At 38.7% G+C, this 115,343-nt stretch carries 103 protein-coding genes, 2 tRNA genes, 1 other RNA gene and 1 riboswitch (2 of these 107 cut by a window edge); of the genes, 23 read left to right on the forward strand and 83 right to left on the reverse strand.

The features are described 5' to 3' along the window. Together JOC49_RS02125 and JOC49_RS02130 are read left to right on the forward strand one after the other, a co-directional pair. On the forward strand, positions 1–1,271 hold the 3' portion of the coding sequence (locus JOC49_RS02125; protein WP_204661721.1) for an O-antigen ligase family protein. Its footprint begins 511 nt before the window's first position; only the last 1,271 of its 1,782 coding nucleotides appear in the window; its start codon lies beyond the left edge, outside the window; it ends in the stop codon at positions 1,269–1,271. Positions 1,272–1,434: 163 nt separating this feature from the next. After that, the gene (locus JOC49_RS02130) at positions 1,435–2,487 is read left to right on the forward strand and encodes an ATP-binding protein (RefSeq protein ID WP_341534644.1); all 1,053 of its coding nucleotides are present in this window, start codon (positions 1,435–1,437) and stop codon (positions 2,485–2,487) included. A gap of 118 nt (positions 2,488–2,605) precedes the next feature. Here JOC49_RS02130 and JOC49_RS02135 read toward each other — a convergent pair whose 3' ends face one another. From JOC49_RS02135 to JOC49_RS02170, 8 genes are all read right to left on the reverse strand, one after another. Then, positions 2,606–2,920 (reverse strand): helix-turn-helix domain-containing protein, encoded by a 315-nt coding sequence (locus JOC49_RS02135; protein ID WP_204661725.1) that lies wholly within the window; start codon positions 2,918–2,920, stop codon positions 2,606–2,608. Between the two features lie 298 nt (positions 2,921–3,218). Beyond that, positions 3,219–3,578, reverse strand: coding sequence for a four helix bundle protein (locus JOC49_RS02140; protein WP_204661727.1), 360 nt, complete (start codon positions 3,576–3,578; stop codon positions 3,219–3,221). Positions 3,579–3,921: 343 nt separating this feature from the next. Then, entirely contained in the window at positions 3,922–5,325 is a 1,404-nt protein-coding gene (locus JOC49_RS02145) for an undecaprenyl-phosphate glucose phosphotransferase (protein ID WP_204661729.1), read from the reverse strand. An 18-nt stretch (positions 5,326–5,343) separates the two neighbouring features. Continuing rightward, a complete protein-coding gene (locus JOC49_RS02150; RefSeq protein ID WP_204661731.1) occupies positions 5,344–6,384 on the reverse strand; it encodes a Wzz/FepE/Etk N-terminal domain-containing protein in 1,041 nt (346 codons plus the stop codon). A gap of 146 nt (positions 6,385–6,530) precedes the next feature. Next, positions 6,531–9,338 (reverse strand): Ig-like domain-containing domain, encoded by a 2,808-nt coding sequence (locus tag JOC49_RS02155; RefSeq protein ID WP_204661733.1) that lies wholly within the window; start codon positions 9,336–9,338, stop codon positions 6,531–6,533. A gap of 307 nt (positions 9,339–9,645) precedes the next feature. Then, on the reverse strand, positions 9,646–11,082 hold the full coding sequence (locus JOC49_RS02160) for a S41 family peptidase (protein ID WP_204661735.1): 1,437 nt from the start codon (positions 11,080–11,082) through the stop codon (positions 9,646–9,648). Between the two features lie 28 nt (positions 11,083–11,110). Then, a complete protein-coding gene (locus JOC49_RS02165) occupies positions 11,111–11,482 on the reverse strand; it encodes a hypothetical protein (protein WP_204661737.1) in 372 nt (123 codons plus the stop codon). Then, entirely contained in the window at positions 11,457–12,731 is a 1,275-nt protein-coding gene (locus tag JOC49_RS02170; RefSeq protein ID WP_341534642.1) for a DUF1576 domain-containing protein, read from the reverse strand. Before JOC49_RS02170 ends, JOC49_RS02165 begins: the two co-directional genes overlap by 26 nt. Positions 12,732–13,046: 315 nt before the next feature. On the opposite strand from JOC49_RS02170, the gene JOC49_RS02175 reads away from it, so the two are divergent. The 5 genes from JOC49_RS02175 (at position 13,047) to JOC49_RS02195 (ending at position 17,416) form a co-directional block, all read left to right on the forward strand. Further along, positions 13,047–14,261 (forward strand): ATP-binding protein, encoded by a 1,215-nt coding sequence (locus JOC49_RS02175; RefSeq protein WP_204661739.1) that lies wholly within the window; start codon positions 13,047–13,049, stop codon positions 14,259–14,261. Positions 14,262–14,371: 110 nt separating this feature from the next. Further along, on the forward strand, positions 14,372–15,223 hold the full coding sequence (locus tag JOC49_RS02180; protein ID WP_204661740.1) for a GNAT family N-acetyltransferase: 852 nt from the start codon (positions 14,372–14,374) through the stop codon (positions 15,221–15,223). Between the two features lie 275 nt (positions 15,224–15,498). Next, positions 15,499–15,774, forward strand: a complete 276-nt coding sequence (locus JOC49_RS02185; RefSeq protein WP_204661742.1) for a type II toxin-antitoxin system prevent-host-death family antitoxin — start codon at positions 15,499–15,501, stop codon at positions 15,772–15,774. A 1-nt stretch (position 15,775) separates the two neighbouring features. Beyond that, positions 15,776–16,084, forward strand: coding sequence for a type II toxin-antitoxin system RelE/ParE family toxin (locus tag JOC49_RS02190; protein WP_204661744.1), 309 nt, complete (start codon positions 15,776–15,778; stop codon positions 16,082–16,084). A 120-nt stretch (positions 16,085–16,204) separates the two neighbouring features. After that, on the forward strand, positions 16,205–17,416 hold the full coding sequence (locus JOC49_RS02195) for an IS256 family transposase (RefSeq protein ID WP_204661746.1): 1,212 nt from the start codon (positions 16,205–16,207) through the stop codon (positions 17,414–17,416). Between the two features lie 454 nt (positions 17,417–17,870). Here the strand turns inward: JOC49_RS02195 and JOC49_RS02200 are convergent, their stop codons facing one another. Beyond that, the gene (locus JOC49_RS02200) at positions 17,871–18,137 is read right to left on the reverse strand and encodes a type II toxin-antitoxin system RelE family toxin (RefSeq protein WP_204661748.1); all 267 of its coding nucleotides are present in this window, start codon (positions 18,135–18,137) and stop codon (positions 17,871–17,873) included. Further along, complete coding sequence (gene relB, locus JOC49_RS02205) at positions 18,134–18,352, reverse strand: type II toxin-antitoxin system RelB family antitoxin (protein ID WP_204661750.1); 219 nt, start codon at positions 18,350–18,352, stop codon at positions 18,134–18,136. Before relB ends, JOC49_RS02200 begins: the two co-directional genes overlap by 4 nt. A gap of 309 nt (positions 18,353–18,661) precedes the next feature. Here relB and JOC49_RS13335 point away from each other — a divergent pair, with 309 nt between their 5' ends. Then, a complete protein-coding gene (locus JOC49_RS13335) occupies positions 18,662–18,793 on the forward strand; it encodes a hypothetical protein (protein WP_279381180.1) in 132 nt (43 codons plus the stop codon). A gap of 46 nt (positions 18,794–18,839) precedes the next feature. On the opposite strand, the gene JOC49_RS02210 is transcribed toward JOC49_RS13335, so the two are convergent. The 3 genes from JOC49_RS02210 to JOC49_RS02220 form a co-directional block, all read right to left on the reverse strand. Continuing rightward, positions 18,840–19,202 (reverse strand): four helix bundle protein, encoded by a 363-nt coding sequence (locus JOC49_RS02210; protein WP_204661752.1) that lies wholly within the window; start codon positions 19,200–19,202, stop codon positions 18,840–18,842. A 188-nt stretch (positions 19,203–19,390) separates the two neighbouring features. Continuing rightward, positions 19,391–21,277, reverse strand: coding sequence for a hypothetical protein (locus tag JOC49_RS02215; protein ID WP_204661754.1), 1,887 nt, complete (start codon positions 21,275–21,277; stop codon positions 19,391–19,393). Further along, positions 21,274–22,119: a hypothetical protein gene (locus JOC49_RS02220; RefSeq protein ID WP_204661756.1), complete on the reverse strand. Its 846-nt coding sequence runs from the start codon at positions 22,117–22,119 to the stop codon at positions 21,274–21,276. Before JOC49_RS02220 ends, JOC49_RS02215 begins: the two co-directional genes overlap by 4 nt. A gap of 118 nt (positions 22,120–22,237) precedes the next feature. Between JOC49_RS02220 and JOC49_RS02225 the strand changes: the two genes are divergently transcribed. After that, positions 22,238–23,896 carry a histidine kinase N-terminal 7TM domain-containing protein gene (locus JOC49_RS02225; protein ID WP_204661758.1) on the forward strand — a complete coding sequence of 553 codons (1,659 nt, stop codon included), beginning with the start codon at positions 22,238–22,240 and terminating at the stop codon, positions 23,894–23,896. Here JOC49_RS02225 and JOC49_RS02230 read toward each other — a convergent pair. From JOC49_RS02230 to JOC49_RS02260, 7 genes are all read right to left on the reverse strand, one after another. Beyond that, entirely contained in the window at positions 23,889–24,527 is a 639-nt protein-coding gene (locus JOC49_RS02230; protein WP_204661760.1) for a response regulator transcription factor, read from the reverse strand. The two genes, JOC49_RS02225 and JOC49_RS02230, sit on opposite strands and share 8 nt — an antisense overlap. After that, on the reverse strand, positions 24,524–25,465 hold the full coding sequence (locus JOC49_RS02235) for a hypothetical protein (RefSeq protein WP_204661762.1): 942 nt from the start codon (positions 25,463–25,465) through the stop codon (positions 24,524–24,526). Before JOC49_RS02235 ends, JOC49_RS02230 begins: the two co-directional genes overlap by 4 nt. Before the next feature lie 228 nt (positions 25,466–25,693). Next, the gene (locus tag JOC49_RS02240) at positions 25,694–26,917 is read right to left on the reverse strand and encodes a nucleotidyl transferase AbiEii/AbiGii toxin family protein (protein WP_204661764.1); all 1,224 of its coding nucleotides are present in this window, start codon (positions 26,915–26,917) and stop codon (positions 25,694–25,696) included. Next, a complete protein-coding gene (locus JOC49_RS02245; protein WP_204661766.1) occupies positions 26,908–27,708 on the reverse strand; it encodes a DUF6577 family protein in 801 nt (266 codons plus the stop codon). The genes JOC49_RS02240 and JOC49_RS02245 overlap by 10 nt, the downstream gene beginning before the upstream one ends. A gap of 726 nt (positions 27,709–28,434) precedes the next feature. Next, a complete protein-coding gene (locus JOC49_RS02250) occupies positions 28,435–29,955 on the reverse strand; it encodes an S-layer homology domain-containing protein (RefSeq protein WP_204661768.1) in 1,521 nt (506 codons plus the stop codon). Between the two features lie 12 nt (positions 29,956–29,967). Continuing rightward, positions 29,968–33,009 carry an S-layer homology domain-containing protein gene (locus JOC49_RS02255; RefSeq protein WP_204661770.1) on the reverse strand — a complete coding sequence of 1,014 codons (3,042 nt, stop codon included), beginning with the start codon at positions 33,007–33,009 and terminating at the stop codon, positions 29,968–29,970. Positions 33,010–33,027: 18 nt separating this feature from the next. Then, the gene (locus tag JOC49_RS02260; RefSeq protein ID WP_204661772.1) at positions 33,028–39,810 is read right to left on the reverse strand and encodes an IPT/TIG domain-containing protein; all 6,783 of its coding nucleotides are present in this window, start codon (positions 39,808–39,810) and stop codon (positions 33,028–33,030) included. Positions 39,811–39,964: 154 nt separating this feature from the next. On the opposite strand from JOC49_RS02260, the gene JOC49_RS02265 reads away from it, so the two are divergent. Both JOC49_RS02265 and JOC49_RS02270 read left to right on the forward strand, forming a co-directional pair. Continuing rightward, on the forward strand, positions 39,965–40,858 hold the full coding sequence (locus JOC49_RS02265; protein ID WP_204661774.1) for an HD-GYP domain-containing protein: 894 nt from the start codon (positions 39,965–39,967) through the stop codon (positions 40,856–40,858). 341 nt (positions 40,859–41,199) lie between these two features. Further along, positions 41,200–42,381: an AfsR/SARP family transcriptional regulator gene (locus JOC49_RS02270; protein WP_204661776.1), complete on the forward strand. Its 1,182-nt coding sequence runs from the start codon at positions 41,200–41,202 to the stop codon at positions 42,379–42,381. 79 nt (positions 42,382–42,460) lie between these two features. On the opposite strand, the gene JOC49_RS02275 is transcribed toward JOC49_RS02270, so the two are convergent. Beyond that, positions 42,461–45,043 carry a YfhO family protein gene (locus JOC49_RS02275; protein ID WP_204661777.1) on the reverse strand — a complete coding sequence of 861 codons (2,583 nt, stop codon included), beginning with the start codon at positions 45,041–45,043 and terminating at the stop codon, positions 42,461–42,463. Between the two features lie 224 nt (positions 45,044–45,267). Here JOC49_RS02275 and JOC49_RS02280 point away from each other — a divergent pair, with 224 nt between their 5' ends. After that, on the forward strand, positions 45,268–45,525 hold the full coding sequence (locus tag JOC49_RS02280; protein WP_204661779.1) for a hypothetical protein: 258 nt from the start codon (positions 45,268–45,270) through the stop codon (positions 45,523–45,525). A 33-nt stretch (positions 45,526–45,558) separates the two neighbouring features. Continuing rightward, positions 45,559–45,644, forward strand: a riboswitch (cyclic di-GMP riboswitch). A gap of 31 nt (positions 45,645–45,675) precedes the next feature. After that, positions 45,676–48,882 carry an InlB B-repeat-containing protein gene (locus JOC49_RS02285; protein WP_204661781.1) on the forward strand — a complete coding sequence of 1,069 codons (3,207 nt, stop codon included), beginning with the start codon at positions 45,676–45,678 and terminating at the stop codon, positions 48,880–48,882. A 145-nt stretch (positions 48,883–49,027) separates the two neighbouring features. On the opposite strand, the gene kamE is transcribed toward JOC49_RS02285, so the two are convergent. The 62 genes from kamE to rpmH form a co-directional block, all read right to left on the reverse strand. After that, positions 49,028–49,801 carry a lysine 5,6-aminomutase subunit beta gene (gene kamE / locus JOC49_RS02290; RefSeq protein ID WP_204661783.1) on the reverse strand — a complete coding sequence of 258 codons (774 nt, stop codon included), beginning with the start codon at positions 49,799–49,801 and terminating at the stop codon, positions 49,028–49,030. Further along, a complete protein-coding gene (gene kamD, locus JOC49_RS02295) occupies positions 49,801–51,357 on the reverse strand; it encodes a lysine 5,6-aminomutase subunit alpha (RefSeq protein ID WP_204661785.1) in 1,557 nt (518 codons plus the stop codon). The genes kamE and kamD overlap by 1 nt, the downstream gene beginning before the upstream one ends. Continuing rightward, positions 51,347–52,993, reverse strand: a complete 1,647-nt coding sequence (kamC, locus tag JOC49_RS02300) for a lysine 5,6-aminomutase reactivase ATPase KamC (protein ID WP_204661787.1) — start codon at positions 52,991–52,993, stop codon at positions 51,347–51,349. The genes kamD and kamC overlap by 11 nt, the downstream gene beginning before the upstream one ends. Continuing rightward, positions 52,990–54,030, reverse strand: a complete 1,041-nt coding sequence (kamB, locus tag JOC49_RS02305; protein ID WP_204661789.1) for a lysine 5,6-aminomutase reactivase subunit KamB — start codon at positions 54,028–54,030, stop codon at positions 52,990–52,992. The genes kamC and kamB overlap by 4 nt, the downstream gene beginning before the upstream one ends. A gap of 45 nt (positions 54,031–54,075) precedes the next feature. Further along, entirely contained in the window at positions 54,076–55,338 is a 1,263-nt protein-coding gene (gene kamA, locus JOC49_RS02310) for a lysine 2,3-aminomutase (RefSeq protein WP_204661791.1), read from the reverse strand. Positions 55,339–55,366: 28 nt separating this feature from the next. Next, positions 55,367–56,404: an L-erythro-3,5-diaminohexanoate dehydrogenase gene (gene kdd / locus JOC49_RS02315; RefSeq protein ID WP_204661793.1), complete on the reverse strand. Its 1,038-nt coding sequence runs from the start codon at positions 56,402–56,404 to the stop codon at positions 55,367–55,369. 769 nt (positions 56,405–57,173) lie between these two features. Further along, positions 57,174–58,598 carry a sigma-54 interaction domain-containing protein gene (locus JOC49_RS02320; RefSeq protein ID WP_204661795.1) on the reverse strand — a complete coding sequence of 475 codons (1,425 nt, stop codon included), beginning with the start codon at positions 58,596–58,598 and terminating at the stop codon, positions 57,174–57,176. A 66-nt stretch (positions 58,599–58,664) separates the two neighbouring features. Next, the gene (locus tag JOC49_RS02325) at positions 58,665–59,360 is read right to left on the reverse strand and encodes a diguanylate cyclase domain-containing protein (RefSeq protein WP_204661797.1); all 696 of its coding nucleotides are present in this window, start codon (positions 59,358–59,360) and stop codon (positions 58,665–58,667) included. 2 nt (positions 59,361–59,362) lie between these two features. After that, positions 59,363–59,779: a YwiB family protein gene (locus tag JOC49_RS02330; protein WP_204661799.1), complete on the reverse strand. Its 417-nt coding sequence runs from the start codon at positions 59,777–59,779 to the stop codon at positions 59,363–59,365. Beyond that, a complete protein-coding gene (locus tag JOC49_RS02335) occupies positions 59,764–60,435 on the reverse strand; it encodes a GntR family transcriptional regulator (protein WP_204661801.1) in 672 nt (223 codons plus the stop codon). The genes JOC49_RS02330 and JOC49_RS02335 overlap by 16 nt, the downstream gene beginning before the upstream one ends. Before the next feature lie 12 nt (positions 60,436–60,447). Then, positions 60,448–61,308, reverse strand: coding sequence for a 4-(cytidine 5'-diphospho)-2-C-methyl-D-erythritol kinase (gene ispE / locus JOC49_RS02340; RefSeq protein WP_204661803.1), 861 nt, complete (start codon positions 61,306–61,308; stop codon positions 60,448–60,450). Between the two features lie 140 nt (positions 61,309–61,448). Beyond that, a complete protein-coding gene (locus JOC49_RS02345; protein ID WP_341534645.1) occupies positions 61,449–62,009 on the reverse strand; it encodes a GNAT family N-acetyltransferase in 561 nt (186 codons plus the stop codon). 5 nt (positions 62,010–62,014) lie between these two features. Next, complete coding sequence (dnaB, locus tag JOC49_RS02350; protein WP_204661807.1) at positions 62,015–63,346, reverse strand: replicative DNA helicase; 1,332 nt, start codon at positions 63,344–63,346, stop codon at positions 62,015–62,017. Between the two features lie 25 nt (positions 63,347–63,371). Beyond that, positions 63,372–65,651, reverse strand: coding sequence for a transglutaminase-like domain-containing protein (locus JOC49_RS02355; protein WP_204661826.1), 2,280 nt, complete (start codon positions 65,649–65,651; stop codon positions 63,372–63,374). Further along, on the reverse strand, positions 65,641–66,786 hold the full coding sequence (locus JOC49_RS02360) for a DUF58 domain-containing protein (protein WP_204661828.1): 1,146 nt from the start codon (positions 66,784–66,786) through the stop codon (positions 65,641–65,643). Before JOC49_RS02360 ends, JOC49_RS02355 begins: the two co-directional genes overlap by 11 nt. A 14-nt stretch (positions 66,787–66,800) precedes the next feature. Next, complete coding sequence (locus tag JOC49_RS02365) at positions 66,801–67,718, reverse strand: AAA family ATPase (RefSeq protein WP_204661830.1); 918 nt, start codon at positions 67,716–67,718, stop codon at positions 66,801–66,803. A 94-nt stretch (positions 67,719–67,812) separates the two neighbouring features. After that, the gene (rplI, locus tag JOC49_RS02370) at positions 67,813–68,259 is read right to left on the reverse strand and encodes a 50S ribosomal protein L9 (RefSeq protein WP_204661832.1); all 447 of its coding nucleotides are present in this window, start codon (positions 68,257–68,259) and stop codon (positions 67,813–67,815) included. Beyond that, complete coding sequence (locus JOC49_RS02375; protein WP_204661834.1) at positions 68,256–70,247, reverse strand: DHH family phosphoesterase; 1,992 nt, start codon at positions 70,245–70,247, stop codon at positions 68,256–68,258. The genes rplI and JOC49_RS02375 overlap by 4 nt, the downstream gene beginning before the upstream one ends. Positions 70,248–70,250: 3 nt before the next feature. Further along, entirely contained in the window at positions 70,251–71,210 is a 960-nt protein-coding gene (locus JOC49_RS02380; RefSeq protein ID WP_204661836.1) for a DUF2232 domain-containing protein, read from the reverse strand. Positions 71,211–71,339: 129 nt separating this feature from the next. After that, on the reverse strand, positions 71,340–71,561 hold the full coding sequence (gene rpsR / locus JOC49_RS02385; RefSeq protein ID WP_204661838.1) for a 30S ribosomal protein S18: 222 nt from the start codon (positions 71,559–71,561) through the stop codon (positions 71,340–71,342). 18 nt (positions 71,562–71,579) lie between these two features. Further along, positions 71,580–72,020, reverse strand: coding sequence for a single-stranded DNA-binding protein (locus tag JOC49_RS02390; protein WP_204661840.1), 441 nt, complete (start codon positions 72,018–72,020; stop codon positions 71,580–71,582). 20 nt (positions 72,021–72,040) lie between these two features. Then, positions 72,041–72,328, reverse strand: coding sequence for a 30S ribosomal protein S6 (gene rpsF / locus JOC49_RS02395; RefSeq protein ID WP_204661842.1), 288 nt, complete (start codon positions 72,326–72,328; stop codon positions 72,041–72,043). 124 nt (positions 72,329–72,452) lie between these two features. Beyond that, positions 72,453–72,656: a DUF951 family protein gene (locus JOC49_RS02400; protein WP_204661844.1), complete on the reverse strand. Its 204-nt coding sequence runs from the start codon at positions 72,654–72,656 to the stop codon at positions 72,453–72,455. Between the two features lie 4 nt (positions 72,657–72,660). Beyond that, positions 72,661–72,930, reverse strand: coding sequence for a DUF3343 domain-containing protein (locus tag JOC49_RS02405; protein WP_204661846.1), 270 nt, complete (start codon positions 72,928–72,930; stop codon positions 72,661–72,663). A 12-nt stretch (positions 72,931–72,942) separates the two neighbouring features. Further along, positions 72,943–73,539: a sulfurtransferase-like selenium metabolism protein YedF gene (gene yedF / locus JOC49_RS02410; protein WP_204661848.1), complete on the reverse strand. Its 597-nt coding sequence runs from the start codon at positions 73,537–73,539 to the stop codon at positions 72,943–72,945. Between the two features lie 14 nt (positions 73,540–73,553). Beyond that, complete coding sequence (locus JOC49_RS02415; protein ID WP_204661850.1) at positions 73,554–74,285, reverse strand: CvpA family protein; 732 nt, start codon at positions 74,283–74,285, stop codon at positions 73,554–73,556. Between the two features lie 5 nt (positions 74,286–74,290). Next, the gene (locus JOC49_RS02420) at positions 74,291–75,400 is read right to left on the reverse strand and encodes a DUF5711 family protein (RefSeq protein WP_204661852.1); all 1,110 of its coding nucleotides are present in this window, start codon (positions 75,398–75,400) and stop codon (positions 74,291–74,293) included. Then, the gene (locus tag JOC49_RS02425) at positions 75,401–76,558 is read right to left on the reverse strand and encodes a THUMP domain-containing class I SAM-dependent RNA methyltransferase (protein WP_204661854.1); all 1,158 of its coding nucleotides are present in this window, start codon (positions 76,556–76,558) and stop codon (positions 75,401–75,403) included. Positions 76,559–76,639: 81 nt separating this feature from the next. Continuing rightward, the gene (locus JOC49_RS02430; protein WP_204661856.1) at positions 76,640–78,154 is read right to left on the reverse strand and encodes an ATP-binding response regulator; all 1,515 of its coding nucleotides are present in this window, start codon (positions 78,152–78,154) and stop codon (positions 76,640–76,642) included. Positions 78,155–78,188: 34 nt separating this feature from the next. Beyond that, positions 78,189–78,788 (reverse strand): SAF domain-containing protein, encoded by a 600-nt coding sequence (locus tag JOC49_RS02435; RefSeq protein ID WP_204661858.1) that lies wholly within the window; start codon positions 78,786–78,788, stop codon positions 78,189–78,191. A 9-nt stretch (positions 78,789–78,797) separates the two neighbouring features. Beyond that, positions 78,798–79,262: a hypothetical protein gene (locus JOC49_RS02440; RefSeq protein ID WP_204661860.1), complete on the reverse strand. Its 465-nt coding sequence runs from the start codon at positions 79,260–79,262 to the stop codon at positions 78,798–78,800. After that, on the reverse strand, positions 79,219–79,611 hold the full coding sequence (locus tag JOC49_RS02445) for a hypothetical protein (protein ID WP_204661862.1): 393 nt from the start codon (positions 79,609–79,611) through the stop codon (positions 79,219–79,221). Before JOC49_RS02445 ends, JOC49_RS02440 begins: the two co-directional genes overlap by 44 nt. Further along, the gene (locus tag JOC49_RS02450) at positions 79,612–79,821 is read right to left on the reverse strand and encodes a hypothetical protein (protein ID WP_204661865.1); all 210 of its coding nucleotides are present in this window, start codon (positions 79,819–79,821) and stop codon (positions 79,612–79,614) included. It lies immediately after the preceding gene. A 10-nt stretch (positions 79,822–79,831) separates the two neighbouring features. Then, positions 79,832–80,425, reverse strand: a complete 594-nt coding sequence (locus JOC49_RS02455; protein WP_204661868.1) for a hypothetical protein — start codon at positions 80,423–80,425, stop codon at positions 79,832–79,834. A gap of 11 nt (positions 80,426–80,436) precedes the next feature. Then, positions 80,437–81,288: a type II secretion system F family protein gene (locus JOC49_RS02460; protein ID WP_204661871.1), complete on the reverse strand. Its 852-nt coding sequence runs from the start codon at positions 81,286–81,288 to the stop codon at positions 80,437–80,439. Next, complete coding sequence (locus JOC49_RS02465; RefSeq protein ID WP_204661874.1) at positions 81,278–82,468, reverse strand: ATPase, T2SS/T4P/T4SS family; 1,191 nt, start codon at positions 82,466–82,468, stop codon at positions 81,278–81,280. The genes JOC49_RS02460 and JOC49_RS02465 overlap by 11 nt, the downstream gene beginning before the upstream one ends. Next, complete coding sequence (locus tag JOC49_RS02470) at positions 82,459–83,631, reverse strand: P-loop NTPase family protein (RefSeq protein WP_204661878.1); 1,173 nt, start codon at positions 83,629–83,631, stop codon at positions 82,459–82,461. Before JOC49_RS02470 ends, JOC49_RS02465 begins: the two co-directional genes overlap by 10 nt. 113 nt (positions 83,632–83,744) lie before the next feature. Further along, positions 83,745–84,344 carry a recombination mediator RecR gene (gene recR, locus JOC49_RS02475; protein WP_341534643.1) on the reverse strand — a complete coding sequence of 200 codons (600 nt, stop codon included), beginning with the start codon at positions 84,342–84,344 and terminating at the stop codon, positions 83,745–83,747. Between the two features lie 6 nt (positions 84,345–84,350). After that, a complete protein-coding gene (locus JOC49_RS02480; RefSeq protein ID WP_204661884.1) occupies positions 84,351–84,689 on the reverse strand; it encodes a YbaB/EbfC family nucleoid-associated protein in 339 nt (112 codons plus the stop codon). 13 nt (positions 84,690–84,702) lie between these two features. After that, positions 84,703–86,304, reverse strand: a complete 1,602-nt coding sequence (dnaX, locus tag JOC49_RS02485) for a DNA polymerase III subunit gamma/tau (protein WP_204661887.1) — start codon at positions 86,302–86,304, stop codon at positions 84,703–84,705. Next, positions 86,258–88,150 (reverse strand): HD domain-containing phosphohydrolase, encoded by a 1,893-nt coding sequence (locus JOC49_RS02490; RefSeq protein ID WP_204661889.1) that lies wholly within the window; start codon positions 88,148–88,150, stop codon positions 86,258–86,260. The genes dnaX and JOC49_RS02490 overlap by 47 nt, the downstream gene beginning before the upstream one ends. Continuing rightward, on the reverse strand, positions 88,147–89,928 hold the full coding sequence (locus tag JOC49_RS02495) for an HD domain-containing protein (RefSeq protein ID WP_204661892.1): 1,782 nt from the start codon (positions 89,926–89,928) through the stop codon (positions 88,147–88,149). The genes JOC49_RS02490 and JOC49_RS02495 overlap by 4 nt, the downstream gene beginning before the upstream one ends. 116 nt (positions 89,929–90,044) lie before the next feature. Beyond that, an RNA gene (ffs, locus tag JOC49_RS02500) (signal recognition particle sRNA large type) lies at positions 90,045–90,308 on the reverse strand. Between the two features lie 12 nt (positions 90,309–90,320). Continuing rightward, positions 90,321–90,409: transfer RNA gene (locus tag JOC49_RS02505), tRNA-Ser, on the reverse strand. 3 nt (positions 90,410–90,412) lie between these two features. Further along, positions 90,413–90,862 (reverse strand): nucleoside deaminase, encoded by a 450-nt coding sequence (locus tag JOC49_RS02510; protein WP_204661895.1) that lies wholly within the window; start codon positions 90,860–90,862, stop codon positions 90,413–90,415. A gap of 64 nt (positions 90,863–90,926) precedes the next feature. After that, positions 90,927–91,002 (reverse strand) — tRNA-Arg (locus tag JOC49_RS02515). Positions 91,003–91,008: 6 nt separating this feature from the next. Further along, a complete protein-coding gene (locus tag JOC49_RS02520; RefSeq protein WP_204661898.1) occupies positions 91,009–91,689 on the reverse strand; it encodes an OmpA family protein in 681 nt (226 codons plus the stop codon). 6 nt (positions 91,690–91,695) lie between these two features. Beyond that, a complete protein-coding gene (locus tag JOC49_RS02525; RefSeq protein ID WP_204661901.1) occupies positions 91,696–92,418 on the reverse strand; it encodes a hypothetical protein in 723 nt (240 codons plus the stop codon). A 4-nt stretch (positions 92,419–92,422) separates the two neighbouring features. Continuing rightward, positions 92,423–92,821, reverse strand: a complete 399-nt coding sequence (locus tag JOC49_RS02530; protein ID WP_204661903.1) for a helix-turn-helix transcriptional regulator — start codon at positions 92,819–92,821, stop codon at positions 92,423–92,425. Between the two features lie 4 nt (positions 92,822–92,825). Next, positions 92,826–93,257: a hypothetical protein gene (locus JOC49_RS02535; protein ID WP_204661906.1), complete on the reverse strand. Its 432-nt coding sequence runs from the start codon at positions 93,255–93,257 to the stop codon at positions 92,826–92,828. Between the two features lie 363 nt (positions 93,258–93,620). Next, positions 93,621–94,931, reverse strand: a complete 1,311-nt coding sequence (locus tag JOC49_RS02540) for a helix-turn-helix domain-containing protein (protein ID WP_204661909.1) — start codon at positions 94,929–94,931, stop codon at positions 93,621–93,623. A 108-nt stretch (positions 94,932–95,039) separates the two neighbouring features. Continuing rightward, complete coding sequence (locus JOC49_RS02545; RefSeq protein ID WP_204661910.1) at positions 95,040–95,930, reverse strand: diacylglycerol/lipid kinase family protein; 891 nt, start codon at positions 95,928–95,930, stop codon at positions 95,040–95,042. Positions 95,931–96,026: 96 nt separating this feature from the next. Continuing rightward, positions 96,027–96,899: a ParB/RepB/Spo0J family partition protein gene (locus JOC49_RS02550; protein ID WP_204661912.1), complete on the reverse strand. Its 873-nt coding sequence runs from the start codon at positions 96,897–96,899 to the stop codon at positions 96,027–96,029. Continuing rightward, on the reverse strand, positions 96,892–97,665 hold the full coding sequence (locus JOC49_RS02555) for a ParA family protein (RefSeq protein ID WP_204661914.1): 774 nt from the start codon (positions 97,663–97,665) through the stop codon (positions 96,892–96,894). Before JOC49_RS02555 ends, JOC49_RS02550 begins: the two co-directional genes overlap by 8 nt. Before the next feature lie 87 nt (positions 97,666–97,752). Beyond that, positions 97,753–98,454, reverse strand: coding sequence for a 16S rRNA (guanine(527)-N(7))-methyltransferase RsmG (gene rsmG / locus JOC49_RS02560; RefSeq protein ID WP_204661921.1), 702 nt, complete (start codon positions 98,452–98,454; stop codon positions 97,753–97,755). Then, entirely contained in the window at positions 98,451–100,331 is a 1,881-nt protein-coding gene (gene mnmG / locus JOC49_RS02565) for a tRNA uridine-5-carboxymethylaminomethyl(34) synthesis enzyme MnmG (protein WP_204661959.1), read from the reverse strand. The genes rsmG and mnmG overlap by 4 nt, the downstream gene beginning before the upstream one ends. 16 nt (positions 100,332–100,347) lie before the next feature. Further along, complete coding sequence (mnmE, locus tag JOC49_RS02570; RefSeq protein ID WP_204661923.1) at positions 100,348–101,715, reverse strand: tRNA uridine-5-carboxymethylaminomethyl(34) synthesis GTPase MnmE; 1,368 nt, start codon at positions 101,713–101,715, stop codon at positions 100,348–100,350. Positions 101,716–101,768: 53 nt separating this feature from the next. Beyond that, positions 101,769–102,404, reverse strand: coding sequence for an RNA-binding cell elongation regulator Jag/EloR (gene jag / locus JOC49_RS02575; protein ID WP_204661925.1), 636 nt, complete (start codon positions 102,402–102,404; stop codon positions 101,769–101,771). Then, positions 102,404–103,123: a YidC/Oxa1 family membrane protein insertase gene (locus tag JOC49_RS02580; RefSeq protein WP_204661926.1), complete on the reverse strand. Its 720-nt coding sequence runs from the start codon at positions 103,121–103,123 to the stop codon at positions 102,404–102,406. The genes jag and JOC49_RS02580 overlap by 1 nt, the downstream gene beginning before the upstream one ends. 19 nt (positions 103,124–103,142) lie before the next feature. Then, positions 103,143–103,352, reverse strand: a complete 210-nt coding sequence (yidD, locus tag JOC49_RS02585) for a membrane protein insertion efficiency factor YidD (RefSeq protein ID WP_204661927.1) — start codon at positions 103,350–103,352, stop codon at positions 103,143–103,145. A gap of 22 nt (positions 103,353–103,374) precedes the next feature. Continuing rightward, a complete protein-coding gene (rnpA, locus tag JOC49_RS02590; protein ID WP_204661928.1) occupies positions 103,375–103,698 on the reverse strand; it encodes a ribonuclease P protein component in 324 nt (107 codons plus the stop codon). Positions 103,699–103,758: 60 nt separating this feature from the next. Further along, positions 103,759–103,893 carry a 50S ribosomal protein L34 gene (gene rpmH, locus JOC49_RS02595; RefSeq protein WP_204661929.1) on the reverse strand — a complete coding sequence of 45 codons (135 nt, stop codon included), beginning with the start codon at positions 103,891–103,893 and terminating at the stop codon, positions 103,759–103,761. Positions 103,894–104,483: 590 nt separating this feature from the next. Between rpmH and dnaA the strand changes: the two genes are divergently transcribed. From dnaA to JOC49_RS02645, 10 genes are all read left to right on the forward strand, one after another. Beyond that, positions 104,484–105,815 carry a chromosomal replication initiator protein DnaA gene (dnaA, locus tag JOC49_RS02600; protein WP_204661930.1) on the forward strand — a complete coding sequence of 444 codons (1,332 nt, stop codon included), beginning with the start codon at positions 104,484–104,486 and terminating at the stop codon, positions 105,813–105,815. Between the two features lie 222 nt (positions 105,816–106,037). After that, positions 106,038–107,144 (forward strand): DNA polymerase III subunit beta, encoded by a 1,107-nt coding sequence (gene dnaN, locus JOC49_RS02605; protein WP_204661931.1) that lies wholly within the window; start codon positions 106,038–106,040, stop codon positions 107,142–107,144. A 7-nt stretch (positions 107,145–107,151) separates the two neighbouring features. Next, the gene (locus tag JOC49_RS02610) at positions 107,152–107,397 is read left to right on the forward strand and encodes an RNA-binding S4 domain-containing protein (protein WP_204661933.1); all 246 of its coding nucleotides are present in this window, start codon (positions 107,152–107,154) and stop codon (positions 107,395–107,397) included. Position 107,398: 1 nt separating this feature from the next. After that, on the forward strand, positions 107,399–108,508 hold the full coding sequence (gene recF, locus JOC49_RS02615) for a DNA replication/repair protein RecF (protein ID WP_204661934.1): 1,110 nt from the start codon (positions 107,399–107,401) through the stop codon (positions 108,506–108,508). A gap of 11 nt (positions 108,509–108,519) precedes the next feature. Beyond that, positions 108,520–110,433, forward strand: a complete 1,914-nt coding sequence (gene gyrB / locus JOC49_RS02620) for a DNA topoisomerase (ATP-hydrolyzing) subunit B (RefSeq protein WP_204661936.1) — start codon at positions 108,520–108,522, stop codon at positions 110,431–110,433. Positions 110,434–110,478: 45 nt separating this feature from the next. Beyond that, positions 110,479–112,923 (forward strand): DNA gyrase subunit A, encoded by a 2,445-nt coding sequence (gyrA, locus tag JOC49_RS02625; RefSeq protein ID WP_204661960.1) that lies wholly within the window; start codon positions 110,479–110,481, stop codon positions 112,921–112,923. Positions 112,924–113,020: 97 nt separating this feature from the next. After that, positions 113,021–113,335, forward strand: a complete 315-nt coding sequence (locus JOC49_RS02630) for an STAS domain-containing protein (RefSeq protein ID WP_204661938.1) — start codon at positions 113,021–113,023, stop codon at positions 113,333–113,335. 20 nt (positions 113,336–113,355) lie between these two features. Then, positions 113,356–113,754 carry an ATP-binding protein gene (locus JOC49_RS02635; RefSeq protein WP_204661940.1) on the forward strand — a complete coding sequence of 133 codons (399 nt, stop codon included), beginning with the start codon at positions 113,356–113,358 and terminating at the stop codon, positions 113,752–113,754. A 22-nt stretch (positions 113,755–113,776) separates the two neighbouring features. Next, positions 113,777–114,580, forward strand: a complete 804-nt coding sequence (locus JOC49_RS02640; RefSeq protein ID WP_204661943.1) for a SigB/SigF/SigG family RNA polymerase sigma factor — start codon at positions 113,777–113,779, stop codon at positions 114,578–114,580. Between the two features lie 14 nt (positions 114,581–114,594). After that, positions 114,595–115,343, forward strand: the 5' end (the start) of a protein-coding gene (locus tag JOC49_RS02645; protein ID WP_204661945.1) for an EAL domain-containing protein. The gene runs 2,047 nt beyond the window's last position; 749 of the gene's 2,796 nt are visible here — the first part of the coding sequence; the start codon lies at positions 114,595–114,597; its stop codon lies off the right edge, out of view.

Consider the following 115,343-nt stretch of genomic DNA (forward strand, 5'->3'; position numbering starts at 1 on the left):
GCATCGGCCAATACTTTGGCTACGATTTGCTTCTCACCGATTGGTTTACCAGTCTGGTAACGGCTTTTTCCATGCAGGGCATGTCCTTTGATACTGAATTTATCGTAAACTATAAGGTAATCGGCCAAACCCTCTACCATTACAACTATGTGGCCTTTTTTATAACCCTGAGTCTCCCGGTATTTCTCACCAAATTTCTTTATGAAAAGAACTGGCTCTACAAAGGCCTTTACTTTATAACATCCGGCCTCATTTTATTTAATCTTTTGGGCTCTACTGCCCGAGGCGGCCTTCTAGGTGTCCTCGTTGCCCTCGTATTTTGGGTCGTCTTTAACTGGCGTATCCTCTTTAAAAACCTCAAATTGACACTTGTTATTGCTGCCCTTTTGGTTGTAGCTTTTGTAGGCTTTGAAACGGTTTCAGACGGCTTTGTCACCAGACGAATCCTTTCCACTTTTGAAACCCCGCGCACAGAGTATGCCCTTAAAAGTTTGTACACAGAAAATGGCGGGATCCACCTAGAAACGAAAGACGGCACCTTATCCATTGGCCTAAATTCTGAGGACCTCTCTCAGTTTGACTTAAACATGACTTTTAACAATAAACCCATTGACTTCAAAGAAATCACCCCTCAAAATCAAGGGGTTTTTGACCTGCCAATTCTTAAAGACCTTTTGATCTACCCTGCTGTGGATGAAAATGGCACCTACTATCTGGCCCTTGAAATTAAAAAGGAACTCAGCCTCTTCGTGTATCAAGAGGGCGAATTCCTGTATCGGTATTCAAATGGTGAACGCATAGACATGCCAAAAGCACCTGCCATTGGCTTTGATGGTCTCGAGAAACTTGGCTCTGGTCGTGGTTACATCTGGTCAAGAACCCTGCCTTTAGTCCTTGAAAAGCCAATTTTAGGCTATGGGGTGGACAATTATGCCATCGCCTTCCCACAACACGACTTTATAGGCAAACTCAACACCTATAACACCTTTAACATGTTCGTCGACAAGGCCCATAACATCTACCTGCAATATGCCGTTTCATCTGGCATTCCTTATCTGATTCTGTATCTTGCATTAATTGCCATTGTCCTCATCAAGGGCCTCATCTACATCTTTAAAGGCAAGGACCAAAACCATCGAGACTTGGTGATAGCACTCCTAACTGCCATCATCGGTTTCCATATCGCCGGTTATTTCAACGACAGTTCCGTCCATGTGGCGCCAGTCTTTTGGGTCATGCTGGGCACAATTCTGGGCGTGATGAGGGGGTAGGGGTTAGTTGGATAGTTGGTTAGGGGATAGTAATTAGGGGTTAGGCGTTAGGCGTTAGGTCAAAATCTTTTCCGATCCCCTAATCACTAACCAACTAGTCCCTAATCACTAACCAACTAATCACTAGCCACTAACCAACTGTAAACGCAATAATTGTAGAACAATCAAAAGTTTTTATGGTTATACCCATAAAAACTTTCAATTTTCTGTTAAGTTTTATGAGTATGTTATGAAAAAAGTCATAAATGGAAAAAGAATGTACCTATTTTTCGACGAAATTCAGATTGTCGATCACTGGGAAGAAGCTGTGAACTCTTTTTTCGTAGATTTAGATGCTGATATTTATATTACCGGTTCCAATTCTAAAATGCTATCATCTGAAATATCATCCTTATTGACAGGTCGCTATATACAATTCCGACTATATCCTTTGACGTTTAAGGAAATGATTGAATTTCGACTTAAATTGGGGAAACCCGACACTTATGACGAACAATTGTGGGCGTTTATTAGAAGAGGCGGATTTCCAATGGTTCATATTAGCGATTATGATGAGAGTACTTCTTATCGAATAATAAACGATATATATGATTCAATAGTATTACGTGATGTTGTTCAAAGATTTAGCATTCGAAATGTAGAACTTTTAAGCCGAATTGTAAAATTCGTTATTGATAATATCGGGAATACTTTTTCAGCAAAAAGTATTTCAGATTATTTTAAAAGTCAAAATAGAAAAGTGGATATCAATACAATTTACAACTATATAGATGCTTTGGAGAGTTCTTTCGTAATTAATAAGGTTAATCGCTATGATGTCCATGGAAAGGAAATTTTGAAGACTCAAGAAAAGTATTACCTTGCTGACCAAGGGATTCAACATGCAATTTTTGGTTATAAGGATCGAAATATCTCAGGTGTCCTTGAGAATATTGTTTATAACGAGCTAATCATGAGAGGTTACACAGTTTACGTAGGAAAGATTCAAGATTTGGAAATTGATTTTGTTGCTGAAAGAAAAAATGAAAAGGTATATGTGCAAGTGGCTTATAAGATGGGCAATGAGTCAACTATTGATAGGGAGTTTAAACCCCTATTAATGGTCAAAGATCATTACCCCAAATATGTTGTATCGATGGATATTCATTTTATAGACAACATTGAAGGCATTCAACATATGTATTTAGGCGATTTTATTAGATCAGATCTTTTTTAGGGGATAGTTGGTTAGGGGTTAGTTGGTTAGGGGTTAGGCGTTAGGCGTTAGGTCAAAATCTTTTCCGATCCCCCCTAATCGCTAATCAACTAATCACTAGTCACTAACCAACTAATCACTAGTCACTAACAATATAATGAGATACCGCTTTCTTCTTTTCAATTTTCATTTCCATATCTAGGGCATCTAATATTCTAATGAAGTTAGATAATTTAGGAATATGCTTTTCTCTTTCAAATCTTGACAATTCTTGTTGAGATATCCCAGCTTTTTCAGCCAAAATCTTTTGAGTCATCCCTCTTTGTTTTCTCTCTTCAACTACCTGTCTGATTAGTTCGTACTCTTTTTCTATTTCTAGATAATTCTCATTAAATTCAATATTATTTCGTTTCTCATTAACTATTTTTTTAACATCAATCTTTTTAAATGGCATTTTAACCTCCTTTAGTGTGATAGGTATGTACAGTCATTGTTATATTCCTTTTTCTCTAAATATATTATACATCATATTTGATGTATTCGTTACATGTTAAGTCAATTTATAAAAACTATTTATTTCAATAATTTCTATAATATGTAAACCGATGGTGGGATTGTCAACAGATGACTGGATAGGCGTTAGGGGGTAGGGACTAGTTGGATAGGGGATAGTAGTTAGGGGTTAGGGGTTAGGGGTTAGGTCAAAATCTTTTCCGATCCTCCCTAATCGCTAATCACTAACCAACTAGTCACTATCCCCTAACCAACTTATTTATCAAACCATTTAACAGTTTTCCAACTTCATTGCCTAAACTCAATAGTGAATTGTATTGATCTTCATCTATGTAGTTAAGGTCTTTGGCCAATAAAACTTGATACTTGACTTCTTCAAGAGATCCACGGGATATCAATAAAAATCTGATGTACTCTTTTTTAGATCCTCTTGCTTTTCCTTCTACAATATTACTGCAAATTGAAACGGTTGCTCTTCTAATTTGAGATGTTAGACCATAAAGCTCGTCTTTTGGAAACGATTGTGTCATATCATAAATACCTAAAACCAACTGGTGGGATTTTTGCCATACAACTAATTTATCTACATCTTTATACATGGTTGCTCCTTTTGGGTAGGGGGTAGGGACTAGAAGATAGGGGATAGAAGTTAGGGGATAGGGGTTAGGAACTAGAAGTTAGTTGGATAGGAAGGTCAAAATCCTTTCCAACCCCCCTATCACCTAACCAACTAGCCAACTATCCCCTAATCACTAACCACCTTCTAAATTATATAATATATGTAAATAAATGTAAACACCATGCGCAAAATTGGGCGACATACAAGCCACCCTATCTTATTCTAGGAATCATTCCCATTTCCTAACAACTAACCCCTAACCACCTAATCACCAACCAACTAACCTCTATCCCCTAACCAACTAACCAACCATCCCCTAACCCCTAATACGCATTCCGGTTCAAAAACCCCTTAAAGACTGTAAGCAAGATGATTTTCATATCTAAAGAAAATTTCCAGTTTTCAATGTAGTAAAGGTCAAATTCTATCCGTTTTTCAATGCTGGTATCGCCGCGCCATCCGCTAATTTGAGCCCAGCCTGTGATGCCAGGTCTCACTTGGTGCTTGATCATGTATTTTGGGACGGTTTCTTTAAACTGGTCAACAAAATAGGGGCGTTCTGGCCGAGGCCCAACGACGCTCATGTTACCAAGTAGGACGTTAAAAAATTGAGGCAGTTCATCTATGCTGGTTTTGCGCATAAAAGAGCCCCACCTTGTTTTACGCGGGTCATCCTTGGTGGTCCACTGGGTTTTCTCCTCTTCTTCCACCTGAACATGCATCGACCTAAATTTATACATCATAAAGGGTTTTCGGTCGAGGCCAATTCGTTCTTGCCTGTAAATCACTGGCCCTGGTGATGTTAGCTTCACCATAATGTATGAAAAGACCATCAAAGGCAGGGTTAGGACAATGGCAATAATTGAAAAAGCAATGTCAAATACCCGCTTGCCCGTTGACTTTAAAAAATTATCCAGCGGTACATGCCGCGTATCTATTACAGGAAGGCCATCTAAATGGTCCATATAAGGCTTTGCCGGAATGTACTTATAATAATATGGAATTATTTGAGACTTTACACCTGCGCGTTCACATAGGTCTATAACATCGGCGATTTCTTCGTAATCCTCGCCAGCAAAGGTGATCATCACAATGTCAATGTCCAACTCATCCAATTTTACCTTGAGGTCTTTGACTTTGCCAATGACAACAACCCCTTGTGTAAAAGAGCCCACAGGTGTTTTGTTGTCTAAAATGCCCACCACTTGATAGCCCCAAGTGGGGTTTTCCTTAAGACTGGCAATTAAACGGACGGTCATTTCATTATTGCCCAGAACAAGAACACTTTTCAGAAACCGGCCTGCCTTGACCCAACGCTCTAAAAGCGTGTTGATAAACATATGGCCAAGCGTCGTTAGAACAATGGCAAAGACATAAAAGAGGACAAGGGTCCATCTTGAAAAGTCCATCAAGCGAAAGACAAATAAAACGGCCAAAATAATCAGCATGGTAAAAGTCATGCTCCGTACAATGCGCGTTAAAGAATCGAAAGTTCCAAAATGCCTTTTGGGATTGTAAAGTTCAAACACGTTGTAAAAGCCTAGCAGTAAAGGAATGGCAATTACCAGAGGAATCATTGTTTGCGTCGGACTGAGCACTTGATTCCCCGCTGATAATATTTCGGTATAAAAACGGATGTAATAGGCCAAACCAAAGCCTGCTATGGTCATGATTACATCCAATATAATTTTAAAATGAATCAGACTTTTTAGACTTCTTCCATTCATTAGGCCCACCCCTTAATCTTAATTACTGTTTTGCCAATACTCTTTAAAAAATGCCACAAACACACCCAACATTGCGCCAAGCACAAGGGCAATGGCAAGTGTCAATGCCTTCTTAGGGGCAATCGGATGGTCCGGTACATTTGTTGAAAGGCTAAAATGAAGGGCCGTTTCCATAACATTGACCATCTCTGGGTCCATCTTTGAACCATCGCCAGACAAGATATAAGTCTGAACGCCTGCAAGCTCTGCTTTTAACTCTTCTGTATACCGGAGATTTTTTTCCATATCTCTTTCTATATTTTGAATTTCTTTTCTCAATCCAATTATTGTGCCTTGCAGGGCCTCATAATGTGGATTTATCACTTCTTCAAGCATCATTTCTTCAGACAGTTCCTCTATACGGACACCCCTGTTTTGCGCCAGTTCAGCTGCATACACTGGATCACTGGTCACCAATTTTCGAAGTGTTATAACCGGCTCAATGTCAGCAAACTCAACCTGAATCTCTTCAAGTTGCTTCTGTGTTTGAAGCAAATTTTCTTCCATGTTTTTATAAGAAACACCATAGTCTCTAATAAATGAAACCAATGCCGCCTCTTTATGGAGCATACTCAGTTCATCTTCAAAGTTTTCTACCAGAGTCAAAAGTCTCAGCTGTGCATCTTCTGGTGATGATCCTGTAACCTTAAACGTAAACCGCGTTGATTCTTCTTCTGTCTCAATTGTAATGGCATTTTTAAAGCCATTTACAGTGGCTTCAACCAAACCCAATTCATTGAGCGTCTCTTGAATCACCTTATTGGAATAAACCACATTTAAAAAATCCATCTTATCTGTGGTTGGAAAACTGTAGCCACCATACCGTGTTTCCACAGATCCTGGAACATTTATCGTGCCTTCTAAAGATGCTTCATACACCTCATCTGCAATAACCATTACATAGCCAAGTGCCAGCACACCCGCCACTACAATAAAGGCCACAATCAGTTTCCAATTCTTAATCAAAGCCATAATCAACTCTTTAAGCGATATTTCATCTTCGTATTGTCTATCTTCCATAAGTAAACTCCTTTAAATTTGATTACCGCTTCTATTATACACTAGACACAAAAAGAAGGAAACCCAAAAGGCTTCCTTCTCGTTGAATTTAACGTATTTGTAATTGTAAAAAAAAGAAGACCCGAAGGCCTTCTTAGTTTTGTTGATTATTCAGCTAATTTCAATGTTCCAGAGAATTCGAAATCTGCTAATTCGTTAGCTACAGCAGCATTATCAGCGTAATTAACATTTTCATAGAATTTCAATGAATAAGCTTTACCAACTAGGTTAGTTCCATCAGCATATCCATCATAAGTAAATGTCAACTTAGCAGGTGCTTCACTACCTACTGTAGTATTTTCTGGAGTATAGCTTACTACTGGAGTTACTAACTCACCATTGATATCTAATACTATATTTGATACCACAGTAGTATCTGGAGTGTCTAAGTTTTCTGTCAAGTTAACAACGATTACAGCTTTAGTTGTAGTAGTATCAAATGTAGCACTTGCAACTTTAACTGCTGTTGGAGCAATTGCATCTTTAATTTCAACGTTTGCTTGTGGATCCTGAACTTTATTACCATAAATATCTGCTAAATTTCTAGCAATTACTTTTATATAAGGTGTTGCAGTTCCAACTTTTGCACTTGTAGTAAGTTTTTCATTAAGTGTTAATTCAATATAATCATAAGTTGAATTATAAGTTGCATTAATCACAACAATTGTTTTATCTTCTGTCGCATTATCAGCATCATGGTCATAAGTCACAACAAAATCTGATGGACTTAATGTAGCTGGATTAATATTCTCTTGAATATCAAATCTTACCTTATCAGTTGCAACTGCTCTTGCATTGGTTACAGTAAGATCTACTTCTCCAGTAAAATCTGCAGGGACTATAACAGCTGAAACCATTTTGTTTCCAGCAAGATCTGTAACATTCATGATAGTTACAGTCTCGATTTTATACTCACCAGCTGTCAAAGAAGCAGCAGCAACTTTAGGAATTACAATTTTAACAGTTTTTCCATTACCAAGCAATGAAACTGTATTCGCTTTTCCAAGAGCTACAGGAGAATCAACGCCAGCAACTTCTTGAACAAATGAATAATTTGCTTTGTCAAGTGCTGTAGCTGCATCCACTTTTTCGCTAAATTCGATATACAACGCACCATTAGCTTCATCTGTAGCAGGTGCATAAGTTACTTTACCAGTTGTAATTACCGGCTTAGTTAAGTCAGCAATCTCAAGAGCAGAAGAATAAGGAACCATCTTATTTTCTTGAGGTGTTTTGTCTTCAAAGTCTTTTACTTCAATTGTAAACTCACCTGATGCGAAACCTGTAGCTGCTGTCGCTGTAACAACCAATTGAGTTTCAATATCGCCAGCAGTATTTGTATTGTATGCCAAAGCATTCAACGCAACTGCATCGCCATCTTCATCTTTAATTGTTACTGTACCAGTAGCTAAATCAATTTTTTTAGTAAATGTAATTAACAATTCACCTTGATCTTCAACAGAAACTGAAGTTACTTCAGGTCTTACTAAATCAATTTCAGGAATTACTGAGAATTTAAGATCATCAGCTTCATTTCCGTAGAAATCAGTTACACCTTTAAGTGTAATTTCAGTACCAGCAAGTGGTAATGCGTCAAAAGTTAATTTGAATGTTACATCATCTTCAGTAGTATAAGCGCCTGGAGTTCCAACAGATGAAACTGTAAAGTTCTTTTCTACTGGCTCAGAGAACACTACCATAACCACTTGTTGTGTTGCATCGTAGAATGAAACAAGTTCAGGAGCTACTTTATCTTCAGCTACTACGATTTGAGTGTTGTTAGAAACAACTTTGAAACCAGCAAGGTCAGTAATGTTTGTGCTTGCAGAAACTGTATGCACGCCATCAGCCAATCTACTTGTCAACTCGAAAGATACTGTTCTTCCAACTGCTTTGATTGTAGAACCAAACAATTTGTCATCAATTCTGTAGTTGCTTAAGATACCAGCAGTATTTTCATCAACTGGCTCAGAGAATACAACTTCAATTTTTTTGTTACCTTTAACAGTTACTGATTCTACTACTGGCGCAGCAAAGTCATTAGCTGTGAAAGCTTTTACAACATCTTCAAGTACAAATGCATTTACATCTGTAATTTCAGCAATTTCTAATTCATATGCTGTTTGGTTTTCTAACTCACCATCAATTGTGATGCGAACTGTCATGCCATCTTCCAACAATGCAACGCTCTTAATAGTAACGCCAGCAATTGAGAAGTTTGCTTTATCAAGTTCATCTTCATCGATCATGTTGTTGAATGTTACTTCAACTTCGCCAAGGTTGTCAGCTACTACATCGCCTACAACTTCAAGGTCAGTAATAACAACAGGTACTTCTTCTTTACCTTGTCTTTGAACAAGTGTTAAGCCATCTTCGCCTTGAACTTCAGCTACAGTTGAGTAAAGTGTAACGAAAACGTCTCCTCTTGTAACTTCAGCTATAGAAGCGAAGTTAATACCAACTTCTTCAGCAAATGTTGGAACGTTAGCCCAATCACCAGCTTCTTCTTCATAGCCTAAAACTCTAAGCATAGCTACGAGTAACTCTTGTCCAGAAACTGGATCTAAAGGTCTGAATGTGTTAGGTGTACCATCACCAATCATCCATCCGTTTTCTTGAGCATATGCTACATAAGGCACAGCCCACTCGCTGATTTGATCAGCATCTTCGTAGTCAGGAGCACTTTCCCAAGCCAACGCTTCAGCTTTGAGGTTTGCTACTGTGGCATAAATTTTTGCCAATTCTTCTCTTTTAAGAACTTCATCCAACATTGGATTTCCGTTCTCGTCCCCATCCACGAATTCATAACCCTTAAGTGCATCAAATGCAGTCTCAGGTGTCATGTCGTTCGCGAATACAGGCACCATTCCTAGTACAAGCACGAATGCAAGGACTAAAGATAATACTTTCTTCATGTGCGAATTCCTCCCTTTTAATTAGGTTTGATTTTTGCTTCCTTTTACAGAAGAGAGTTTTGTACAATAACCCCCTTCCGAGGCTAAAGCGCCGCCTCAGAACCGCGTTTACCCGCGAGGGTATATCGCAAAATCCTAGTATTGATTATATCACTACTGTAGAAGGATGGTCAATCAAACTCTTTTTATTGTAATAGAACTGTAAAGGAACATAGCCCCTTCACTCTGGCTTAAGTATACACCTTTTCAGGGGCTTTGTCTGTTACACCTCTATGACAAACGGTTACGTTTAAATGACAGGTGTCTGTCAATTCAAGGCTTCTATGGCCTTTTGAAGCTGAAGGTCAACCGCTACGCCAAGTTGTCCCATAAGGGCTGCGTCCAGCGTCTCAACCGTTTTACCGTCTATAGTCCCAGTTACAGGAATTTGGTAATCCTTTTGAAACTGTCTCAGGGTTTCACGGGTCACTGGCCCAAATCCACCATCAGCCTCCAATTTATAGCCCAGAAGCTGAAGTCTTTCTTGAAGGGCATAGACATTAATAGAAGCGGTTCCCTTCTTTAAATTGAAAGGCACCAGCTGAGACACGTCCACTGTCATGCGATTTGAAACCTCAATATCCGGTTTCACGCCCACAGTATCTACTTTATACCCATCTGACAGCAAATATTCAGCAATTGTAATTTTTATGCCACCGCCAGTGTTGAGCGGGTACAGACTTTGTACCGTTCCCTTTCCGTAGGTGTTGTCACCCACCACAATTCCAGCACCCGTTTGCTGAATGCTTCCTGCAAAAATCTCAGAAGCGCTTGCTGATCCGCCATTTACAAGAACAGCCACTTCCACAGGGGCTTTTTCACGCGTTGCCCGGTAAGTCCTGTCCGTTGCCCCACGATAATCTATGGTTACAATCTCCTTGCCAGGTGCCACAAAATAGTCGCTCACATAAATAGCGACATTTAAAAGGCCACCTGGATTGTTTCTCACATCCACAATCACTTTTTCAATGTCATTGTTCACCATATAGGCCATGGCCTTGTCAAATTCCGAATTGGTCTTGTCGTTAAAATCCGTCAACTGAATATAGCCAATGCCTTCTTCCAAAACTTCATATTCCACCGACTTTAAAACAATTAGGCCCCGTGTAATGGTTACTTCAAACGCATCTGTATGACCTTGTCTTAAAATCCCAAGGGTGACATCTGTTCCAAGTGGCCCACGGATCAAAGTTACAGCCTTTTCAGTGGTAAAGCCTTCAGCATCTTCCCCATTAATAGACACAATCTTATCGCCCGGCATAAGCCCCGCCTTTTCAGCAGGTGTTCCTTTTAAAGGCGCCACAACTTCCACATAGCCACTTTGACCAAGCGTAATCGACGCCCCAATGCCATAAAATTCACCTTCTATTGAGGTGTTAAACTCACTGTACTCTTCCGGTGTAAAATACGTACTGTAAGGATCCAGCACATCAAAGACACCCTTGTACATGCCTTCAATTAAATCGTCCCGGTCAACTTCCTTATAATAGTTGTTTTCCACCATGTCCATCATAAATTCCAAATAGGACGTATAATCCGCCTCTGTGGAAGACGTATTGCTCACAGGAATTGTAACAGTCTCAGCGAATATAATCGGGGAGATTGCCATTACCACAAACAAGAGAACCAGCAATAGCGCAAGTGCACTCTTTAAAAACGCGCGTCTCTTCTGCTTTGCCAGTTTCTTGGCCTTTCTTTGCTCCATAATGTCGCCACCTTTCTCTTTTTCTTTCTTATCGATTCAGTCTAATGAGCTCCATATACAAATTGCCCCCTCTAACTTCAGCTTTTGCACTGTCAATCATGGCGCTAATAAGTGTCAGCTCATCGTCTTCATCTGCTTCACCAGCCAGTTGCCAATAATACTCTTCAATTTCAGACTGTCTCTGTCTGTTAAACATCGCACACAAGTGCTCAATATATTCCGGATCAAAATGCGTATTGTAATCAATGATTCGAATCACAGACCGCTCTTTTTCCGTAATAATCTTAAAATCAATTTCATTTGTATCTTCCTTTAGAAACAAAGTCGTCAGTTCATCCACAATCTTACAGACTTTTTTAATCTCATGCCGCATATCAATCGTCTCCTCTTTTAAAGGCATCTATGATGGGCAGCATAAAGGCAGCCACCATACCCCCTGAAAATCCATTGTTATATAGATTGATTCCCCCATGCACCACACCGATGTTGGTTACAACCGTTAGGTGCAAAATACCTGCTATAACACCCACAACCGGCCCAAATTGACCCGCTATCGGCGCAATGGTTGTGCTAAAAAGTGCCGATATGATAAATCCAGTACTTGAAAAATCATACCCAAAAAAGAAACCGCCCAGCAAAACGCCTAAAACTATGGGAAAACAGTTCTTCGGATGCTTACCAAAAGCCCCAAAGCCCACAATTGTCATAATACCCGCTATAACCGGCCCATTGACAATGCCCCCAAGCGCCAGTACAAAGCCAAGGCTCAAAAGCCCCATAATTCCCATATTGATAAAGGTAATTCCGTATCCCACCAAACCTGGAAAATCTGTAATGGTACGGCCCTTATATTTTAATATGGACCGGTACTGAATCAGGCCCTCTTTATTGATCCAAAGACCCACCAGAATCAAATACACAAAAACAACCGCAAACAGCACGACAATCCCCACATTGTGCTCTAGATACAGTATATTCTTGGCTTCAATATTAATATTGAAGTTTCGCATAAAACTGGTAAACACAGTTCCAATAATGCCTGCCGTAAAGCCTATATTATAGAGGTTATACCCATCGTGAAACCTTAACATATGCGACGACAGCGGTACAATGATAAAGCCAATGGCAATGCCCACAACAATCCCCATCACATAGTTAAAGCCACTGTGAAAAATGCCCCCATACGTAATCTCACTCACAAGTGGCGCCAGAGCCGTTGAAAACATCACCACCAGAATTACGTTCTTCATGGGAATGCCCTGATACTTAGCGTATAAATACCCACCCAAGTATATGGGCATAATGTTCAGGATATTCTTTCCAAAAAACGAAAACCCAATAACAGTAAACACAGCTGCCACCAGCAACCCATTTATCCGCATCTTATAGTGCTTTAGCAAATAAATGTTAAAAAAACCAACAAGCGCGGCATTGACAAAGGATGCACCAATACCGCCTACTTCAAGAAAGTCCGTCAGCAGGGTCGTGGGAGATTGCACAATGTCCAAAATACCTGCCACAACGCCCTTCTCACCCACAGCCCCCATAACAAGACCATAAATCAAAAAAGCGAGCGGCACCGCACTTAGTATCAGAAGCCTCTGCTCCTTGTGCAACTCACGCTCTTTAAACTGTTTATAGGATACCACGCATTCACCTCGATTTCATAGATATTGTAACCTCTATTATATGAGAAATCCCCTTGAAATGCAACTGCACTATGCATAGGGGCACCTTCCACGAGGCGCAGCCTCATTCTCCGGGCCTTCAGGCCCTCTCCCCCATGGCGAAGCCATACTCAGCCTGCCAAATGCACATTCCACGAGGCTTCACCCCATTGCTTGAAGATGGTAAACTTTCGTTTAATTTAAAATAGAATTTTAATTCAACAGAAAAGACTTGTTTGGAAAGTTTTTATCGTGTATTCTAAAATTGAAGTTTAATCTAGCGGAAAGAGGTGTCTTATGTTTATTGATCGAGCGCTTGAATCAATTGTAGAAGAAGTTTCAAATACATATCCTGTATTACTTGTAACCGGCCCTAGACAAATTGGAAAAACAACCTTGTTAGAACATGTTTCGAAGTCAAATCGAAACTATGTCACCTTAGATGATCCCATGGCGCGTCAACTTGCGAAAGACGAACCCGCCTTATTTTTACAAAGATATACACCCCCTATTACAATTGATGAAATTCAATATGCACCCGAATTACTCCCCTATATCAAAATCTATGTGGATAAACATAAGCGTATGGGAGATTTTTGGCTCACTGGGTCGCAAATGTTTCAAATGATGAAGGGCGTTAGAGAAAGTCTTGCAGGGAGAGTCGGCATTATTCCTATGCAAGGCCTCTCTCTATCAGAGATAAATGGTTTACCAAACACCCCATACAAGGCAGATATAAACAGCATGATGGATAGGCTTAAAATTGCAAAGAAGATGTCATTAACGGACATTTACACATTGATCCATAAGGGTTCAATGCCTGCGCTTCATCAAAATAATCAAAATATAGAAAGGTATTATGCTTCCTATGTGGACACATACATCCATCGGGATATTAGAGATTTGACGCAAGTAGCAGATGAAATGCAGTTTCAGCGTTTTTTAACAGCCTGCGCCGCACGCACAAGCCAAATGGTTAATTATAGTGATTTAGCAAAAGACGTTGGTATTTCATCGCCTACAGCAAAACACTGGTTATCTCTTCTTGTCTCTTCTGGCCTCGTTGTTCTTATTGAACCCTATTTCAATAATGCCTTAAAGAGAATTATCAAAGCACCTAATATGTATTTTATGGATACAGGTTTATGCGCTTATTTGACACGATGGACAACAAGTGACTCTTTAGAAATTTCAGCAATGTCTGGCGCTTTTTTTGAAACTTTTGTTGTCTCTGAGATTATCAAAAGTTACTTGAATTCTGGCAAAAGACCACCAATATACTATTATAGAGATTCTGATCAAAGGGAAATTGATCTTATCATTGAAGAAAACGGGAATCTTCATCCTATTGAAATTAAAAAAAGTGCCCATCCTAGAGAAAAATCCGGACGTCACTTTTCAGTTCTTAACAAAGTCGACGCCCACGTCTCTAAAGGTACCATCATTTGCATGAGCAATGATTTAATGCCAATATCAAACAACACATGGGCAGTGCCTGTTTGGTTGATTTGAATGTGCCCTCAACGCTTCAAAGCATCAATCGACGCACCGATCCAACATTTGATTATATAGACGTATAACGATAATTAAGAGATTTATTATGCTACTTTGAGGAGAAATGTATGAATTATGTTACCAATTACAAGAACGTTGAGGCACTAAGACTTTCTTTCTGCGCACTAGCGCTGGACACCTTCGGCATATCCTTTGAGCCTTGGTATCAAGCAGGCTACTGGAGTGATGCCTATATGCCTTACAGCTATGAAGTGGATGGTAAAGTGGTTGCCAATGCCTCCGCCAATCTCATGACACTTATAATCGAAGGCTCAGAAATCTCCGCCATACAGATTGGGACGGTTATGACAGATCCTGCCTATAGACGCAGGGGGCTTGCCTATGATCTGATTGGAAGAATCATAGATGATTTTAAGGATAAAGTGGCTTTTTTCTATCTGGCTGCAGATGAAGAGGCTGTTCCACTTTACACAAAATGTGGCTTCAAGCCGATACAGGAAGTTAAGTATACTTGGCAAAATCCGATTGGAAGCGGTGTGTCTTTAGAGCCTATCTCGCTTTCGCTTGAGTCTTTGATTGAGCAAAAAAAGCATTCCGCACTTAAAGGTGCAAAACTTGAAGTAACCGGCGATGAACATATACTTGCATTTTATTACCATCACGGCTTCGATCAACGCATATACCGCCACGATTCAGGGGTTATTTTGCTCGCTGCAGTTGAAGAGGATAAGAAAACGCTTACTTTATATGATTATTTTGTACCTCAAAATGTTTTGGATTTTAATTTATATGATTTGCTGAAAAGCACAAATGCACAGACCGTACATTTTGCGTTTGATGCAGAGGGATTGGTCGCTGGACTTGAAAAAAGGACCATTGGAGACAGTGGTTGGATGATCAGAACGACGGGAAAGGCATTTCCAGAGGCATTTAGTTACAAAAATTTGGCACAGGCGTGAGATTATAAATGGTGTATGATTTATCTAGAAGTATAGGATGTATCAGAATACTGAGAAACTGCGTGTGAATTAGCAGAGCTGCTGGGGGATCTACCTTCGGTTCGCGGAGAGGTTTATCTACAGTTTCCCTTCATTATCTCGCAGCCATACTCAACGCACCAAAGGTGCCCTCAACGCTTCAAAGCATCAATCGACGCACCGATCCAACATTTGATTATATAGACGTAGAATGATATAATATGACCATAGATGACCATAGAAAGAAGGTGTGAATTGTGGAAGCATATATTAGACCATCAGCAGATTTAAGAAATCATTATAATGAAATATCTAAGCAATGTCACGAAACTAGAAAGCCTGTTATTATTACTAAGAACGGAAGAGGTGACACTGTAGTAATTGGTCTCCAGGACTATAAACAATTAACTGCTGAGCTAGAATTACTACGTACATTAGCCGAAGCACATGATGACGTTGAACAAGATAGAGTAGCCCCTATTAAAGACACTTTTAATGAGATCAGAAAAGCTTTATTAAGTCGGGATGAATAGAATGTATCAAATAGTCCGTACTGAAAAAGCAGATAATCAATTAAGAGATTTATTATACTACATTGCTGATGATTCTGGTGACATAGAAATAGCCTTAAATTATCTTAATAAGCTTGAAAAAGCAATTATGAGGCTTTCTGATTTTCCTGATTTAGGAAGCATTCCAAGGTATGCGATTCTTAGAAAACAGGGATTCAGAGTCTTAATTGTTGAGAAAAATTTAGTCTTCTATAAAACAAATCATACTCATAAAGAAGTCATAATATATGCTATTGTTGATGGAAGACAAGAGTATCTAAACTTAATCTAATGATTTGAAGATAAAGTCCGTATAATGGTGTAAAAAGAAATTTAAAACAAAATGAGCCAAATGCTCATCCTCGGTTATAATAAATGTACCACCAAATACTTAATCGAGGAGATGAACATTATGGCTCAACTAAATATTACACTGGACACGGAACTTTTGCACGGACTTTTCACAAAAGATACCAAAGATGAAGCTTTTTCTAAACTTTTAGAAACTATTTTGAATCAGGTGCTTCTTGCACAGTCATCCGAGCAGCTAGGAGCTGAACCTTACGAACGGTCTGATGACCGCGTCGCTTACCATAATGGCTTTAGAGATAGAGATTTAACCACTCGTATTGGTACAATTACTTTAAGAGTCCCACGCCATAGAAACGGAAATTTCAGTACGACTATGTTTCAGCGTTACCAGCGTAGTGAACAGGCTCTTGTTCTTGCGATGATTGAAATGGTTATCAACGGTGTATCAACAAGGAAGATTGAAAATATCACAGAAGAACTTTGTGGTAAGTCTTTTTCGAAATCTACTGTATCCAAGCTTTGCGAACACTTAGATCCAATAGTCGATAAATTTAAGCAACGACCACTTGAAAAACACTATCCCTTCGTCATTGTTGATGCTTTGTACTTTAAAGTACGTGACAACGGAAGGGTTCGCTCAAAAGGTTTGCTCATTGCAACAGCGGTAAATGAAACCGGTAACCGTGAAGTCATTGGCTTTCAAATAGCTGATACGGAATCCGAAAGTAGCTGGGGAGAATTCTTTTCTTCTCTTAAACAGCGAGGGTTATCTAACGTAGATCTCATCGTTTCAGATAATCACAAGGGGCTTGTAAATGCAATCAAAAAACACTTTCAAGATACGGCTTGGCAACGTTGTCAAACACACTTCTCAAGAAATGTACTTGATAAAGCACCCAAGAGCCAACAGCCTTTGCTGAAGAAACATTTGAAAAGTATTTATAATGCCATCAGCCTTAAAGAAGCAAGACGGTTAATGAAGGAAACACTTCAAACTTTTGAAGATAAAGCCCCTAAATCGATGATTGCTCTCGAAGAGGGTTTTGATGATATCATGGCAGTTATGGAACTTCCAGAGAAGTACCGCAAGCGCCTTAGAACAAGTAATAGTATCGAACGACTCAATGAAGAAATAAGGCGAAGAGACCGAGTGATTCGCATCTATCCAAATGAAGCTTCCGCAATTAGACTTATTGGAGCCCTACTGATAGAGCAAGATGAAAAATGGTCATCCGGTAGAAAGTATCTGGATATGGATGAATATTATGCTTATATCAATGAACAACCAGCAATAAAAGAAGATGCTGCATAGTTCGGCATTTATTCCACGGTGTTGTTGACAGCGAGCCTCTGCTGATAAGATGAAATGCATCGAAAGCATCCCATCATTGGATAGGCCACAAGTAAAGATTCATGAGGGCTGCTTGGCAAATAGCCTATCATATCAGCCCTCACTGTAAACAACCTTTCGCGGCATAAAAGCTGCTTCCAATAAATCTCAAAGTAACCAGAGGGAATTTACACACAAATATGGACTTGACTTGATTTGAAATCATGGTAATTTTTATTATATATTCTAAAATTGAAGTCAAATCACAGCTATGTCACCTTAGACGCTGCGAAGGTGCACTTGACGAGGCGCAGCCTCATTCTCCGGGCCTTCAGGCCCTCTCCCCCATGGCGAAGCCATACTCCACAGCAGCTCCGCTGCAATTGTTTTCCTAACCACCTATCCCCTATCCCCTAACCAACTAACCAACTAACCCCTATTTATATACATCCCGTCTATGACCGACTTCTACAACTGTAATAACCACAATATCATCTTGAATTTTAGCTAAGATACGGTAATCACCCACTCTGTATCTCCATTTATCATTTAAGTTTCCCTGTAATGCCTTTCCATATCTTCTTGGATCTTCACAATCAACTAATTTTTCCTCAACATATGAAAGTATAAAGGAAGCGATTTTCCTATCCATTTTCTTTAATTGTTTAAGGGCAGTTTTAGTATACTCTACAGAGTATTTCATAAACCAAGCTCCTTTTTCAATTCTTCGTGACTTATACGCTCCTCATCCTGCTCTTCTTCCCACACTTTGTCAAATAATGAAAGATCATATTCATCCTCAATTTTCTCTATGACAGCCTGACGTATGAATGTTGAGAGGTCCATATTATGAAGCTCCGCATATTTTCTTATTAGAATATCATCTTTATCATTCAATCTTAATGAAACTGTACCCATACCAACACCTCCAATTCGTATTACATTGTATTACATATTCATTATATCATGGCCCTCTCTTACCGTCAACTTAGCGAACTGCTCACCTCCTAATGACAAAGCCATAATCATCGAATCAAAGGTGCACTTGACGAGGCGCAGCCTCATTCTCCATGGCGAAGCCATACTCAACGCACCAAAGGTGCCCTCAACAGCAGCTCCGCTGCCACTGTTTCCCTAACCAACTATCCCCTAACCAACTATCCCCTAACCAACTATCCCCTAACCAACTACCCCCTAACCAACTAACCCCTAACCCCTAATATAAACATGTCTAAAATTGGCGTCTTCTTCCCATTGGGTACAAATATGCATCTTCTGCAAGTTATTCAAGAAGGGGATATAAACGCACCAAGCCCATTTATAGATGCAATTAATGCCATATTAACGCAAGGAAATTAACCACCAATACCACTAAAAAAAGCCTTAGATTAAGGCTTTTTTTGGTTTAATACCGTTTTTCTTTTAAATACTTTTTATACTTGCTCATTTTAATCGATAAAACTTCTGCATTTTGTATAAATTTATCAAGTTCTAACGCGCTTATATAGTCCATATCATAGGCAATTTCAGACTGGCAGATAAGTTCCATAAGAGAACCATACGCAATGCTGATAAAATACGCCTGTTCTTTATTTGATGCTCGGCTAGTGCCTTCTGCAATATTACTGGAAATGGACACAGCAGCGCGATTCATTTGCTGAACAAGTGCATACCGCTCACCATTTGGAAACTTTCGGGTCATCGAATATGCTATTTTTACAATTTCTTTAGACAACTGATAAATCTCCAATCTCTGAAATCCAAACATATAAACTCCCTAACCAAGACTTATACACAGGATAACATTTTTGGAATAATTTGTAAACGTAATTCTTCTAGCATTGCCGCAGTTAACGCGACGCTAGCCGCAACTCCCCGGGCCGTCAGGCCCTCTCAACGCGCCGAAGGCGCCCTCAACAGCAGCTCTGCTGCTAACTCACCGCGCCGAAGGTGCCCTCACTCCCACCAAGGAGGTATATGTTCGCCATCGTCGTGTGAAAAGATCCAGACTGTGTTATAGGTTTCGGGAATCTGGAAAATGGAATCGTCAGATGGTACAGGCTCTTTGACTGTATATGTGACTAAGTTATAGGCTTCTGAGTCATTTCCCATATAAGGGTCGTGGAGGTAGGTGGTGATGGTGTCAAATTTTTGAGTGGCAAGGTCTATGTGGTAATCGTACCGCTGGATCATGCCACTGACATTGCCAGAATCGATTTTATCAAAGGTGTAGATGATACCGGTATCTGTTTCTGTCCGTTTTCTAAAGCCGAGTGTGTCAAATTGAAACCACTGGTGCTCATAGACAGAGGATGGATACAGGTAGACGGTTTCTTGACTGGGAACAATGACCTGGAAGGCATCGCCATCCCGAAATCGGATCACTTCAATGGCATTGCCATTCATATCTTCTGTCAGTTCATATTCTGCCAGAGTGGCCATTTGGTCGCCATTAAAGGTTAGGGTATACCCATTTCCACTGGCTTCATCCAAAAGCTCAATGTCAAAATAGCCGGGTATAAAGGTGGCCTGAAAGCCTTGACCAAAATCAACCCCATATGGATTGTCTCTAAAGTAGAGGGATAGGGTCCTGTCCTGATAAACGAGGTCTTGTCGCGGGAAAAAAGTACTGAAAGGCACTTCTTCAAGGCTAATGTCCTCAAGCTGAGTCCACTGGGCCAAATTCTCATCTTCTAAGTAGACTTCCTCACGCACCACTATCCCGTAAGTAAGCGAAATCCATTGCTTTACCCACATTCGGTCTAAACTTTCCGGATTGTACTTAACCACATAGAGAGCAGGATGCCCGTTTAAATCTGTAAGATAACAGGTTTCTATAGACGTTTCAGGTGCCATAACCAAGGGATTATGGCTTAAGGCAAACGGCAAATTCACGGCAGGCACATACAGCATGGTTCCTACAAGTAAGGGATCGCCGCCCTCTGCATTTGCCAGCTCGCTTGCTTCGTAATAGAGTTCCATCATTGGATCATAATAATAAAACTTGGTCTGGGCGTCATCAAGAACAACCTTTTCCGCAAAATAATCTTCCCTGAGCCAAACGGTTTTTGGGGCATCATCTGTAAAAGGAGCCTTGATGAGATAGGCCGCCTCAATGGATGGAAACCCCTTATGCTTAGCGCTTGACCACAATTCAAGGCCAGTTTTCGTAACGTCAACTGTGATTAGACCCGTCGATAAACGACTTGGCTGGATGGCCACAGGTGTCGCCGAAAATTCTGGCGCTTCGTCTAAGACTACAAAAGTTGGCGGACCGGTCTCAGGACTTGTAGATGGCTCCGTTTCAGCCGCCTGAGTTGTGGCATTTGGATGGGATGTATTTTGAAGAATCATAATCACTTCGGATTTTCCAAATAGGACCTGAACGAGAATTTGTTCAATGTAGTCGTCCCCCTCCGCCACAAAGACATCATCAAAGAAATACCCATAAGCATTGTTATAGTCAGGTTCTGGCCGACCTGTTGCTTCCTGATAAAAGGCCAAGACGTCCTGATATTCCTTCATGACAGTGTAGGTAATTTGAAGGCGTTCAATCCCATCATATGTGGGCTCCAGTTCTTCAAAGAACATGTCCTGGCTGCCAGGCATAATATAATTGTGAACCAGTGTGTCCGCGCCAATGAGATCTACAAGTGGGACATTTTCAATCGGTTCTGTGGTATGCGTGTCTTCAGTGGTCGTTTCAGAAACTTGGCTTGTTGCCGTTTCACTAGCACTGGTTTCAGATGCGTCTGCAGGGGTATCGCCCCCACAGGCTGTCACCACAAAAGACACTACAAGGACCATAATCCAAAGGTTTGCTTTTTTAAACCGTTTAATCATGGCGTTTCCTCTTCATCTTCATCGTATTCGTCATAGAAATCCATGTTAAACATATCATCTAAGTCCATGAACTCAATGTCATCTGGTGGGGTGAATAGGTCTTCCGTCACCTCAAAATCACTGGAAATTTCATCAACATCGTACCCACCAATTACCGCACCATTAAAAACGGATTCAAATTTTAAAGGATACCAATATTCCGTAGAAATCCACTGACGGGTTAGCCATTCCCCTTCTCCAGTACTGGTTGACGATTCAATATAGACCACCTCGTAGCCGTTTAATTCTGTGAGTTCAGCATCTACAAGCATGCCGCCAAGATCTGTAAAAAGTTCTTCACCTAAAGTGATGTCTGCTTCTACGTATTCTTCATCTTCGTCGTCTTCCATGTCCATTTCATCATCGTCATAAAAAATCATACCTGCCCCATCTGTAACACTGTAAGAATAAAGGGCGCCTTCATCGGCATTATAAATCGCCACTTGTTCACCCATGTCACTCTTACTTTCTGTCCTATAATTGTCTTTATAGATGTAGGTAATGGTTTCAATGGTCATGCCTTCTGCATAACTTGTGCCTTTGAAATAAAGTTTATCCAATGTTCTAACGCTTAAGGCATCCAAGAGTTCTTGGCCTTTTTTCGAAGATAAATCTATTTTTTCGCCTTGACTTGCTTCAGTGGTTTCTTGTGGTGCGTTTGCTTCAGTAGTGGCCTCTGCTTGAGCGCCGCCAGCAGCTGATTCGGATACAGTTGCTTCTGGCTCAGTATCTCCAGAGTCCCCACACCCTGTTATGGCAAATACCAGTACAAAGACCAGCACCATAAAAATTACTTTTTTCATGTGCCCCTCCTATTCTCTTATTCCATTCATCTCAATTTAAGTTATACTATACTTAACAGTTTATTGGAGGCTAGGGTCATTTAACAAGTGCCCTACGTCAGCAAATTAATGCCAGTCCGTGTCTAAAGTCATATGGGAGTCTGTTATGTCCGCTGAAAAACTCGCTTTAAACCTATACACCATACTCTTTTTTCATATTCCAGCCATTGTTTTCGTGGCTTTTTTCACCTTGTATTTCGCCTATAAAGCGCCCAAAAATCAAACGTCTCGGAATTTTTTAAGCATTATGGGGGCCCTACTCATTTGGCTTCTTGCCAAAGTCCTAAAAACATTGGCCCCAACCCTCATGCTCAGATGGACTTTTGTGGTGGTTCAATATATTGGCGTTTATGCCCTGTCTTTTTTTCTAATTCGGTTTGCTTATTTCTACACAAAAAATAAACGGCCACCCTTGCTGGTTACCGCTTTAACACTAGGCCTTAGCGTGCTGAATTTTAGCCTTGTCCTAACCAATCCTATACATATGAGGTTTTACAGAAGCTTTGACCTCTATTACGACAAGTTTGGGCCCCTTTTTATGCCCACTCAAATTATACAATATGCCATGATTCTCTCTGCCGCCGTCTTACTGGTTGCTGGTTATCGACAGAACAGCGCCCCTATTTCCAAAAAATTTGTTGGCTGCTGTCTGAGCTTTTTCACCATTGCCCCACTTGTTGTGAATGTCTATTATATTTTATTTAAAGTGGTGGATATACCCTGGATTTTGCCCTTTGCCGTTTTTGATGTGACCCCTATATCCATTTCCATTTCTTTGATTTTCTTTATAATCCCAGCACTTAAAATGCGTTTTTTAAATCTAAGAACTTTTGCCAACCACCATATTTACCACCATTTGTCACATGGCATTCTCTCTTTTTCAGACGATGGCAGGATACACGCCTACAATGATTTTTGCGTGCGGCATTTCCCGGACCTGGCCAACCACAAGGATTTAAGAGTCTTTCTTCAAACGTTGGAAATTGAAGAAAAGCTCATAGAATATGGGCATAAAACGTATAGCCTCCACGTAGACCGGAGCCAAAAGGGCATGAACCACTTGTGGGTCCACGATGTCACCTGTTTAATTGAAAATCAAAAATCTCTTGAGCAGAAAAATCAGACCCTCCAACTGGTTAGGGACCATTTAAAATCCCACGCCAAAGCCAAATTAGACGCAGAGCTCCTTAAAATGAAATCCAGTTTTGCCCAAGACCTTCACGACATCATTGGCCACAGTCTAACGGTTTTTCTAGCCTCAAAAAAAAGCCTGCTTGACCACACGCAGACTTCTGATTTAAAGGCAGATTTATTGGCTTTAAAAGGCCTTCTACAAACAAGCACAAAAGCCATCACTGAAACGGTTGTCACACCAACAAACTCATTGAAAACTCTTTTTTCAACCCTTGAAATGCCCACTTTAAAAGTACATTTTTTATCAGAAGGTCGGCCTGTTCCATTGCCACACCAAACGGTTACAGTCCTCCATCGGGTAGCCCAAGAATCCGTCACCAATGCCATTAAACACGGGCATGCCCAGAATATCTTTTTCATCCTTCACTACCACGATGCGCATGTGAAATGTCGGATTTATGATGATGGGCTTGGGGCAAAAGACATTTCACCAAACATGGGCCTTCACGGTATAAAATCGAAAATTGCCGCCCTAAGTGGGGCTGTAGACTTCGCCTCAGATGGTAAAAAAGGTTTCCACACGGACATTACACTCCCTATATGATGCTGTTTTTCAGGGCAAAAAGCGTCAGCTGCGTCCTGTCTTTTAGGTTGGTTCTGGCCAATATGGCAGACACTTTATTTTTAATGGTTCCCTCTGTATAATTAAGGGCAATGCCAATTTCTTTGTTGGTTTTCCCTTCTGCAATCATTTTCATAATGGCAATATCATTCTTGTCCAATTGGACACCTTCGTAGTCGTAAAGTTCTTCTTTGGAAATTTTGTAATGCTTGTAAAACATCTGGTGCATGGTCTGGTCCATGACAAAATAATCGTAGGCAATGCACTCCAATATCTTAAGCAACAAGTCTTCATGGACATCCTTGGTGAGATACCCATCGGCCCCACAATCGAGGGCTTCTTTTATGGTTATGTAATCTTCAAATGAGGTGAGCATCACAACTTTTATGTTTGAATAAGCCTTCTTTACTTCCTTAAGAACTTCAAGGCCACTCGCCCCGGGCATACGCACGTCTAGCAGGAGCATTTCAACCTCTACTTCACTAATCCGTTCAAAAACTTCTTCTGAATTTGACCCCTCTCCCACTACGGTAAAGACTGGCGAGTCTTCAATTAACCTTTTCAACAAGTCCCTAAATAAGGTTTGATCATCTGCAATAAATACCCGAATCATAGCTTTTCCCCTTCATTTTGAGACAACTGATTGAGTGTGTCCCTTAATTTTTGGTACAGGCGTTCAGTCCTGTTCACCATCTCTTGAACCGCTTGCTTCCCCGTTTCAATTGTCAGCACAGGGTCCTCAATAACCACCGTCATCTGGTCTATAGTTGCCCCAATCTCTTCCAACAATAGGGCATTTGTTTCTGCAATAATTTTCTCTTTCTGTCTATCCTTCTGCACTTGTATGTCTTTATCAATTGCCCTATAAAAAGCAGCGTTGGCCTTGTCCAATTCCAAATTTGTACGTTCAATTTCTTGACTAAGGGTCTGTTCTTTCGTCACATCTGACAGGCTTACAATCCGCCCAACCCGGTCTCCACTTCGGTTTTCCACATAAGTGGTTTCAACCAGCAAATAAAAAGGGCCATGCGCCACCACATAAACGCCATCAGTCCCAGTATCTTGAGCCACATGCTCAGCCTGCCACCTCACAAAAGTTTGCCAATTCTCAAAAGATTCCTGATCCAACGCCAAACCCTTTAACTGTCCAAATGTATTGACTTTATTGCCCACCACATCAAACACAAAAATCAAACTGTCCACTTGATTCAGCACGCTCCCAAGGCTCACACTTTCATGATAGGTCTTCTTCAGCACCATTTTCTGATACAAGTATACGGTAAGTGCAAAAATCAATAAACTTACCGTTAACACAGCAGATACCCAAAAGGCCTGCCGATAAAAAGTGGAAATCGGCGCTTGAACTGCCACCCAATACATCATCATAAAAAATTGCGCCACCGTAACAACCCCTATAAGAGCAATCCCCACATACGTTCCCCAAAAATGCCGACCTTTAAAATAAACCCTAAAACCAAAAGCCATCAAGCTCAGCTGAACCAACAGCCCGATAACAATCCCTATAGACTTATGCAACCCTAAAACTTCCATATTCCCCTCCGAGGTTGCGACTACGTCGCGTTGAGTGCACTAGGTGCGTTGAGTATGGCTGACGCCATGTCAAGTGCGACTTCGTCGCGTAGAATGTGCCCTTGGGGCACGGAGAGTAACATTTAACGCACCTAACGCACCGAAGGTGCCCTCCACGGGGCTTTAGCCCTACTCCACGGCAGCTTTGCTGCCAATCCCCTATCCCCTAACCAACTATCCCCTAACCAACTATCCCCTAACCAAGTTAATCGAGTTTTCTGTTACCCGTTCAATATCTCTGAAATCAACAACAGTAACTAATTCCCATACAATCCTATCTATTTTTTTCTTAAAAATATCTACACTTAAGTTTTCAATGTTATTAAACTCTTCTTTTAATTTTTCTCTAACTTCTTTTATAGCTTTTCCTCTTTCAGGTCCTTGAATGTGAGGGAATTGAGCCTTTTCTAAATAACCAGATATCTCAAAAAAGTTTAATAGACTATTATTGTCCCTGAAGATAAATTCTTTCAATAATTCTAGTTGATAACCAACAATTGCCCATTGCGTTTTATTACGATTTACAGATTTTCTCAAATATAATGACTGAAAATCATTTGCTCTTGATAAAAATTCTGAATCATTCTCAATATTTTTGAGCCTATTAATTAGCAATTCCATATCTGCCAATAATACTTTCTCATCAAACTCAATAGAATGAATCACGCATTCTTCTCTTGCTACTTTCAAATAATTTGCTTTTATTGCCTCTTTCTTTTCAATTACTTCGCTAATATTTGCAGTCATCAACTCAATAACATCATAAATTTGCTTAACTTGTTCATCTGATCGATCATCGTGTATACCAATCGTATTAGGACCTAATGTAGTTAGCTTATCTGCAAATAAATTTTCAAATGATAAAAGATTAAACTCCTGATCCGTTTCTAGTGCAAACAGCTTAGGTTTTGACATTTTGTTTATGGAGTAATCACCTTTTAAATACATAAATTCTATTTTTACTTCTTGTTTGCCTCTCGTTGTAAAAAGTTCTTTATCCGTGCATATACTTGGAACTGTCTGAAAATAAGTATCTAGCATATCTAAGCCCACTCTTGGATTTTGGGGTTTGTACAATCTAAATTTGAAGTTTTCTCCCACCGTGACCAGTGTTTTTTCAATATCTCTTATGACCTCTAAAACTTCATCTTTACTCGCTAAACATACCATGTCAATATCTATACTTGTTCGCTGTGATGATATCGGCAAATAGAACTGAGTTGCTGCACCACCCTTTAGAATAATTTTATCACCAAGCCTAGACTGTAATTGTAAGAACATTTCTAAATCCCATATATAGAGTTCAAATTTTGACAATGAATTAAATTCACCTGCACGCATCCTCTTTTCAATAGCACTTCTATCAAAAGCCTTTTTACCTAGAATAAAATTCCCAACCAACTCTATTTCCATTTCTTAGCCTCCATGATTTGATTTTCCATAAATTCTAAAGTTGATTGAGAATATTTAGTTAGTTCTAGTAGCCATTTGATCTCTATATCAATCTTTCTATCTTTAGCAGATACATTCATTTTTGACATGACTATAGAATTGTTTCTTATAAGACTCTCATATATTCTCGATAGCTCATTTATTGATAATAAATAATCTAGTTTTGTTACAGCAAAGTAGAGATCTATAAACCCCTTTTCCTTTAATGCCAAGTTTTCGTATGCTAAATCAAAGTTTTTTCCACTTAATATTATTACATCAATTTTCGACTTAATCACTGGGTCTATTATGTGATTTTTATCCTTTTCTGTTAGTGCAAACCATCCTTGCTCATCTAATAACTTTTTCACAGCCTTCGTTTCATTTTCTTCAACAACAACCAAAACAGGGTATTGCTCAGGTATATGTAAAACTTCTCCTACAAGCACATCTAGGCCTGTTATATAAAAATCATAACCGTATTCTGACAGTACATCAAAGATTTTTTTTGATTTATTTTGAAGATACTGATAACCTGCAGCCATATTTTTTTCATCTTTAAATCCATATATTCCATGTCCAGTCTTTTCAAGTTTTCCCTTTTGTACAAGTGAATATAATCTCCACGATATTGTCTTTTTGTTTACATCAGGAAATAAACCATAAATATCTTGTATTCTCATTTCATTATTAGGTTTAAAATAATTAGATATTACTTGAAAAAATCTTTCCTCTACAGTAATGTTTTTTTCTTTCATGCTTTCTTCTTTCATGTTTTCGCCTCCAAATTTTTTATGACAAAACATAATTTTGCTTTATATGTTTTGATTATACCAAAACTTTATTGCCAAAACAATGTTTTGTTAAATATGTTTTGTTGACTCTAATGTACTGATAGAATAAAAACATCTCGTGACATTAGCTACTTCGTTGCCGGAACTATTGTGTCGAATAAATCCGTCCTTAACGCACCGAAGGTGCACTCAACGGCAGCTCTGCTGCCAATCCCCTATCCCCTAACCAACTATCCCCTAACCAACTATCCCCTAACCAACTATCCCCTAACCAACTATCCCCTAACCAACTATCCCCTATCCCCCAAAAAAAAACACTCCATGAAAACCGAAAGCTTAACACCTCCAAATCTTCACAAAGCATTTTTATCTTTTCAACGCAGTTGCACCTAACGCACTTAACGCACCGAAGGTGCACTCACCATGGCGTAGCCATACTCAACCGCAGCTCTGCTGCCATTCAACGCACCTAACGTACTTAACGCACCGAAGGTGCATTCACCATGGCGCAGCCATACTCAACGGCAGCTCTGCTGCCATTCAACGCACCTAACGCACCTAACGCACCGAAGGTGCACTCACCATGGCGTAGCCATACTCAACGGCAGCTCTGCTGCCATTCAACGCACCTGACGCACCTAACGCACCTGACGCACCTAACGCACTCAACGCACCAAAGGTGCCCTCACCGCGACGACAGTCGCACTATCTATTGAGTATCTTCTCCCTGTAGTCGTAGCTGATGTCGTCTTTGAGGTGGTTGATGAAGTTAATGAGCATTTGAGAGGCTTCATCTTTTTTGACCCATGCGTTAGGGTTGATGTAGCCTTCTGGTGTGCCGGTTACAAGGCCCACTTCTGATGCCATATAGATGGCGTCTTTTGCCCATTCTGGGATAGCTGCATTGTCGGCATAGTGGGTGTCATAGGGTGGTGCCGGTGCCATGTATTCTATGCCAAGTGCACGGACAAGGATGGTAATGGCTTCGGCTCGGGTTAAGGGCTCATTGCCTTTAAAGTCGTAGCTGCGTCCGTTCATGATGCCGTTTTCCTTGATGTATTCTAGGTAGTGGTAATCTGGGTGATCACTTGAGATGTCATTGTAGAGTTTGTCTACACCGGGTCTTTGCCTTTGTATGATTTCAGTCCGTGTGGGCTCTGGCAGCTTGCCGTTGATGACGTTTACAACGGCCTTGCCGAATTCCAGTCTGGAAATCACAGAGCCTGGGACGAAATAATCGTTTTCCACTTCAAAAATCTCTAGGGAAGTGAGGAGGAAGATGTTGTCCTCTGCCCAGTGGCCGCCTATGTCTCTTAAGCGTGGGATCACAAGGGATTTGGATTCCAAGATAACTTCATCGCTTATGTGGTCTTCTCCAGTGGACCGGCGTATGGACTCGAGGTCTACAGCACCTTCATTGGCATAGGGCATATTGTAATCGTAAGTGAGGACATTTTCTTCACGGATAATTTTAAAATAATTGCCTCTAAAACTGATGTTTTGAGGGTCTGTATGCTGGTAAGAGAAGTCGGTTTTTCGGGTCGTGGCCATGCCCACATCTGCAGTACCACTCCAAATCACTTCGGCTTCACCCGGTTCACCAGGCCCGTATTGTGTGAAGCTGTGCTTGATTACTTGGGTTTCATTGGCACCCCAGTAATGGCTGTAGCCTACAATGGGCCTTGCGTCTGTAACAACATGAAATTCGCCATTATTTTGGCCAAAAGCACCATCGATGTAATAGGTGCGTTCTGCTAGGAAATTACCTGAATAGTAGTCTACAGCAGGTGTGTTGTCAATAATGCGCCCTTCAAGGAAGGTGTATTTTCCAAGGGTGAAAATCCCATTTGGGGTATTGATGGTTTCTTCATACCCCGTTAGGGTTTTTTCATATGTGGTTTGTCCAATGTTTGCGTTTTCAGTTTTAACAACATCATAAGTGAGCGACCGTTCAAGGGTAATGGTACCATCTGCACTGGTGAGTTCAAAATCGTAATTGAGTCTGTAGGTATCCGATGCCTCAGGAACATCTGGAATTTGTACCAGCCCTCTCAGTACAACGGGTTTACCCGTAACAAAAGTCACTTCTCTGTATTCATTGGCGCCGGAAATCTGAAGATCGCCAACCACGCCACCATCCATCCAGATGATGCCTGCATGTGAAATTGTGCCAGTTAATAGGATGACCAGTAGGGATAGGGCCACTTTTATAATCCAGTGTTTCATGATGAACTCCTTTTAGCTTTCGATAAAGATTACAAGTGCATTGTCCTTGATGCGCATAATGTAAAGATAGTCGCCGGGTTGAATGTCGTCTACAGTTTTGATGGCATTGTTTTTGATAACAATGGTATCGGTGTAGCGAACAAAGATATTGGTACGGTTTGCAGTCCATTGGCCTGTATAGGCTGTCCAGTCGTGGGAATCTGTTAGTTCAATTCGATCCCAGTTGTGGTCAAAGCCTGTGACAATCCCTCTGGAAAGAACGGCATTTTGGTATGTTTTTTCAAGTTCTTTGGCGATGTCCGCTTCTTTGTAAAGGCTGTCGTCAATGTTTTGTCCCGGAAGCAGGCCCTTGTGGCGCATGTGCATGGCAATAACCGAGTTATCTGCTGGGTTTACCACCATAAAAGCATAGTAGCGCTGGAACTGAAGCCCTTGTGTTTGAGGGTGGTAACCTTCAGTGACATTTTCACTTTTGGCATACGCATCATGCCAGAAGTCACTGGCTTTAAGGACAAGGTCTTCTTCAGGATCTGTGACATCCACTATTCTGGAGTTGGTGTAGAATTTGTAGTCTCCTGAAATGTTTGGATTCACTGCATTTAAAAAATTATTGGTGTAGCTGGTATAATTGGCCAGCGTAAAGCTGGATGTATTGACGTTTTCAACAGCACCAATTCGAATCCGGTCAAAGATGTCATCAAACGGGGTAACCACTTTCACCACCATGGCATTTTTGTTGTAGGTGCCCGTTGGGCTTTCTGAAACCACATAGACGGTGTCTCTTGGACTTATGTGGCTGTTTGGCACCACAAGGCCATCCTTGATGACAATGGTCCCTTCTGTAAGGTTAAAGTTTTCTTTGGTGTTAATGTCAAACCTGCCAAGGGTGTGGTCAACTGTTCGAATTCGACTTGAGAAAGTGCTTTCTCCACCTGTTCGAACAGAAAGTTTAACCACTGTTGGCTGACCGTAGACACTTTTCACCACTGCATAAACGTTGTAGTTTTGATACTTGCGGGAAAGCTCTGTTTGGGTGAGTTTTTGGTCTCCAGCATAGAATTCAGTTTGATCGTTAATCTTAAGGTTAAGGGTATAAGCCTCTGCTGGTGTCCAGTCGTTGTTGGCAATAAATTCAGGTTTTGAGAACCCATCTCCGCCAACCAGTTGAATCTCCCGTCTACCGGAATTGACATTTTTCAGTTGCCCCTTGTAAATGATTTCAAAAAGGATTTCAGGGGCTTCGATTTCCACTTTGGAAATTTCATCGGTTGCAATATTGTCAAAATAGAGTTTAACAGAAGCACCTGTTTTTAAGGCATCTGCTGTAACGATGTTGCCATCTTTTGTAAAGACTGTATTGGGGCCAACTCTGTAAAGCTCTCTTTGATCGTCTGAAAGGTTGACCCAGAAGCTGGTTTGATAGATTTGGTCTACCTTGCCCATGCGCATTTTCCCAAAAGGCGGAATGTAGCCTGGTTCGCCACTGTAGGATTCCCCGCGTGCGCTCACCAGATAGCCATTTGTAATGTCCACTGTAACGGGCATCCCATAGACATAATTGTCAATGCCAGTGACTCTGTCATTAATGGTTAAAATGGCATAAGGGGCCAGTGGGAAGGTGTATACCCTATCGTCATAGCCAAAAATAGTCATGGTGGCCGGCCCATCTTCAGCAATTGGACTTACGGTACGAATGGTTCCTGAAATTTGCTGATTTTGATGGGGGGCTACTTTTATATAGACCACTTGGTTGTCGGCGTTGACGAGGTATTGGACAGCGTCTCCGTTTTCCAGAAGCTGTACCCCGCCAATGCCACCATCTTTATAGGTGATGATGTCATCCCTTCTGCCGGTGTAGGTGTCTTCATTGACTAAAATGTCAAAGACATTGCCAGTGACATCTGTGATGCGATAAATTTCTGTAATAACGCTTTGGCCATTGACCACTCGGGTTTCTGTTCGGAGGTCAGAGACGGTGCCATAGTGATAAATGCTGTAAAGGTCTGCTTCTGCAGCTGCCCCCATCCGTTCAAGCACCTTATTGTCATCGAGAACCTCCGCATAGTGGAGGACACCCTCTACTGTAATGTATTCCAGTTCATCCCCAAGGTCAATGGACTTGCTGCTTGTGGATAAGTTGTCCTTAAACACGCTATAATCCACACGAACGTTTCCCTTTGTGTGGGTTTCGCTGATAAGATTGGTTACGGTGCCGTCCACATTTTTAACAGTGATGGTCCGGCGGTCTATGGTATTGCCATCTTCATAGAGGGTTTCAGGTTTTATGCCAACAACAAGGCCAAAATTTGAAGCCATGCCCAGTCCATCTGCTTGGACGTCCAGTAGGGCATTTGAGATTTCCCCCAGTTCACTCCGCGTTAAAGTGCCTTTCGGGTCAAAAGTCCCATCGTTTTTTAGGGGCATAAGGCCCTGAGAAACAAGGTCTTCAATAATCGCCCTGTAGGTGGGATTCACAGACTGCCAATCTGAAAAAGCAAAGGAAGTCTGCTGGTCAAAATTGTTGGGCACACCAGCTGTTCGGGCGACCCAGACAGCAAGTTGCTCCCGGCTAACCGGTTCAAGTAGGCCGACAACTTCTGTGTCTAACACAATGCCAGTATTTTGTGCTTCAACAAGCATTTCTTGATTTAAAAGCCTTGTAAACTGATCTTCAGAAGTGGCTGAGCCCATAAGGGCATCCACACGGGCCATTACGGCTTCTTCCCCACCCGATAGACGGACCAATTGGTAAATGGCGTCATAGCCTGTGGCTGGCTCAGATGGGTAGTAGCGTCTTGCCCCATAAGTTCTAACAATTCCAAGTGCCGACAAACGAATGATTTCCTCTTTGTTGTAAAGGTCACTGATGTCAACATAGCTGGCATTTACCAAAATGTCTAAGCCCTTGGCCGACCCCCTAATTTCTTCTGCGTTTTCTGTGTCAGTAGGGATGGCTGTAAACTGTGGCACCAAGGTGTCAAAGGGTGAATAGGCAAAGCTGGCAGTTGGCATAATCATGCTTAAAATAAGTAGTAGGATGGTGATTTTTTTCATGTGTCTGGCCTCCTTTGCCTAGTAGTTTGTGAGAATTACAAAATGTCCTGCCTGATTGATTCGGGTTGTAATTCGGTTCAGTCCGGTATCAATTGTGGCTTCCACTGGACTGTAAGTTCCAGTTCTTGAGTCGTATTTATAGAGTCTGATTTGAAGTTCGTCTGCTAAGGATAAGCCCTGTGGGTTGTAGTTAAATGTCACATCCATGGTCCCCGATAGGGTATCAAAAGCAGAAGCGCCTTCATTGGCACTGGCATCAAAGCCAATGCTATAGACTTTGGAAATTTGTCTCTTGCCTCGAATGCTCGGTGTGAGGTAGGCCCTTGCACCATTCATCTGGGTATTTTCTGTAAGCCTTGCATAGGTGTCATAATAAACCGCCATCTGATGGAAGGTCTGGGTTCCAAAACTCACCGGCGTAAACCGGTACAGGGTTTGACCAAAATCTAGCGTGATGCTGGTCCGGCCCGATTTAACCAAGGATTCCGGCATGACAATTTGTTTGAGGGTTGTCCCGCTTGTCACTTGGTCTTTTAAGTCTAGGTTTAATGACGTCTGTGTGAGTTTCGGCGCAAAGTCCACTTGTATGCGGTCACCACTTGTTGTCACCAAATGTGTTTCCCCTTCAGGAACCCCTATATCGCCATCTGAATCCGTTGGGCCAATTTCATCTACATCCTTAAGTTGGTCATGTGTCAAGGCTGCGAGGTTTGAAAAATTAGATGGTCCGAATTTATTAACGGCTTTAAGGACAAATACAATGCGCTCGCCGGTTTCTCTGTTTTCAAGACCTGGGAGCTCCGTGATTTTATAAGGTTCAATGTCGGTAATGCCCAGGTACTGGAAGTCCCTATACCCTGCGTTTACCAGTTCAGAATCTGTTTTAATCCCCATGTACACATAGATTTCAAAGTACTGGGCATTTTCTGCGATGTAGTCGTAGAGCTTGATGTACTGGTCATCCACCACAGTGACTTTTAAGCCTTTTGGGTCAGCTGGAATTGGTACAGTGTACGCCAGTTTAACAGAATCGTCCGTTGTACCGCCATCTTCATTTCTGACCACTATGGCAATTTCACCCTCAAACAAAACTTCAGGCGTTGTCACTTTCAGTGTGGTTGAATCAATAAACTCAACGGACTGAGCCATGGTCCCTTGCTTGACGTAGTGAATGCTGTCGTCCCTATAAATGCCGTGTTCTGATTCTGGAACATCTTCTCCCGGTCTGACAGTAAGCCATTCGCCACCAAAGTAAACACGTGCATTTTCAGCAAATCCGGTCCCCTTTAGTATAATTTCTTGGCCACCTGTCACGTGAATCCTGCTAAGTCTATTGCCATCAAGGTCTGTTACGACAGGATCTAGTGTTGGTGCCGATACCACTGTAATGGCATTTTCACGAACGGCAATCCCATAATCGTTATTGAGCACTTGAATGGTTTTGGATCCCAGGGTCATATTTTGTGGCGTTTTAAAGGTCAGTTTTGTACCCCGTTCTGAAATTTCAACATTGGTAATTGGGATACCAGCACGTGTGCCTATGATTACATATGCGTCTTCTCTAAAGTCAGCCCCTCTAAGGGTAATGGTGTTGCCCCCTGCAATAGATGTTTTTTCTGGGGTAACGGTGTCAATTCTCGGCCCTGAAAGTGGCTTTTTATACACAAAGTAAATGGGCAATTTTTTTTCTTGATAATTGGTTTCACCCAGTAAATCCGAAAGATTTGCTGAAGAGGCCAAACCTTGGTCCTCATTTTGAATCATAATCGGATAGTGGGCATTAATGTCATTTTCACTCCCTTGTGGCACATTGGCTACAATGAGGTCGTATTCCTGCCCATCCACGACTTTTGTGGTGAGTTCTTTGACAGTGGCTTCGTAAGGGCCTATGAATACTTTTACGCCTTCTCTAAAGTCGTTACCAATAATTTCAATGTCAACGCCGCCTTGTACGGACGCTTCCACAAACCACTCCTCTTCGTCATATGAAACGATTTTAGGCTCTACTGTGAGAATTCTTGGCTCACTGTCTGGGTTTGTGTAGGTAAATGCACGCGAAGCGCTTCCACCATCCGCATTAAAATAGGTCATTTGTACAGTGCCAATGCTGTAGTAAGAAGGTGTGTACACTGCCACGTGGTATTCGTTGTCATACTGTACTTCTGGTGCGTAGCCACGCTCTACAATAAGGCGCCTGTCGGTGATTTCAAGCCGGATGTACTCATAGGCATTGCCGGAATACACTTCTGGGTCAACGTCTTTGAGATTTTGAGGCACGTAGTAATTGTCAGCTGATGATTTGAGCATCCCCAGTGGCACGTAGACGGTTTCGCCATCATAATCAAAGGTCCGCGAGTAAATGATGTTGTTTTCTGTAACGGTAACTTGTACGGATTCTGTGTCCCCTCTATAAATTACATCTAGGCCACCTTCCAGTTCTACGGAGGCCCTCTGATTGTTGATTAAGCCTGAGTTAGGCTCTACCCGGTTGATGTTCCTATTGGTTATTTCGCCAAAGCGAATTCTGGCGTCCACCTCTTCAAGCAGGACAATTTCAGTTGGGTCATCGTTGGCATAGCCGTAAAGCTGTGACCTAAAGAACTTTGATCCGTAGATGTCTTTAGGTTCCTGTCCCTGCCGTCTGCCGAAGTTTGGCACCATGGAGCTGATAACAGGATTTGTGGAGGTATAGGTGTAATCCACTTTATTGCTCACACCAGAGTCGTTGTTAATCACATATACTTCTACTTTTCCCGGTGCATGCTGTGGGGTTATGACTTTCAAGTACCCTCTCGAATACTCCACGATTTTCGCTTCATTTTCTCCAAAGTATATTTTAGGTAAAATAGGCGATTCATAATAAACGTCGTAGTAGGGGTTTGTAAGTTCTGGGAAGGTCTTAACGGCTTCAGGATCAACGTCATCCGCTAAAATATCATCCCATTTCCCATTAATATAAAGGTCTTCAAATTTATCGCCAAGGTCATATCGGTCACTGCCAACTGAGTTTTCATAAGGCTCATAAAATCTAAATTCATAGCCAATAATTTCCACGATTTGTCCACCGTTTGCAGACCCACCTGTGGGAATAATCCGGTCTATAGTTGGGGTCGATGTTGGAATAATATAGGTAAAACCTTTTTCTTTCCAGGCGTTTCCACCATCTGGATTTACCACAACCACTGGTACATCCATCCTGTCCACGCCATAATCTGCATTGAGGTCCTTTATGGACGGCGGCATTTTGATAATGATATACTTGCCATTTATGTCCACGTAAGTATCTGTCTTTGGCACTTCTACGGAATCCACATAGACCTTGATGTCATCTTCAAAGTCACTGCCTCTAATGGTAACGTAATACCCACCATCAACAGACCCTTTTGTAGGCGTAATGGTTGTAATAACAGGCTTTGAAGTGGCCTGAGAAATATAGTAAAAGCCTTCTTCACCTGTTTTGGAATCACTTTTTGTGTCCGGATTTATAACGGTAACATCCTTATAGCCCCTACCGGTTGAAAGGGGTGGCACTTTAAAGATAATTTGATTTTTTGAAAAAACAGTTGTGTTATTGCCAGTAATTGCACCCGTTACATCATCTTTCATATAAGGGGTAATCATATCCAGTTGGTAAACCCCTGGCCCACCAATGGAAAGGCCATCTGCATTAAAGTCTAAAGCCGTTTCATTGCCAATGTTATCCCGTGCAATAATGGCACTATTTTTCACAACCAACCTATAAGTTTTTTCCCGACCATTTGTGAGGATGGGGTCACCTGCAAAATTGTAACTGAGTGTAAACCGTTCCGGTTGTATCAGTTCTCCAGATCTAAGGGTGATGGAATTTACATAGTTTGAAAGGTACACTGTTTCTAGCCCTTCACTGTCCACGCCAATTCTGGCCAATCGGTTGTCCATTTTAGCTGTAAAGACCGGCCCGTTTTCTATGGCAATTGTTGTGGTGCCAACGCCTTGGTTGACCCCACCTGTATAGGTTATGGTGGCTGATCCGATTAAGTCGCCATCCCCATCATAAGCCTCGTAGCCACTTGTTGTCCCTTTAATGGCGTAGATGTCATTTTCCAGTTTAAAGGCTGGATTGTTGGCGTCATCATTGGTTAAAGTGGCGTAAACTGTGTTGCCGTCCACATTAGAAGTCACTGTCGTATTGTCCTTGAACTGTGAGTAAACCGCTTTAACGCCATCTTTCCCAATAAGCGCATTGGCATTTGGCACGGCGTATTGGTTAAAAATAATATCGCCTGATGGGCTTAGATTATAGGTGTTTACATCTTTTCCATCTAAAAGAATTCTGGACCCTATGAGTCTATAGCCGTCCACGCCAGATTCCAAAACCGCACTTGGGTCTGGGGTTAAAAAGTTCTCGCCATTGACAACCACAAGTGTATCTGCGGTGCCTTGCTGTGGTGTAAACGTTTCAAGAATTGGATTCTGTTGAAATGTTTTCACATAACTAAAAGAACTAACGGCTATGCCCCCACTTGGGTTCATAACAGAAAGCTGAGTTGTCCCTTCCCGGCCTGGTGGCGCTGTAAAAGTGACAATAATCTTGTTGCCTGCTGTATCCAGTTCTCTTGTAAAATCTGTGAGTTCCACACCATCCAAAAATAGGCGCATGCCATTTTGAAGGTTAGACCCTGTTATGGTAATGGTGTCGCCCCCTTCTACTGTTATGATATTAGGGTCAACACTTTCAATTACAGGGATATCCGTTGTGCTAATAAATTCAACACTATTGGACTTAATGGCTGCATCGCCAAAGTCATCCGATTTTCTCACAGGATTGGTCACTTGAACATGTTTAATTCCTGCGTCTGAAATTAAGGCCTGATTTGGAATTCGAACTAAAATCCGTGTGCCCAGCTGATTGCCTTCAACCCCTGTGACCACGTTGCCATCTGCATCCAAGACCGTCATTTCAAGCGGAATGATTCGGCCTTCTGAGTCTCTTAACACAGTTGATGTGGCATCGTCTTCGTTCAGTTTATATCGAATAATGCCCCTAACGCCATCTACCTCTTCATTTGGAAAAAAGGCCAGTTGGTAGCGGTTATTGGCGGTATTGTTGTCATTTTTCTTAATTAAAACGGTTGGCATTCTTACAATTACAGTACCTGTGTCATCCACAAACCGGTCAACCATAAACTGATTTCCAGAAATGGAGATTAAAAGGTCCTCTTTCAATTTGTTGTAATTGGCATCTGCTGCCTCCACCTGGATTTTATCCGGTAAAATGGTGTCAATTTCAGGTGTGTAGGTACTTGGCACAAACTCATACCCATTTGGCAGAGTGACAATTTGATTAAAGGTATAGACCTTACCCGAGTCACTGGTTATAACAGTTTGCATCTCAATTATAACGTCCTTAAAGGGGTCTTCTTGAGCGTCTGTAATCCGGCCTGTTAATACATTGATTTTATCGGTTGCTGCCATCACCACACTGGGAACACCTGCCCCATCTTTTTGGAATTTAACTTTTCCACCAATTTGAATGTTTATGGTCCTTTGAATGGTGACATTTTCTTCTTTATAGGTTGCCCCTGTGCTGGTGTAATCAATGATCAATCTTTCATCATTTGTATCTGTGGTGTAGGTTGCAGTGGCATTTGGCACATCTAAATCGGGAATATTTAAGGTCACCAGATTGGTACCGTTAATTTCCACGTTGCCGCCAGTATCCGGTCCTTTTACAGGATATATGCTGGTAATTCTCGGTTTATAGGTTGTCTGAATCACTGTAAATTCTTCAAATTCTGGCCCGTCCATCACATAATGTTCGGCCACCACTTGCTCTCGCTCAGCAATGTTTTCAACTTCAGTCACTAAAACAAAATAGTTTCCAAGGTCAAACCCTGGTGCATTTGGTACGCGGACTGTCAACGTTGACACCCCATCATCATCCGCTTCACTTAGGGACACAAATGTGGCCCTATTAAGTGCGGTCAATTGGTCCGTTCCATCGGTTCGTTTGACAAAATAGACTTGATAATTTTTATTTTCAAAATTCTTGCCTGTAATGTAGAGGTCATCCCCTTTAGCACCTGTGTTTGGGTACATACCGACTTCTGTTAGGTTAATGTCCCGAATCACTCTAAAGAGATCTGTATAAACGTAATCAATCGCCACTTCTAAGTTGTCAAAGGCTGCGAGTTGGGTATTTCTTGAGAGAAAGACAGACTGGTAACCTAAATTGGAAGTGGTAATGTTTTCAAGTGTTAAGGTGTCCTGTGTTGCGGTTCCTTCAAACGGCGTTGCCTGAGCTTTTGAGGCACCATAGGTCGCTGTGATGTCTGTTGGCATGGCAAATATTTGATTGAGGTTGTTGCCCTGAAATACAATGGTTTCATTTGGTGTGTCAATGTTGACGACCCGCTTATCAGAACCACTAATCACAGGAAAACTGGAAAGAGGTAGGGGAATCACTTCACCATTGATCATGATGTTGCCTGTAAAATAAACCGCTTCTCTGGCGCTGAGTTCAATTCTTACGAATGAAAAAGCGTTATCTGTCCGGGTTCCAATTTGTTTGTATCCCCCTGCATCACCAGGAATATACTCCGGTTGCATATCAAATCTAATTTCAACATCTTCGAGATTTTGACCAGATATTTGAACAAATCCACCCGTTGCACCAAATCCAAGGTTATTCACTTGAAAATTGATTCGGTTCACAACAGGGTCTTCATCGCCCGGCCCCTCTATAACATATGCAAATGTCTGATTGGGGACGGCGGATAAAAGAAGTATAATGATTAGGAGTAAACTTAATTTACGTTTCATATGGTCACCTCTCGAGGAAATTTATAAGTCTAAAATATCTACAGTTTCAATAATTTATCGGCACTCTTTGGACTGAACTTTATTGCGAAATGATTACAAACTGTTTTATTTGGCTATAAATATGTGTATAATAAGTTTATTTTAGGAGGTTCGTATGGTTTATAAGCATATTCCAGCACTTGACGCTGAGTCCGTCTATGAAATTAGTGGCAAGCAATCGCGCATAATCAAAAAGCACCACGATCAACAGATTCAAATTACGCTTTATGAACTTTCTGAAGACCGCATCTTATATGTAGAGCCAGTTGATGGTGAAGGCAGTTACAAAACTTATTATGTTCAAAGTGGCAAGTGCTTAATCCTGGAAACGAACGCGGAAATGTCTTCAGGTGATTTTCTCATATGCAACGGATCAGAGGAAGTTCTAACGCTTAAAACGCTTGAACCCACTGTAATTATAGTGCACGCTGCTGCCTATGATACTTATAAAACCATTCAAGACAGTCAAGATAAAATTACGATGCTCCTAAAAAGCATTCAAGAAAAAGACCACTATACGGGCGAACACAGTTTAAGGGTTTACGAACTGGTTAAAAAACTGGGGATGCAGTTGGGCTATAAGGCCATCCGACTAAACAATTTGACAAAAGCCGCTTATTATCACGATCTCGGAAAAATCTTTGTTGAAGATGAAATTCTTAACAAGCCCGATCGGTTGTCGGATGAAGAGTTCGAGGCGATTAAGCTCCACGCGACGCTTTCAGAGTCTCTCATTAAAACCCATTTTAATGCGGATGTTTATGATATTATTTCCCAGCACCATGAACGGTGGAATGGAAAGGGCTATCCAAAGGGGCTTAGTGGCTTAAATATACGTGAAGAGGCGAGAATTATAGCAGTCTGTGACAGTTACGATGCCATGATCACCGATCGCGTTTATAAAAAAGGAAAAACCGAAGAACAAGCCCTCCAAGAATTGATAGAGCTTTCAGGCATTCTCTACGACAAACGGCTTGTGGATGCCTTTGTTAAAATGATTCTCTCCTGAAATATGATTTTAGGTAAAAAAAAAGACTTACTTATAAATAAGTAAGTCTACAACCTAATAATTTGTTAAGAAGGGGGGGAATATCACGAGTGGGCTTTTTTTTGGGGGAAACCCACTCGGATTTCGTTGTTTCATTTGGGGTAAATATTTGGGGGGTTATTGTGATTGTTAAGGTAAATCCTTAACTTGTATTCATTATAAAAATCAGTTATGTATAGGGTATGACCCCTTTGTGAATAAACTGTTAAGTTGTAAAAAGTTACAATTTATTTATCTTGATTTATTTTTCAAATTTAGGGTAAATGCTTTAGTGAGCTTTATGACATAGAAAGGATGACTTTATGAAAGCATTGAAAAATGGGGCTTATAGGATTTACACCCTAGGAGAGTTTGAAGTTATTAAGGACGAAGACTCATTAACTGGGACTGCAGCCTCATCTAAAAAGATATGGGAACTCTACAAATTTATGCTGACCAATCGGACGCGTAAATTTACACCAGAGACCTTAAACGATCAAGTTTGGATTTCAGAAAGTTACAGTGATCCCAGAGTCACACTTAGACGTCAAATGCACCGGATGCGGCAACTTCTTAAAGAAGATCACCTGCCAGAAACAGAATGGACCATCCGGTTTGAAAATGGGTATTATTTTTGGAATCCCAATTTAAAGGTTCAAATTGATTCTGCTGATTTCGAATCTTTTTTAACAGCAGAAAATTGTAATGATCCAGATGTTCTGTCTAACTGCCTGAAGGCAATTTCCATTTATAAGGGCGATTATCTTCCAGATTTATATGAACAGCACTGGGTTTTTAGCGTGCGTAACTATTACAGACGCTTATTTTTGAATGCCCTCAATGACGCTGTGGATACCCTCTATGGCCTTGGGGATTATTCTCGGATTTTGGACCTTTGTCAACAGGCCATCCAGATTGATACATATGAAGAACGGTTTCACATTGAATACATGAAAGCATTGACAGCCATCAACCGAAAAAAAGATGCTTTAGCCCATTATGATGAAATCACGTCGTTTTACTACCGTGAGATGGGGCTCAAACCTTCAGAGGATTTTAAGAACCTCTACAAATTGCTGGTGTCTACCGTTCCACAACGTGATACAGAAGATTTCATCGCTTCACTCACAGCGCCTGAAACCTTTGAAAACGCTTTTTATGTAGAGCCAGACATTTTCAAATCTATTTGTGAACTGGAAAAACGGCGAAATGAACGCGATGGCAAAACCTTTATCGTAGCTGTACTAAGATTAACCCCGCTTGCAAAACAGCACTCTTTAGCACGAGAACAATACAGGATCAAACACTTCACCAGTCATTTAATGACGCACCTACGCAAAGGAGACAGTTTCACGCTTTGGAATCAATACCAATTTCTAATCCTCATCCATGGGGCAAGCGAATCAGGACTCCATGCCATGATGGACAGGGTCATCCAAAACTATGAACAACCAGAGTACTTATCTGTGGATTATGTAGAGGCAATGCCACAAACGTACCGTTAGGCACACTCATCATGGCGCAGCCATCCTCAACGCACCGAAGGTGCTCTCCCCCGTGCCAAAGGCACACTCCCCCGTGCCGTCAGGCACACTCACCGCGCTTTAGCGCCGTCCCCCGCAACTTTACGCCCATTACAAGTCCAACCAAGGAAAGTAAACTTATAATTCCACCTTGGACAAAGCCTTCTGGAGTGTATTTGAATTCAAGATCATGGATACCTGTGTCAAGTTCAAGGCCGATGAAGCCATCGAGTAATTTGACTGGCTTGATTTTTTTGTTATCTACAGTAATAGTCCAGCCATCATCATATGGGATTGACGTATAAAGAATGCCAGGTTCTTTAAAGGTGACTTTACCTATAATTTTTGTATCCGAATAGGTTTCAACCGCCATAATATTGGATTTGAGTATGTCGTAGGCCGAGGCAAACGCTTCAGTATTGAATTGCATGACTTCAAGATAATAAAAAGTATTGTAACCGGTGTTGAGGTCATAGGTCACTGAAAATTCGGTTCCAGGTTCAAGAACACCTAAATCTACAACTAGGCTCCGCTTCATATCGTATGTGATGGTTTGATCACCCAGTGTGATTGTCGCATCGTCGCTCCAACTTGGGTTCAGATAGACATAGGTCTGGCCTTTTTTTTGTGCGACAAAAGTCGTTTTGGCACTGCCCTCGACTTCTTTATCCTCCAGTTCGTATTTGACATAACGCACATGTTCACCTGCTTTTTTAGCCCCTGTGAAGACTTCAGCTACAGGTGTAAGTGGGGTAAACAGTTGTGGCTCTCCTGGCCCACCAAATGTCAGTCCTGTGGCTAATTCCAAAAGTTCTTCTTGTGATTTGAAGGGGTTACTGGTTGTACCGATCCAGTTTAAAATGCCTCTGTCAACTCTAAAGGCCAGTCCAAGAGGATAGGTGGAAGCATATACATCAGTGGTTCCTGCTTCCAGTAATGGATAAAATCCATCATTTGGGACATTTGCTGTTTGGTTACGGTCTATCAGATAGCGGACATTGTAAAAAGCGTTGAGAATCGGTGTGTTGGATGCATACAAGAGACGATTGGCTCTTGGTGATGCTGCTAGGCCAAGTGTTTCCGCAAGTTCAGTTGTATGGGCATTGATCGTGGAGGTAAAGCCCGACACCCCATTGTATTTATAAAAGGCTGGATCATTGGTGGAATACCACTTTACTTGATCCATACGGTAAAAATCGGAATCCAGCGTATTCAGCTTGAAAAGGGCTTCCTCTATTTGGCTCTGTGCAGGTGGATAACTTGTTTTCGTTGTTGTCCCCGCCTCATCTACAGCTATGTTTGCCCCGATACTGGCCTCCACTATAACGACAACTATAATGGCAGACAAAAATGCTGTTTTATGAATTTTGTTCGATTGCCATACGTAAAATAAGGCCACATAACCAAGGATGAAGCCAATGTTTAAATATAGGATAAGGTCTGTTAAGACTTGGCTGTCATCCATTAATTTTTCAGCAAGAATTAAATAAACAATCAACCCCCCACCGACACGGGCAATTTTCTCTTTTTCAAGGTTGATAAAAAGGTCGTAAACTGCTGACAGAATTACAAACGTGACCACAAATGAGAAGCGATACGGAACTTCATTTGGAAAATGAAACCCATGCCAGAAAAAATTCAAGTAATTGATGTTAAAACTTACCGCCAGCAGGGCAAGTACACCGCCAGTTGTAATTTTAGACCGCCCTGAGATATTGGGAGAAACAAAGTAGGTTATGATTAAAATTAGCCCAATAAGCCCGCTGAAAACATTTGGTAGACCGGATCGAACGGTGGGTTTAACGCCTAGAAACAAGTTGTTGAAAAGGTCCAAAAATGAATGATATGTCTCAAAGGACTGAGGATTGGCAGATGCAGTTCCGTAGGCCATATTGAGGCCCTTGTAGGCTGGTAAAAGGACAACGGCTGCAAGCCCAACACCTATAAGGCTCCAAATTCCCACTTTCAAAAGGGTTTTAGCAAAATGTTTAAATCGCCACTTGTAACTGTCAAAATAAATTTTAAAAAAGTAAATTGCCGTAAATATGGCCACCATATAGCCAATATAAAAATTGACAACAAGTGTCACGCCCAAAGTTACGGTGTAAAGAATTGGCTTAGATTCATGGATTAATTTGTAAAGGCCCAACATTAGAATCGGGAGCAGGTACACACTGTCCAACCACATAACGTTCCAATAGTAGCCCATAAGATAACCGCTAAAACTGTATAATAGGCCAAAAATCACAAGGCTAATGTCATCTTTGTCATGAACTTTTTTTAGGTATACGGTAAACATTGCCCCCGCCAGTGCAATTTTAGTCATGGTTGCAAAGGCCATAAATTCAGGCAAAAATTTCGCGGGAACCAATATGCTTAATAAGTAGAGAGGACTCATGGCATAATAGGCCATTAGAAACCAGAAATTGCTTCCCATGCCTATTTCCCAGCTGTAAAAAAGAGACCCCCCACTTTTAAGTTTGTCTTGTAATACGGTCATGAAGGGGTAATATTGATGCCAATTGTCGATGATCATAATCTGCCGGTCGCCAAAAGGGTATACCCCTCTAACGGCAAAGGCAATGCCCATGATTAAATAGGCAAGTCCCAGTGTTATGTATGTGTATTTGTGTTTTTTTAACATATTAGGCTCCTTATTTTGTGTCTGGCTTTTTTTATTCTAACAAACTCATACCCCAAAGCCAAACAATTTATACGCTTAATTCCATTATGCCAAACTGTCACCCAGATGTCACTCATCTGACACTTATGTGTCACGTATTGTGACCAGAAGTGTCACATCTTTTCTGTACAATTAAGTGTGACAACAAACACACATCATCGTTTTTGAATTCAATGGGGGTCGTCATGAAAAAAAAACCAAGCGATTCCACAAACAAAGGACCTCTTGGAGGGACAAATTTTTTAATTTCCATTCGCAGCACACAAAACAACACGTGGCAGGGGATTATTGAATGGTTGGATACAGGTGAAAAGATTCATTTTAGAAGTACAATCGAAATGATTGTGCTGCTTAAGGACGCCACCGACCAAACCCTACCTCAACACCACTATAAAGCCGCTCGAAGCTGGCATAGCGATGGAAATACTGTGCATATTTTTTAAGCGCCACTGGTTAATTGAAAGGAGGTAAAGTGGCTCGTATCTTGGCAAACCAGATGAAAATCTGGGACGCAAAGTCAGGAGTCTAAAGTAAAAGTTACTATGATCGTCCGACTGCCTAATCAACTATTTTGGCAAAAGGAGTGATAAAAAATGAAAAAGAAAACAAAGAAACTTCTATCTTTGATGTTATCTACACTCTTACTGATTGGTTTAATACCAACCTATGCAATATTAGCGCCACAACTTGTTTCTGTGGATAAAACAGCAAGTACCATAAGCTTAGATGATAGGACTTATGAAGTGGCCCTTGAAGTGGATGGCAATCCTCAGGACACACCAATGGATGTGGTGGTTGTTCTCGATACATCCGCCAGTATGAGTGGCAAGAAATTCTCCGACATGAAAAAAGCCGCAAGTGATTTTGTGAAAATGGTCTTGCCGGTAGGCTATACCCAGAACCGCGTTTCTGTTGTGTCCTATGGGGGCCATGCCCGTGTAGAAACTGGTTTTACCAGCACACAAGGAACTGCCGTAAGCGCCGTTAACACTTTGTCCGTTGGCAGTTCAGGTAATTCTTCCGGCGGAACCAATACCCATGCAGGCATGCTGCTAGCAGGAGAGATGCTAGCAAGAGAGATGCTTGATGAATTTTCAAATTCAGGTAGAACACAGGCCATTGTCTTTATGTCAGATGGGGTACCAACATATTATCTGAACAAAACTTCGCAAGATACCAATCTCTATAGAATCGTTGCAGATGGCTCAAATAAGTTAAAAATTCAGTACAACAAATTGTCTGGTTCATGGAACTGGGAAGATTATAATCCAGATCATACCTATTTGGCCTTTGGTGGTTCAGGAAGCAGTTATACATCAACTGGAAATGATAAAACCATTACTGTTGGACTGGGTTTAAAATCAAAAGGCATTAAAATTTTTACCATTGGTTTGCTTGAAGGCTTAAATAGCACTGCTAAAACTCAAGCCCGAGCTACTCTAAATCCTTCTGGGTCAAACAAATATCAAGAAGCTTATTTTGAGACTTCGGATTCAAGTACACTCAGTAACATTTACCAAAGCATTCGTGTAATAATTGCAGATGTTGGCAGCGGGGCTGTTGTGACAGATGTGGTGCCTCCTGAATTTGATCTTGATGTAACTTCCTTTGAAGTCAACGGCGTTTCCGTCACTGCACCACTTGTTGTGTATGATGCCGGGACAAGGACCATTACATGGAACAAAGGAATAATTAATGATATCAACGAAGTGTTAACCTACACACTCACTGCAAAACCAAATTACTATGGCGTTTTAGACACCAATGAATCCGCAACCCTTGTTTACACCCCACTTGGCGGTTCTGGTACAAGCACACTTCCTTTCCCAATGCCACATGTGCCTGTAAGGCCATACGCAGTGGATGATGCTTTCGAAGTGCTTGTAGATGAAGATTTATCCGAAACTGTTGCAACAAATGATGTGAACACTTTAATTATGGATGCCGGTTATACACAAACACTTACCTATGAGTTGGTGGATGCCCCTTATCCTGGCTTCACTTTAAATCCAGATGGGTCATTTTTATTCAACCACAGCGTGGCTGGCAATGTAACATTTACCTACAAGACTGTTTTGACACTGACTGGGTCCGGTCCATTGGCTGGTGTTTACAAAAGTGATTTAACAACTGTAGACGTTAAAGTTATTCCTATGTACACATTAACCGTTCAAGTTGTTGGGTCTGGTACTGTTTCTCCTACTGAAGGCGATCATGACTATGTAGATGGTACTGTGGTTCCATTAACTGCAACACCTGCCACTGGTTACCAATTCGACGGTTGGACAGGCGCTATTACAGATTCAAGCAATTCAAGTTCTGTGACTATGGATTCTGATAAAACTGTCGTTGCAACTTTCTCTGAAATTCCATCACAACTGGGAAGCATTAAGGTGATTAAGTCCTACAGTCAAAATGAAGTGAATGGACCTGAAGTGACTTTCAATCTTTCTGGTGGCGAAATGAGTCTTTCAGAAGAAACTGACGGCTTAATTGCTGAATTTGGCGACTTAATGCCTGGTACCTATACACTGTCAGAGGTTGTTCCAAATGGTTATACCCCTCATTTTGAATCTTCTAGTCTGGTTGCACCAATTGAAGATAATCCTTCAAGTGTAACCATTACTGTTGAAGAGGGCGAACAAACTTTAGTTAATGTGGACAATAAGCCTATTCCTGAATCAAAATACTACACATTAACCGTTCAAGTTGTTGGGTCTGGTACTATTTCTCCTACCGAAGGTGATCATGACTATATAGATGGTACTGTGGTACCATTAACTGCAACACCTGCCACTGGTTACCAATTCGATGGTTGGACAGGCGCTATTACAGATTCAAGCAATTCAAGTTCTGTGACTATGGATTCTGATAAAACTGTCGTTGCAACTTTCTCTGAAATTCCATCACAACTGGGAAGCATTAAGGTGATTAAGTCCTACAGTCAAAATGAAGTGAATGGACCTGAAGTGACTTTCAATCTTTCTGGTGGCGAAATGAGTCTTTCAGAAGAAACTGACGGCTTAATTGCTGAATTTGGTGACTTAATGCCTGGTTTCTATACACTTTCAGAAGTTGTACCAAGTGGCTATGATGCTATTTTTACCACTTCAGCTCTTGTTGAAATTATTGTTCAAGGTCAGAGTGTAAAAGTTGAAGTTGATGAAGGCGAACAAACTGTGGTTTATGTAGACAACATTCCAGAACCTACTGAACCTACAGAGCCTACAGAACCAACATCACCACCGACCAATCCACCAACCAATCCACCTACCAACCCACCTACTGAACCACCTACAAGCCCACCTATTGATTTACCGGATGGGACTGTAACCGTATACTATGAAGATCCTGAAGGCAATGAAGTGGCCTCCTCTTTCTCTTTTAGTGGGGATATTGGCAGCAACTACATTACTTCACCGGTTTCGGTAAGTGGCTATGATTTAATTGAAACACCATCAAATGCATCTGGTTCTTTTATTGATGGCAATATTGATGTGGTTTATGTGTATTCAGATGGTGAAATTGTTGAAACAGAACCGGTTCCACTTGGACCGCCTGTTGTGCCAACAGAACCAGCAACTGAGCCCGAAACAGAGCCTGTTTCAGAACCTGAAACTGAGCCAGTAACCGAAGCGGAACCTGAAGTTGATGAAGAGATTATCATTGACGAAGCGATTCCACTGGGTGACGGTTTGCCTCAGACTGGTGAACTTCCAGCAAGTCTGTTCTACGGAATGGGCGCGGCAATTTCATCACTGGGTGCTTTGATTAAGTTTGGTAGAAAACGCCGCTTTTAGTGGCCGATAAAAAAAAGATCTGCGAGAATATCGCAGATCTTTTTTATGTGAAAAAACCACTTGTGTTTTTGTGCGGGACACAATTTGTTTTCCAAATTGCTAGAATGTAGCTATATTAAGGGGTGTAATTGTCAGAATTGTTTGTCTAACTGTCCCCTTCGGAGCCACTAAAAGCGGTACCCAGTCTTTGAACGATAAACGAAGCGACATGTTCAGCAAAGGTTCCTGTTCCAAATCCCGCATCGAAGCCTAGTTCTTTTGCAAGTTCATAGGAGATTCTCGGGCCACCTGCACAAACGATTACTTTGTCGCGAATGCCTTCAGATTCCAAAAGTTCAATGAGTTCTGTCATATTTGGAATATGAACGTCCTTTTGGGTTACAATTTGTGAAATAATAATGGCATCCGCATTTAGCTCAATCGCTTTTGCCACAAGTTCCTCATTTGGTACTTGAGCCCCTAAATTATAAGCCTTAATGCCCTTGTAACGCTCAAGACCATAATGGCCATCAAAACCCTTCATGTTCATAATCGCATCAATCCCAACTGTATGGGCATCGGTTCCAGTACAAGCACCAACAATAACAATGTCACGGTCAAAATTTTCAGCAAGATACGCTTCAATTTCATACTTGTCCATAACATCTGTATCCACCTTTGGCACCTCTATAGCAGAATAATCCACCGTATGAGATGATTTGCCATACATGGTAAACATGGTATAGCCAACGCCTAAATCTTTTGCATCCACAACTTGTGGCTCTTCTATGCCCATCTTAAGAAGCAATTGGCGTGCGGCTTCTTTGCTCTCATCACAACACGGCACAGGAAGTGTAAATGAAAACTGCATCATACCATCGTTCATGGTATCGCCATAAGGCTTAATTTTAGTTAAATCCAATCCATTATTCACTGACATTAGCGCCCACCTCCTAGCATCATTGGAATAAATGGGTTAAAGTACTTATCCCCAATTTGAGTGACGCCATCTAGGCCTTTACCGCCATCCAGTTTACGTGTGACGCCTGCAAATTTACCTTGTTCAATTGTTGCCATAATGCCAGTGTTTTCAATCTCTTCAAGCATGTCGGCAGCTTCTTTAAGAACACCTTGCGCACGTTTTTGAATGATGCCATCTTGCTTAAACTCAATCTCATCACCAAGATGTCTCATATTATTAAACACGTATTTTGCATTTTCAATAGAAAGCGCACGGTCTTGTAAAAGTGGGGTGTGGATTGCTTCAGTAAGCATGCCCAAAAGTTGAAGACCTTGGCCCGTCATAATCGCCACAGAATTGAAAAGGGTATCCTGAACATGACCTTTAAAAATATCGCCTGTTTTGAACTTAGTCGGCGGCATATATTTTAGGGGCGCATTTGGGAAAATTTCACGTGCCATTTGGGCCTGTGCCAACTCCATAAGGAAACCATCTTCCGTATTTGGATCCATCTCAAAAGCGTGACCAAGACCCATTTGAGACTCTGGTAAGCCTGCCAATAAAGCAAACTGTTCGTTAATCAGTTGAGACGCCAAAACCGTGTGGGCTTCTTCAATGGCATCTGAAGTTGTTAAGTAGTTGTCCTCACCAGTATTGATGATAATGCCTGCAAATCCGTTGATAACACGCGAGAAGAATTGATCAATCAGTGTCCGCTGCATGTTGATGTCTCTGAACAAAATGCCATAAAGGGCGTCGTTCAGCATTACATCAAGACGCTCAAGTGCGCCCATTGCAGCTATTTCAGGCATACACAGTCCAGATGCGTAATTACAAAGTCTAATGTAACGGCCAACTTCCTCACCCACTTCATCTAGGGCCTTACGCATGATTCTAAAGTTTTCCTGAGTTGCGTAAGTACCGCCAAAACCTTCTGTGGTTGGTCCATAAGGCACATAATCCAAAAGACTTTGTGCAGTTGTCCGAATCACCGCAATAATATCAGCACCTTGACGTGCTGCTGCCTGTGCCTGAAGCACATCTTCGTAAATATTACCAGTTGCTACAATAACATAAAGATAAGGTTTCGGTCCTTCTCCCAGTGTTTCCAAATAGGTGTCGCGCTGAGCCCTATTGCTCCGAATCTGGTCTACCATTTTTCCAGCTTCCGTTTCAATAATCGCTTTAATCTTGGCTTCGTCTTGAATTTCCAAAGTGGTTAAGTCAAGTTCGTTTCTAGAAATCGCCTCTGCAATTTCTTGGGCTGACTTACCTGTTGCCACCATGGCATTTCCCATCCAAAAAGCTGCACCTTCCGCAAGGCCGCCACCTTTTTTAATATTGTCCACAACAACATTGGGAAGCGGTCTCTCAATCTCGTCAATGCCATCCACACCAAGCAGTCTCACAATGGTGCGTTCAACTGTAACCGTGGTGTGACGCTCGATGAATTTCTGAGTGTCTTCAGCAATGACACGTGCCGATTGTCTTGCCTTTTCCACAACGTTGAAATCCAAATTCAGTTTACTCGTCATTTGATCCTCCTAAAATTTCCTTGGCTCTATGGATAATGCCCAAATCCAGCCCCATCATCTCCGAAATCCGAAGCGCTTCTTTGGGAATTTCCGTATCGCCGCTAACTTCCGTCAAACGGTAATCCATATGTTCATGCAAAAGCCCCATGCCTTTTGCCTTAATTTCTTTGCGAATGGTTTCAAAATCCACACTTGAAAGGCCATTAACTTGATAATGGGAAACCCCTTTCGTTTGTGTCAGCCCATCATAATGGGTCGTTATTACCGTCTGTGCAACACCTGTATTCATATGCTCAATAAGGGCTTTTGATATGGCAAACCCCTCTTTCGGGTTGGTGCCACGTGCCAGTTCATCAATTAAAACAAGCCCTGTCTCATCTTTCCTTGAAATCACCCTGCCAATGTCAACAATCTCTGCGCCAAACGTACTAAGGCCCATATCAATGGACTGGGAATCGCCTACTGAAATAAACAAATACGACATGGGATAAAGCAAAATCGCTTTACAAGGGACGTGGAATCCCATATGGGCCAGTGCCACAAGTTGTCCAATCATGCGTAGAGACACTGTTTTCCCCCCCATATTGGCCCCGGTAATAAGGGTCACAGAGTTGTGAATCCGTATGTCAAGGGGGGTAAACGCCTTACCCTCACGCTCCAATCCGTAAGCAACCTTTAAATGCCGACCGCCTTGAATCTCAATACACTGTCCAGCCTCATGGACAGCCTCTAAAAACACAGGTCTCGTACACTTAAAGGCCACTGAAAATTGGGCTTTTGCAATACTTAAATCAATGTTACCAATACAGTTGACATTGGTCCGGAGCTGTAAAATATGGTCCAATAACTTTTCTGTAAGCTGTGTTCGCACCACATATTCTTCATTTTCCTGATCAATGAGCAGCTGATCATAACGCTTTTGTAACCCTTCGTCAGGCCGTACACGGAAAATGCTATAAAGTGGAATGTCCATGCGATAGCTTAAAAGCGGATGCTGTTTCGCTTCTTGGATTCGCTGGGCATCCATTTGCCTAATTTTCACTTCCCCATTTGTACTGACTTTAAACCCCTCACCTTCCAATTCTTTTGCAATCTCAGTAGATTGTTTTTTAATCGCAAGTTCTGTTTCCAGCAAAGTTTGCCTAATTTCAGACAAACGTTTGGAGTAGGAATTATAGACATAAAAAGTCGAGACACCTGTTTTTTCTGGGTCCAAAAGGGCTACGACTTCAGTAATGGGTGCGAGCATATAATCGCCAACCGTTTTTTCCCACTGGACGCGGACTAAAAGCGCCCGAATCTTTTCCATATAAAGGGACAAGTGCTTAATTTCAAAGAGCTCTGTCACAGATAACGTCTCACCTGCCTCAATCCGGTCAAATGTACGTCCCAACTGTTTAATTTCTTTAAAAAGAGATTTGAGTTCTAAAATTTCATGGCGTTTTGTCTCTAAACGTTCCATAACCCGCTCTGTAAGATCCAGTTCATGTTTCAGCGCCTGAAGTTCATCCGGCAAAAATGCCTGAATGTTCTTTTTAGCGGTCTCACCATAGGGGGTTACCACTTGAAGCCGATCAAATACAAATTCCAAGTCCAAGTCCGAAAAATTTTTTCTGCTTATGAAATCCGAATTCATAGCCCGTCTCCTTCCATAACATCCACAATCGGAATTTCAGGTAGGCGCTCATTTAGGGATTGCTTGAACAAAGCGCCATCATAGAAATACCCTTGAGGGGCGTAAGGATTAACGGTAATGGCCAAAAGTTTAATGCCGTATCTAACGCGAATGTCTACGCCAATCCGTTTAAAATATTGCCAGTCCTTGTGTTCAATAAACAGTTTTGTTGCATCTGCCACAACAAATTGAATGGATTTATAATGCTGGGTGCCATGTACAATTTCCATAAGGGTCTTGGTCGTCAATGCCCCTGGAAACAATAAAATTTTCGTCTGTTCATCTACCCACTCCCCAATGTTTCTGCCAGCACTTAAAGCCGTTTTGCTTGTGCCAAGTGCCCTTGCTTGGTTTTCTGAGTCTATAGAAATAACTTGTCTCGATTCCTCTGCCAAGCCCCAATACTCAAGCACGCTGGCTTCACTTGCCTCCGGCAAATTAAACAAAGAGGCCTTGTGAACTGTTTTAGAAATTGCTTTCGTCATGTCCCTACTAAGTACTGCACCTGTTGCAAGGACACATGCTTCTGTAATAAGCGGCGACGCAGATGACGCACGGTCCAGCGCACCATCCACAAGAACGTAGTCTGCCCCATGGCCAAGCATACGTTCTGCAACTGCATTAACCGCCGAGTTACTTGAAGGACCACCAATCTGCACATAACCATCTGCAAGCGTACGACCAATAATCACACGTCCCATAGCGGTTTGATGATCTGTAACCTCCACCACTGCCATTTTAACTTCAGAAAGTCCAAATAGAAGTTCTGCTGTTGCAATGAGTGTGCCCTTTTTTACATAAATCATCGGCTTATCGGTTTTTGTAACAATGTCTTGCCGCTCACCGTCCCTCCCAATGGACGTCAGTCCAACGGATGCCCCATTTTGATCCAAAGATTCAATCAAAGCATTCAATGTAACTGTTTTCCCGGCATTTTTGGCCATACCAACAATTGAAATAATCTTATATGTGTTTTCAAACAATTGATAAAGCCCCATTTAGTCCTCCAAGTCTGTGAATCATTCCTTATACAAATCGTTTTCTTATTCTTCGTCTTTATGTGAACGCAATGTTCTTTCAAGTTCCTTAAGTTCTATATTGACGCGATTTCCTTGTAAAAGGCCACCAACACCAAAAATTTTATGATCTTTCTGTGCTTCCGTTTCCACAGCACCTTCAGTTTCAAAATCATATGAAGCTGGCTGGGTATAAGTTGTAATAACGCCTTCATAATTTCTCAAAATAACTTTTTCAGGAGATTGTGAAATCATGTATTGTGGCATTACTGGAATTTTACCGCCACCACCTGGTGCATCTACAACAAAGGTTGGTACACAGTAGCCTGAAGTATGGCCTCTCAAACCTTCAATAATTTCAATGCCTTTTGAAACAGGTGTTCTAAAGTGCTCAATACCTGTAGAAAGGTCACATTGATAGATATAATAAGGTCTAACACGCATCATAACCAGTTCATGAACCAAGTCTCTCATAATATGAACGCTGTCATTGATGCCTTTTAAAAGAACCGATTGGTTACCAAGTGGTACACCAGCGTCTGCTAAAAGCGCACAGGCCTTTTTAGTTTCTGGTGTAACTTCCTTCGAATGGTTAAAATGTGTATTGAGCCAAACTGGATGGTATTTCTTAAGCATGTTCACAAGTTCAGGTGTAATCCGCTGTGGCAATACAACTGGTGTTCTAGATCCAATTCTAATAATTTCCACGTGTGGGATTTCTCTTAGTTTGCTAATGATGTACTCTAAAAGTTCATCTGAAACAAGAAGTGCGTCTCCGCCTGAAAGCAATACATCTCTTACAACTGGTGTCTTGCGAATGTATTCAATCGCCGCATCAATTTTTTCTCTTGGTACACCGGCATCATTATGGCCTGCAAATCTTCTTCTTGTACAGTGACGGCAATACATAGAACACATATCTGTAATCAAGAAAAGAACACGGTCAGGATATCTATGTGTAATCCCTGGAACAGGTGAATCCCCATCTTCATGCAAAGGGTCATCCATATCAGCACTGCTAATATGCGTTTCAAGAATTGTTGGCACAGCTTGCATTCTCACTGGGCACTTTGGATCATCTTTGTCCATCAAAAGGGCATAATAAGGTGTAATGCCCATTCTCAAAATCTCAAGTGATTTTTTGATGCCTTCTTCTTCTTTTTCTGTCAAATTAATGACTTCTTTCAGTCTTTCAACAGTTGTGATACGGTTCTGTACCTGCCAAGTCCATGAATCCCATTGTTCTTGTGAAACGTCTTTCCACATTTCGATTTCAGTATAATGTCTCATTTGAAACTCCTTTCAGATTTAAAGTGTCCTACGCGTAGAGTGATTCGTAAATGTCACGCAGTGTTTGACTTTCTCTCATAATTTGAAGTGTAATTTCAGCATGTCCTTTAGTATAGCCATTCCCAACAATCATGGTCACATCTTTACCAACGCCTTCAGCCCCAAGTGCTGCTTTTGTAAAGCTTGTTGCCATGCTGAAGAAATAAACAGTACCATCGTCTTTCGTTGCAAGAATTGAAGCCATTTCCGTATTTGGTATGTTAACACAGTTAATCACCAGGTCGCACATGTTGCCACCGGTCACTTCTTCAACTTTGCGAAGAACATCCACCGCATCTGTTGCATCTGCCACAATAAAATCATCTGCAAGACCCGCATCCATAACACGATCTTTCGCCTTATCACTATGCTGAAGGCAAATAACTTGTCCTGTTACACCAGCCCGCTTTTTAGCTTCATACAAGCAAAGCATACCGGACTTACCAGCGCCACCAATTACCAATACCGTTTGACCCGGCTTAACCAGTTTAGCTGTTTGAGCTGGTGCACCTGCAACGTCCAAAACAGATAATGCAAGATTTTCAGGGATATCATCTGGCAATTTGGCATAAATACCACTTTCAAACAAAATCGCCTTGCCCTTAATATCCACCTGATCAATGTTCATACGAATTTCAAGAATTTCATCAATTACAAGTGGTGTCAATGAAAGGGATACTAGCGTTGCAATTTTATCGCCTACTTTAAGATCCGTTGTCCCTTCCAGTGCTGGCCCAATTTGTGCTACGGTTCCAATCAACATGCCGCCTGAACCCGTAACAGGATTTTTGTGCTTGCCAGCATCCTTAACGATGCCCATCATAATTTCCTTGATCTTAGCTTCATCGCCACCTGCTTCTTCTTTAATCTGCGTAAACGATGCCGAGTCAATATTCAGTGTTTTAACGTCAATTAAAATCTCATTGTCATAAATCGCCATGTCATTTGAAATAACTTTTGCCGGCTGAGGTAAAATACCCTTCGGCTCAATGACGCGATGCGTTCCGAACTTACATCCTTTTTTCATGTGCTTGCCTCCCCAAAATGGATTAATTTTTCTCACATTATCTTATATACGCAAATTCTATGCCAATAATTTAACAGGCCAAACCACAACATCTTGGGGCACTCAATAGAAAAACAACAAGACAGATGCTGAAAATTCGGCACTACAACCCAACGCCATTTTGAATGTGCATCTCGACACAACGCAGTTGAACTTAACGCACTTAACGCACCGAAGGTGCACTCACCATAGCGTAGCCATAATCAACGCACTTAACCGCACCTAACGCACCTAACGCACTTAACGCACCGAAGGTGCACTGGACACGGCGTCAGCCGTACTCAACAGCAGCTCCGCTGCCTATCCCCTATCCCCTAACCAACTAACCAACTATCCCCTAATAAAAAAAACACCCTATGAAAGCTAAGGATTAAACCCCTAAATTTCACAAAGTGTTCGTATCTTTTTCCACAGCATTAAAGGTGCCCCTCAACGCAACGCAATTGCACTTAACGCGGCATTAGATGTGCCCCTCGACCCAACGCAGTTGCACATAACGCACCGAAGGTGCACTCACCATGGCCTAGCCATAATCAACGCACTTAACCGCACCTAACGCACCTAACGCACCTAACGCACCTAACGCACCGAAGGTGCACTGGACACGGCATCAGCCGTACTCAGCAGCAGCTCCGCTGCTACTAACCCCTATCCCCTAACCAACTATCCCCTAACCAACTATCCCCCAACCAACTATCCCCTAACCCCTAACCAACTAACCAACTACCCCCTACCCCCTATAATTCACTTTCAACTTATACTGGAGGGTCTGTCTTGGGATGCCAAGTATTTTTGCGGCTTGTGTAATGTTGCCACCTGTTGCGTCCATTGCTGCATCTATGGCAGTTGTTTCAGCAGTTTTCAGTATGGTATTCAAATCAGCTTGTTCCAACAGTTCCGTCTGTTGTAAGGTGTGCGTTTTGAAGGTCTTGAAATGGGTGTCGTAGTGGCGTCTTAAGTTAGGGGGCAAGTCGTCCAAATCAATAGAATTGCCTTCTGCAAAATTGACGGCACCTTCTATGACGTGTTCCAGTTCACGGACATTGCCCGGCCAGTTGTAATTGTGAAAGAGTGTCATAACAGCTTCCGTCACACCTTTAAAGTTACGATAGAGCTGGTTATTGTATTTATCGATAAAATATTGGGTCAATAGTGGAATGTCCTCTTTACGATCAGATAACTTGGGAATCCAAAGGGTAACCGTATTCAACCGGTAATAGAGGTCCCGTCTGATCATGCCGTCTTCAAGGGCGATATTGGGATCGACGTTGGTTGCAGCAATAATGCGAACATCTACTTGGGTTTCTTTTGTATCGCCAACCCGTCTGATTCGACCATCTTGAAGGACACGTAGGAGTTTAGCCTGAAGCTCTTGAGGCATGGAATTGATTTCATCCAGAAAGAGGGTCCCTGTATCAGCCAGTTCAAAAAGGCCACGTCGATCCACAGCACCTGTAAACCCACCCTTTACAGTTCCAAATAGAATTCCCTCTAAAAGGGATGCTGGAAGTGCAGCACAGTTTTGGGCAATAAAAGGGTTGTGTTTCCGTTTGCTGCTGTTATGTATTGCCTGTGTAAGCAATTCTTTTCCGGTTCCAGTTTCGCCGTAAATTAAAACTGGAATTTCCGTTGGTGCAGCTTTCATGGCGACAGATTTAATTCGGTTAAATTCAGAATGTATCGTCTTGATGTCTTCGAAAGTATAGATTGCGGGCATAGCCCGCCTTTTCCCAGAAGAAACACTGGGCGCGTTGACTTTTGATTGAAGGTCTAGATAGCGTTCAGAGAGCTCTTTGTAGGGGGTGACATTTCTTGAGATCTCAATTGCACCTTCAATTTGCCCCTTGTTGATAATTGGGAGTGTGTGGTTAACGGTCGCAATTATTTTCCCCTTATAGGTTCTGTATGTTTGCTCTTTATTGAAAATGGGGTTTTTTGTGATTAGGACTTTAAGAAGGGTGCTCTCTTCTTCTTTAAGAGATGGATAAATCTCCGTGATGTGCTTGCCAATGGATTCTGAGATATTGATGTCATCTAGGACTGCAGAATTGTGATTGCAGTAGACGAGATTCCCGTCAGCATCCACAATTTGGACGCCATCACTTATGTATTCAAGCATGAATTTCACGTGTTCAAGAGTCAATAATGGGTGCATAAAATCTCCTTTATCTCTCCGTCAGCGAGGATGCCGAATTTTAGGCTTGTGCTGATTTTTCGGCGGTTATAAAATAGCCCATTTACCATAATCCTTAGCCAAGGTTAATTTTTCATAAGCCAATTTAAGCAATTTGTCTTCGGTCATCCATCGGTCAATTTCAATAACTGCAAATCTACAACTGATGCCCTCTTTAACATCAAACTGAATGGCATCGATTTTATCTCTCAATTTTTTTGCAAATTCAAAGGTCTGGTTTCCATCATAATCCGGAAAAACCACTGCAAAAGTATCGCCTTTAATTCGGGCCAATTTAAATTGGTCATCAAGCATGCTCTTCGTGCATAAAATCAATTCAATAATAATCTGGTCTCCGACATCAAACCCATAATTTTTGTTATACCGTCCCAGATCATTTATATCAAAACAGAGCAAAGCAGCTTTACCACCCGAATGCAAAATGCGTTCAATTTCAAGGGACAAAACACTTTTGAGTTTTTCTTCTGTATTGATGAGAATCAATTCGTTGTTTATTAAGTCTTCTTTATGAACAAGAGCCTTCAGTTCTTTTTCTCTTTTGTCATGTTCATGGGTCATTAATTGATAGCAAGTGGCAATTATAAAAAAAGTATAGAGCGAAATAATAATGTAAAGGGTATACAGATTTTCCCTCTGAATCAGGTGGTACAGATATGTGGGTAGCAAACTTGTGAAAATTGCTGCCAGAATCAATTTAATCAGTATCCCTTTTTTTTGCTTCATTTTTATAGCTCCTCAATCTCAATGAATACATGTGAACACGTGCCATCACTTGTTAGACACAACTGATAGTCCATTAAAATTTCTAAACGGCCGTTGTCATCCCAATGAACAGATTTCCCACTTGTTTGCATTTCAAAAATACCATAGGGGGTCCGGTAAAAGTTTTCATGTGTCGCGTCCAGTTGAATAACAAGATCGCTGTTAACGTCACCATACCGTTTAATTCTAACCAGACCACTCTCATAGGACAAGAGTGTTTTTGTACCCTCGAGCCCACTGCCTTCGGTTTCCTCATACATCAAGTACCTTTTGTCACCTATGGCTTTATAAGTGGCGTCAGAAAAAATCACCATTTCCGCTGTGGCACCTTGGGCATCTGTAATTTTAGAAGTTACTTTTATTTTCAATCGTGCATCCATTGATTCACCAGCTCCCGAATGTTTTCAATGTGGTTTTCAGCTTCAACTTTCGCCGTTTTAGCATCTCCATTCATAATGGCTTCAAAAATTCTGCCATGTGACTGTTGAATTTCTTTGTAATTGGTAAATTCATTAAAATATATGAGTCTAAACCTTTGGAACTGATCATGTAAATCATATATGATATCAATCAGTCTTTGATTTTTTGTCCCCTTAAAGATTAGGGAATGGAACTCGTTATCACTTTCTATCATTGCTTTTTTATCGTTGCTAATGAGTGAAATGTTAAAGTCTTCAACAACTTTTCCCATGGCTTCTTTTTCTGAATCTTTCATACGTACAGCGGATAATGAAGCGGCAAAACCCTCTAGCTCTTTTCGGATTTCTAAAACTTCCATGATATCGTTTTTAGTTAGATCTGCCACGTAAGCCCCTTTTCGAGGCACCATTATTACAAAACTCTCTTTTTCCAATTTTCGAATGGCCTCTCGCACAGGTGTCCGACTCACACCAAGTTGATCCGCAATGGTCACTTCCATTAACCGTTCACCAGGTTTTAATTCACCACTTAAAATGGCATTTCTTAAATACTCAAACACCACTTCCCCAAGTGGCTTGTAATTTCTAATTTCCAGTTTGTCAAAATTAATGCTCATAACCCCTCCAAATTAACCGTTATAGGTTGAAACCACAAAACTGTGTGGATAGTGTTTTTTTATTTTCTTATGCGCACTTTTTGCGCGATCGTAAGACTTATAAAATCCAAAAACAGTTGGGCCAGACCCGCTCATCATTACACCTTCTGCACTATGTCCTACTAAAAAAGCCTTAATATCTGCCACTTGCGGGAACAAGTCAAGGGTAACATCCTCAAGAACATTTCTGAAATTCAAAAGAATATCGTGCCTGTTCTGTTGATTAAGTGCTTTTAACATAGCCTCTGTGTTTGGGTGGTTTTCAATGGTATCCCACTTTAAAGCTTTATAGACTTCTTTTGTGGAAACACCAAATCCCGGCTTTATCAAAATCATCCAGGCATGTTCAAAGCCTCTAATCGGCGTAAGCCGTTCCCCTAAACCCTCAGCAAGTGCACATTTTTCCAGTATACAAAAAGGAACATCTGCGCCAATTTCAAGTCCAAGCGCCATGAGATCTGAAAGCTCTAGATTCAGCTGACAGAGTACGTTAATGGCTTTTATGACAGCTGCCGCATCCGTGCTACCACCTGCAAGACCTGCTGCAACTGGTATGTTTTTTTCAATGGCTATTTGAAAACCAGCCTCTAAATTGTATCTTTTTTTCATAAGAAGCGCTGCTTTATACGCAATATTGCGTTGATCTGTGGGAATAAAATCATCTGTACAGGACAACTCAATATCAGGACGATCTAACTGTGTCACCGTTACAACATCGTATAAATCAATTTGCTGCATAACCATCTCTACATCATGGTAACCATTATCTCGTTTGCCCACAACGTCTAAAGTCAGGTTAATTTTAGCACGCGCTTTTAGCGTAAGACTCTTCATGTCGCCCCCGTTTCCACTGTTATTTCATGAATACAAAATACATAATAAATACATCCTTATTATATTCTATTTCATTGGATTTATCCAGTCATTATGTCAAAATAAAAACCCGTCTCTTTGTCGTATGGAAGAGTCGGGTTTTAGTCTATAAATTTCTGACGGTCAATTTTCATGTGAAAAAATCGGGTATATAAAATGCCATCAATTAGGTCAAATTGATCTGAAAATTGCGTCATGATGATGTCCTTATACCCTTGTTCTTCATACGGGGCATAGACTTCTCCTACTTTTATAAACCCCACTTTTTCATAAGATTTTTGAGCTCTCAAATTGAAATGAGCAACTTTTAGCGACATTTGGTGAATGGGATAGGTTTTGAAAACATACCTCAAATAGGATTCCAAAAGAAGGGTGCCATACCCTTTGCCGGTTTTTGATGGGTCAATGGCGATGCCAAGTTCTGCAATGCCTTTTAGCCACCTAATATGCTTTAAAGTTACAAATCCAATAATGACATTCCCTTCAAACAAACCATACACTTTTCTAAAGAGGAGTCGTTGCTTCATATAATACCAAGCATCGTATTCACGCGTGTGGTCAAAGTCCATATTATACTGAAAATAACGGGGATCTGTGTGCTTTCCCCATTTTGAAAAGCCGTAAACATCTAAGCGGTTGATTTTTCTAAAAACAGGTGTCACCAAGATCACCTCATTTGCGATGTATTTGCAAATTTTGTGTATTTTCCAAGCCAAGCAAGATAAATTTTGCCGGTCTCACCGTTTCTTTGCTTGGCAATTATAACCTCTCCAATGCCTTTTAAGGATTCATCTACCGTATCTGGATTATAATACTCGTCCCTGTAAAGGAACATAACAATATCCGCATCCTGCTCAATTGCGCCCGATTCTCTAAGGTCAGACAAAATGGGTCTGTGGTCAGCCCTAAGTTCAGAAGCCCGCGAAAGCTGGGAAAGGGCAATTACAGGACAATTTAGTTCTCTTGCAATTTCTTTTAAAGACCTTGAAATGGTGGATATTTCTTGTTGTCTGTTCTCTACTTTTCCGCCACCTGACATCAATTGAAGGTAGTCAATCATAATGACATCAAGTCCTTGATTCATTTTGAGCCGTCTACATTTACTTCTGATTTCAGCAACGGTTATACCCGGTGTATCGTCTATAAATATTTTTGCTTCTGCCAGTTGCGAACTGCTCCTAGCCAATTTTATCCAATCGTCATCACTGATATTTCCCGTTCGAATATCCCCAATTGAAACCAAAGATTGTGCTGCTAAAAGTCTTTGTGCCAACTGGTCTGCCGCCATCTCAAGACTGAAGATGGCAACACTTTTATTTTCTTTTACAGCTGCATGTTGGCAGAGGTTAAGGGCAAAGGCTGTCTTTCCCATGGAGGGTCTTGCTGCCACTAGAACAAGATCAGACCGCTGGAGACCATTTGTTTTTTCATCCAGAGCATCAAAACCTGTTGGAATACCTGTTAAGGCAGATGGGTCGTCATGCAAGAGCACGATTCTATCATATGTGGTTTGAAGCACATCAGAAATCGCCTGAAATCCTTTTTTATTCCGATTTTGAGAGATTTCAAAAATGCCAGACTCTGCTTCTTCAATCAGATGTTCAGCATCAACGGACTCATACCCCTTTTCAGCAATCTCACTTGATGTTTTTATCAATCTTCTTAAGATGAATTTTTCGTGGATGATTTTCGCATGATTGGAGACATTTGCAATCAGTGTGCCAACATCTGAAAGTTCTGTTAGATATTCAAAACCTCCGACAGCGTCGAGCAACTGATTTTTTACCAAATCATCTGAGACAGTGATTAAATCCACTGTTTTCCCTTCTGAAAACAGCCGTTTTATAGTTCTAAATATTTCTCTATGGGCTTCATTGTAAAATTCTTCATCATAATGTATGATATCCATCACATCACCAATTAGGTCTCCATCCAAAAGAAGTGACCCTAAAACGTTCTGTTCAGCATTGATATCATGTGGCATGGTCTTCAGCATCATTATTACTTTCCCTTTCTCGTACAATTTATCTTATTATATCATGATTTTCATGTGGAATCTTATAGAGAATCAAGAACCAATACTTAAATATGCCTTTACGTTTTTTAAACATAAAAAGTTGCGTTTTTAGATGAGGCTTCACGGAATCAAGTGTCTCATCAAGCATTTCAGGCTTAACCCGGTCTTTTCGATCATAAAGGACTTTGAGCCAATTTTCAATAACTTCTGGAAAAACGTCTGAAAGTCTAAACAAGTGTTCAGGTGCTCTACCGACAGAATTGTCTCGATTTAACCGAATCAAATAAAGGAGGGTGTGGAGTCGTCGCGCTGCAAGTGTATGTTTACTGCCACCTTTGTAGAAGGTATAAGGCACTTTTATAAGATATACTGAAGCAGCCAGCATCAGAGCGGCCAAAACCGCTAAACTAATTTTTACGGGCAAAGGCATGCTTGCTGTTTCACCAGGTCCTGCATAAACCGTTTCTATATCCGGTCTCCCCCCATCCCTTTCAATTAAAAATTGGCTCTCATCAACTGCTTCTGTACTGCCTGGTAAATCATTTTCAGGATCCCCTTCAGTGTAACTAGGCTCAAGCAGGTCAGATAGCCCAGGAGAATAATCTGTCTCAAGCGGCCCACTGTAAGGGGGTGTACTTTCAAAAATAACCCAGCCATACCCGTCTAAATAAAGTTCCGTCCAAGCATGGGCATCTGCTTCAGTGACTTTTGCCCGACCACTTCCCTTAACAAAAGCTTCTGTATCCACTCTAAAACCTTCTACATACCTGGCAGGAATCCTGTTGATCCGGGCCATTACAGTTAGAGCAGATGCAAAATAGGTGCAGTAGCCTTCCTGGGTCTCAAATAAAAAAGCACTGACAAAATCTTCGTTCGTCCTAAACGTTGGGACTGCCAGTTCATAGGTGTAATTGTCAATTAAAAAACGTGTCATTGCCACCGCTTTTTCATAGTCCGTTTTCCCAAGCCGCCCTAAACTTTCAGCCAGTTCAAAGGTTCTTGAATCTATACCTTCAGGCAATTGCAAGTAGTCAGCATCCTCTGGAAATCCAAAATCCATTCCAGTAGCCGCGAAAGTATACGACTTTAAGTTCCGTGCCAATAATCCAGCTTTAAAGAAGCCTTCATTTTCTGTAGATGTAAAAATTTTCTCTGGATCAAGCGACGTTTCATAGGTGCCCATTGGCGCAATCAAGGTTGTTGTTTTTAGCAAATCCATTTCCAAAGTTCCATTTAATGTCTTGTGGTCACCTGTTTCCAACAGTTTTATGTTTTCAGGAGTGGCCCTGTAGTTTGCAAATCGATTTTTAAAGACCTGTTTCGGATTTTGCCAATTTTTCCCTGTATAGATGGATTTAACATTGGTCTTTAGATATAGGGTCAGCGGCGCATTGTCAGCCATTGTCACCCAGAAAAGTGGATCTTCTCTATTCATTGGACCAACTGGTCCCCCAAGCGCATTGGGGTCATTTTGATAGGGTGTATTCCAAAGGGCGTAAATCCGCATGTTGTCTGTGTTATAATCTGTTCTAGCCCCCCAAACATTTGGAATCACAGCATCAAAACCACTTCGAATTGCATTATGAGGTGTCATTATATACAGTGCATTGGTGAAAAAAATCAAAAGAACACTCAGACTTAATCCATAAACATAAACTTTCCAAGTGGGATGGTGGGTCCCATCATAGGTTGAATGGGATTTGACAAAATACTCATGTACTTCCATAATCAACATCGCAAATAGACCTGAAAAATAGGTCAGGTAAATGCCCCATGAAAAGGACACATAGCGATACCACATCACAATAAAGAAGAATAGTGGTCCAATCCATAGAATTTTTAAGGGTTTAAACCGAACCGTTACCATAAACGCTAAGGTAATGCCAGCAGAAACCGCTCCTGCAAAAATAAGTTCATAAGGTGTGTTTCCAGGCAAGTCTGTTCGATTCATAAGCCATTCTATATACCGAAGAAGATGCCCATAATCCAGTTGTGCCCTAAAGTCTATCAGCCAATTAAAAGGGTAGGCCACCTCCCGCCAGTCGGCGTAAAAAGATGCCCCTGCATCTGCAAGGTATGTTAACACAACAATTCCAGCAAGTCCTGCAAATAAATACAAGGCGTGTTTTCTATACCGTATCAAAACAAGGAGTCCGAGATAAGTACAGATAGAAACACTTAACAAGTTCAGTCCCGTTAAACCAAAGGGAATAAAATCTACAGCAACCCAAAAAAGAGCCTGTACAATAAGCAATCCCGGGAGCCACTTATAAACATTACGACTCATAAGCAGTCACCCCCAATATTTGATCTATATACTGAGCCTTAATGTAGCGCATGGGTGCTGTATTCCCAGAAAACGTAAACACCATAGTTGTGGCGCCAGGCCGATCGATTTGGGCTCTTAGTTGAGGGGTTACAAAAGGGGTAAGCATCACTAGATTTTCATCTTCAGATGTAGGCAACTTAAACTGAGACGTGAACACGTCAAAAGGCACCTCACTTACGGACTGAAATTGCGTCAAACTTTCGAGTACTTTTGAAAAATCATTTTTAGAAGCTGTTTCCACTTGTGTTTGTTCCCCATCATTTAATACCATTCGAATTTGCATGCCTTCATCCAGTATTGCTTTTACCAGTGACGCGGCAAATGAAACCAAGAGCTCTTCTTGATCATAAGAATAGCCATTCTCAAAGTGTCCCACGCTTCCATCCACTAATAAGACAAGTTTACTGCTCACCGTTTGTTCAAATTCTTTGGTCAACAGGGTGTCTTTTTTAGCACTGAGTTTCCAGTGAATGTTCTTCATTTGGTCGCCTTGAGTATAGGGCCGAATGTTCACAAGGTTTGTTCTGTCTTCAAGTGTCTTGCGATTGGATTTCAAAGTGCCGTACAAATCTTTTGGATGAAAGGCGGTCCCATTAATCGAAACCACTCTAGGGTGTACGACAACATCAATTTCTTTGTCAAAAAAAACAGATCTTTGCTCCAGTAAAAGTGGATCAAACACAGATACAGAAACTTGACCTACCTTATAATACCCCCTGCGTTTGCATAAAATGTGTTTGGTAAAGTTGACTTGCGCTTGACTTCCAAAAAAGGCCATTTCTTTTAATTTTCCAGTAACGTTCATTTTATTGTCCAATTTAAACTCAATTAAACTATGAGCAATGGGAATCATACTGGTATTGGAAACCTTATATTCCACTTCCAGACGATCACCAGTTTCTATATTTTTCTCGCTGGTATAATACAGAACAAAAATATTCTTTTGATGGTGTTTCACCATTAAATAGGCGCCCACTCGAACTGTAATGAGTACAAGTGCAAAATAATAGATGGTTTTTGCACCCGACAAAATGGCAATTACACTAACCCCTGACAGTAAAATATGAAATGCTAGTTTGTATAATTTCGTCATAGGTCCACTCGCTTTCACCGGGTTACCTTTGGAACTTCCACTGAATTTAATATGGATTCCAAGATTTCCCTAACATAAGTGCCCCTGTATTGAGCTTCCCCTTTTAAAATGATCCGATGGCCCACAACGGTTTCAAACAAGGTAGAGATATCACTTGGTATCACATACGCTCTTTGATTTAGAAGTGCCTTGGCTTTTGCGCCCTTGTAAAGGTGTACAGAAGCTCTAGGGCTTCCACCAAGCCTGATGTCCACATGCTCGCGAGTCGCTTTCATAAGAGAAACAATATAGGCTTTTAAGGCGGGGTCTACGAAAACATCATTCATTTTTGATTTCAACTCTAAAAAATCCGCCAATGTTACAACGGGACTTATTTCCATTGGCTTGTCTTTTTGGGATAGAATTTCTAACTCTTCAGACTCTGTTGGATATCCAAGATTGACCCGCATCATAAACCGGTCAAGTTGAGCCTCCGGAAGTGGAAATGTGCCTTGAAGCTCAATGGGATTTTCAGTTGCAATCACTAAAAAGGGCGGGGTCAAGCCATAAGTGGTGCCATCAATGGTCACTTGTAGTTCTTCCATTGCCTCCAACAAACTGGATTGCGTCTTAGGAGACGTTCTGTTGATTTCGTCTGCAAGTAGAATGTTGGTAAAAAGTGGCCCTTTTTGAAAAACAAATTTCTGCGCATTTTTATCATATATAGACACACCGATTAAGTCCGATGGCATTAAATCTGGTGTAAATTGGATTCTTGTAAAAGTACAGTTTAAGGCTTTTGCAAAAGATTTCGCAAGCGTTGTTTTGCCTAACCCTGGGAGGTCTTCTATTAAAACATGTCCTTCAGAAAGTAGTGCAATCATAATGGATTCAATTGCATGTGTTTTGCCCACAACTGTTTTCTTAATTTCTGTTTTTATTGAATTTAACATACCCTATCTCCTCGTCTGATTATTCTGACTCTTTTTCTTTGAATAAAAGAAGATTAAAACTAGAATCCTCTAGAATATAATCTTCTTTGTTCTTTTATGCTTCATGAACTTGTACACTAATGGTCGCACTCACTTTAGGATAAACTTTTATTTGTACTTTTGTCGTTCCTAAAGACCGGATGGGTTGATCTAAACCGATTTTCTTTTTATCAATATCCAAATTGTGCTCTTTCTTTAATGCTTCAGCAATGTCTTTACTTGTTATAGAGCCAAAAAGTCGGCCCCCTTCTCCTGCCTTTGTCTTAAACTGAACAGAAATCTGATTCAACCGTTCAGCAAGTGCTTTCGCTTCGTCCAAAGCTTCTTGCTGACGTTTTTTTTGGGTTGCATTATGATGTTCCATTTCTTTTACATTGCCATCTGTTGCTTCTTTTGCAAGACCTCTTGGAATTAAGAAATTTCGGGCATGTCCATCACTGGCATTAAGAATATCCCCTTTTTTTCCTGTTCCTTTTACGTCTTTTAATAGTATGACCTTCATTTTACGACTCCTTCCTCAAAATATTCATCAATGGCGTGAATCAACTGTTCTTTAACAGTCATCACATCCGTTTCTTCAAATTGTGCACCCGCTACTTCAAGATGCCCGCCGCCACCAAGAGATTCTAAAATCACTTGAACATTGACTTCACCTAGAGAACGGCCCGATATAATAACCATGCCATCTGTCTTTTGTGCAATTACAAAAGATGCATTAATGCCTCTTATGTTCAGCAAATCATCCGCTGCTTGGGCTGCAATAAGTTGAATGCTTTCGCTGGATATATCAGAAGTAGATATGGCAATACTCTCTCTATATCGAATTGCGGTTCCTACAATTGTGGCCTTGTCGATAAAGGTTTCCAAATCATCCTGAAACAGTTGGCGTACACGAATTGTATCCGCTCCTTGACGTCTTAAATAGGCAGCTGCATCAAATGTTCGGACACCCGTTTTAAGACTGAAATTTTTAGTATCCACTGTAATCCCTGCAAGCAAAGCATCTGCCTCTTCTTTTTCAATTTTAGGCTTGTTTTCCATGTATTGAATCAACTCAGCGATTAACTCAGAGGTGCTGGATGCATATGGCTCCAGATATTTAAGAACTGCTTTTTCAATAAACTCTGTACTCCGTCTATGGTGGTCAATTACAACAACATTGTCTGATTGTTCCACAAGTTCTGGACACTCTGTAAGAGACGGTTTATGGGTATCAACCACAACAACCAAGGTGTCGTCATCTAAAAGTTCAAGGGCTTTATCAGAATCAATAAAACGATAGAGTGAGTTATCTTTAAAATTCTCATGCACATTTAGTATCGCATCTGTCACTGTGTTAAGTACAATATAAGCTTCTTTTCCGCGATTAATGACACTACGGTAAACACCTACAGCGGCTCCAAAGGAATCCATATCTGGCATTCGGTGGCCCATAACAATAACGCGGGCACTTTCATCTACTAACGTCCTAAAACCATGCGCAATAACACGGGCTTTGACCCGATTTCTTTTTTCAACGGCTTTAGTTTTGCCCCCATAGAATTCAAAAGCATTCTTTTTTCTAAGAACCGCTTGATCGCCACCACGTCCAAGCGCCAGTTCTAATGAGGCATACGCATCTTCTTCAAGTTGTGCAGGGGTGGTGCCATTAATACCAATTCCAATACTTAAAGTCACTGGAATTTTATTGCCCGCATCAATTTCGCGCACTTCATCTACAATGGAAAACCGTTTCGCTTCCAAGTGTTCCAAGTACTTATGCTCAAAAATAACAAGGTATTTGTCATTTTGATATTTCTTGATCATACCATTCATGCGGGTTGCCCATAAATTAATTTTCTTTTCAATTTCAGAGGTCACAAATGGAATTTTGTCTTCTTTCGTTTCGTTCATAACATCTTCATAATTGTCCACATTAATCATGGCAACCACTGGCTTTTCATCTTCATACTTGGTCTTTAGGGTGGAATAGTCCGTTGTATCAAACCAATACAGCATAATTAAAAGCTCTGAATCTGAAGCCTCGTCAAGCGCAACCATGTTCGGATAGATGTCGTAGATTCGATCGCCGACTTTAATCCCCGATTGTCTTTCTTGATTCTGCAATTGATCCAGCTGAATGCCACCCACAACAGCGCCAAGGCTTTTACCCATAATGCTTTTTTCTTCCAATAAGTCTGTAAACTTGGAGTTATACCAGTTGATTTTACCTTCAATGTCAACAACTACAAGTGGCACAGGTAAGTTAAATACTGCATATCGCGCTGCATTGTCAATGTGCATGGAATATTTTTCAATGTATTTGCGCCATTTTTTTGAGCGAGACCGATTGGAATACCAATTAAAGAATACAAGCCCCATAAGTAGGACCACACCAGCAAAACCAAGCAAAGCGTCATAATAAGCCACAACACCTACCAAAATTCCCATGATGATTAAATAGATGTTCAATGGTTCCTTAAACGGGTTTCCCATTTTGTTGTTTCCCATAAGTTACTCCTTTGATACGCCGATTTTTCTAAAGTTAAACAGCACGTCCATAAATCCAAACAAAGCGACATATTGAAAGCCACCCATCAAGAAAAAAGCAGCCAACAGTATGCGCGAAGGAATTTTCCCGAAAAATTTAAGCAAGTAAAAATATAAAACTGCAAAGCCTTGAAATCCAAAGATCATCAAAAAAAGATACATAAAATTGGAAACCAAAAGTTCTGCGTCAATCCATCCCATATTCCCAATAAAATACGCCAGAGCCACCATACCTGCACTACCGTATGCCAGGTGTCTTGGATAAGAAAACTCAGAAAAACGCCCCATTGGGTGGTAATTAATCTTAATGCGTTTAAAAATCTGCTGTGCCATAGCCAAATTCACAAGTGCGTAAAACATGGAAAAAATAATTAAAATAGAGGGTAGGATTAAGCCCATTAGATACAACATATCTTCCAAAATCTGCTGTGATTCTTCAAAGGTCTCTTCAGCACCATCCATTCCAAAACCCGTTAAGGTCTCACGCATTGTGTCTTGAAAATCCATGGACATAGTAAAACTGTGCTCAATTTCTTCCATCAACGAAATGCCAGTTGTCCATTCCAGCAGAAAAAACAAAAGAAAAAAAGCAATTACAGCACCAATTCCACCTGCGAAAACAGCATGTAAAGGTTTTTGCCCCCGTTTGACCATAAGTCCAATGGGAAGGCCGACAGCAAGGGCAATAAGGGCCATACCAACACCATATACAAGGGTCACCAAAGCACTTGAAATCAGACCAGCGACAAGTGCTGAAACAACAACATAAGAAACTTTATTCCGCGTTGTAAGCACAAGTGTAGAAAGTGGCAAAAACAAGGTCATAAGACCACCTAATATTGGAATGTAAAAAGCACCCACTATGAAAATAACGAGTATTGCCGAAAATAATCCTGCTTCAGTAATTTTATTTGTACGATTCAATGGGATATGCCTCCGTTTATTTTTCTAGTCTTATTAACGATTATACACTATTTAGCGACTCTTTTAAGCAGATGTTACAAAAAAAATAAAAACGCCTCAGGTAATAAAATTGACCCGGGCGTTCTTTAATTAATCGTTTACAAATGGTAAAAGTGCTACGATTCTAGCGCGTTTAACGGCACTTGTAACCATTCTTTGATGCTTGGCGCAGTTTCCAGTTACTCTTCTTGGAAGAATTTTGCCTCTTTCAGTAAGATATTTCTGCAATTTTTTTGTATCTTTGTAATCGATTGAATCGATTTTATCTTGACAAAAAGAACAACCTTTTCTTTTTCTACGTCTTTTGATCATTGATTTTCCCTCCTTCTATTAGAATGGAACGTCATCATCGTCTTCAATGGATTGGAAATCGTCAAAATTCCCACTCCCAAAGCTGAAATCATCATTTTTCGGTGATGACTGCGATTTGTCTCCCCATTCGAGGAATTCAACTCGGTTGGCTAGGACATCTGTTGTATATCTCGTCTCTCCGGTATTTGTTTTATAACTTCCGGATTGAATCGATCCTTGGATCGCAACCAGTTTGCCTTTTGCCAAATATTGAGAACAATTTTCTGCCTGTTTTCCCCAAACAACGATTCTCACAAAATCTGCAGTGGGTTTGCCTTGGCTTTCAAATTCTTGTTTTTTTTCACGCGTTAGGCCTTTGTCAATTGCCATAGTGAAATTGGCAACAGCCATCCCGCTTCCGGGTACGAATCTTAATTCCGGGTCTCTTACCAAACGTCCTATTAAAACTACACTATTCATGTTGAGCCCCCGCTTTCAATCTACTTTTCTTCTAAATTTACGACGATGTAACGCATTACGTCGTCAGAAATTCTGAAATTTCTTTCGAGTTCTTTTGGAAGTGATGGGTTCGCTTTGAAGTTTACAAGTACATAGTAACCTTCTCGAATCTTTTCGATTTCATAAGCGAGTCTTCTGTTTCCCCACTCTTCCACTTTTTCAACTTCGCCGTCAGCAGCAATAATGCCTTTGAATTTTTCAATGACTTCATTGCGCTTTTCTTCTTCAAGCGATGGTCTCAAAATAAAAAGCGTTTCATATTTTCTCATCTTTTACACCTCCCTATGGTCATAATGGCCCTCTAATTTTGTGAGAGCAGAGAAGTTATGGCAATTTGCCACACTTACAACATATGGATTATATCACTAGTCCCTGTATCTGACAAGGATTTTTTTATTTTGGTACTTGAACACCATCTCTGGTTATGGTGCGAATCCGTTTCTCTAGCTTTACTCTAGGGATCCATATTTCTTTATGACATTTTTGACATTTGATTCTAAAATCCACGCCAACGCGCGTAATCTCAAAAGCATTTGAGCCACAAGGATGTTCTTTTTTTGTCGTGATTACATCTCCAATTTCTAATTTCAATGGCACGACCTCACCCCCAATTCACTTCTACTGCTTTGCTTCCATTTCCATCACGGGTGTATAAAAACACCCTGAGCCGGCTTAAATTTTCTGACGCCAATTCCTTTTGAATCATCTGAAAATCATCCACTTCAAACTTTAAACTCAGTCCACAACTTGCGGTTACTTCTCTAGGTGTTGGAATCATTTCTATTGCAAAATGTGGCAACAAGAGGTGTTCAAAATGAATGGCCTGATGTGTAGATTCAAAAGCTAAAAACATAAAAATTGTATCTCTCAATGCTTGCCTCCGTTAAAACGTGATGGTATTGTTCGCTTCGCTAATTTTCTCCACGATTGTATACATATTCGAGATTTCACCCACCATAACCATCTCTTTTAGATGATAATAATCCAGACATGTCCCGCAACTTATAATTTCAGTTCCTAAATCCGAAAGTTTCTTTAAAGACTCAATCGCTGCAGTGTTAACTGTACTGAGTTTTACACCCGAGTTCAATAATATCACTGATTTTGGATAGGGTTCATATTCTGTAAGTGCGTAAAGATAGCCTTTCATTAAAATGCGCCCCAACTCCTCTGAACCTTGGCCCATGAACTCACTCCCAATTACAACAACTGAATTGGCTAAGTCAGGTCTTTTTTGGACCATATCTTCCAACCCTTGTGCATAAGACCCTTTAAATATACTGATTTCATAGGCGCCATTTGTTTCAGAAACACTGAAATGCAAATTTCTACTTTTCGCAAATTTTGAAACGTTATCGCGCGCAACTTCATTGTCTACAACTGTAATGATATTGCCCTCTCCAATTCCGTCTAAAGCTTTCTTTGTTTCTATTACAGGTTTGGGACACGCAAGACCTCTCGCATCTATTTTAATTTCCATCGCTAGCACCTCCATCATAATTTCAGACTGCCTTGTATAATAATTGTATTGAACACATACTGCAAAATATTGTACTTATAAAAATATATGGCAAACTTAGAGTCTTCCACTGCAACAATGGCTTCTCTTGACCAAGAAAATGTTGGAATGTAAGTTAAAATAGCCATTATAAAATAAACCGTAATTAACCCGATAATGCCACCCATAATTAGGCCTGCCCCTTGGTTGAGTTCTTTTAATATTGGGAGTTTTGCTATAAAGTTACCCAAAACTTGTACAATTCCAAAAGCCATTAAGAGGAGTACAACAAGGACTAAAAAGCCCAATCCATTTACAATCATTTGCGTCAAATGAACGGTTACCTCTTCCACAAATCCAATGGAGGTTGCCACCATATTTTCATTTAGGCCATTGGAAATAACGGTTTCCAATTGTTCGGGCAAATTAAGGGTTTCTAGCGCTTCAGTAATTTGATTCTGAGTAAGAGACGCCTCTGTAAGTTTATCATAGCCCAGTAAGTCCGTTAAAAAATTCCGTACATGGCCTCCGACGGCTTCTGTTGGATCCCAAAGTGTATTCTTGATAAATGTCGTAAATTGTAGGTGAAATAGCCTTGCAAGGATAATTGCGGCAATCCACTTGATAAAATCAATAGCAGCCACTATAAACCCTTTTTTCCAGCCATAATACATACTAAATACTAAAATAAATGCTGCTAGAACATCTGCCCAATTAAAACCATTCATAACCATCACTTCCTTACATAAACTTCTAGTTCATTTAAATATTCTATTGCAAACCCTTTATCAGAAACTGAATGTACCTTTTCAATTGTTTCTTTTCCAGAGTAAACGTCTAAGACTTCACCGGCAGAATTTACAAGCACTACCTCGGTATCGTTATAGAGTATCATGTTTTCGCCTATTGGGGTCATCCCTTTTATAGCCATTAGCTCAGGTTTAAAAAGTCCTAAAGTGTCGCCGTTAAAATCATAAACAATCACTTCACTTTTAGCTTTAGGAACCGTTAAATCCGAATTTGAATCCACCAAGTTAACCCATAAGGTTTCGGCATGTTTATGAAAACAAAACTGTTGAACGGTGCGATCAAAATACACCGTATTGATTTCTGCTCCCTTATAGTCAAAAATATGGAAAGCAGAATCCGAAATTAAACCGACACCATTCTCAATTAAATACATCTCAAATCCAATTTCATCATTTAAATTACTTCCACTGGTAATGGTGCCATCAATAGAGGCCAAAAATAACTTGCTGTTAATTGGTGTTCGACTTAAATCCAAAACTGAGGCCACTATATCTTGACGGTCTACATTAACATCATAATCCAACAAAAATCCTTTGGGAAGCTTGAGATTGCTGATCAATTTAAGTTTGTTATCCAAAAGAACAATTTCACCATCTGTTTTTAAAGCACTTACATAGAGGTCATCATATAAGGTTATCGAATCAATCTTTCCAAGGCCTAAAACTGAAGCTAATATATCGCCTTCTGAATCAATCAGAAAAATGTCTCCAGCTTTTTTTTCAGCTATCGCAGTTACTTGCTTCCCACCTGAGACCGCAAAGTTCCTCGATGCTAATTTTTTGGTCCACAGTGCTCTTCCATCAGCGTTTACATACGTCATCTCAGTTGGGTCTACAATAACATATGCATCTTCTAAAGTAATAATCTCACCTCGATACACAAAATCGTCATTTTGATTAAAAATATAAGTTTGTGCAATGGCAAAATCTTCACCCATCCACTTTAGTGCAAATCCCACAAGATGGTCAAATTGAAAGACTAACAAAAGGCACCCAATCAATACAATACTTGAAAAAATACGGCCTTTCTTCATCTATCTAGCCTCTTCTGAAGTCACATTTTTTCGCGGTGGTCGCGCCCCAAAATACATATAAAAATGTGTTTTAATGCGTCCGTTATAGAGTTTCCTGTTTTTCGTTGCCTTTTGACCATAAAATGTCTCAAACGCTTCAAAAGCTGTAAGAATATATTTAGACCAAGTTGGGTATTTATCAAAAACTTGTCCCATTGTAAAAACTAATTTTTCTACTTCTTTTATATCATTTAACCGTTCCCCATAAGGTGGGTTGCATAGAATTGTACCGTATTGTTTTTTTGTACTAAAGTCTCGAATATCTCTAACTTGAAAATGAATGATATCATCCACACCCGCTAATTCAGCATTTTCACGCGCAATTTCAACAGCTTTAGGATCAATATCATAACCTTCCAGTTGAATGTCTAGTGTTTGCTCAATGGCTTCATAAGCTTCTTTCCGACTTGCCTTCCATAATTCACTTGGAATCCAACGCCATTTTTCACAATCGAACTGGCGGTTCAAACCTGGCGCTATATTTTTTGCTTTCATTGCCGCTTCAATTACCAAAGTCCCAGACCCACAAAATGGATCAATAAAGGGGCGGTCTGGTGTCCATTTGCTCACTGCTATAAGACCAGCGGCAAGGGTTTCTTTAAGAGGCGCTTCATTGGCTTTTTCACGATAACCACGTCTATGAAGACCTGTTCCCGATGTGTCAATCGCAACGGTTACTTCATCTTTTAAAATGGAAACCCGAATCCGGTAAGTTTCACCGGTCTCTTCAAACCACTCTGTTTTATGGAGTTTAACAAGCCGCTTAACAATTGCTTTCTTGCTAATACTCTGTATATCCGAAAGACTAAACAGGGTAGATTTTACAGAATTCGCATCCACAGGAAAAGCTGCATCTTTTGGTATATAGGCTTCCCAAGGTAACGCTGTTACGCCTTGAAATAATTGCTCAAAAGTTTTTGCTTTAAACTGACCCACACACAAAAAAATTCGCTCCGCTGTTCGAATCCATAAATTCGCCTTGACGAGGCCAGCTGCGTCACTATCAAAAAGCACACGACCATTTTCAGTGATGACATTTTCAAATCCCAAGTCTTTAATTTCCTGTGCTACAATAGCTTCAAGTCCAAATACTGCTGTAGCAATTAACCTAAGTTTCATAAATACTCCAATCCTTTTTTTTCTAAACTGATTATATCACAAAAGGGCGCCTCAGCGCCCTTTTTAATCAAACATTAATGTTTACAAAAATTTAGATACCAACATGCGTATTTTGTCTTCTGTCAATGGTTTTGAAATGTAATCGTCAAAACCATAGTCCTGCATGAAGATCCGTTCATTATCAATGAGCTTATGACTCATGGCAATAATTGGAACGGGTTCTTTACGTCTTCTCTCAATTTCATCGTAGACTTCAAATCCATCACACGCTTCAATGGCAACATGAACCAAAACCATATCTGGATTTACATCAAAATAGAGTTCCAGTGCTTCTTGTCCAGTTTCAGCGAAATAAACCTCATAATCGGAAAACACTTCAAATGGAACTTCTGGTTTATCATGATCGGCAATGAGGATACGTTTTTTTTCATGCCTGTCATATTGAGGGTCTAACCATCCCTTGGGGAAAAGTTTGTCCAATTTAACCATAACGTCAATATACACTTCTTCATCCAAGCCTTCAAAAACCTCTAAAGTTCCATTTTGCATGGCAATTATCTTAGTTGCAAGTTGCAAACCTAAAGCGGCAGAATAAGTTTCAAAATCAGTGAACGTATTAAACGCTTCTGTTTCTATAAGGATTTCATTTATACTTCGGCTTGGTGCCTTTTCGCCTCGCATTGCTATTTTCAAAAAAAGTCGACTCTGGGTTTGAGAAACTTCTGTGACTGAAATCTCAAGCGTTCCTGATTTACAAACAAACAACATCGCTTCAAATAGAAAATCAAGCATCAGTCTAAAATTAAGCGCGTCACCTTTAACAACTTCTGGAATCGTTGGTGCACATACCAAGTGAATGTCACCACTTTTCCCAGCCAATCGTGCTTGAGCTGTGGCATCTGATATTATATTAAGAAGCTTAAATTCTTCTTTACGAAACAAGGTTCTTCCCGCTTCAAATTTACCAAGCACCATAAACTTATTTAAAGTCTCCATCACTTGCTCTGAACTGTTTTTCAACGCTTCAAAATATGAGCCTTTTAAAGCATCTGTTTGCGTTAAAAAATAGCCATTAAGTGCTCTAAGTGGCGTTTTCAATGCTTTTGAAAACATCTGAAAAGTACTTAGGAGCGTTTCGTTTCGAGTCAATAACGCCTCATTTTCAGACCTATACTGTTCAATAATTTTCTGATCCGATGATTTTTCAATGTATTCATTTGGTGAATCCATATGAAACTCCAAAATACCTGAATCCCCAGATGGAATTTGAAAAATATTCTTTCCAGAAGGGTGCATAAAACTCATGCCTATTTTTGAATTTTGTACTTGAAGCATTTGGCAGCCTTCACAAACATCGGGCAAACCAAAAAACATCTGATAGCATTTTAGTTCACCACGCTTAACAACAGAATGTCCATTATGCCAAAATACAGAATAATCCGTCCCAATCCAACACGTTTGAACACTCACTGTGTTTAGGACATGCTGTACATTACGCGTGTATCCACTAATATCCATTTTTAAATGATCCACCATTTGAGTTAACTGCTCAATTTCGTGAATCAATGATTCTTTTGATAGTTTATTATAATCCATAATGCCCACCCAAAATCTATTTGGAATTATTATATCATTTTATAGACGCGCTGACATCCTGTTTTACAAGTTCAAGTCTTCCCAACTTCCTATGCTTTACAATATTGGAAATAACAAAAGAATCACCTTCCAATAAGACATATTCTGACATACCGCCAGCTTCCATATAACTGTCATACACCGCCTTAATTTTTACTTGTCCTAAATCTGTATAACTTCCGCCAACATCTGTAAAAGTCACACAGACAGATTCACCAATTTCAAACGCCCAACAAAGTGCGAGTTCAGGCTCTAACTTCAAAGCAGTCATACTGTTTCCTTCACCAGGTTTATTAAAGGCTTGTTCTTCCAAATGCTGTCGTGTAACAAGTGTCTTTTCTTGCATATTGAAGCGGACCGTTTGACCTATGGCAATTTCTTGGTCATCAATATACCCGTTGTAATACAAAGCCTCATCAAGTTCAACATACTTCAAATCTGAAGGCCTAATTTTATCACCTGCTGTTATAGCCTTTGCTATCGCAACAACCCTAACCTTTGATGATGTTTGGCTTTCCTTAACCCAAGAAACTTCAGCCGCTGTAAGTAATAGACCCAACACAATTAAAATTCCTGCAACAATAAATTTTCTCATGCCTTCTCCCTAATCATCAATGGGGACCTGAACCGAAAATGAAACATTCATTTCCTTAGCTTCAAATTGTAAAATTCCCCCATATAAAAATGTGTATGCCACTTCAATAACGCCACCTTCTCTTTCAACATGCCAGTTAACCACTAAGTTGTCTGGTTTAACAGGAACTGAAACTTCCTTTAACCGTTCAATCAAAAGTGTTCTATAAGCACTTTTAAGATCTACATCAAACTCAAACCGCCTTTCACCAAGTGCTTCCGTTGAAAGATCTGTCAACAAGTCAACTGCTGCTATTTCAGATGCCAGAGTAACTTCTTGTTTGACTGTTTCGATCACAGTACCTGCCATTATTCCTAGAATTAAAGGGTATAGAACAAGCAAGGCCATTGAAAATAAGATCATGACCATCCCTATAGAGGCCATTCCATCGTTATTCAAATACTTTAATGCGTCTGGCAATTTGAGTGGCTTCAAATTGAATTTCCAAAACCCGTTGTTCTCTTTCAAAAAGACTCTTAAAGCCATCAATATGGATTTCTCCTTTCACTGAAAAAGGAATCACCGTCATCCGTTTTGATGTCCCCTTTTCCGCAATTGACAATTCAATATTTTTTATACCAAGTTGTGTTAATGCCTCTTTTAAACGTTTTTGATCATTTAATGACAGGCCATTTTCAGATTCTGCCATAAACACATATGGCCGACAACATGCCTTAAATTCATGCTGCAAGATTAAGGGCGAAAGCAAATCCAGAAACATCATAAAGAGGACAACGATTATCACAATCACTACGCCAGTGACAACGGCTTGATCTACTGCCATCTAATTACTTGGAAATAAATTGGAGGCAATTCCTGTGTCCCACCAATTCTGCAAATCTTTCACAATTGTATCTGCAAACCCTCTAATCCCAGGAAGCAATACAAAGGCAGCTACGATAAGGCCAATGGCAATCCCAATAACTGCATTCATTCCAAAATCCCCTCTTTCTTCTCTTACTCTTAAGAACCACTTTCTACAAATTTTCCGCATAATACGCTCCTTATATAAATATTTTATTTGTTGAAAACACCATCTGGTGAATTAATGGAATCAAAAGCATTCCCACCACCACAAGTGTAAATACCACAACTGCATAAAAATAACTTTGTTTCACACGCTCAGTTTGTAATCTAATTTCTGACAAGTATTTTTGAAACATCATGTGGTCTAATTTTTGAAATGTCATTGATGACAAACCTGATTCTGTCATACTGATGAGAATGTCTACAAAAATATGACCTTCTTCGAAGTCTAATTTTTCCTTTAAATAATCGAGGCCCACATCAACGTCATGTCTTTGAGACAGAAGTATAGAAAAAGTTTGAAACTCTTTTTTGAGCCCCTTATCATGTATAACCTTGTGGAGATTTTTATAAATGTCTTCAATATGTGCACCGCCAACAGATTGAACTGCAATGAATTTATAAATTCTATAAAAGTTCTTAGACAAACTTTTTTTATTAAACTTTTTGATATAAAATCGACGTGGCTTCACTTCTGAAGGTCTAATAACAATTCGTTGTTGAAATTGGCATACTTCTATAAAATAGATGCTTAAGGCAACAGCTATGCAATTTAAAATCATCTGAATCACAGGGTTCTCCTTTAAAGCTTTATTCTAGATGCTGAAAGTATAATTCCAAGTCCAGCCAAGAGTCCAATCATAAGAATCACGGATACTTGTTTGCCAAGCATGGTACTTGTGTAAAACATTTTAATATAGTCATTCGCACTGCCTATCTTTAAAACCGTTAAAAGAACCAAAAGAAAGCTAAAGAGTGTCATATTTCGATCATGTTTGAGTTCGATTTTTCGCTTATTAAAGGCAACTTGAATGTCTGCATGCTCACACTCTAGAGCATGCATCAAAGCTTGCATGTCACCATTCTTTTGGTGGATCTGTTCCATGTTTAAATAAATATAACGCAAATAAGCATGTGTGGTGCTTTCATTTAAGATCTGAAATGCCCTTTCTGGTTGCATGCCTGAACGCACACTTCTGTTAAACCGTCTAAGACCCTCTTTAATGTATAAATTATCCAATTTCATTTCCACATCAAGAAGGACGTCTGTCAGTGACGCTCGATGTGCTAGGCAGGCATTCATATGGGATAAAAATGAAAATAAACTTTTATCAATGGTATGCTCTATAAACTCAATTCGAAACTCTAAAGCTAAAATCGGAACACTGAATAACAAGAAGCTTATCCCCACTTTAAGCACCCAAAATATCGGCATCCAGAGCGTTATTAAACAGACACTCACACAATAAATCACACCAATGGCAATCCAATCCATTTCTGTTAAATAAACCGGTAAATGGGCTTGATGTCGATATCGTTTTACAATTTGCTGCCAAATGCTTAAAGGTTTTTGAAAACTTTTGACCGCATAAACTGACGTGTTATAAGCTGGCACTGAGAAGCTTACCGCATAAGCAATTTTTTTAAAGAGCAATAATCCCCCCAAAAGGTTCAATCCCACTATAATCCCAATCACCTACATTAACTCCTTTCTGGTAGAGTATTCTATGATTAGATGCATCAAATATTTCGTTAACTTGAAAGTTTTTCATATAAATAACAACATTCATACTGCCCAAAACCATTTCTCTTATAGTTTTCTCATCCATACGTGTTTCATTTTCAACAAGCATAAGCAACCTGTTTAAAGCATCTTGACATGATTTTGAATGAATGGTGCCCATAATTCGGTGGTCTGTATAACCAGCCTTTACAAATGACCACGCCTCTGCACCTGTTATTTCTCCAATGCAATACGTATCCAGTGACATGGTTAACCCTTCTTTTAGTAATGTTTCAAGTGCTTGATCTGTAATGCTATTTTTGTTTTTTTGAACCCGTTGAACAATTACATTTTTCTTCTGTGGATAAATTTCTGTATCTGATTCACAAATCAACAAACGCTCCATTTTATCCCCAAAATCTATAAGCGTTCTTAACAAAGTCGTTTTGCCTGAAGCCCCTTTTCCACAAATTAATATATTTTTTTTCTGAATATCAACTGTTTCAAGAACTGTTTTGCTCTGATTGTCAAGCATACCAAGCTGAATCAACTCTTGATAGGTGTAGGCATCTGCTTTGTGCTTTCGAATGGTCAATGAAGCACCCGTCGTATTTCTCGGCGGCATACTTACATTAATTCGAAGCTTGTTAACCCGATCACTCACCCGGCAATGTGCTTCCATTAAGTTAATCACCCCACCATGCCGAATAACAAGTACTCTACAAAAACGTTCAAAAACAACTTCACTTTCAAATGATAAGTTTAATTCTTGAAGCACGCCTTTTTTTCGAATCAAAATATAATCATACCTGGGGACATCAATATCGCTAATTTCCGGATCTTCAATATAGGGCTGTAATAAGCCATATCCATAAATTGTGTCAAAAATCTCTTTCTTTAAGGTTTCTGCATTGAATACCCCTTTACAGGCATCTACTTTTTTCTCAATTTCCCTGTGCAGTATGCCGGCATTCACTTTACCTTCTTCAACATCTGCAATCAAATCTTCATACGCCATTACAATTTCATCCAGTAATTGAGACATCAATGAACCTGTAGATTCGATCTTGTAATCGATGAGTGGTTCGTGGATTGATTGAATCATTCCCATTGCAATCCCCTTTCAACTAACACGCTTCCAAGGCGTTTCAATTTACGTTTTCTTGACCATTTGTGGCCACCTATATTGCCCAAATATTGATTTTTAAAAATACGATTCATGAGATCAGGACCAATTAAAGGATTTCTTTTCTGATCTTGGCATAAAACCATCTTAAATTTATCAGAAGGAATTTGTTGTTTGTTTTTAAGAACTTCCATAACGCTATGCGCATACCTTAAGTCTTCTTGCTCGTCTTTGCAGATCCACAAATTTACATGGCTTAAGTGTAAACTGGCCAGAGCCAATTCATCATAAGGTGTGGCGGCCACATAAATTAATATTATGGTATACCTTGTTTTCAAAACTTCCATTAAGTCTTTAAAACGGTCTATTTGGTAATGTTCATAATTGTAAAAATTGTAATTGCCCAGCAATAACTCTAAATGAGGTGTCACTTTTTTTGTAATCAAAGGCAACATTTCAACAAAGGAAATTCCTTTCCCAATAGCGTCTAAAGCTATATTTAAGCCTGAGTTATCAATTCCTACTAAGTGGCTCTTAATTGGCGTCTGAATATTTTTGATGTTAAAATGGACATCCATGCTTGGCTTTAATAAATTTCCATCAATGAGCAAAATCCTTCCATTTTTATCGCGGGCAAGTGATTTGGCCAATTCTGAACACACTTTTGACTCACCAATCACTGTAATGACACCATGTGGAAATTGATAGTTTTTTCTTTGCCTCATTTTGACTCTGGTCTTTGACCCTTTTTTATGAACCTGGCCACCTAGGACCTTCAGAAATGTTTTATCTGTATCAGTTAAATGAAGGGTTTGTTCTAAATTTTGGGCATATTGCCTTTTTTCTCGCGCCTCTTTAATAAGGTCTAATTCTTCAAGACTCTTGCAAATATGTATCATGCTGTCACATACTTGCACATTTTTACCCACTATGCCTACCCCTTTTAATGTAAGGATGCGGCTAAATCCAATCTCTTGTACACGCTGAATAAAAAGTTCTGAAGGCTGTGATAAGACTACTAAAACTTGGTCACTTTTAAGGTCTGGATGCTTCAAATTATGTTCAATCCGTTTCAAATTTGGTTTCTTTGATATGAGTTCTTTTGCTGCTTCATTTTGAGGATCTTTAAAATATAAAAAAGTTGACACACAAACCTCCTGAATTCCATAATATGGAAATACTATATCATATATGGAAAAATTTGTAAACAGTTGGTGTAAAAAAAAGAACCTACCTCTTGGTAAGTTCTATTGTAAACAGTTTACAAAATACGTCTTCCTTCTAATGCTCTTGCTAAAGTAACCTCGTCCGCATATTCTAAATCACCACCGACAGGGATACCATGTGCAAGTCTTGATACTTTTATGTCAGTTCCCTTCAACAGTTTTGAAATATACATTGCAGTTGCTTCACCTTCAATTGAAGGATTGGTTGCAATAATTAATTCACTGGTTTGATCATTTTGAAGTCTGAGAATCAGTTCTCTAATTTTAATTTCATTCGGACCTATGCCTTCCATGGGTGAAATAGCCCCATGCAATACGTGATAAGTGCCATTAAATTCTTTGGTGTTTTCAATGGCCAACAAATCCCTTGGAGATTCCACAACACACATGACACGCGGGTCACGTTTGACATCATTGCAGATGTCACACAAGGTTTCTTCAGTTAAATTAAAACACCGTTCACAGTAATGGACTTTCCTTTTTGCATCCAGTATGGCCTCTGCAAACCCGACAGCATCGTCTGGAGAAGCATCCACCACGTAAAATGCCAATCTTTGAGCTGTTTTGCGTCCAATACCTGGTAATTTGGAAAATTCATCTATCAACCTGCTAATTGCCGGTATATATCGCATCATCAGCTCCTAAAATAAGCCAGGAACGTTCATACCGGCTGTAAATTTACCCATGCTTTTTGACATGGTTTCATCTGCATTCTTTAATGCCTCATTCACTGCAGCTATGATTAAATCTTCCAACATTTCAATGTCATCAGGGTCTACAATTTCAGGCTTAAGATCAATAGCAACAAGTTCTTTTCTGCCATTCACCACAGCACGAATCGCGCCCCCACCTGCTGACGCTTCAAACTCCTGCTCTTCAATTTCACTTTGTGTTTCCTGCATTTCCTTTTGCATTTTTTGAATCTGTTTCATCATATTATTCATGTTTCCAGGTATCATTGGTCCTTTTCCCTTAGCCATAATACGCCTCCTATTATTTTATTTCGAGCACATCTTTATAATCTTTAAAAAAATCCATAATCTGTGCTTCTTCACTTTCCTGTTTTCTTTCAGTTCCTGTTTCAGCCAAAAATTCTAAAATCAATTTCTTCTTAAGCGTCGAACTCAACTTTTCATTCAAATAAGGTAAATTTTGAGCATTCATCAATAAAGATACAAACATTTTATTTTCAGATTTTACTTGAATGATACATTTATTTCCTTTTAAGCCAATTGGTAAAGCGTCCATTAAAAACGGATAAATAGCTTTTCTCTCTTTGGACACCTCTTTTAGAACATCAGGCCACTTTGATACAATATCCTCTAGTGTTATCTCTTGATCTGTAAATTCTATAAAAGCTTCAACTTCATCGACTTTTTGTGGATGCACCTGACTTGCGTCTGCACTTTTTACGGGTTCTTCCGATTTAATGGCAACCACACCACTTGAAATCATTTTTTCCAAGCTTTCAACACGCTCCAAAAGAGCCTCAATAGAATGCTCCACTTCTGGATGCATGAGTTTCATTAACGTCGCTTCAAAAACAATCCTTTTGTTTTGGGAGTACTTCAAATACTTTGATAAATCTATTAGCAAATCCAATGCCCTAGAGATTTGTCCAGAAGTTACTTGATTCGACACATCAGAAAGTGACTCAATGTATTCATCAGAGGCATTAATCAAGGCTTTCCGATTTTCATCCACCATTTTCACAATTAGCAAATCTCTATAGACTTCAATTAAACTGTTTAGAAATTGATTTAAGTCTTTCCCATGACGCATAATATGATCCACAGTTAGCAAGACTTCTCCACCTTGTTTAGTCGCTAAAAATTGTATCAATAAAACCACTTGTGTTTTTTCAACAACCCCAAGAACATCAACGACATTTTCTATTGTAAGCCCACCGCTTTTAATGCTCAAACATTGATCTAAAGCACTCAGTGAATCCCTTACTGCGCCATCACTTTTCTGAATGATTAATTTTAAAGCCTCGACTTCATACGTCACGCCTATTTTATTGCAAATATATTCCAGTCTTTTAAGGATATGTTCATAAGAAATGCGCTTAAAATCATATCTCTGACATCTTGATAGTATTGTTGCAGGTATCTTTTGAGGTTCAGTTGTGGCCAAAATGAAAACAACATACTCAGGTGGTTCTTCTAATGTTTTAAGAAGTGCATTAAAAGCCCCTTGTGAAAGCATATGGACCTCGTCTATAATGTAAACTTTATGTTTTCCCCTTGAGGGTGCGAACTTAATATGCTCGCGTAACTCTCTCACATCATCGACACTGTTGTTGCTTGCTGCATCCATTTCTACAACATCTATAAATTGTTCATCTAGAATACTTTTGCAATTCTCACATGTATTACAAGGGTTTCCATCTTGATTGTTTAAACAGTTAACAGCTCTTGAAAATATCTTTGCTGTTGATGTTTTTCCAGTTCCGCGTGTTCCAGAAAACAAATATGCATGTCCATATGTTCCAGAAATAATCTGATTTTTTAATGGTGTTGTTATATGATCTTGTCCAATTACTTCATCAAAGTCCAGTGGTCGCCACTGTCTGTAAAGTGCTTGATATGACATAGCTTTCTCCTTGTTCATCGTCTATGATTTTCTGTATGATATGGCGTTTTTCACGAATCAACTGTTCTAAAACAGACACCACTTCTGGATCAAATTGTCGTCCTTTGTAGCGGATGATTTCAGTCATAGAATCTTCCATCGTTCGTGCCTGTGAATAAGATCTGGCTGAAGTCATTGCATCAAACGCATCAGCTGCACCAATAATAGCTGCAAATGGTGGCAGGTGGTTTAAATTTGATTTAGGATAACCAGAAAGATCATACCGCAAGTGATGGTACAAAATACCCTCTTTAATCTCTTTTCTTAAGTTGATTGAGTCCAATATCTGTATACCTTTTTCAGGGTGTTGCTTCATTTCTTCATACTCTTCCACGGTTAATTTTCCGCGTTTAACTAAAATTTCCTGATTAATACCAATCTTTCCGACATCATGCAACAACCCTGATATTTCAACGTTTTCAATTTCTTCACTACTATAGCCCATTTCTTTTGCAATTTCAACTGCAAACCTAGAAACGCGTCTAGAATGTCCTTCAGTGTACTTGTCTTTAGCTTCTATTACACTTACCAAAGCTTCAATTGTATTAAAGTATTGCACTCTCAACTTTTCATATATAATTGCCCTTTGAACCACGATGGATGCTTGATTATTAAACATTTTCAAAATGTTATAATCGTTCAAGTTCATTTTTGAACCCAAACCTGAACATAAAATCGCAATAACACGTCCATCGACTTGTAAAGGTGCCATGGCAATGTACTGTGCATAGTCTGAAATCATTGGAAAAGAGTCGCCAATAGCCACAACACGTACATCGGGGTTAGAAAGCCAGTCTGCGTCAAAAAGGATTTCCAACTCAGTTTGGTTAAAGGTACTCTGATCAATTTTTTTGGAAAGAAAACTTTTTAAATCCCATTCATTCTCTGTATTTCGCATATAAACACATCCAAAAGACATGTTGAACAAACCCTCTAACTTTTTCAGTATATTTTCCAATAATTCTTCAACACTACGGTTGCTAATTAGGGCTGAGTTTATCTGATTAATATAATCCAGTTCTTTTTTCTTACGTATAATTCGACTTTGAATAGCGATTTCATCACTTATTGACTTGCCAAGACAAAGGAATGTGTTTGAATCCATTTTAATGGTTCTAAAACTTATATATTCTGAAGCGTTATTTTGGCGGTTGGCATAGAGCACATTTATAAAAATAGGCTCTTCTGTGGCATTTAATAATGCTTTTATTGAAAAACTTTGATCATACTCTGTCTGTTGGACAAAAGAATCAAAAAGTAACCCCTTAGAGTCTATACTTGAATACCCTAGTCTTGTCTCAAATAGGGTATTCATTTTTTGAATAATACCATTTCCATCAAGTTCAATTATAAAATGATCCGTGTGCTCAGATAGGTATTGATTTGCTTTTTGATTCAACTCTAATTCATAATTGAGCCTTTGAATATTAACTTGAATTTGATCCATTTCGTGGTCATAATTTTCTATTTGAGATTTAAGATAGTCCATATCCTTGACAATTTGTTGATTTGACTGATTTCTTGCCTTTAGATTTCGAATCAAATTTGCCAATCTTTTTTCACTATTGCTTACAAGTGAAATGTGTTCCAAATTTATATCAAGATTACCATTCCACCAAATTGAAAAATTAGATTTTTTGATTTTTACTTGAATAAGCCGCAACCAAAAGATTGTAAATCCCCCTAGTAAAACAAGAGAAATTAAAACCGTCGCCATATTTTTAGTTTTTATCCAGATAACCGTTAATAGAAGTAGATTCATCACAATACTGCTAACTATTAACTTGGTTCTGAGTCTAATCTTCATTGGGTACCTCTTGTTTCATAGATTCTTGAAAGATCGGAATCAGGTTGATTTGCCAAGGCTTCTAAAATTCGAATAAACTGTGGAGAATACCGCTTTCCAGCATGTTTTTTCAACTGGAGAATACACGCGGATATGGTAAACTCTGGGTTGTCGCTTGCCATCCAATCCAAATCATTTGCAATTCGAATCATTTGAGCATAATAAGGCTGTTCAGTGAAACCGGTTTCTTTGCCATTAGACATGTCAAAATCCATATGATGAAATTCAACACCTGCGAGTACGTTTTCACTTAAGCCAACTTTTTCTATCATCTTCCTTCCACGAATGCTATGATCTTCATCATTTCTATACGCTTCCCCTGTGAATACTTCTGACATTTTTCCAACATCGTGCAACAATCCAGTCATGTAAATCTCATCCATTTCATTTGAACTTAAATATAACTCTTGCGCAATACGTTTTGAGATTTCCGCTACACGTCTAGAGTGACCACTGAACCAAGTCGAATTAATTTCTGTAGCAGTGACAAATGCTTCAACCGTTTTAAAATAATTTGTTTTCAATTGGTCATAAAGCAGTATTTTTTCAAGTGCAATTGTAAGATTAATTGCTATAGATTCATACAATGTGAGATTTTCTGTGGTAAATTCATAGTCGCTTCCAATAGACAGTACGCCAAAAGTTGCATTATAGTTGGCCAATGGAATATAAGCAATTTTCCCACCTTCTGCAATAAATTTTTCTAAATCTGGCTCTGGAAACATCAAATCGTTTATCTTATTTAGAAATATCATTCTGTTTTCACTGATTGCATATCGCATATGCAATTTTTCATTACTGATTTCGTCAGAGAGCACATATTTTTTTCTGTAACCACTTAAAGCGACTTTTTCAAGTTTGTTATTTGCATTTATTAACCGTATTGAAATTGAATTTAAATTATTAAAAAACGCAATTTTATCTAGCGCTTCTTGTAAAGTTCCCGAAACGGTATTGCGTTCAATAATTATTTTGCCTATCTCGTTTATGACATGGAGATCTCTTGTCTTTTTTAAATAGTTCTCATTCATCCGTTTATCAAAATTATTAGACATGGATATGTGAAAAACCAGCCGAATAGAGTCATCGTGAAAAATTCTAACCGACTTTCCATTTAAATGCTCGCCACTTTTAAAAGGATACACTAGATTCCCAAAATCTCTGATTCTAAATAGCTTGGTGTCACAATAGGAATCATCTAGAACATCCTGTATTAAGTGTGCCTCTGGATAAAACGTTCTAAAGCGATCGTTTGCATAAACAATTTCGTCTTTCATATTGGTTACCCAGATTCTATGCGGTAGTAAATCTGAAATTTTAGTAAAGTAAGCCCGTGCTGCTGTATGTCTTAATTGGATTTCATTACCGGCAGCCTTCCAATATTTGTAATCTGCATGTTTTTGATTAAATTGCTGTTCTATTTCAAGTAAATTTTTCCGCAACTCATTAAATTCTAACTGCTTTTCCTGTTGAAGCGAAACAATTTCTTGATAGCGTTCTTGCGCCTTAATTGCATAGTCGTCTTTAAAAACACTTCCTGGTGCACCCATATATAAATCTGTATATTTTAGATGTTCTACCAATATAATTGATATCACTGTAATTCCAGTAAAGGCAATCGTAAATACAAGAAATACATCAATCCAGTCAAAAGATGTTCGAATCAATAACAAAGCGACAAGTGATATCGCTACTGCATATATGCTGTTGTATCCCCAAAATTCGCTATATTTTCTCAAACAATCCCCCATAGACCCATATACTAAAATTATATGCGAAATAGACCAAAATTGAAACCTTATTCCAAAATAAAAAATCATCAATCCGTTTGTGGAAAGATGATTTCTTATTTAAGCCGTGCACTTGGCTTTGAAAATGCACTATGAACGTAACCCAGAGAGTTAACTCAAACCAGGAACCCCTGCGGCACATAGATGGTCTTGCTTACCGCTGCTTCCTTCCGGATCTGACGGGGTTCACAAGTATCTATTGCGCAGGACCCAATTCTCAACATCACTTTTCTGGAACCGACTTCACAATGTAGTCCCTCAACCAAGCATCAACCCTGCTATAGCGGATTGCAGGTTACAAGGCGCCGCTACCTCCCCGTCTAGCACGGCATAGATAATCATGGCGGAGAGAGCGGGACTCGAACCCGCGGGGCCTAACGGCCTTACACGCTTTCCAGGCGTGCCCCTTAGCCAACTCGGACATCTCTCCATACTATGAACGTCTTTCTTTGAAAAAATTTTGCATCAGTGCTTTGCATTCTTCTTCCAAAACACCTGCTTGAATTGTCGCATAATGATTTAATCCATTCAATTCAAACAAATTAAAAATCGACCCACAAGCACCCGCTTTTGGGTCTGGTGCACCATAGGTAATCGACCTAATTCTTGACTGAAAAATAGCCCCACAGCACATAGGACAGGGCTCTATTGTAACATAGATATCGCAGTCTGTCAATCGCCATCCCCCCATAACTTTGGAAGCTTCTCGTATCGCATTTATCTCTGCATGTGAAAGGGCATATTCATCACTTTCTCTCGTATTGTAGCCCCGCCCTATAATTAAATCTTTATACACAACAACAGCACCAATTGGAACTTCGTTAAATTTTAGGGCCTTCTGAGCTTCAACTAAAGCTTCTCTCATAAAATCATTTGGACTCATGACAACTCCTTCTATTAAGAAAACTCCAGCTTTATGTGATCATAAAACTGGAGCAAGTATGCTTTGGCGCACCCGGCGCGAGTCGAACGCGCGACCTACCGCTTAGGAGGCGGTTGCTCTATCCTCTGAGCTACGAGTGCAATCCTTTATTTGAACATCCCCGACGTATAGTGATCTTTAAAATAAACTAAAACACGATCGTTTTCAGTTTGCTTAGCACTTTCTCTAAACTTAGGGACCTCCGAACCAAAATTATACACGTTTATCCGCTCAATTTCAATACCCGCATCCAATAACTGATTCAATATAACTTCACTTCTATCTTCACTTAACTGTAAAGCTGCATCTGTTTGCTTGAAATCTGGATACCCATTTACATGTCCTTCTATGATAATCGCTTCATCAGGATATGCCTTTAAAACTTCAATTAAATCACGCCATAAACCCTCATCGGAAGGTTTTAGGTCAACTGTATTTGTGATGAAATTAAATTCAAAAAGTGTTGCACGTAAATCCTCCAAGATTTCTTGTGTATATAGGTCGCTTTCCTGCATTGACGCCTCTGTTGTTGGTGTTTCTGTTGGTGCTTCTGTTGGCGATTCTGTTGGTGCTTCTGTCGGTGCCACAGATTCTGGAACAGAATCGGTTTCACCCGTTGAAATCGGTTCAGTTTCATCTGAGTTTTGAGTCGCCAATTGACGCCCATCATCTTTATGTCCAAAATGATCAACCAACAATGACGTACTATATACCAAATTAAAAATCAATACAATCACAAAAATAACCAGTACATACTTTCCCCGTGTTGTAAGTCTATATGCTGACATAATAAACTACTTTTTAGGCTTTACAAACTCTACGAGGTTAATAATTTTCTGAATTTCATATTCAATCATTGTATTTTGATCTTCCTGGAATTTCTTGCGATTTTTATTAATTTCTCTTAAATCTTCAATTCGCTTTTCTAATTCACGAATGGTGGCATCATTTCTTGAAAATATATCCTGTGTCGTAGACACCGTCTCTTCTAAAACTGTATTTAATGAATCGATACGCTTATAGGCATCATTCAACAGTTCATCCAAACCAATGTTCGATACTTTCATGATATTTAATACTGTTTCACGTTTAATATCCAAGGGCAAGTTTTCAGGAATAGCTTTCAGATAGACATCTGTCATAAAAATAGTTTTTTTAACATCACTTTCCAACTGAGAATTCCGATAGATTTCGTCAATTGTAAGCATTTTATTCTTTTCATAAGCACCAATTATCAAGTCTAATTTATCCCCAATATCTGATGGCTTTTCTAAATCCCCATGCTTATCAGATTTCTCTTTTGGTACGTCACTTGGCTTTGATTCTTTAAACGTTGTTTTTGCGATTGTTTCTTTGTCATTTTCTTTTTCTTTTTCTTTGTCCATTAACTTCATAAGATCAGGTACATTTTCCGGATCAGGAATCATAGAATCTGTCAGTTCAACATCTTGATCTTGATCTTTGTTTTTAGGTTCTATTAAACCCATTTTTTCGAAAATCGATTTTTTAGGTACCACAGCATTACCCTCCTATATTCATTTCTTTTATTTTGTTTTCCAAATATTGATGTCGCCCTCTATTGCTTTTAGATAGTGTTCTCAATTGTTCAATAAAATCATCTTTTTTTGATACTTGTTCTTTTTTGGATTGAATTTGCCGATTTAAAAATTCAATGACATACGTTAAATCTTGAATAGATTGATTTTTTAGATCAATCACATCTTGACCAGGAAAAAAGGAACTGTTCGGTGCACTCTCAATAGTGTCTTTTATGATTTGTACGCCTTCTTCATCCACGTAGGTAATATTACTTCTCACATGAATATGAGGTTTCAATATTTTCTTATTTCGATTAATTTTTTTATAAACAGTAACTTTACTAACCCCAAGCATTCTTGCAACTTCTATAACTCTAAACATAGCATCACTCCATCACGCTTTCCAGTTTTTTTACAATTATATTTTGCAACATTCCCATATTTTCCAGTTCCTCAGCAATTTTTTGCTGATACTGTTCAATCATTTTATCCTTTAAAGAAAGCTCACGATCCAAGTTATCCATCTCATTTATGAGTATACTTATTTTATCCAATAAAATTTTCCGATCCCGATCCTGCCGTACTTCATTGGAAGCAAAATCCTTTTTAGCCAACGCTTTCACTACCGACTTATCATATTGATCAATTTCTATACCAAATAAAGTTTTGAGCACTTCAAGACCACGTTCGTTAAAATGTGTAACGCCATCCTCTTTGTGTATATGACTTTCAAGCAGGGCACGATGTGTAATCATTTTTTCAAACACTTCTGTTTTTTCAACCCCAATCAATTCTGAAACATCACTTACTTTGTACACACCATCACCTCCTACTGTTAACAGTTAATTAACTGTTAATGACTCCAGCATTATGATTTACAGGTTTCTACTGTTTCCTCTATTTTACAAAATTTTCATCATCTAATCAAATATTATTTATTTATTTATGTATATGATTTAACATATGCTCTTAAACGTTCTAATTAAGAGGTTTAAGTACAATATAGTTAATGCTTACAGAATAATTGATTCAAGTATTTTTTTGTAAATGCGTTTACTGTTATATTTTATAATCAAGTAAATTGAGCGTTTTCATTTGTTTATCTGTTTTTTAAATATAATTAAGACATCAGAAAAAAGATATATCTGATGTCTTAATTCATTACATTCCTACCATGTGTTTCATTTTGAGATTTCAGGATTTGTATCAATTTGATACTTCTGCATTTTTCGATATAAAGTGCTCCGACCAATTTTTAAGATTTCTGCTGATGCGGTAATATTATAGTTCATATAGTCTAATACTTTTACGATATATGCTCTCTCATGATCTTCAAGTGATTCTATCAACTCAGCTTGAGTTTTACTGTTAGCACTGTCTTTCCAATGCTTGAACGTCTCATATCTATGATCCCCAGTAATACTTAGTACCTCATCAGATTCAAAATCATCTAAATTTTTTAGCGTAACTGTCATCAATTTCAAGTCTTCAGTCAATTGTAAAATTTGACCTTTAAAATCTGTTTTGTTAACCGTTGTCAATATTATATTCAAAACTTTCATATCACTAAATTTTTTACTGTTTTTATTTATAATTTTTTCTCTGTTGTAAACTGTTAACAACTTGATGCAGTTATCAGAAAGTAACTCAATATTATCTACAACAAGTGTTTCAGTCTGATACATATATGATTTTAAAAGTCTATATTGGTATATTGAAGGAACAGCTGATGCATCCATATAAAGTGCATTTGAATCAACACCCGTTGCTAAATAAAGCGCTAGTGTCGTTCGACCAGATCCACAACTGCCTTTAATTAAAACACTACTCTGATTAATTTGTATACGTTCAATTGATGACTTAAATAGACGAAAGTAACTTGGTGGATAATGAAACAATTCTGATAAACTATAATCTTGAAAATTTTCTTTTGATATTTGTGCTTTATTTTCAGAGTAGGCATTAAGACGTCTTCTAACATTTGAGATTTCATATGGACTTATTTCAAAATCACTAAGCAACATTAGTATTCCAATTATACGATCTTCCTGTTTGATCGGGATCCCATACGTGCAAAAATTGGATAACCCATCTAAGTAATGTTCTTCAAAAAGTACATGCTCCTGCTTTCCACTTTTATAGGATAATGCAGCAGCATTTGTACCAAGTAAATGCTCTTCAAAAGATAATATAGAATCAATTTTGTAAACACTTGTTCTCTGAGTCACAACATCTAAATTTGGATTAATTAAATAATAATCCATAGAGAGTGGAACAATTGCGTCTATAAAAGTGATAAAATTCCCTTGAAATTCAGAAACCAAAATATTTTTTTTGTTAAAGTGAATTGAAGACAAATTTATACTGTGATCAATTTGAGCCAGTCGACACTTATACCAGGAGATTGAAATTTCATCACGAATTATATTCCGGTTCAATCGTCCTGTTTTACGATAGTATAATTTTGCATCTTTAATTTGCATTGTAGTCATAATTCCTCCAAATTCACTCTGTAAATAGATTTATGTCTTTTCCGTCAACTTCATCACTGTTATAAATCATTTCATAAAATATCAAGTATTTTTTTACAAAAAATGGATTTACAAAAATATATTTACCTTATAGTGTGTCATTGATATGTTTACTGGTGTTTTTCCTACTAGATTTCCATCTATGTTTATATCATAATAACCATCATCCATTTCAATTATAATTTCTCGACCTTTATAATATTCGACCTCTTTCACTTCGCCTAAACGACCTTTATACACTTTTCCTATCTCTTTCATAAATTTTAAACGTGATACGTTATTTACCAAACACACTTCAAAAATTCCATCATCCATCACTGCATCGGGACAAACTTTCATGCCACCTCCTAAATAAGCGCCATTCCCAACTGCAATCAGCTTCATATTTCCTTTGTATTCAACACCATCAATTTTCACTTTTACAAGATTTGGTTTGAAAAACAAACCTGATTTTAATGTGCTCAAAAGATAAGCTGGATGACCTGGAAAAATTCTTTTTAATTTTTCTGTATCTCTGATTATTTGCCCATCGATTCCAAGAGATGCTACATTAATAAAATAGTGATTATTTGCTTTGCCCACATCAATTTTTTTGATGTTATTTTGAACAACATTGTTTAATATTTCTTCTATATTATTTGAGATGCCGAGTGTTTTAACCAAATCATTTCCCGTTCCCCAAGGTATTATGCCAATTGAATAGCTAATATCACTTTTAAAATCTAACCCATTGATTAGTTCTGATACCGTTCCATCTCCACCGACTGCTACAAATTCGGTATATCCTTTAGATGAAAGTTCATTTACCAATTCACTAATATGATTTTTATACTTTGAAATATATATTTCATATTTCATTTTATCCTGTTGTTTTATTAGATATTTTTTTATTAATTCCACTGCTTCAATCGTATTTCCTTTTCCTGCCACTGGATTTATTATAAACGCGATTTTTCTCATCTGGCCCTCTTTTATCTATTTTCTTCTATTCTATCACATCTATTGTTTCACGTGAAACAAAAAACATAGCCCGAAAGCTATGTTTCACGTGAAACATTATCGAATTAAATCAATAATACGATTTAAATCATCAATGTTATAAAAATCAATGGAAATCCGACCTTTGCCATTATTTTCATTGATTGTAACTTTAGTGCCATAAGTGAGGCTCAACTCATTTTCCAAACTCGTTATTTCTTTTAGTTTTTGAGTCGTTTTAGTTTGTTGTGTTTTAGTTTTGAAATACTTACTAAAATTTCGACTCATATCCTCTGCAACACGTACACTCAAACCTTCATTGATTATCTTTTCAAAAGCCATAATCCTATGATTCGTATCTTCAATTGACAACAAAGCTCTTCCGTGCCCGTTTGAAAGGGTACCTTTCATAATAGACTCTTGGATAATTGGCTCTAATTTAACCAGTCTCATAGTATTCGTTAAATAAGACCTGCTTTTCCCAACAATTTTACTCAATTTTTCTTGAGTAATCTTATATTCTTCAATTAATTTCATATAGGCAAGTGCTTCCTCAATTGGATTTAGATCTTCACGCTGGACATTCTCAATAAGTGCTAATTGGGCTATTGTAAATTCATCCACATCTCTTATAATTGCTTGAATTTTTTTTCTGCCAATGGACTTTGTAGCTCGCCATCTTCGTTCACCAGCGATTATTTCATAGTAGCTTCCACTTCTTTTCAATACAATTGGTTGAAGTAAACCATGTTCTTCTATTGAATCACCTAAAGCACTAATTTTTTCAGAATCAAAATGTTTTCGAGGCTGATCTTTATTTGGGATAATTAAGTTAACATCAATCTCTTGCACCAGTTCACCATGTTCATTGATGTTTTTTTCTATAGAATGCATTGAATCATCTGAAATTAGAGCACCTAGCCCTCGTCCCAAGCCACTTTTCTTAGTCATCTTCTTCCTCCAACATTAAAAATTCTTCAGCTAAATCCAAATAAGCTTCAGCACCTTTAGATTTTCGATCATAATGTATAATAGGTAATCCATAACTTGGCGCTTCCGCCAAACGTATATTTCTTGGGATAATTGTCCCATAAACATATTTTTTAAAATGCTTCTTTACTTCCTCAACAACTTGGATTGATAAATTCGTACGACCATCAAACATACTAAGAAGCACACCTTGAATTTCTATATCTGGATTAATTCGATTTTTTACCAAATTAAAGGTATTTATCAAATGACTTACACCTTCGAGCGCATAATACTCACATTGAATCGGAATTAAAACTGTATCAACAGCAACCAAGGCATTAATCGTTAAAAGGCCTAAAGATGGGGGACAATCAACTATAATATAATCATAATTTGCTTTAATGCGTTCCAATTGTTTTTTTAACAAAAACTCTCTGTTATCAAAGTCAACCAATTCAATTTCAGCACCAGCCAAATCTACACTTCCCGGTAAAATATCCAAGCGTTCAAAGTCAGTATTTATAATTACATCTTCTATATCGGCTTCGTCAATTAAAACATGATAAATTGAGGCTTTTAACAAACTCTTATCTACACCAACACCACTTGTTAAATTACCTTGAGGATCATTGTCAACCAAAAGTACGCGTTTACCACTTTCAGCAAGTGCAGCAGAAAAATTAATAGCTGTTGTGGTTTTACCGACACCACCTTTTTGATTAAATATTGCAATTGATTTGCCCATAAGCCCTCCTAGATATCCATTACTCCCATTATACTAAAAAAAAAAAAATAAAAAAAGAGAACAATCCAACAATTGTCCTCTTTTGCTTCATAATGGTGCTTTTTTTGGAATACCTGGTTTTCTTGGATACTTATTAGAAATATGACCAATTTTACGAAAAACAAGTAAATCTCTTGTACCATAACCTTTTGGCAATACAATATTTACATTTTTTACCAATTCGCATTGCATCAATCGAATAGAATTTTGCGCATCATTAAGTTCGTCATCTGACTTAAGACTTTTATAAGCAATAAAAAAACCACCTGGTTTTACAAAAGGCATAACATATTCAAGCAAAAGTCTTAATTCAGCAACTGCTCTAGAAACTGCAAAATCATATACTTCTCTATATTTAGAATTTTGTCCAAAATCTTCAGCACGACCATGTATATAGGTCATATCACTCAATTTCAAAACATCAGCAGAGAGTTTTAAAAAATTCACACGTTTATTAAGGGCGTCTAAACAAGTCACATGACAGTCTGGAACCATAATTTTGAGGGGGATCGCTGGAAAACCTGCGCCAGTACCAATATCTATAATTTTAGACTTTTTAAAGTCATACCCCAGTGACAAACAGAGTATTGAGTCTAAAAAATGTTTGATTATAACTTCCTCATGTTGTGTAATCGCAGTTAAATTATACTTCTCGTTTTCTCTAATCAAATGCTCATAAAAAAGTTCAAACTGTCTCACTTGATCTTCTGATAACTCTAAATTGTAGTCTTTAAAATCATCATATATCATTTTGTCGCCCTCCTTCTATAGTGTTCCAGATATACCAAAAGAACAGATACATCAGCAGGGGAGACACCAGAAATTCTGGATGCCTGACCAATAGACTCTGGCCGAATTTCATTTAATTTCTGTCTCGCTTCAATTCGTAAACTCTCAATCTGTGAATAATCAATTGAGTCTGGTAATTTTTTAGACTCTAAAGATTTATATTTTTCCACTTGTTGAAGTTGCTTCTTAATATAGCCTTCATATTTAATCATCACCTCAACTTGCTTCATTACATCACGTGGTAAATTGTCAGGTCTTGTTAAGTCAATTGATTGAATGGCTTCATAAGACACTTCAGACCGCTTAAGAATTTCTGAAATTTTTGTACTTTGATTTACACGAGGTGTGCCACACTGATCAAGAATAGGATTTAATGCATCTAAAAACAAGTTGGTCGTCGTAACCCGGTCCATTTCTGCATCAATCAGCTTCATTTTAGTCAACATCTTCTGATACCTAACTTCTGTCACAAGACCAATTTCATACCCTTTCTGGGTCAATCTCAAATCTGCATTGTCCTGCCTTAGAAGCAATCTATATTCTGCTCTTGAAGTCATCATTCTATAAGGTTCATTTGTGCCCTTAGTCACAAGATCATCAATCAAGACACCTATATAAGCTTCAGATCGGTCTAAAATAAAAGGCGGTTTGTTGCGAATTTTTAAAACGGCATTAATACCAGCAATAAGCCCCTGAGCAGCTGCCTCTTCATAGCCAGAAGACCCATTAAACTGCCCAGCAGAAAACAAGCCTTCAATATCTTGAAATTCCAAAGATAATTTTAAATGTAAAGGATTGATACAATCGTATTCAATTGCATATGCTGGTCTCATAATTTCACAAGACTCCATACCTGGAATAGTTCTCATAAAATTAATTTGAACATCTTCTGCCATACTGGTACTCATACCCTGAACATACATCTCATTTGTGTCATATCCTTCGGGTTCAATGAAAAGTTGATGCCTATTTTTATCCTGAAAACGTTCAATTTTAGTTTCAATTGATGGACAATAGCGCGGGCCTGTACCTTCAATAGTTCCTGTATAAAGACCTGACTTATCCATATTCTGTATAATAATATCATGCGTAGTGGGGTTCGTATAAGATAACCAACACGGTAACTCTTTAAATTCAATGGTGTCATTCATAAAAGAAAAAGGCTCATAATCGGTGTCACCCCACTGAACTTCCATCTTATCATAATTCAAGGTGCGTGAATCCACTCGAGCAGGGGTACCTGTTTTGAAGCGTCTTAAATCAATGTTCAAAGTCTTTAATTGAGTCACCAAATCATAAGACCCTGCAAGACCATTAGGACCACTGTTTAAGATTGCATCTCCGATAAAAATTTTACTTCCCAAATAAGTTCCTGTTGCTAAAACCACAGTTTCAGCTTCAAAATAAGCGCCAGTAGAAGTTAAAACACCCTTTACCTGCCCATCTTTTACATCAATATCAACAACTTCAGCCTGTCTAACTTTGAGATTGTCCGTATTTTCTAAAACTTTTTTCATCTCAACGTGATATTTATTTTTATCAGCCTGTGCTCTTAGGGAATGTACCGCAGGCCCTTTTGATCGGTTTAGCATCTTGCTTTGAACCAATGATTTGTCAATATTAAGACCCATTTCACCACCCAGTGCATCAATTTCACGCACCAAATGTCCTTTGCCCGTTCCACCTATGGAAGGATTACAAGGCATCATCGCAATAGAATCCAAATTTATAGAAAGAATTAAAGTGTTGGCACCCATCCGTGCACTTGCCAAAGCAGCTTCACAACCCGCATGGCCTGCACCAACTACAATACAATCAAATTTTCCTGAATGATACATTCTTGCCATTTAAAGCCTACTTTCCTATACAAAAATTACTAAAAATATGATCCAATAAATCATTTTCGACACTTTCACCTGTAATTTGCCCAAGATTAACGATTGCATTTTGAATATCAACTTCAATAAAATCGTAAGGCATTTTAGAGTTGGCAGCACCGAGGGCATCTTTTACATTTTGATGCGCTGTTTTCAGCAAATGAATATGCCGCGTATTGGAAACAGTTTCATTTTGATTAATCTCCAAATCATGGTCCAATAATATATCTGAAATTGCTTTTTCAACAAGATCAATCCCAATTTCTTTCTCCATAGAAGTCTTTAGAATCAACTTATCATTTAAATGCATATTAATGAGAGACTCATCAATTCTAATTTCAAGATCTGTTTTATTGATGATAACAATAGCATGTTTATTTTTGACATGTTCCATAATGTCCAAATCTTCATCTGTTAAAGGTTCAGAAGCGTTTAAAACAAAAATGATAAGGTCTGCTTCATTAAAATATGACTTTGATTTTTCAACACCAATCTTTTCGACAACATCCTCTGTTGACCGAATACCTGCTGTATCAATTAGTTTAATGGGTATGCCACCAACATTCATATATTCTTCAATCACATCTCTTGTTGTACCCGGTACATCTGTAACAATTGCACGTGAATCTTTTAAAAGCGCATTCATTAAGCTAGATTTTCCAACATTGGGCTTACCAACAATTACAGTTTTTAAACCTTCGCGAATTATTTTACCATTATTTGCAGATTTCAACAATTTATCTATTTGCTTTTCGAGATCCTCAAGTTGATCGACAATTTCTGGGTAAGTTACATCTTCTATATCTTCTTCTGGATAATCAATGCCAACTTCAATATGGCCCATTAAAGTCATAAGACCGTCTCTCATACCTCTGACACGTCTTGACAAATGACCTTCAAGCTGGTTCATAGCCAAATCATATCCCCGTTTGGTTTTTGATCCAATTAAATCCATTACGGATTCAGCTTGAGCAAGGTCAATACGTCCATTTAAAAAAGCCCTTTTTGTAAACTCTCCCTTTTCGGCAAGTCTTGCCCCTTTATCAAGTAGGAGACTTAAAATAGATCTCATTGGGACCAATCCACCGTGACAATTAATTTCGACAACATCTTCTTTCGTATATGTGCGCGGTTTATACATTTTTACAGCTAAAACTTCATCGACAATTGTATCCTCATCCATGATTTGCCCATATACCATTTGCTTATCTTCAAAGGTACCATTTCCAATTTTCTTAAAAACCCGATCTAGAATTTGAAAAGATTCGGGACCACTCATTCTTATAATGCCTATGGCGCCTTCACCAATAGGGGTTGAAATTGCCACAATGGTATCAAATTCCATGACAAACTCCTTTAAATTAAAATATAACCCAGCACGAAACTGGGTTATAAGGATTAGTTGGCTTTATTTTTCTTAAAGTCAAAATAAATGACTACTTTTCGATAAGGCTCATCACCTTCAGACTTTGTGCTTACATATGGATTGTTTTGTAAAGCTGAATGAATGATGCGTCTTTCATAAGGATTCATTGGCTCTAAAATCACATTTTTTCTTGATTTTTTTACCTTGAAAGCCAAACGATCTGCTAAGTTTTCCAATGTTTCCTTACGCTTCATTCGGTAATTTTCTGTATCGAGTACAACTCTAATGTAATCGTCATGGTCCTTATTGACAACCAAACTAATTAAATACTGAATGGCATCTAATGTTTGGCCACGCTTTCCAATTAGAATTGCCATATCATCACCAATCATATTAATATTTAAAACGTCATTTTCGAGTTTAATTTCAAGTTCTGCTTGAATATTCATTTCTTTCAAAATACTTTCAATAAAGTGTCTTGCAACATCCTGTGTTGTATTTTTTTTAAACACTTTAATAAGACAATCCTTAGCGCCAAATCCTAAAAATCCCTTATTGCCTTCATCAATTACTTCGTAGTCAACCTCTTCACGTGAGGCTTCTAAATCAATGAGAGCCAACCTTAATGCTTCTTCTACACTTTTTCCTGATTTTTCAACAAATTTCATTATACGTTTTCCCCCTTAACTGGTCGCTTCATATAATACTGTTGTCCAATTTGGAAGATACTACCTACTGTCCAATACAAAATCAAACCTGCTGATAGGGACGTTCCCCAAAATAAAATCATCAACGGGAAAATGGTTTGCATCATTTTTAATGAATTGTTTTGCGTTGCTGCTGCACCTTGAGCTGCATTCATAGATGACATTTGAAAATAAGTCAAAACGGCAGATAAAATTGGCATTAATCCAGGCATTTTCATCAGCCACGCAGGCCCACTGGAAAAAATATTACTCATTAAATCTGGTTGAGATAAATTCTTCATCCATAAAAATGTTTGATGCGTAGCTGTTTCAAGTAATTCCGGATTGTTTGCAAATACATAAGTTGCAGGTTCTCTCAACGCCGTAAACAAACCGATTATAATTGGAAACTGAATCAACAAAGGTAAGCATCCACTTAATGGATTATAATTATGCTCTTTATAAAGCTCGAGCATTTTTTGACTTTGAACTTCTTTATTATCTTTATATTTTTCTTGAATCTCCTGCATTTTCGGCTGAATTGCAGCCATTTCTTTTGAAGACCTTAATTGTTTAATCGTAAATGGCATTAATATCAACTTAGTCAACAAAGTAAATATAATAATTGCAACCCCATAATCTTTAACAAGCCCGTAAATTAACCCCAATAAATAGCCAAAAACATCTGCAAAAATAGACAATTCATTTTCCTCCTGAATTTTATTCTAATGGATCGTATCCGCCTGGATTAAATGGATGACATTTTGAAATTCGCTTAACACTCATCCATCCACCTTTAAGCGCGCCATATTTTTCAATCGCCTGCATAGAATACATGGAACATGTTGGTTGAAATCGACAATGACTTCCCAATAGTGGTGATAAAAACTTACGATATAATTTTATCACAAAAATCAAAAAATACTTCATATAATCACATACTTTCAAAAAATCAAATACCAGCTTTTTTTTGCAAGTACCTGAATGATTTTTTTATATCCAGATAAGAAGCCTCTGAGGCACGTACACGTGCAATAATAACAATATCATATTGACCATTCGATTTGTAATGGTGTCTAAAGACTTCTTTTATACGACGACGTACTTTATTTCGAACAACACTCTTTCCGACTTTTTTACTTATGGACAATCCCAAACGAGAGTAGCCCAAATTATTTGGGTACACATACATCACCAAATGACGATCTGCATAAGACTTGCCTTTTCTATAGACTTTAGAAAAATCTATTGTCTTTTTTATGCTTTCGTAAGTCATGTGACCTCCTGAAGAACCCTGCTTACAAAAAAAGACCACTGACTGCGGTCTTTTTGTACACTAAGCAGATAACTTCTTTCTACCTTTTCTTCTTCTTGATTTAAGAACATTTCTGCCTGAACTCGACTTCATTCTCTTACGAAAACCGTGTTCTACTTTTCTTTGTCTCTTTTTTGGTTGATAAGTTCTTTTCATTTCAGCACCTCCTTACGCCTGTCAAAAAATAAAAAAATATATATGAACTTTATTTTTCACATAACTCCGCTAAAACATTATAACTTCTAATATCCATTGTGTCAAGCATTTAGAATGTATTGAAGAAACAGTAACATTTTTTTAAAACAGTCTATATATAGTAGTTACCCACACGCATATTATCAAAATGTGTACAATTAAGACAAATTATCCACAAATTTTTATAAATTCAAGTTGTTATTTTTTTTCCACAGAACTTATGATTTTTTATTCATTCATTTTTTTGTGGATAAGTTTGAAAACTGTCTCGAAATTTGTTAAAATAATTTGAACGCACATAATCCAGAATTTAAAAATCTATATTTTGTGGATAAGTATGATTTGTTGATTATTTATCATTTTTTTTTGACTTTTTGAGCATTTCATTGTGAGTAATGTTGATAAAACGACCTATATTCTGTTGATAACTCAAATAAACATATTTTTATCCACATTTTTATGAACTAGATTTTCAACCAATATTATACCTAATTTTATCAACAATACCAACAGTTTGTTGTGGGTAAATACAATTATCAGGAGGATAAACTATGGACAACCAGTTGACAGCCATCTGGGATGAGGCACGCGATATTATGCGCAACGAACTTATGACAGTAAGTTTTAGCACGTGGATTGAGACAATAGACCCAATTGCAATTGAAGGAAACACGCTTATTTTACAAACAACAGGTAATTTAAACAGAAATGTGCTTGAAAACAGATACAACGATCTTATTAAAAATACAATCAAGCATGTAACCGATCAAGAATTTATCATTAAATACATTATTCCTGAAGAAAATTCAATTCAACAAAAAAAGCAAAATGAAGCACAAATGGGGGATTTTTTTGAAAATACAAATCTAAATCCAAGATATGTTTTCGAAGAATTCGTAGTTGGTAACAGCAACAGATTTGCACACGCAGCATCATTAGCCGTTTCAGAAGCACCTGCAAAAGCATATAACCCTTTGTTTATTTATGGTGGGGTAGGTCTTGGAAAAACGCACTTGATGCATGCGATAGGCCATTATATTCTCTCACAAAACAAGAATTCTAAAGTGTTCTATGTTTCAAGTGAAAAATTTACAAATGAGCTGATTAATTCAATTAAAGATGATAAAAATGAAGAGTTTAGAAACAAATATAGAACGGTAGATGTCCTATTAGTAGACGATATACAATTTATTGCAGGAAAAGAAAGAACACAAGAAGAGTTTTTCCATACATTTAATGCGCTATACGAAGCCAATAAACAAATTATTGTTTCTTCAGATAGGCCTCCAAAAGAAATTCCAACACTTGAAGATCGACTAAGATCAAGATTTGAAATGGGTTTAATTACAGATATACAGGCACCAGATTTTGAAACCCGTATTGCTATTTTAAGAAAAAAATCAGAACGGGATAAAGTTGATATTCCAAGCGAAGTCTTTGAATTCATTGCAACAAAAATTAAATCAAATATAAGAGAACTTGAGGGTGCCTTAAATCGTGTGGTAGCCTATGCAACCCTAACTAAAAAAGAAGTTGATATTACATTGGTTAATGAAGCTTTAAAAGATATTTTTTCTTCAGCACAAGCTAGAAAAGTTGATGTAACCTTAATAAAACTTACGGTTGCTGAGTATTTCAATATGAAGGTAGATGAATTTGATTCAAAAAAGAGAACGCGTCAAATTGCATACCCAAGACAAATTGCAATGTACCTATCGAGAGAACTCACAGACCTATCTTTACCTAAAATAGGTGAAGAATTCGGCGGAAGAGATCATACAACTGTCATTCATGCCTGTGAAAAGATTAATAACGAAATTAAATCCGATTATGAAATGAAAAATAAAATAGACAATATTATTAAAGAAATAAAAGGGGAATAATAACTGTTTGTATGTGGAACATTTAGATGTGGATAATCTATACTTTTTTTAAAATTTACGCACTGTTGATAAGACTTGTTTTCAAGAAAAGTTTTCAACAAGTAAAAAAAAGCCACATGCTTCTCATTACAAAAGGTTTCTCTGTTTTCCACAAATCAACAGGCCCTACTACTATTACTATACCTTTTTTATATATTTTTATTTATTTTAAGGAGGCATCACATGAAATTCAAATGTCAACAAAATGAACTTTCCACCGCAATCAATCTCGTCACTAAAGCAATTTCGTCTAAATCAACTTTACCTATTTTATCTGGTATTTATTTAGAAACTAAAAATAACAAACTCAGATTAATTGGGAATGATCTTAATTTAAGCATTGAAACGTTTATTGAAGCAAATGTTGAAATAGAAGGTAGTATTGTAATTCCAGCGCGTTTATTTTCAGAATTAATTCGCAAACTGCCAAACGCTGAAATTGAATTTGAAATTACATCTACAAATGGTGTGAGCATTAAATGTATGGACTCAAATTACAAATTAGTTGGTCTTCCTGGAAATGAATATCCAGAACTCCCAATTATTGAAGATAAAAATTCCTTTTTAATGGATCGGGATTTATTTAGCAATATGATTCGTCAAACACATTTTGCGATTTCACAAGATGAAGCAAGACCTGTTCTTACAGGCGCTTTATTAGAAATTGACAAAGAACGTTTTAATATGGTTGCAATAGATGGTTTTAGAATGGCGATAAAAAAAGCAATTGTAAAAACTGATTTAAGTCGAAAAGCAGTTGTACCAGGTCGTACTTTAAGTGAAATTGGCAAAATAATTTCTCAAATGGATGAAAAAGGTGACTTGAGAATTTCTTTTGATGAAAACCAAGTTTTGTTTAGTTTTGCTTCCTTAAAAGTATACTCGAGATTACTTGCAGGCGAATTTATCAACTATAATCAAATCCTACCTTCTGAATTTAAATCCAATGCAAGACTAGATACAGATGAATTTCTTACTGCCATAGATCGATCTTTTTTAATGGCTAGAGAAAATAAAAATATTGCTGTCAAATTAGAAGTTAAAGATGATTATATTATGATTTCTTCCAACTCTGAAATGGGAAGTTCAGCTGAAAAAGTTTCCATTAAATTGGAGGGACCAGATCTTGATATTGGTTTTAATCCTAAATATTTAATGGATGCTTTAAAAGTAATTGACAGTGAGCACATTAAGATTGAATTTATTAATAATGTAAGTCCATGTGTTATTACGCCAGAAGATTCAGATACCTATATATATTTGGTATTACCTTGTAGAATTTCGAAATGAGGCATATATGAAAAAAATTGAAATTTCAACAGAATTTATTAAGTTAGATCAACTTTTAAAATTTGCCGACATTATAGATTCCGGCGGTATTGCAAAAATGATTATTTCAGAAGGATTGGTTTCTGTAAATGGTGAGGTCTGTTTACAGCGTGGTAAAAAAGTAAAGCCAGGCGATTTAGTAGATGTGATTGTACCATATGAAGACGATACTGAAGCTGTTTTTTCTTTGAAAATCGTCTCAAAGGAGTCGTAGGTTGAAAATCAAGTCAGTTGTTTTGGAAAATTTCAGAAACTATGACAAATTGAAACAATCCTTTGATCCCTTGCTTAATATTATTGTTGGAGATAATGCACAAGGAAAAACAAATTTACTTGAAGCAATCTATGTGTCTGGATTTGGGAAATCATTTAGGACCAATAAAGAGGCTGATTTAATCAAATTTGGTGCTGCTTATGCAAGTGTTAAAATTGAATGTGAACGGGAAAATGGTGCATTAGAAATTATAGAATATCGGATAAAATCTGGAAACAAAAAAGCATTTTTAGTAAATGGTGTCAATATCACCAAAATATCTGAATTGTTGGGACGCTTAAATTTAATTTTATTTTATCCAGATGATTTAAAACTTATAAAAGAGAGTCCTGCTGAAAGAAGACGTTTTTTAAATCGTGAATTGTCACATATTAGTCACATTTACTGTTTGGATATTATTGAATACAATCGTATTTTGATGCAGCGTAATGAACTTTTAAAAAAGTTTCAACATAAGGCTGGTTTTAAAGACATGGTAGAAGTTTGGGATGTACAATTGGCCGAAAAAGGTGCACGTGTTATTGGTAAACGTATTGAGTTTACCCATTCACTAAATGAAATTTCCAGTAAAATTCATGCAAATATAACAGATTATCAAGAACACTTAAAAGTTACTTATGTGACTTCTGTAAAAAATAGGGAAAATTATGATACAATTAAACAGGAATTATTGGAACAGCTCGCTCAAAATTTAGAAACTGATCTAAAAAGAGGATTTACTTCTGTTGGGCCACATAGAGATGATTTAGATATTTTAATTAATGACATCAATATAAAATCATATGGGTCTCAGGGTCAGCAAAGAACTGCAGCCTTATCTTTAAAACTTTCCGAAATAGAAATTGTTCGAAAAGAAATTGGAGAATCACCTATTCTATTATTGGATGATGTCATGAGTGAATTGGATCATAACAGACAACGAGACTTAATATATGCTTTTAAAGAAGTTCAAACAATTATTACCACAACTGATGTGCTTCATATTTTAGATGATTACATCAATGATTCAAAAATAATTCAAGTTGAAAATGGCAAAAGTATCAGCCATTAGGAGGTAAAAAAATGTCAAATCAAGCATACAATGCTGATCAGATACAGGTTTTAGAAGGCTTAGAAGCAGTAAGAAAAAGACCTGGCATGTACATTGGTTCCACTAGTGCACGTGGTTTGCATCACATTGTTTATGAAATTGTAGACAACAGTATTGATGAAGCTTTAGCTGGTTATTGTAAGAAAATAAGTATTTCAATTGAGCCGGACAACATCATAGTTGTTGAAGATGATGGAAGAGGCATGCCTATTGATATGCATCAAAAAATGGGAAAACCTGCTGTCGAAGTCATCCATACCGTATTACATGCAGGTGGAAAATTTGGTGGTGGTGGTTACAAAGTTTCTGGTGGTTTACATGGTGTTGGCGCATCTGTGGTAAATGCTCTATCTGAATGGTTTCATGTGGAAGTTAAAAGAGATGGCAAAATTCATAAAATTGGTTTTGAACGTGGTGCTACTGTAGAACCATTACATGTGATTGATAGCTTACCAAGTTCAGATATAACAGGCACTAAAACAACTTTTAAAGCGGACCATCTTATTTTTGAAACATTGGACTATGATTTTACAGTTATAGAGTCTAGAATTAGAGAACTTGCATTTTTAAATAAAGGAATAGAAATTATAATTTCAGACAATAGATTAGAAACCCCTAAAGTTTCAAGATTTTTTTATGAAGGTGGCATTAAGGAATTTGTTACTTATTTGAATACAAACAGAAATGCCATTCATGGAGACACAATTTATACAGAACAAAAAGTAGATACCAATACAGTAGAAGTAGCCCTTCAATATACAGATGGGTATTCAGAAAATATATTTACATTTGCAAATAACATTAATACGCATGAAGGTGGTACACATCTTGTAGGTTTTAGATCTGCCTTAACACGCGTTATCAATGATTATGGTAGAAAAAAAGGAATCATTAAAGAAAAGGATGAAAATCTTTCTGGAGAAGATGTTAGGGAAGGATTAACAGCTATTATTTCTGTTAAACTTGAAGAACCTCAATTTGAAGGTCAGACAAAGACTAAACTTGGAAATAGTGAAATTAGAAGTGTCGTAGAATCATCTGTATCTGATATGTTACAAGTATTTCTAGAAGAAAATCCAACTCAAGCCAAAACCATTATAGACAAATGTTTGACTTCGGCAAAAGCGAGAGAAGCAGCACGTAAAGCTAGAGAATTAACAAGACGTAAAGGTGCACTTGATGGGTTGACACTTCCTGGTAAATTGGCGGATTGTTCTGAAAGAGATCCAATGAAAACAGAACTTTATTTGGTAGAGGGTGATTCGGCCGGTGGTTCTGCAAAAATGGGACGTGACCGAAATACACAGGCAATTTTGCCACTCAGAGGTAAAATTCTTAATGTTGAGAAAGCAAACTTTTCAAGAATTTTTGCATCTGCTGAAATCAGGTCTTTTATCACAGCTTTGGGATGTGGTATCGGTGAAGAAATGGATTTATCTAAATTAAGATATGGCAAAATCTTTATGATGACCGATGCCGATGTTGATGGTGCACATATTCGTACGTTGATTTTAACATTTTTATTTAGATTTATGCGTCCATTAATTGAACATGGACATGTTTATATTGCAATTCCGCCACTCTATAAAGTGAAAAAAGGCAAAAGTATTTATTATTTATATTCTGATAAAGAATTAAATCGTTTATTGGCAGACATTGGCAGACAAGGTATCTCAATTCAAAGATACAAAGGTCTAGGAGAAATGAATGCAGAACAACTTTGGTCAACCACTATGGATCCTTCTGTTCGAACAATTATGCAAGTTACGATTGATGATGCGGTAGAAGCAGATTTAATTTTTTCCACACTAATGGGTGAAAAAGTTGAACCAAGAAGAGAATTTATTGAACAAAATGCAAAATATGTACAGAATTTAGATATCTAGGAGGACGATGCGTTGAGTGATGAAAAAAACAAAATAGATGATTCAATGGAAGAAGTAAATGCACTTAATGATAATGAAACAGTCATCCTAGTTGATGTAATGGATGAAATGAAAAAATCTTACCTCGATTATGCCATGAGTGTTATTGTATCGCGTGCGCTTCCAGATGTAAGAGATGGTCTTAAACCCGTTCATAGAAGAATTTTATACGCTATGAATGAAATCAATTTCACATATGACAAACAGCATCGTAAATCGGCGCGTATCGTAGGTGAAGTAATCGGTAAATATCACCCACATGGTGACTCGTCAATTTATAATGCTATGGTTAGATTTGCCCAGGATTTTTCAATGCGTTATTTACTCGTAGATGGTCATGGTAACTTTGGTTCAATTGATGGTGATGGCGCTGCAGCAATGCGTTACACTGAAGCTAGAATGACAAGACTGGCTGGTGATTTATTAAAGGATATTGAAAAAGAAACGGTAGATTTCAGACCAAATTTTGATGAAACAGAAAAAGAACCTGTTGTTTTACCAAGTCGTTTTCCAAATCTGTTGGTTAATGGGTCTAACGGAATTGCTGTTGGTATGGCAACGTCTATTCCACCTCATAATTTAGGAGAAATAATAGATGGCGCTATTAAGCTGATAGAAGATCCTGAAGCAGATGTTTTTGAACTCATGGAACTTATAAAAGGCCCAGATTTTCCAACTGGTGCAGAAATTATAGGTATTGAAGGTATTAAACGTGCCTATAGGACTGGGCGTGGAAAGGCTGTTTTACGTTCAAAAACTGAAATAGAAGAAATGAAAAATGGTAAAAGTCGAATTGTTGTAACTGAAATTCCATATCAGGTAAACAAGGCAAAAATGATTGAAGGTATTGCAGAACTTGTTAAAAATAAGCGTATTGATGGAATTACAGATTTAAGGGATGAAAGTAATCGCAATGGTATTCGTGTGGTTATAGAACTTAGACGTGATGTAAATGCCAACATTATATTGAATCAACTCTTTAAAAACTCTCAACTTCAGACAACTTTTAGTATCATCATGCTGGCACTTGATCATGGTGAGCCTAAAGTTATGAATTTAAAGCAAATGCTTGAAGCGTATATTTCACATCAAAAAGAAGTTGAGCGTAGACGTGTTATTTTTGATTTAAGAAAAGCCAAAGATCGTGCACATATTTTAGAGGGTTTAAGAATTGCCATTGATAATATTGATGAAGTCATTAGAATAATAAGAAGTGCTTATAACGATGCAGAACAAAGGTTAATGGAGCGCTTTGGACTTTCTGATGTTCAAGCAAAATCTATAGTAGATATGCGGTTAAGAAGACTTCAAGGATTGGAACGGGAAAAAATTGAAAATGAATATACAGAACTCTTAAAAACGATAGAGTATCTGAATTCATTATTAGAAGATGAACTAAAATTGATGGAGATTATTAAAGACGATTTATTGCGTATAAAAAATCAATATAATGATGAACGCAGATCTTCCATTACGTTTAGTGCAGATGAAATTGAATATGAAGACATGATTGAAGAAGACGAAGTTGTTATTACCCTAACGCATGCAGGTTATATTAAGCGTGTCTCAACGGGTGAATACGCGTCTCAAAAAAGAGGTGGACGTGGAAAAACAGGTCTTTCAACTCGAGAAGAAGATTTTGTTAAAGATATATTCACAACGTCTACACATGATTTTCTATTGTTTTTTACCAATTTTGGGAAAGTGTATCGTTTAAAAGCTTATAGAATTCCAGATGGGTCTAGAACATCTAAAGGTACAGCCATTGTGAATTTACTACCACTTGAACCAGATGAAAGCGTAAATGCAATAGTCCCAATTAAAAATTTTGAAGAAGGTTATTTGACATTTTGTACAAAGCATGGTGTTATTAAAAAAACACCGCTTGAACAATTTGATACTTCAAGAAAATCTGGACTTATTGCAATTCATTTAAAAGATGAAGATCAATTAATATCAGTAAGACATACTTATGGAGAAAATGATATTATTGTAGTCACTAGAAATGGCAAATCCATACGGTTTGGTGAAGAAGATGTAAGGGCTATGGGGCGAACAGCTGCAGGTGTAAGAGCTATTAAACTCAGCGAATGGGATGAAGTGATTGAGATGGATCTCATAACCGAATCTGGCAAACTTTTAGTGGTGTCAGAAAATGGTTACGGGAAAAGAACACTTTTAAGCCAGTATAGAAAACAAACACGTGGTGGAAAAGGTATTATGACTTATAATTCAAGTCAAAAAACAGGACGTTTAATCGGTGCAAAGGTTGTAGATGACGGCGATGATCTTATGATTATAAATGATCAAGGTGTATTGATTCGAATCAAAGTAGATGAAGTATCTGTCAGTGGCAGAATTACATCAGGCGTTCGTGTTATGAAGGTAGACAGTGAAACGAAACTTGTATCCATTGCAAAGGTTCATGATGATGGTGAAGATGAAGAATAAAAAATCATGCGTCAAGTGAAAAATCATTTGACGCATGATTTTTATAAGAATGTATAGTATAATAAATTCAATAGCTTCTTCAATAAAGGAGGATTATATGGCATTGAAGTTGGTTTCAAATTATGATGAATCACTGAACAGTTGGACAGTGGCACTTCAAGGGGAAGTTGATATCAGTTCAAAAAAACAACTTAAGGATGAATTGATTCAGCTGAACACTGAAAAACAATTAGATTTTATATTTAATTGTGAAAATTTGGAGTACATCGATAGTACGGGTTTGGGTGTCTTGATTAGTTTTTATAAAGAAGTAAAAATTAATGATAAAACTGTTCATTTTGAAAAACTTAAACCGAGTATAATCAAACTCTTTACGTTAACAGGACTCAATAAGATTTTTTCAATACGTTGATAAAAAAGGTGGAAAGTAAAATGATGGAATCTGTAAATATATCCTTGCCTTGTAAGCCCGAATATGTGAGTGTTGCACGTTTGACGGCTTCATGTATAGCCAGTCAAATGGGTTTTGATATTGAGGCCATTGAAGATATAAAATTGGCCGTTGGTGAGGCATGCAACAATGTGGTATTGCATTCAGAATGTAATCCAACTTATGAATTGGCACTTAGTAAATTAGAAAAACAGATGATAATTGAAGTTTTAGATCATGGTAAAGGGTTTAAATTTGAATCTTATCATGCACCTGAATTGGATCAATTGCAAGAAAGTGGGTTGGGACTTTTTATCATACAGTCGTTGATGGATACAGTTGAAATCAAGACAATGGAAGGTAATGGCACTAAAATTATCATGCGCAAAGATGTAGAATAAATTATTGTAGGGGCTGATCGTCATGAATAAAAATCAAATAAATAGTAATAAAGATGTTTCAGCTGTAAAGGATTGGATGACTATCGGAACAAAAGAACTTTTTTATCTTTACAGAGATAACAGGGACCTTGCAATTCGAAACGAACTGATTAAAAGACATATGTATATTACAGAAATTCTGGCTAAAAAATACATCAATAAAGGTATAGAATATGAAGATATTTATCAAGTGGCTTCACTTGGGTTAATTTATGCCATCGAAAGATTTGATGTGGACCGTGGTTTTGAATTTTCAAGCTTTGCAACCCCAACGATTATTGGTGAAATCAAAAAGTATTTCAGAGATAAGGGGTGGTCTGTTCGTGTTCCTCGACGTATCCAGGAATTGTCAAAAAAAATCAATCTCGCCAAATCAAAATTACAGCAGGATTTACAAAGAATACCAAAAATCAGTGATATTGCTGCTTATTTAAATGTCTCGGAAGAAGAGGTCATTGAAGCAATGGAAGCTTCTCAAGTATATACACCAAAATCACTTGACATCACATATGATTCATCAGGAGATGATAAAGAAATACAGCTTCAAGATATAATCGGTCGCGATGATAAGTACTTCGATATTATTGAAAATAGAGATTTTATCAATATGTGCCTAAAAAAATTGAATGAAATAGAAGTTAAAATTGTTAATGACCGCTTTTTTGACAGTAAAACACAGATTCAAGTGGCAGATGAACTTAATGTCTCTCAGATGACCGTTTCTAGAATGGAAAAGAAAATCATTAAGAAGTTTCGAAAGGAATTGCACAAATTAAACGAAATTTAATTAAGGGTGATTCTATGCGTGAAAAAAACACACTTCAAAGTAAATTTAGAAAAATAATTATATTAATCCTTTTATCATTTTTTTTACTGCTTGCTTTAGCATTTTATTTCTTTGCAAAAAATCAAATAGAATCAAAATTCGAACATGAAGCATTAGGTGTTGTTAATTATACACATTTAATGTTAACTGAAATTTTTGAAGACGCTGAAAGAGGGATTGATGCTGTGGCCAATCATGCAATCAATCAATCTGATTATGCGTCTTTTTTGAATTCAATTTATACCACTATTAACAGCGCCAATACACTTTATATTGGAAATTATAAGGGTGAATTTTACTTATATCCAAATCGATATGTTGCTGATGATTTTGATCCACGATCTAGAGAGTGGTATATTAATGCGGTTGAAAATCACACCAATATTGTTTGGAGTAATCCTTATATAGATCATGGTACTGGAGAATTTACTGTCTCTGCTTCAAAAGTTTTTAAGGACAATACGAATATGGATGCTGTCGTTGGCGTAGACTTACTATTAAATGATCTTAAAAAATCGGTTGAAGATGTGGTTGTTGGAGAAAAAGGATATGTTAGTATAATAAATTCGAATGGTGACATTATTGCCCACAAGGATGCTGATAAATTGGCTTTAAATAGTGATGATTCTAGTTTGTTTGAACGCTCTTATGATGATTTAATTTCAAGCAGTGATAAAGGTGTGACAGAAGGAATTAGCCATATATATTATGTTAAGTCTTTTGA

Origin of the sequence: Fusibacter tunisiensis (genome assembly GCF_016908355.1) — a bacterium.
GTDB classification, from domain to species: Bacteria; Bacillota; Clostridia; order Peptostreptococcales; family Acidaminobacteraceae; genus Fusibacter_D; species Fusibacter_D tunisiensis.

Excerpts from the sequence above, each read along its gene's own strand:
- JOC49_RS02250 (WP_204661768.1), bottom strand. The coding sequence starts at position 29,955 with ATGAAACACTGGATTATAAAAGTGGCCCTATCCCTACTGGTCATCCTA.
- rnpA (WP_204661928.1), bottom strand. The coding sequence starts at position 103,698 with ATGACTTACGAAAGCATAAAAAAGACAATAGATTTTTCTAAAGTCTAT.
- JOC49_RS02360 (WP_204661828.1), bottom strand. The coding sequence starts at position 66,786 with ATGACGAAATTATACAAACTAGCATTTCATATTTTACTGTCAGGGGTT.
- JOC49_RS02320 (WP_204661795.1), bottom strand. The coding sequence starts at position 58,598 with ATGCACCCATTATTGACTCTTGAACACGTGAAATTCATGCTTGAATAC.
- JOC49_RS02180 (WP_204661740.1), top strand. The coding sequence starts at position 14,372 with ATGAATTATGTTACCAATTACAAGAACGTTGAGGCACTAAGACTTTCT.
- JOC49_RS02490 (WP_204661889.1), bottom strand. The coding sequence starts at position 88,150 with ATGAAGATTAGACTCAGAACCAAGTTAATAGTTAGCAGTATTGTGATG.
- JOC49_RS02230 (WP_204661760.1), bottom strand. The coding sequence starts at position 24,527 with ATGATTCGGGTATTTATTGCAGATGATCAAACCTTATTTAGGGACTTG.
- JOC49_RS02240 (WP_204661764.1), bottom strand. The coding sequence starts at position 26,917 with ATGGAAATAGAGTTGGTTGGGAATTTTATTCTAGGTAAAAAGGCTTTT.
- JOC49_RS02210 (WP_204661752.1), bottom strand. The coding sequence starts at position 19,202 with ATGTTTGGATTTCAGAGATTGGAGATTTATCAGTTGTCTAAAGAAATT.
- JOC49_RS02145 (WP_204661729.1), bottom strand. The coding sequence starts at position 5,325 with ATGAATGGAAGAAGTCTAAAAAGTCTGATTCATTTTAAAATTATATTG.
- rplI (WP_204661832.1), bottom strand. The coding sequence starts at position 68,259 with ATGAAGGTCATACTATTAAAAGACGTAAAAGGAACAGGAAAAAAAGGG.
- kamE (WP_204661783.1), bottom strand. The coding sequence starts at position 49,801 with ATGTCAGTGAATAATGGATTGGATTTAACTAAAATTAAGCCTTATGGC.
- JOC49_RS02355 (WP_204661826.1), bottom strand. The coding sequence starts at position 65,651 with ATGAGTCGTAATGTTTATAAGTGGCTCCCGGGATTGCTTATTGTACAG.
- JOC49_RS02415 (WP_204661850.1), bottom strand. The coding sequence starts at position 74,285 with ATGAATGGTTTTAATTGGGCAGATGTTCTAGCAGCATTTATTTTAGTA.
- JOC49_RS02555 (WP_204661914.1), bottom strand. The coding sequence starts at position 97,665 with ATGGGCAAATCAATTGCAATATTTAATCAAAAAGGTGGTGTCGGTAAA.
- JOC49_RS02545 (WP_204661910.1), bottom strand. The coding sequence starts at position 95,930 with ATGAGAAAAATCGCGTTTATAATAAATCCAGTGGCAGGAAAAGGAAAT.
- JOC49_RS02610 (WP_204661933.1), top strand. The coding sequence starts at position 107,152 with ATGAAAAAAATTGAAATTTCAACAGAATTTATTAAGTTAGATCAACTT.
- JOC49_RS02285 (WP_204661781.1), top strand. The coding sequence starts at position 45,676 with ATGAAAAAGAAAACAAAGAAACTTCTATCTTTGATGTTATCTACACTC.
- JOC49_RS02160 (WP_204661735.1), bottom strand. The coding sequence starts at position 11,082 with ATGGAGCAAAGAAAGGCCAAGAAACTGGCAAAGCAGAAGAGACGCGCG.
- JOC49_RS02245 (WP_204661766.1), bottom strand. The coding sequence starts at position 27,708 with ATGAAAGAAGAAAGCATGAAAGAAAAAAACATTACTGTAGAGGAAAGA.
- yidD (WP_204661927.1), bottom strand. The coding sequence starts at position 103,352 with ATGAAGTATTTTTTGATTTTTGTGATAAAATTATATCGTAAGTTTTTA.
- relB (WP_204661750.1), bottom strand. The coding sequence starts at position 18,352 with ATGGGTACAGTTTCATTAAGATTGAATGATAAAGATGATATTCTAATA.
- kdd (WP_204661793.1), bottom strand. The coding sequence starts at position 56,404 with ATGAAAAAAGGATGTAAGTTCGGAACGCATCGCGTCATTGAGCCGAAG.
- JOC49_RS02630 (WP_204661938.1), top strand. The coding sequence starts at position 113,021 with ATGGCATTGAAGTTGGTTTCAAATTATGATGAATCACTGAACAGTTGG.
- JOC49_RS02215 (WP_204661754.1), bottom strand. The coding sequence starts at position 21,277 with ATGATTAAACGGTTTAAAAAAGCAAACCTTTGGATTATGGTCCTTGTA.
- rpsR (WP_204661838.1), bottom strand. The coding sequence starts at position 71,561 with ATGATCAAAAGACGTAGAAAAAGAAAAGGTTGTTCTTTTTGTCAAGAT.
- JOC49_RS02640 (WP_204661943.1), top strand. The coding sequence starts at position 113,777 with ATGAATAAAAATCAAATAAATAGTAATAAAGATGTTTCAGCTGTAAAG.
- yedF (WP_204661848.1), bottom strand. The coding sequence starts at position 73,539 with ATGGAAATTAAAATAGATGCGAGAGGTCTTGCGTGTCCCAAACCTGTA.
- gyrA (WP_204661960.1), top strand. The coding sequence starts at position 110,479 with ATGGAAGAAGTAAATGCACTTAATGATAATGAAACAGTCATCCTAGTT.
- JOC49_RS02260 (WP_204661772.1), bottom strand. The coding sequence starts at position 39,810 with ATGAAACGTAAATTAAGTTTACTCCTAATCATTATACTTCTTTTATCC.
- gyrB (WP_204661936.1), top strand. The coding sequence starts at position 108,520 with ATGTCAAATCAAGCATACAATGCTGATCAGATACAGGTTTTAGAAGGC.
- rpmH (WP_204661929.1), bottom strand. The coding sequence starts at position 103,893 with ATGAAAAGAACTTATCAACCAAAAAAGAGACAAAGAAAAGTAGAACAC.
- JOC49_RS02635 (WP_204661940.1), top strand. The coding sequence starts at position 113,356 with ATGATGGAATCTGTAAATATATCCTTGCCTTGTAAGCCCGAATATGTG.
- mnmG (WP_204661959.1), bottom strand. The coding sequence starts at position 100,331 with ATGTATCATTCAGGAAAATTTGATTGTATTGTAGTTGGTGCAGGCCAT.
- JOC49_RS02175 (WP_204661739.1), top strand. The coding sequence starts at position 13,047 with ATGTTTATTGATCGAGCGCTTGAATCAATTGTAGAAGAAGTTTCAAAT.
- kamA (WP_204661791.1), bottom strand. The coding sequence starts at position 55,338 with ATGAGACATTATACTGAAATCGAAATGTGGAAAGACGTTTCACAAGAA.
- JOC49_RS02445 (WP_204661862.1), bottom strand. The coding sequence starts at position 79,611 with ATGGCAGTAGATCAAGCCGTTGTCACTGGCGTAGTGATTGTGATAATC.
- JOC49_RS02150 (WP_204661731.1), bottom strand. The coding sequence starts at position 6,384 with ATGGAAGATAGACAATACGAAGATGAAATATCGCTTAAAGAGTTGATT.
- JOC49_RS02155 (WP_204661733.1), bottom strand. The coding sequence starts at position 9,338 with ATGAAGAAAGTATTATCTTTAGTCCTTGCATTCGTGCTTGTACTAGGA.
- JOC49_RS02365 (WP_204661830.1), bottom strand. The coding sequence starts at position 67,718 with ATGTTAAATTCAATAAAAACAGAAATTAAGAAAACAGTTGTGGGCAAA.
- JOC49_RS02330 (WP_204661799.1), bottom strand. The coding sequence starts at position 59,779 with ATGGATGCACGATTGAAAATAAAAGTAACTTCTAAAATTACAGATGCC.
- JOC49_RS02550 (WP_204661912.1), bottom strand. The coding sequence starts at position 96,899 with ATGACTAAGAAAAGTGGCTTGGGACGAGGGCTAGGTGCTCTAATTTCA.
- JOC49_RS02265 (WP_204661774.1), top strand. The coding sequence starts at position 39,965 with ATGGTTTATAAGCATATTCCAGCACTTGACGCTGAGTCCGTCTATGAA.
- dnaN (WP_204661931.1), top strand. The coding sequence starts at position 106,038 with ATGAAATTCAAATGTCAACAAAATGAACTTTCCACCGCAATCAATCTC.
- kamB (WP_204661789.1), bottom strand. The coding sequence starts at position 54,030 with ATGGGGCTTTATCAATTGTTTGAAAACACATATAAGATTATTTCAATT.
- dnaX (WP_204661887.1), bottom strand. The coding sequence starts at position 86,304 with ATGTCATATCAAGCACTTTACAGACAGTGGCGACCACTGGACTTTGAT.
- JOC49_RS02235 (WP_204661762.1), bottom strand. The coding sequence starts at position 25,465 with ATGGAAGTTTTAGGGTTGCATAAGTCTATAGGGATTGTTATCGGGCTG.
- JOC49_RS02140 (WP_204661727.1), bottom strand. The coding sequence starts at position 3,578 with ATGTATAAAGATGTAGATAAATTAGTTGTATGGCAAAAATCCCACCAG.
- JOC49_RS02520 (WP_204661898.1), bottom strand. The coding sequence starts at position 91,689 with ATGTCAGCATATAGACTTACAACACGGGGAAAGTATGTACTGGTTATT.
- JOC49_RS02195 (WP_204661746.1), top strand. The coding sequence starts at position 16,205 with ATGGCTCAACTAAATATTACACTGGACACGGAACTTTTGCACGGACTT.
- JOC49_RS02510 (WP_204661895.1), bottom strand. The coding sequence starts at position 90,862 with ATGAGTCCAAATGATTTTATGAGAGAAGCTTTAGTTGAAGCTCAGAAG.
- JOC49_RS02420 (WP_204661852.1), bottom strand. The coding sequence starts at position 75,400 with ATGAAGAAAGGCCGTATTTTTTCAAGTATTGTATTGATTGGGTGCCTT.
- jag (WP_204661925.1), bottom strand. The coding sequence starts at position 102,404 with ATGAAATTTGTTGAAAAATCAGGAAAAAGTGTAGAAGAAGCATTAAGG.
- JOC49_RS02540 (WP_204661909.1), bottom strand. The coding sequence starts at position 94,931 with ATGACTACAATGCAAATTAAAGATGCAAAATTATACTATCGTAAAACA.
- JOC49_RS02135 (WP_204661725.1), bottom strand. The coding sequence starts at position 2,920 with ATGCCATTTAAAAAGATTGATGTTAAAAAAATAGTTAATGAGAAACGA.
- JOC49_RS02435 (WP_204661858.1), bottom strand. The coding sequence starts at position 78,788 with ATGAGAAAATTTATTGTTGCAGGAATTTTAATTGTGTTGGGTCTATTA.
- rpsF (WP_204661842.1), bottom strand. The coding sequence starts at position 72,328 with ATGAGAAAATATGAAACGCTTTTTATTTTGAGACCATCGCTTGAAGAA.
- JOC49_RS02255 (WP_204661770.1), bottom strand. The coding sequence starts at position 33,009 with ATGAAAAAAATCACCATCCTACTACTTATTTTAAGCATGATTATGCCA.
- ispE (WP_204661803.1), bottom strand. The coding sequence starts at position 61,308 with ATGAAGAGTCTTACGCTAAAAGCGCGTGCTAAAATTAACCTGACTTTA.
- kamC (WP_204661787.1), bottom strand. The coding sequence starts at position 52,993 with ATGAATTCGGATTTCATAAGCAGAAAAAATTTTTCGGACTTGGACTTG.
- recR (WP_341534643.1), bottom strand. The coding sequence starts at position 84,344 with ATGATGCGATATATACCGGCAATTAGCAGGTTGATAGATGAATTTTCC.
- JOC49_RS02480 (WP_204661884.1), bottom strand. The coding sequence starts at position 84,689 with ATGGCTAAGGGAAAAGGACCAATGATACCTGGAAACATGAATAATATG.
- JOC49_RS13335 (WP_279381180.1), top strand. The coding sequence starts at position 18,662 with ATGTCTAAAATTGGCGTCTTCTTCCCATTGGGTACAAATATGCATCTT.
- rsmG (WP_204661921.1), bottom strand. The coding sequence starts at position 98,454 with ATGATATATGATGATTTTAAAGACTACAATTTAGAGTTATCAGAAGAT.
- JOC49_RS02270 (WP_204661776.1), top strand. The coding sequence starts at position 41,200 with ATGAAAGCATTGAAAAATGGGGCTTATAGGATTTACACCCTAGGAGAG.
- JOC49_RS02220 (WP_204661756.1), bottom strand. The coding sequence starts at position 22,119 with ATGAAAAAAGTAATTTTTATGGTGCTGGTCTTTGTACTGGTATTTGCC.
- JOC49_RS02465 (WP_204661874.1), bottom strand. The coding sequence starts at position 82,468 with ATGGGAATGATTCAATCAATCCACGAACCACTCATCGATTACAAGATC.
- JOC49_RS02450 (WP_204661865.1), bottom strand. The coding sequence starts at position 79,821 with ATGCGGAAAATTTGTAGAAAGTGGTTCTTAAGAGTAAGAGAAGAAAGA.
- JOC49_RS02200 (WP_204661748.1), bottom strand. The coding sequence starts at position 18,137 with ATGAAATACTCTGTAGAGTATACTAAAACTGCCCTTAAACAATTAAAG.
- kamD (WP_204661785.1), bottom strand. The coding sequence starts at position 51,357 with ATGACGAGTAAACTGAATTTGGATTTCAACGTTGTGGAAAAGGCAAGA.
- JOC49_RS02190 (WP_204661744.1), top strand. The coding sequence starts at position 15,776 with ATGTATCAAATAGTCCGTACTGAAAAAGCAGATAATCAATTAAGAGAT.
- JOC49_RS02335 (WP_204661801.1), bottom strand. The coding sequence starts at position 60,435 with ATGAGCATTAATTTTGACAAACTGGAAATTAGAAATTACAAGCCACTT.
- mnmE (WP_204661923.1), bottom strand. The coding sequence starts at position 101,715 with ATGGAATTTGATACCATTGTGGCAATTTCAACCCCTATTGGTGAAGGC.
- JOC49_RS02275 (WP_204661777.1), bottom strand. The coding sequence starts at position 45,043 with ATGTTAAAAAAACACAAATACACATACATAACACTGGGACTTGCCTAT.
- JOC49_RS02165 (WP_204661737.1), bottom strand. The coding sequence starts at position 11,482 with ATGCCTTTAAAAGAGGAGACGATTGATATGCGGCATGAGATTAAAAAA.
- JOC49_RS02325 (WP_204661797.1), bottom strand. The coding sequence starts at position 59,360 with ATGAAGCAAAAAAAAGGGATACTGATTAAATTGATTCTGGCAGCAATT.
- JOC49_RS02530 (WP_204661903.1), bottom strand. The coding sequence starts at position 92,821 with ATGTTTAGAGTTATAGAAGTTGCAAGAATGCTTGGGGTTAGTAAAGTT.
- dnaB (WP_204661807.1), bottom strand. The coding sequence starts at position 63,346 with ATGATGCTGAAGACCATGCCACATGATATCAATGCTGAACAGAACGTT.
- JOC49_RS02375 (WP_204661834.1), bottom strand. The coding sequence starts at position 70,247 with ATGGGAAACAACAAAATGGGAAACCCGTTTAAGGAACCATTGAACATC.
- JOC49_RS02425 (WP_204661854.1), bottom strand. The coding sequence starts at position 76,558 with ATGAAACTTAGGTTAATTGCTACAGCAGTATTTGGACTTGAAGCTATT.
- dnaA (WP_204661930.1), top strand. The coding sequence starts at position 104,484 with ATGGACAACCAGTTGACAGCCATCTGGGATGAGGCACGCGATATTATG.
- JOC49_RS02390 (WP_204661840.1), bottom strand. The coding sequence starts at position 72,020 with ATGAATAGTGTAGTTTTAATAGGACGTTTGGTAAGAGACCCGGAATTA.
- JOC49_RS02430 (WP_204661856.1), bottom strand. The coding sequence starts at position 78,154 with ATGGATTATAATAAACTATCAAAAGAATCATTGATTCACGAAATTGAG.
- JOC49_RS02280 (WP_204661779.1), top strand. The coding sequence starts at position 45,268 with ATGAAAAAAAAACCAAGCGATTCCACAAACAAAGGACCTCTTGGAGGG.